Consider the following 114,027-nt stretch of genomic DNA (forward strand, 5'->3'; position numbering starts at 1 on the left):
TCGCGTTTCATGCGCTTGGGCATTTCCTCGATCGCGTTGCAGCACATCGAACCCGGCATCCGCGAACTGGCGACGGCAGCTGGACGCAGGCCGGCAGCGGCCTGATCTCCCTTCCCCGACCGGAGCCTGGCGCATGTGGTGCGGCTCCGGTTCTTTAGCTCCTTGGCATATTCGACGGGACCGGCTGGCACATAGGCTGTGCCAATGCCGGCGGCATAGTCGCTGTGTAGAGGGACGAAGCAGGCCGATGGTGGACCAACCGCCGCGAGTTCCTGCCGATGAAGGTGGAGTGCTTCCATGCCAGTGGCTGTCGAACAGCAGGACACGTCGGCGAACCGTCGTCCACAGCGCTCCGGTCTTCGCGAAACAGGACATGCCATGCGATCAGCTCCTCTGATGGAGGACACCGGACCACGACACCAGGCCATCGAGAGCGGCAGCTACGGGCCGCTGCGCGGGGATGACTGCGAGCGCATCCACGAGGGCGTGCTGACGCTCCTGGAGACGGTGGGTTTCGCCAATGCCATCCCTTCCTGCATAAAGGTGCTGACCAAGGCGGGGGCGGTCCATGGCGACGACGACCGTGTGCGCTTTCCGCGCGCGCTAGTGCTCGACACCATCAAGCGGGCGGCACGACATTTCACACTTCATGGCCAGGACGCCAGGCACGACATGGTGGTCCAGGGCAAGCGCGTGCACTACGGCACGGCAGGTATCGCCGTGCACCTGGTGGATCTGGAGAAGCGCGAGTACCGCGAATCCAAGCTGCAGGACATTTATGATGCTGCCCGCATCGTCGATGGGTTGGACAACATCCATTTCTTCCAGCGGCCGATGGTGGCGCGCGACATCGCCGATCCGCTCGAGATGGATTTCAACACGCTCTATGCCTGTGTGATGGGGACATCGAAGCACGTCGGAACATCCTTCACCGTGCGTGAGAACGTGAAGCCGGCGCTTGAAATGCTGTACGCCATCGCCGGCGGCGAGGAGAATTTCCGTGCCCGGCCATTCGTTTCTAACTCTAACTCATTCGTCGTGCCGCCGATGAAGTTCGCCGAGGATGCCTGCGGCGTGCTCGAGGCTTGCGTTGAAGGCGGCATCCCGATCCTGCTGCTCTCGACCGGCCAGTCCGGCACCACAGCACCCGCGGCGATGGCCGGCGCCGTCGTGCAAGCGGTGGCCGAAGTACTGGCCGGCCTGGTCTATGTCAATGCGCTCAAGCCGGGCCATCCGGCGATCTTCGGCGCCTGGCCGTTCATGTCGGACCTGCGTACCGGCGCCATGGCCGGCGGGTCGGCCGAGCAGTCGGTGGCAACCGCGGCCTGCGCCCAGATGGCGCAATTCTACGATCTGCCCGGCGGCTCGGCCGCTGGCATGACGGATTCGAAACTGCCCGACATTCAATCCGGCTACGAAAAGGGCATCACCAATGTGATGGCCGGCCTCTCCGGCCTCAACCTCGTCTACGAGGCGGCCGGCATGCATGCCTCGCTGCTCGGCTTCTGCCTGGAGAGCCTGGTCATCGACAACGACATGCTCGGTCATTGCCTGGGCTGCGCACGTGGCATCGACGTGACTGACGAGGCCCTGTCGATCGACAGCATCACCGAGGTCTGCCTCAAAGGCCCAGGCCACTATCTCGACAGCGAACAAACGCTCAAGCTGATGCAGACCGATCATCTCTATCCCGCCTTCGCCGATCGTTCCTCACCGAAGGAATGGAACGAAAAAGGCCGACCTGATATATTGCTGCGTGCGATCACCGAGAAGAAACGCATTCTTGCCGAACGATTTCCGCGCCACGTGCCAAAACAGGTCGACGACAGATTGCGTGCCCGCTTCGGCAGCCTGATCCACCTGCCGCGCACGCATATGGGCGGCTGACCGGAGACGAGTTCGTGCAGCCATACAGCCACCACCCAGAGCCAATTCCGGACGGAAAACCGCTTCACAGTTTTCCTGGAATTGCCCCAGGACCAACCATCGGGCAGAACGACAAATGACTGCGCATCCTATCCTGCAAGCCCACACCGACGGCGACGCGATCGATCGGCTGGTGGCGTCTCACCGGCCCGGCCACGGCCTGGTGCGTGCCTTCTATCATGACCCGGCGATCTTCGAGCGCGACATGGAACGTGTCTTTCGCCGCCACTGGCATTGCCTGGCCCATGCCAGCGTTATCCCGAACCCCGGCGATTTCGAGCTGTTCAAACTGGGCGACGAGGCGGTCATCCTGACGCGCGGCATGGATGGCACGGTGCATGCCATGCTCAATGTCTGCCGCCACCGCGGCGCCGAGGTCTGCACCAAGGAGAAGGGCAACGCGAAGATGTTCGTGTGTCCCTACCACGCCTGGACCTATTCCAATGACGGGTCGTTGCGCGCTGCCCGCCTGATGCCGAAGGATTTCGACCGCACGGCGCACGGGCTGAAGAAGCTTCATGTCCGCGTTGCCTCCGGGCTGGTTTTCATTTCCTTCGCGGAGACGCCGCTCGATTTCGATCCAATCGAACAGTCGCTGCGCACAAGCTGCGGCCAGTATGGCTGGGGCGACGCCAAGGTGGCGTATCGCCAGTCCTATCCGCTCGACGCCAACTGGAAGCTCGCCGTCGAGAACTATGTCGAATGCTACCATTGCGGGCCGGCGCATCCGGAATATTCGCAGACGCATGCGCTGGAAAAGCCGGCCGAGATGATCGAGCAGCTCAACGCGGCGATGGAGCAGCGCACCTGCGCGCTTGGCATCGAGATCGGCAGCGCCAACCGCTGGCAGAACTCGGCGGCCGGTCAGGAAGCAATCCATACCTTCCGCTATGCGCTCTATGATGGCGTTTCGAGCGGCAGCCAGGATGGCTCGCCGGTGGCCCCGCTGATGGGCCGATTCACCGACTATGACGGTGGCGTCACCTCTATCCATCTCGGCGGCACGACCTTCCTCGTGTGCTATCCCGATCACGGCATGATCTACCGCTTCATCCCGAAAACCGCGGGCACCTGCGAGATGGAGCTGATCTGGCTGGTGCGCGGCGACGCGGTCGAGGGCCAGGACTACGATCTGGAGAAGCTGACCTGGCTGTGGAAGGTCACCACCCAAGAGGACAAGAAGATCATCGAGCACACAGCGCGTGGCGTGCGCTCGCACTATTTCGTGCCGGGGCCGATCGCGCCGATGGAATACAACGAACTGCGCTACATCGGCTGGTATCTTGAGGAGATCAGCCGGGCTTGATCGACTCGGCTGCCGCGGGGGGATCCGGCAGATCTTGCCTGTCGCGTCATTCCGCGCTGAGCCCGTATCGGTCGACGACTTCGGCGTTGATCAGCTTGGCATGCAGCGTCATCAGCACGATCTGTGCGTCGAAGCTGTCGCCGGCCTCAAGTGCCGCCTCGATGCGGCGCTCGGCTTCCAGCGTCCGTTGATGGCCATTGGCTTGCTCGAAGGTTTCGGGACCCGCGATGCAATAGCTGCACAATTGTGCCACCGACGCATAGATGCCCGGCGGCGGCTCGTCGGGCCAGTGATCCTTCATCAGATTGACGATCGTGAGTTTTACCCCCTCCGGCACAAGGGCGGGATGCAGATCGGCGCCGCGCAATGCATCGTCGAGCTGCCTCAAGTCGCCCGAGCGACCGAACATTCCAAGGAAGCCGAGGGAAGAACGCCGTTGCGCCATAATGGTCCAACCGTTCCCAACCAGTTAGGTGGTTCACAAGCGGAATACAAAGGCAGCGGCATCCAAGCGTCGCGTTTAAGTAGATTCAGGCGATGCGCTTCAAGTCCTTGCAGGCATCAGCTACTTACCGCCAGCAACAAGACACCGGCCAGCGCCGATCCGGCAAGCGTCGGCAGGATACCGATCTTCAGCTTCAGAATGGCGATCATCGAGGCACAGGAAAGCAGCGCCGCGCGCCAGTCTATCGATGAAAGCACCGGCACGTCCATTCCAAGCCCGACATTGCGCACTTCGCCGAAGATGACGTGCAAGCCGAACCATAGAGCGAGATTCATGATGACGCCGACGACGGCGGCGGTGATCGCACCGAGCGCCGCCGACAGCGCCTTGTTGCCGCGCAGCGCTTCGATGTAAGGCGCGCCAAGGAATATCCATAGGAAACATGGGGTAAACGTCGCCCACAGCGTGAACAGCCCGCCAAACAGTCCGGCAACCAGCGGCGCCAGCAAGCCCGGCTGGCGGAACGCGGCAACGAAGCCGACGAACTGCAAGACCAGGATGAGCGGACCCGGCGTGGTTTCGGCAAGTCCAAGGCCGTCGACCATTTCACCGGGTGCCAGCCAGCCGAAGTACTCGACCGCTGCCTGCGCGACATAGGCAAGGGCTGCGTAGGCGCCGCCGAAGGTGACGACCGCCATGACACTGAAGAAGCCACCGATTTGCGTCCAGACGCTGGCAGGGCCGGTGAAAGCCCAGACCAGCAGAACAGGCCCCAGCCAGATCGGCAGCCAGATCGCCAAAGTGCGCGGCGCGTGCCATCGCGTCGGCCTGACGTGGGTCAGTTCACCGCGCTCGAACATCAGATCCACCGCGCCCTTGATGTCGGGAACATCGCCCTTGCCCTGCGATGCGGCTGAAAAAAATGCCGGCGCACTACGGTTGCCGATCCAGCCTGTCAGGCCGGCAAGCAGGACGATCAGCGGAAACGGCACGTTCAACGCGTAGATGGCGATGAAGGCGGCGAGTGCGATCGACACCATGATCGGGTTTTTCAGCGCGCGTCTGCCGATCCGGATCACCGCCTCGATGACAATGGCGAGCACGGTCGCCTTGACCCCGAAAAACAGCGCCGCGACGAGTGGTACATCGCCATAGAGCGCATAGAGGCTGCTCAGGACGAGCATGACAAGCGCGCCCGGCACGACGAAGAGAATGCCGGCAACAAGGCCGCCGGCCGTTTTGTGAAGCAACCAGCCGATATAGATGGCGAGCTGCTGGGCCTCGGGGCCAGGCAGCAACATGCAGTAGTTCAACGCATGCAGGAAGCGCTGTTCGCCGATCCAGCGCCGTTCCTCGACCAGTTCCTTGTGCATGAGCGCGATCTGCCCGGCCGGCCCGCCAAAGCTGAGCACGCCGATTTTCGCCCAGACCTTCACGGCCTGCCGGAAGCTCGGCACAGCGGGCTCCTGAATCTCCGCCGGCTTTTTCGATAGGACGGCGCTCACGATGGTTTGCCCGCGCTGACTGCGCCGGCGGCCGGCCAGTTATGCGTCTCCTCGGTGGCATCGCGGCACCAGCGGAAGAACATATCATAGAGCAGCATGCCGGCCTCGAGCTGCTCCAGATCGTTGCGAAACATCCGTGACAGGCCAAGCGAGGCGGCCAGGAACCCGGCCGCCTGTGGAACAAGATCGAGGCTCGCAGTATCGGCGGCGCGTATGATCGTGGCCAAGCGATCGAGTGCTTCGGATTTAAGCCCGAACTCCTCGATCATGGTGTCGAAGGTGCAGCGTTCGCCGCGATGGCTCCAGAACACGTTCTCAATGTCGAAAGGCACGGCCTGAAAGCGATCGGCGACGGCCGACACTTCGGCCGGCTCGACGAAGAGAAAGACCGCGTGAGGATCGATGAAGCGCCGAATCAGCCAGGGGCAGGCGATGCGGTCGACCTTCGGGCGCGTACGCGTCACCCAAACGGTGCGGCCCTTGGCATCGCGGGGCGGTATCTTGCGGGCGTCAACGAGAAGGCCCTTGGCATCGCGCCACGCTTCAAACCCGCCGTCGAGCGATTCGGCGGCAACGCCCTCGTGGCGCAGCCATGCGGCCACGCCTTGCGAGAGCTTTTTTCCCTGTTGGCAGACGACTGTCACTTGCCAGCCGGCGAAGTCGGCAGCCCAGTTCGAGACACTCCTGAAATCACGCCGATCCGACGCCGGCAGCAGTCGCGGGTCGGCGTTGTAGTCATCGTCGATGCGGACATCGATGATCGCGGGTGCACCCGGCAGACCAATCAGACGGGATAGTTGCGGTACGGTGATGGTTGTTGTCGACGGCATGGCGTCCACCTCCTGGAAAGAGAAGCTTGGACGCGAACATTGGGCTGACGCCTCACGGGGTCGTCGCGATTAACCCCTTGCGATGATCGTGGATTTGTCGCGCTCGCTTGTCAAGCATTGCCGTTCTCGCGGGAGCAATCGCTGTTGACAAATGACCGCGTCCAACCCTGTGCCGGGCATTTCTGCCCATTATCGGCAGGCTATCGCAGGTGGAAAGCCGAGGCTTTCGCTCTACGATGTACCCCCACCCTACCCCTCCTGGCGCTGACCTCGGCAAATTGCCTGCACCGGCGGCTGGCTCATGCGACGGATCCTGGTGTCAGTGATTGTCCCTCGGCACCCCGTTTGTATGCGCCACATCCTGGTATTTCACCGCCGGCTTCAGCACCATGCCTTCGGAAAACTGGTCGACCATGCCACGCTGGATTTCCTGCCACGGCGTCTGGTGCTTCGGATACTGATAGCCGCCATTGTTGTGCAGCTCGGCGCGCCGCCGCGTGATCTCGTCGTCGCTGACGAGGATGTCGGCGGTGCCCTTGCGCAGATCGACGCGGACGCGGTCGCCGGTCTTCAGCAGCGCCAGCCCGCCGCCGATGGCGGCTTCCGGCGAGGCGTTGAGGATCGAGGGCGAACCCGACGTGCCCGACTGGCGGCCGTCGCCGATACAGGCCAGCGCGTGGATGCCCTTTTTGATCAGATAGGCCGGCGGCTGCATGTTGACGACTTCGGCGCCGCCCGGATAGCCGATCGGGCCGGCGCCGCGCATGAACAGGATGGTGTGCTCGTCGATGCCTTGTGCCGGATCGTCGATGCGGGCGTGATAGTCCTCGGGCCCGTCGAACACCATGGCGTTGCCCTCGAAGGCTTCGGGGTCCTTCGGGTTCGACAGATAGCGCTCGCGGAACTCGGGCGAGATGCCGCTGGTCTTCATGATCGCCGAATCGAACAGATTGCCCTTGAGATTGATGAAGCCGGCATTGGCTTTCAGCGGCTCGGCAACCGTGCGGATGACGTCGAGGTTCTCGTTGACGGCGCCCCTGCAATTGTCACCGATGGTCTTGCCATTAGCTGTCATGGCTTCCGGATAGGGCAGCAGGCCACCCTTCATCAGTTCGGCGACCACGGCCGGCACGCCGCCGGCATGGTGATAGTCCTCGCCGAGATATTCGCCCGTCGGCTGCAGATTGACGATGAGCGGTATGTTGAGGCCGACCTTCTGCCAATCGTCATTGTCGAGCGGCACGCCGAGATGGCGGGCGATGGCGTTGAGGTGGATCGGCGCGTTGGTCGAGCCGCCGATCGCCGAGTTGACGACGATGGCGTTCTCGAAGGCCTTACGGGTCATGATGTCGGACGGCTTCAGATCCTCATGCACCATGTCGACGATGCGCTTTCCGGTCTCGTAGGCGATCTGGCCGCGCTCGCGATAGGGGGCGGGGATAGCGGCCGAGCCCGGCAATTGCATGCCGAGCGCCTCGGCCAGCGAATTCATCGTGGTGGCGGTACCCATCGTGTTGCAATAGCCGGTCGACGGCGCCGAGGAGGCAACGATATCCATGAACTCGTCATAGCCAATCTCGCCGGCCGACAGGCGCTGGCGCGATTCCCAGACGATGGTGCCGGAGCCGGTGCGCTTGCCCTTGTGCCAGCCGTTGAGCATCGGGCCGACCGAAAGCGCGATAGCCGGAATGTTGACGGTGGCCGCGGCCATCAGCATGGCTGGCGTCGTCTTGTCGCAGCCGATGGTGAGCACTACGCCGTCAAGCGGATAGCCGTAGAGCACCTCTACCAGGCTGAGATAGGCAAGGTTGCGGTCAAGTGCAGCAGTCGGCCGCTTGCCGGTCTCCTGGATCGGGTGGCAAGGGAACTCGAAAGGGATGCCACCCATCGAGACGATGCCTTCGCGCACGCGCTTGGCCAGTTCGATGTGATGGCGGTTGCAGGGCGACAGGTCCGAGCCGGTCTGGGCGATGCCGATCAGCGGCTTGCCGGACATCAGTTCGGCCCGCGTCAGCCCGTAATTCAGGTAGCGCTCCAGATAGAGTGCCGTCATGCCCGGATTGTCGGGATTGTCGAACCACTCCTGCGAGCGAAATTTCTTCTTGTGGGTGGGGGCGCCTGCCATCGTGGTCTCCGTATTTGTATGACAAATCGATATGACAACGCGCGGGAGCAGGCAAGGGGCACGCGCCATCCGAATCCGCTCTTTGGTACGAAAGACATACATCTGCCTCCGCGCCAGACGGGATCGTGGTTTGTCAGCCCGCCATCCCGGAGAGTTGGAGCGCGTCGCCGCGGACCCTACCTGACCCTTCCGGCCACCCTCCCCCTCAAGGGGCCCACTTGGGGAGGGACATCCGCATCACTCGAACACGATGCTCGGCACTGCAGCCTCGGCCGCGCCGCGCTCTTCATTGACGCGGTCCCAGACCTTGGCGGCGATGTCGCGATAGATTTTCGCCTCAGCGCCATCCGGCTTGGAGACCACCACCGGCGTGCCGGCATCGGAGCTTTCGCGGATGCCCATCTCGAGCGGCACTTCGCCAAGGAAGGTGACGCCGAGACGCTCGGCCTCGCGGCGGGCGCCGCCATGGCCGAAGATGTCGTAGCGTTTTCCCGTATCGGGGGCGAGAAAATAGCTCATGTTTTCGACGATACCCAATAGCGGCACGTCGACCTTTCTGAACATGTTGAGGCCTTTGCGCGCATCGATCAGGGCCAGGTCCTGTGGCGTCGAGACGATGACGGCGCCGGCCAGCGGCACCTGTTGGGCCATGGTCAGCTGGGCGTCACCGGTGCCGGGCGGCATGTCGACGACGAGCACATCAAGCGGTCCCCATTCGACCTCGCGCAGCATCTGCGTCAATGCCGACATCACCATCGGCCCGCGCCAGATCATCGGCGTCTCCTCATCGACGAGGAAGCCCATCGACATGACCTTGAGGCCATAATTCTGCATCGGCTTCAGGATCTTGCCGTCGACGGTCTGCGGCCTGCCACGAATGTTGAGCAGACGCGGCATGGAAGGGCCATAAATGTCGGCATCGAGCACCCCGACCCGCAGCCCGTTGGCGGCAAGCCCAAGGGCGATATTGACGGCGGTGGTCGACTTGCCGACGCCGCCCTTGCCGGAAGCGACGGCGATGATCGCTTCGATGCCGGGTACGCCGCGCTTGCCCTGGCTGTGCGAGGCGGGCGCCTGCGGCGTGGGACGCGCAGGTGCGGCCGGCGGAGCGGGCCTCTGAGCCGGTCTTTGCGGAACCGGCGCCTCCATGCCGCCGCCCTTCTTTTCCGCCGTCAGCGCGACCACGGCGCCGGCAACACCGGGGATCGCCTTGACGACACGTTCGGCCGCCGCACGCAGCGGTTCCATCTCCTGGGCACGGGCAGCGGGAACGGTGATCGAAAAGAACACCTTGGCATCGGCAATGAAAATCTCGGAAACCAGGCCGAGGTCGACGATATTGCCGGTGAAATCCGGCCCATTGACCGTCTTCAGGCGCTCGATAACGATTTCCTTGGTCACGTTTTCATTGGCGGCGGGCATGAGTTTTTCCTCTACTTTTCCGCTCCAGATAATGCAGTTCCGGAACAGAACCAAGCGATGGACCACCAATTGCAGCGGCGTATCGGGGAGGCAGCGAGCATATGACGGCATTTCCAGTGGGAGCAGCCGTCGCCAAATCGTCAGCGCAGCCTATTTCATGAGCATGGAATGACAGCCAGGGAAGGAGACGAATCATGCTCGCAAACAGCAACGCGACGGCCAATCTCGCCGTGAAGGACCTGGCCAAGGCCAGGGCATTCTACGAAGGGGTCCTTGGCCTGAAAGAGGTGCACAATGAAGGTGGCGAACTGATCGTCTATAAAAGCGGCGACACCAGCATCAACGTCTACCGTTCGAACTTCGCTGGGACCAACAAGGCGACGGCTGTGACATGGACGGTCGGCGACGAACTCGGCAAGATCGTTGAGGCATTGAAATCGAAGGGCGTGATCTTCGAGCATTACGACATGCCCGGGCTGACGCTTGAGGGTGACATCCATGTCGGTCACGGCATGAAGGTCGCATGGTTCAGGGATCCGGACGGCAACATCCTGAATCTTGTGGACCGGTAGTCGCCGCGCCAGAGGCGGCTCCAGGCGCCATGATGCTCACATCACCTTGCCAGACCGACCGCGAAGTAGGTGAGAGCCGCGATCGCCGCGGTTGCCGGCAAGGTGACGATCCATGCGACCACGATGTTGCCGGCAATGCCCCAGCGAACGGCGGAGACGCGGCGGGCGGCGCCGACGCCGATGATAGCGCCGGTGATCGTGTGCGTGGTCGATACCGGAATACCGAGCCAGGTGGCGGCGAACAGGGTGATCGCTCCGCCGGTCTCGGCGCAGAAACCCTGCATCGGGTTCAGCCGGGTGATCTTCGAGCCCATGGTGTGGACGATGCGCCAGCCGCCGAGCAACGTGCCCAGCGCCAGCGCCGACTGACAGGTGATGACGACCCACAGCGGCACGTAAAAATTCGCGCCGAGCATGCCTTGCGAATAGAGCAGCACGGCGATGATGCCCATGGTCTTCTGCGCGTCGTTGCCGCCATGGCCGAGCGAATAGAGCGAGGCGGAAAAGAACTGCATAACGCGGAAGGTGCTGTCGACGGCGAACGGCGTCTGCCGCACGAACAGCCAGGAGACCGCGAGGATCAAGACAAGCGCCAGCAGAAAGCCTGCCGCCGGCGATAGCACGATGGCCGCCGTCGTCTTGCCCAACCCGGCCCAGACGATGGCACCGGTGCCTGCCTTGGCAACCCCGGCGCCGACCAAACCGCCGATCAGAGCGTGCGAGCTGCTGGACGGGATTCCGACGAGCCAGGTGACGACATTCCAGACGATGGCGCCGACAAGTGCTGCGAAGATCACTGCCGGCGTGACGATGCTGGCGTCGATGATGCCGGTTCCGAGCGTCTCCGCTACGTGGAGACCGAAGAACATGAAGGCGATGAAATTGAAGAAGGCCGCCCAGAACACCGCATAGTGCGGCCGCAGCACCCGGGTGGAGACGATGGTGGCGATGGAGTTGGCGGCATCGTGCAGGCCGTTGAGGAAATCGAAGAACAGCGCGACGACGACAAGGCCGACCAGCACGGGAAAGGCTATTGCGGCTTCTGACACTATACGTTCTCGATGACGATGCCGCTGATTTCGTTGGCGACGTCCTCGAAGCGATCGACCACCTTTTCCAGCTGGCCATAAATCTCGCTGCCGATCAGATAGGCCATCGGATCGCTGCGGCCGTGCCGCTTGAACAGGTCCTTCAGGCCCTGCTCGTGCAGGTCGTCGGCCCGGCCTTCGGCGCGCATGACCTCCTCGGCGATGGCGTTGAGGCGCACCGTATGCGCCCCGACCTTGCCGAGCAGCGGGATCGCCTCGGCCACCAACTTGGCGGCCTCGACGATGACACCTCCCATTTCCTGCATCAGCGGGTCGAATTCCTTCTTCTCGAACAGCCTTACCGTCTTGACGGTTTTGTGCATCATATCGATGGCATCATCCATCGACTGGATCAGGTCCTTGATGTCGCCGCGGTCGAAGGGCGTGATGAAGGAGCGGCGCACGGCCAGCAGCACTTCCGCGGTGATCTGATCGGCTTCGTTCTCGAGATCGATGATCGTCTGGCACCAGCGCTCGATGTCGTTGCCCTGCAAAAGCTGCTGCAGTGCCTCGGCGCCACCGACCACGGTGCGGGAATGCCGCTCGAACAGGTCGAAGAAGCGATCTTCGCGCGGCAGCAGCTTGCGGAACCAGCCCAGCATGTTCGGTACTCCCGTCGTGTCCAGTCCACGACCCCGTCTCATCCACATAGCGCCGCATTCCATCGCGGGAAACAGTAAGCCGGCTGAAAGATGTGGATGCGGACGATTTACACAGGCGGCTTGCGGCCGAAGGCGATTTCCCCGACCTTGCGCGCTAAGATCGGACACAGCGTCCATGACAGGCTCCGACGGCATGATCGACAAGCTGGAATTCTTCATAGCACTTGCCAGGGAAGAACATTTCGGCCGGGCGGCGGAGGTGTGCGGCGTCACCCAACCGACGCTTTCGGCCGGCATCAAGCAGCTGGAAGGCCAGCTCGGCGTGATGCTGGTGCTGCGCGGCTCGCGCTTCCAGGGGCTGACGCCGGAAGGCAAGCAGGTGTTGGTGTGGGCGCGCCGCATCGTCGGCGATAGCAGGACCATGCGCGAGGAGATGCGGGCGGCGCGCCACGGCCTGTCGGGGCGCATCCGCATCGCCGCGATCCCGACGGCGCTGGCCATGGTGGCGCGACTGACGACGCCGTTTCGGGCAAAGCATCCCGGCGTCACCTTCTCGGTGCTGTCGCGCACCTCGATCGAGGTGCTATCGCTGCTCGGCAATTTCGACATCGACGCCGGCATCACCTATCTCGACAACGAGCCGCTCGGACGCGTCACCAGCGTGCCGCTCTATGACGAGCGCTATCAGCTGATCACCGCGGTCGGGAACCCCTATTTCGACCGCGACAAAGTGACATGGGCGGAACTCAGCCAGCTGCCGCTCTGCCTGCTGACGCCGGACATGCAGAACCGCCGCATCATCGACCAGCATCTGGCCGAAGCCGGCGTGCAGGTGCGGCCGACATTGGAATCCAACTCGATGATCGTGCTGTTTTCGCATATCCGCACCGGCAAATGGTCGTCGATCATGCCGCTTAACCTTGCGGAAACCTTCGGTTTTTCCGAGCCGATCCGGGCGATCCCGATCGTCGAGCCGGATGCCAGCCACACGGTCGGGCTGGTGGCGGCGCGGCGCGAACCGCACACGCCGCTGGTCTCGGCGCTGTTGGACGAGGCAATGGCGCTGGCGGACGATTTCCACGGCCGCCGCTAGGCTAGACAATGCTAGTGAACGCGAACGATAGAAAATCTCTATCGAGCAACGGATCGGCTTTATTGATTTAGCGGGTTTCCTCTGATTTCCTAACCACTTAGCGGAATACCGCCACGACCAGGGAGGGCGCTGCATGACGATGCAGCTAGCAAGTACCGAGATCGCATCGCGCACGGCGGCGATCATCCACGAGCTGAAAGGCCTCGAAGGCCCGCTGTTGCCGATCCTGCACGGCATACAGGAAGAGTTCGGTTATGTGCCGCAGGACGCACTGCCGATCATCGCCGAGGCGCTGAACATCTCCAGGGCCGATGTTCATGGCGTCGTCACCTTCTATCACGATTACCGCAGCCAGCCCGCCGGCCGCCATGTGCTGAAGCTCTGCCAGGCGGAAGCCTGCCAGTCGTTGGGCTCGGATGCGATTGCCGCCAAGCTCAAATCATTGCTGGGCATCGGTTTCCACGAGACAACCCGCGACGGTTCGGTGACACTGGAGCCGGTCTATTGCCTCGGCCTTTGCGCCTGCTCGCCGTCGGCAATGCTGGACGGGGAGGTGATCGGGCGGCTCGACGACGAAAAGCTCAACGAGATCGTTGCCGAGGTGCGCTCATGATCCCGCGTATCTATATTCCCGGCGATTCCGGCGCGCTGGCGCTCGGTGCGGAAAAGGTCGCCAAGGCGGTTCGGGCGGAATTGGCCGAGCGCGGCATCGAGGCCAAGATCGTGCGCAACGGCTCGCGCGGCGCCTATTTCCTCGAGCCTATGGTCGAGGTTGCGACAGCCACTGGCCGCGTCGCCTACGGGCCGGTGAAGCCATCCGACGTCAAAAGCCTGTTCGACTGCGGCTTCCTCACCGGCGGCCACCACAAGCGCTGGCTGGGCGCACCGGACAAGATCCCGTTCCTGGCAAGGCAGACACGGCTGACCTTTGCGCGCTGCGGCGTCACCGATCCGCTGTCGCTCGACCACTACAAGGCGCATGGCGGGCTGAAGGGCCTGCAGAATGCAGTGGCGATGACGCCGGCCGAGGTCGTCAAGCAGGTGACCGAGTCCGGGCTGCGCGGTCGCGGCGGCGCCGGCTTCCCGACCGGCATCAAATGGAAAACTGTGCTCGATACGTCGGCCGACCGCAAATACATCGTCTGCAATGCCGATGAAGGCGATTCCGGCACGTTCGCCGACCGCATGATCATGGAAGGCGACCCCTTCGTGCTGATCGAAGGCATGGCGATCGCCGGCATCGCCACCGGCGCGACCAAGGGCTTCATCTATATCCGCTCCGAATATCCGCACGCGGTGGCGGTGATGCAGAAGGCTGTCGAGATCGCCCGCAAGGCCGGCGTGCTCGGCGTCAATGTGCTCGGCTCGGCCAATTCATTCGACATGGAAGTGCGCGTCGGCGCCGGCGCCTATGTCTGCGGTGAGGAGACCGCGCTGCTAGACAGCCTCGAAGGCAAGCGCGGGCAGGTGCGGGCCAAGCCGCCGCTGCCGGCGCACAAGGGCCTGTTCGGCAAGCCGACGGTGATCAACAACGTCATCTCGCTGGCCTCGGTGCCGGTGATCATGGACAAGGGCGCTGCCTTCTACAAGGATTTCGGCATGGGCCGTTCACGCGGCACCATCCCGATCCAGATTGCGGGCAACGTCAAGTATCCCGGTCTCTACGAGGCCGCGTTCGGCATGACGCTCGGCGAGATCGTCGACGATATCGGCGGCGGCACGGCGACGGGACGCCCGGTCAAAGCGGTGCAGGTGGGTGGCCCGCTCGGCGCCTATTTCCCGCGCGCGCTGTTCGACACGCCGTTCGACTACGAAGCGTTTGCCGCCAAGGACGGGCTGATCGGCCATGCCGGCATCGTCGTTTTTGACGACAGCGCCGACATGCTGAAGCAGGCACGCTTTGCCATGGAATTCTGCGCCATCGAGAGCTGCGGCAAGTGCACGCCGTGCCGCATCGGCTCGACGCGCGGTGTCGAGGTGCTGGACAGGCTCGCCCAGAACGTCGAACCGGAAAAGCAGATCGCGCTGGTCACCGACCTTTGCAACACAATGAAGTTCGGCTCGCTTTGCGCTCTCGGCGGCTTCACCCCATATCCAGTGATGAGTGCACTCAACCATTTCCCGGACGACTTTCGGCTGACGCCGGTCGCCGAAGCAGCGGAATAGGAGCGGACAGCCATGAACGCGGCATTCGACATCAAATCGCTGGTCCAGGAAATCGACTACGGCACACCTGCCTCTGAAGCCGAGCAGCAAGTGACGCTGACCGTCGACGGCAAGTCGATAACGGTGCCGGCGGGGACCTCGATCATGCGCGCTTCGATGGAAGCGGGCGTCGAAATCCCGAAACTGTGCGCCACCGACATGCTGGACTCGTTCGGCTCCTGCCGGGTCTGCCTCGTCGAGATCGACGGGCGCGGCGGCACGCCGGCTTCATGCACTACGCCGGTCGGCGAAGGCATGGTCGTGCATACGCAGACCGATCGGCTGAACGCCATTCGCCGCGGCGTGATGGAACTCTACGTCTCCGACCACCCGGCGGCGTGGGGCGAGAAGGCCGGCACCGGCGCCAGCGAGTTCGACAAGGTCGTCACGACGGTCGGCCTGACCGAGAACCGCTATGGCGTGGACGGCCGCAACCACGTCAAGCAGCAAAACGGCGTGGCGCCCGGCCATGGCTCGCTGACCATCGATTACATCGCCCGCGACGAATCGAACCCGTATTTCACCTATGATCCGACGCAGTGCATCGTCTGCTCGCGCTGCGTGCGCGCCTGCGAGGAGGTGCAGGGCACGTTCGCGCTGACCATCGAGGGCCGCGGCTTCGAATCCAGGGTCTCGGCCGGCATGCACGAGGCGTTCGTCGATTCCGAATGCGTGTCGTGCGGGGCCTGCGTGCAGGCCTGCCCGACCGATGCGCTGAGGGAAAAGACCGTGCTGGCGAAAGGCCTACCCGAGCGCTCGACCGTCACCACCTGCGCCTATTGCGGCGTCGGCTGCTCGTTCAAGGCCGAGGTCAAGGGCGACGAGGTCATCCGCATGATGCCCTACAAGGCAGGCAAGGCCAACCACGGCCACTCCTGCGTCAAGGGCCGCTTCGCCTATGGCTATGCGACGCACAAGGACCGGATCCTGAAGCCAATGATCCGCGAGAAGGTCAGCGATCCGTGGCGCGAAGTGTCGTGGGAAGAGGCGCTCACCCATACCGCCAACGAATTCCGCCGCATCCAGTACCAGTACGGCCGCACCTCGATCGGCGGCATCACCTCGTCGCGCTGCACCAACGAGGAGACCTACCTCGTCCAGAAGCTGGTCCGGCAGGGCTTCCGCAACAACAATGTCGATACCTGCGCCCGCGTCTGCCATTCGCCGACCGGCTATGGCCTCGGCCAGACCTTCGGCACCTCCGCCGGCACGCAGGATTTCGATTCGATCGAGCAGACGGACGTGATCCTGCTGATCGGCGCCAATCCGACCGATGCGCATCCGGTGTTCGCCTCGCGCATGAAGAAGCGCATGCGCGAGGGCGCCAAGCTGATCGTGCTCGATCCGCGCCGCACCGACATCGTGCGCTCGGCCCACGTCGAGGCGCAGTTCCATCTGCCGCTGAAGCCGGGCACCAACGTCGCCATGCTGACCGCACTTGCCCATGTCATCGTCACCGAGGGCCTGTTCGACGAGGCCTTCATCCGCGAGCGCTGCGACTGGGACGAGTTCCAGGACTGGGCCTCGTTCGTGGCGCTGCCGGAAAATAGCCCGGAAGTGATCGGCCAGCTTGCAAATGTCGATCCCGACGACATACGCGGCGCGGCGCGGCTCTACGCCCGCGGCGGTAACGGCGCGATCTATTACGGCCTCGGCGTGACCGAGCACAGCCAGGGCTCGACCACCGTCATCGCCATTGCCAACCTCGCCATGGCGACCGGCAATATCGGCCGGCCGGGCGTCGGCGTGAACCCGCTGCGCGGCCAGAACAATGTGCAGGGCTCTTGCGACATGGGCTCGTTCCCGCACGAGCTTCCCGGCTATCGCCACATTTCAGGCGACGCGGTGCGCGCCATCTATGAGAGCCTGTGGGGCGTCAAGCTCGACGACGAGCCCGGCCTGCGCATCCCCAATATGCTGGATGCGGCCGTCGACGGCTCGTTCAAGGGGCTGTATGTGCAGGGCGAGGACATCCTGCAGTCGGACCCCGACACCAAGCATGTCGCCGCCGGTCTCGCCGCGATGGAATGCGTCGTCGTGCACGACCTCTTCCTCAACGAGACGGCCAACTACGCGCATGTGTTCCTGCCCGGCTCGACGTTCCTCGAGAAGGACGGCACCTTCACCAACGCCGAGCGCCGCATCAACATGGTGCGCAAGGTAATGGAGCCGAAATGCGGCTATGCCGACTGGGAAGCGACGCAGGAGCTCGCCAAGGCGCTCGGCCTCGGCTGGAACTACACGCATCCGTCCCAGATCATGGACGAGATCGCCAAGACAACCCCAAGTTTCGCCGGCGTTTCCTTCGACCTTCTCGACCGGGTGGGCTCGGTGCAGTGGCCCTGCAACGAGAAGTCGCCGGAAGGCACGCCGATCATGCATATCGGCGGCTTCGTGCGCGGCAAGGGCAAGTTCATCCGCACCGAATATGTCGCGACCGACGAAAGGACCGGACCGCGCTTCCCGCTGCTGCTGACCACCGGCCGCATTCTGTCGCAATACAATGTCGGCGCGCAGACCCGGCGCACCGACAATGTGGTCTGGCATAGCGAGGACCGGCTGGAGATCCATCCGCACGATGCCGAAAATCGCGGCCTGCGCGACGGCGACTGGGTGCGGCTGACCAGCCGCTCCGGCGAGACGACGCTGCGCGCGCTGATCACCGAGCGGGTGTCGCCGGGCGTCGTCTATACGACCTTCCACCATCCCGACACCCAGGCTAACGTCATCACCACCGACTTCTCCGACTGGGCGACCAACTGCCCGGAATACAAGGTGACCGCGGTGCAGGTGGGTGCATCCAACGGCCCGTCGGAATGGCAGCGCGACTATGACGAGCAGGCAAAGCAAAGCCGCCGCATCGCGAAGTTGGAAGCGGCGGAGTAGTCCTTGACCGCGCGCCGCAAAGCCATTGCGCAGATCTCGCGCCTCGCGCGCCGCGCCGGCGGCACTGCGGCCGCCAACCGCATGGTGCCGGAAGAGACGCCGGTGGCGTTCTCCTTTGCCGGCACCACGCATGCGGTGATGATGGCAAGCCCGGCTGATTTCGAGGATTTCGCGCTCGGCTTCTCGCTGACCGAAGGCATCATTGCCTCGCCGGACGAAATCGAAGCGATCGAGGTCGAGGATCACGGCGCCGGCATCGATATCCAGATCCGGCTGAAGGACCAGGCCAACACCCGCTTCGAAGCGCGTCGCAGACGCCTGGCCGGCCCGGTCGGCTGCGGGCTGTGCGGCATCGAATCGATCGAGGAGGCGATGCGCTCGGTAAACCCGGTCGGTGCGTCGCAACTTACACTTCAGGCCAATGACATCGTCCGCTCGGTCAAGCTGCTGTCGAAGCTGCAGCCGCTGCACGCCGAGACCGGTGCCGTCCACGCCGCCGGTTTTTACCTTCCCGGCAAGGGCATCGCCATGGCGCGCGAGGATGTCGGCCGCCATAACGCGCTGGACAAGCTGGCTGGCGCGCTGGCCAAAGCCGGTATCGACGGCAGGTCGGGGGCCGTCGTCGTGACGTCGCGCGTTTCGGTCGAGATGGTGCAGAAGACCGCGGCGATCGGCTCGGCCGTCATCATTGCCGTCTCGGCGCCGACCGCACTTGCCATCCGCACCGCGGACGATTCCGGCATGTCGCTGGTGGCGCTGGTGCGCGGCGACGATTTCGATATTTTCACCCATCCTGACCGCGTGGTTTCCGGAGTTGCCAAGCATGTCGCATGACGAAGGCCACCTCATGAGCACCAGCGAAAAGCTGGTTCGCATGGCCAACCAGATTGCCGCCTTTTTCCACTCAAAGCCGCGCGAGCAAGGCATTGCCGGCGTCGCCGAGCACATCAACAAATTCTGGGAGCCGAGGATGCGCCGGCAATTGTTCGAGATGCTGGACAGCGGTGGCGAGGGGTTCAACGAGCTTGTCGTCGCGGCCGCGCCACACATCAAGCGGCCGGGCGCGCCGGAGGGCGCAGGTTTTAGCGTCGGCGGAGCGAACACCGAGACTGCCGCCGCGTCACAGAAGTAGGCGCCGCGGGCCCACATTCACACTCTCTGAAGTTTCATCTGCCGCAGGCCGCGCGCCTCTGCTATGATCCGGCGATAAGAAATCGTCGGGTCGGGCGGACAACTCGTGAGGCCGATCGAAACTCGATACGCGCTCAGTGGCGACTCGCGGATCGCCTATCAGGTGGTCGGCCAGGGATCGCTCGATCTCGTTTTCGTGCCGGGTTTCATTTCCAATCTCGACCTGCACTGGGAAGACGAGGGCTACACCCGGCTGTTGAAGCGGCTTTCCGCGTTCTCACGGCTGATCCTGTTCGACAAGCGCGGCACCGGTCTGTCCGACCGCGTCGATGTCCACCACCTGCCCAGCCTCGAAACCCGCATGGACGATGTACGCGCGGTGATGGATGCGACCGGCAGCGGCCGCGCCGCCTTGCTCGGCGCTTCGGAAGGCGCGCCGATGGCAATGCTGTTCGCCGCCACCTACCCGGAGCGGACGCGGGCGCTGGCGCTTTATGGCGGCTATGCGCATTTCCACAAATGGGTGATGCCGCCGGAACGCCTTGAGGCGTTCATCGCGACGGCGGAGACCGCATGGGGCACCGGCGCCACCCTGCCGCATTTCGCGCCCGGCCGCGTCGACGATCCGCGTTTCGCCACATGGTGGGCGCGCTTCGAGCGGCTGTCGGCGAGCCCGACCGCGGCAATCGCCCTGGCCCGCATGAATGCGGCTATCGACGTGCGCGGCGTGCTGGCGGCGATCAGCGCACCGACGCTGCTCATCCATCGCCGCAACGATGCGCGCGTCGACCCGGAGGCCAGCCGCTTCCTGGCAAGGAAGATCCCGAATGCGCGGCTGGTCGAGGTGGCCGGGCGCGACCACCCGATCTGGACCGGCGATGTCGACCGGGTGGCCGATCTGATCGAGGAATTCCTGACCGGAGCGCGCGCCGTTGCCGAGGCCGAGCGCGTGCTGGCTGCACTGCTGGTCACCCGGATCTACGACACGGCGCGGCTTGGCGACCGTATGTGGAGCGAGCGCAGCCGACGTTTTCAGGAAACATGGCGCCTGCTGGTCGGGCGCCATGGCGGCCGCCCGGCCGGCACGCATGGCGAGCTGATGATGGCGCGCTTCGACGGCCCGGCGCGGGCCGTACGCTGCGCGGCGGCGCTGCGCGATGCGGCGCAGGAGATCGGCGTCGCCAGCGCGCAGGGCGTGCATGTCGGCGAGGTCGAGTTGCGTGGGCCGCCGACGGGGTTGACGGCGCGCGTGACGATGCAGCTTGCCGCGCATGCCGGGCGCGGCGACATCCTCGCTTCGCGGCTGGTCGCCGACCTCGCCGCCGGTTCAGGCCTTCATTTCAATGACGCCGGGCGCATCGCGCTTGACGAGCTGGATGAGCCGCTGGCGCTGGTGCAGGCGACCTCGGAACAGCATCTGGAGCCGGCCTGCCGGCCGAAGGCCAAGGCTGCCGAGCCGGCCGCACTGACGGCGCGCGAAAGCGAGGTGGTGAACCTCATCGCCGACGGCAAGAGCAATGCCGCGATCGCCGCCGAACTCGGGCTGAGCGAACACACCGTCAAGCGCCACGTCGCCAATATTCTGCTCAAGCTGGACCTGCCGTCGCGGGCGGCGGCGGCGGCGTTCTCGGCCCGGCATGCTGGCCCGCACGGGCCATAGCAGCCATGGCGCTTTCGGGCGAAGCGGCCAGGCATGCGTAAGCGCTATCACTTCGTCCCATGCAGGCCAGGCGGATGTCGCCGGGAAAGGCGCTGCGAAGGGAGGAATAAAATGCTGAAGTCGACACTCAAATCACTGGTGCTGGCGGCAGGCGTCGGCGCGCTGTTGGCGATCGCTCCTGCCAAGGCCGAAGACGCCTCGGCGACGGCTGCCTACAAGGACATCCAGGCAACGCTCGGCTCGGTGCCGGACATGTTCAAGACGCTGCCGGATGTCGCCGTTGCCGGCGCCTGGGCCGAGATCAAGGGCGTGCAGCTCAACCCGAACACCGCGCTCGACGGCAAGACCAAGGAACTGATGGGCCTCGCCGTCGCCTCGCAGATCCCCTGCCAGTACTGCATCTATTTCCACACGCAGGCGGCCAAGCTCAATGGCGCCAGCGACGAGGAGATCAAGGAGGCGGTGGCGATGGCGGCGATCGTGCGCCACTGGTCGACGATGCTCAACGGCAGCCAGGTCGATCTCGCCACTTTCAAGAAGCAGTCCGACGAGGTGTTCGCGGCCGTCAAGGCGAAGTCGCAGTGAACCACCTGCCCGTCTATGAGCGCCGGGCGGTTCTGATCAACTGAACGCCCGGTGAAGACGGGCCTATGGAGGAAAAAATGCTGACCAAGACACAGACGATAGACGGCGCTGCGATCAAGAAGGCGATTGAGGGCCGTGATGGAAAATTGCTGGCGAGCTTCTATGCCGACGACGCATTGGTGCGGGTGATCGACCGCAACAACCCGCCGAGCAAGCCGCGCGAAATCCGCGGGCGCGCTGCGATCACCACGTTCTGGGACGACATTTGCAGCCGGGCGATGACCCACAAGGTCGACACCACCATTGCCGACGGCAACAACCTCGCCTTCACCCAGGCCTGCTCCTATCCGGACGGGACCAAGGTATTCTGCGCGGCGATGCTGGAGCTGAAGAACGGCCAGATCGCACGGCAGACGGTCGTGCAGGCCTGGGACGAATAAGGAGGCGGCGATGTTCAGTGCCAGATGGCAGATCGACGCCAAGTTCGGCCACAAGCAGACCGTGCTCGAACTGTTAAAGAATGGGAACGCGAGATCGGCTCGCAGGCCGGTCTCGACGACCTCAAGTTCCAGATCATGACCGAATCGGCGCGCGGGAAGCGACGGTCGGGTCACATCACCAGGTCGAAAGCCTCGCCAGTTGGAGGCGTTCTTCGCCAGGATCGGCAAGATCGACGCGCACGCCAAATGGGGCAAGGAGATGGAGCCCTACGTGGTGTCGGGCACCAGCCTGTGGAACATCTACCGCATCGTGGAATAGCGGTTCTCATCCTCGCTTCCGCAGGGCTATCGCATTTGGGAAGATGCCCCCTCACCCGCGCAGCGGCCGGACGAGGGGCAGCACGACGTCTGAAATCACGACGAACGCACCCCCCTACTCGCTCTCGCCGTCCAGCGCCGGCACCGACACGCCGGCAAGCTCGGCCGCGAGCAGCCGCGACGCACCGGCGCGTGCGATCCGCAGCATCAGCGCCTTGCGCGTCGCCGCTGCCATGCGGTGCTCGGGCGCATCGCGCAAAATCTCGGCGCCGTACCCGTCGGAGAGAATGAAGCCGCACTCCTCCGGAAAGATCTCCTGGGGCACGCCGGGATGGGTGGCGAAGAAGAAGCGGTCGGAATGCAGCCGGTAGTCCGGCCATTTGCGGTCGACCCTGAAATCCTCGACCGAGGACTTGATCTCGATGATCCAGATTTCGCCCTGGCGGGTCAGCGCCACGAGATCGGCGCGGCGCCCGGTGGCCAGCGACAGTTCGGGCAAGACATGCGCGCCCATCTGCCTGAGCAGCCGCTGCACGCCACGCCTGACCAGCATGGCGCGCTCCGACTGGCGGCCGTCGATGAGCGGATTGAGGGGTAGAGGTGAGATGATCGGCATGGAGGATACCATGGCAGATTTTGTTCACGGTTTGAACCGGTTTTTGCAGGGCGATTACGCACTTTACAAACACGGCGATGTGCCTGATACCTTGAATCCACAGTAGGAATCCGGGTTATGGGTGTCCTTTTCGAGCCACACTTCCACAACGAAGAAGCTGCTTTCGAACGGCTGGAGACGGGCAAGAAGGCCCGTTAGGCAATGGCTAAGTCACAATGAGCGTCGTGAGCGGTGTGGTGCTTTGTACGTCTTCTGCTGAAGATCGATCGAGCCCGAACGGCCTGCCCATTCTCTTCGAGAGCATACAGGAATGGCTGGCAGAGCGCGCCCCCTTCCAACAACTTAACAGCGTCGAGGATAGCTTTGGCGGCAGCAAGCACCCGCAAATGTTTGTAGCCGGTGGTGGCAATGCAATTCCTACGGGTGAGGGGAGCTATGTTTTCGCGAGGCGTCGCCGTTGATCTAATATTCACCGCTGCAGGCCCGATAGTGGTCGCAGCGTAATCAAAAAAGGTGGCGAAGCATGGTTACTGAGAATGCAAGTTTGACGGTCGAGCAGACTAGGCTCAATAGGATGCTCATGCGGGGCATCGTATTTTCCGTCGTTTGGCTTGCCGGTTTCGGGTCTTGTTATGCGCTTTACCAGGGGCTTCTGGCGCGACGGATGATAAAAATGAATCCCATGCTTCGGGGAAATGGCCGCGCCTGGTGGTGCATCATTGTGGGAGGGCTTGGGGCCGCAGCCTTATGTGCGATAGTTGGCGCCGGCATTTTCAACGCCATGACACAACCCTAGGTCAAACATCGCCTGCCGATCCGGTGTTGGGTCCATATTGATATGGAGGTCCCGTTCAATGAGCGCATAGATGCGTTTGGTCTCACCCCGCGCGCCCTGCCTATGAGGGCGGTACTGCGGACGAAGATCGTGCGGACTTTTCCGGCGATTATCTGTTCGACGAACCCAAAGACGAACAGGAATATGGTCCTCGACCGGCCGGCATCAACATTTTAGGATGCGTCTATAATTGATTACAGCGGAACAAATCAGCGCCGGGTGTTGCGCGGCTGGAGGTCTGAGTGGGAATTGAACCCACTACGTCGGTTTTGCAGACCGATGCGTCACCGTCCCGCCCTCAGACCTCGGTGCCTCTATGCCCAATCCATCAGCGCAGTCAACCCGTCGATGCCAGGATACCCAGCCGTCGCCGAAGCACGCTTGTCGCAAGCCGTCCGCCGCCCGGCATATCCTCCAAAATCGGGCAGTCGGGCCTGTCCTCGCCGTGACATGCGTAGATATTCGACTTTTAACTAACCGGCATCATGCCCTCCAGGGCAATGATCCTGGTCTTTGCGCAGCGTTCGCGGATGGCTTTGAGACGGCCGTATTCTGGAGAGTCGTACCATGCCAGGAGGGAGGCCATGTCCGGGAATTCGACAATGACGAGGCGATGAGGTTCCCAATCGCCCTCCAGAACTTTGGTGGCTCCGCCGCGAGCGATGTACCTTCCCCCGTAGCGGGCTTCGGTTGCCGGCACGTCCCGGCGGTATTCCTCGAAAACGGCGGCGTCGGTTACGTCTACATCAGCAATGAGATATGCGGCCATTGACCTTACTCCCCTTGGGAAAAGGCAATTGAAACAGGTCTATTAGCGGCCCCGCAACTAAGCCAGCGGTACTACGCCTCGGAAACGACTCGCGTTCTCCCGGATTGGGGCGCTTAACTGTCTTGGTGGGGGCAGCTCTGGGAGGAGACGAACCATGCCGATGTATCTCACGCGATTCAGCTACAGGCCCGAAACCTGGGCGCGCTTGATGGATAATCCCGAGGACAGACGCGAGGCTGCCCGTTCCTACATCGAGTCGGTCGGCGGAAAGCTGCACGGGTTCTGGTATGCCTTCGGGGAGTACGATGGCTGGAACCTATGGGAGGCGCCGGACAACGTGTCGATGGCATCCGTCATGCTCGCCATCGGTGCGGGAGGCGCGCTCAGCTCATACGAAACCACCGTCCTGTTAAGTGTCGAAGAGACGATGGACGCGCTTGGGAGGGCGAAGTCGATCCGCTATCGCCCGCCAGGATCGTGACCGCCGTCCGCGCTTTGCGGAGTGTCGAAGGCTGGGGAACGCTTGCTCTCGAACGGCGCACGTTGCAGCTTGCGTTTTCAATGTCTGCCACGGATTTTAGGAGGAGCATTAGATGACGGAAGATGACGACCGGAAATCGGCGACGCCGGAGGAAATCCGCTCGGCCATCAGAGGCTGGGCGGTGCTTGGGGCAATTATCGTTGCCGTGTTTGGTGCGGCCTACGTCATGATCGATAGTTGAATGGCCGACGATCCTGGTCGCCCCGATGGATTGCCTGAAAAGATCGGCACGGTCCTTGGTGCATTGGTGGTGATCGGCACGTTCGGGCTTCTGGCTTGGACCGTGCTTCGCGGCGTCCTTTATTAAACCCGGCCCGTCTGGACTTTCCCCTGCGGCGGCCGCGTTTCAGGCCGATCTCCTCGTAGCAACGGATGGTCTTGGCCGCAGGCCAGAGCGCCGGGCAGCGTCGCCGACTTCATGGGTGATTTCTTCGTCTCCTGGTCCTTGTTCCTGGCCCCATTGATTTTGCAACATAATCCTGCGGGGGCTGTTGCCGAAATGCCATAGTCGCGGGTTTACCAGCACGCAAGTCCAAGGATATAGGCATCGCCCGCTTGGCAAGCAAAGCAAATGCCAGCATGAATGAAGATGAAGAAAGCGGCCGACTCGAGCCGCTGTTGTTTGGGCAGGCATCGGACCTTTTCATGCGCATGAAGTCACTTGCAATCGTCGCGGCCCTGGCGCTGTCGACGGCTGTCGCCGGTTGCAGCACCATCGGCTCGCAGATCTTCACCAACAACTACGGCGCGGTGACCGACGCCGGCTATCACCTGCCGCGCGTTCCGATCGAAAAGGTGCCGTTCAAATACCGCCGGCAGATCGTCGACTACGACACCAGGGAAAAGCCGGGCACCATTATCGTCGATACGCAGAACAAGTTCCTCTATTTCGTCATGGGCGACGGCGAGGCGATGCGCTACGGCATCGGCGTCGGCCGTGAGGGTTTCGAATGGCACGGCACCGCCCATATCGCGCTGAAGCGCGAATGGCCGACCTGGACACCGCCTTCGCAGATGATCAAGCGCCAGCCGGAGTTGGCCAAGTTTGCCGGTGGCATGGAGCCGGGGTTGAAGAACCCGCTCGGCGCGCGCGCCATGTACCTGTTCAACAAGGGCGGCGACATGGGTTATCGCCTGCATGGCAGCCCGGAATGGAATTCGATCGGCAAGGCGATGTCGTCGGGCTGCATCCGGCTGATGAACCAGGACATTATCGACCTCTACGACCGCACCTCGGTCGGCGCCAAGGTCATTGTGATATAAAACCCTTATACGCGGACCGTCTAGGCAACAACACAGACGTCGCAAACAGAAAACCGGGCACTTTGGCCCGGTTTTTTGTTGTCTATCGACGTTGACGATGGAACGGTGCGTCAGGAGACCTGTTCGACGTGCTGCACTTCCGGCACAAAGTGCCGGAGCAGGTTCTGGATGCCGTGCTTCAGCGTCGCCGTCGACGACGGGCAGCCGGCGCAGGCGCCCTTCATGTGCAGGAACACGGTGCCGTTCTCGAAGCCGCGGAAGGTGATGTCGCCGCCGTCCTGGGCCACCGCCGGGCGCACCCGCGTGTCGAGCAGCTCCTTGATGGTGACGACCAGCTCCTCGTCGGCCTTGTCGTAGAATTCGCCGGTCTGGCTGGTCTCGGCGGCGGGGCCGGCCTTGGCCATCACCGGCGCGCCGGACATGAAATGCTCCATGATGGCGCCGAGGATAGCCGGCTTCAGATGCTGCCAGTCGGGGCCGTCCTTGGTCACGGTGATGAAATCATAGCCGAAGAAGACGCCGGTGACGCCGGGGATCTCGAACAGCCGGCCGGCCAACGGCGAAGCCGTCGCGGCGCTGTCGGCATCACGGAAATCGGCGGTGCCTTCTTGCAGCACTTCCTTGCCGGGCAGGAATTTCAGCGTCGCCGGGTTTGGCGTCGACTCGGTCTGGATGAACATGGCCGTCTCCGTGCCCATTTCGGGCAGCTAGTTTGGAATAATTCTAATTAGGCTTTATCCGCCCGACATTCAAGCGAAAGGCATCGGGGAGAACGGCTGGCTGGCGGAATGTTTTGCTAGTTCGCTGAAACGATTGGAGATGTGTTGAGATTCAGGTCAGGCCGAGCCGAAAATGGTGGTTTCCGAGAACCGGAGCGGAGCGTACTTTTGGTACGTGAGCACCGGAAGCGCAGGAAGCCGCCATTTGCAGGCCGGCCTCACCTGAATATCAGCACATCTCAGGCGAGGCTGTCGATCTCCTCGTCCGACAGGTTCTGCGGCACCACCGTGACGGGAATCGGAAAGGCGGCGCCCTTGCCGGCGACCGCGCCGACCAGCGGCCCAGGCCCTTCCTTGCCGGCGCCTGCCGCCAGCACCAGGATGGCGATGTCCTGGTCTTCCTCGATCAGCTTGTGGATCTCTTCGGTCGGCTTGCCTTCGCGGACCACCAGTTCCGGCTCGATGCCGAGCTTCTGGCGCACCTTGTTGGCGTAGCTGTCGAGTGCGGCGCGCGCCGTGGCGTTCGCCTCCTCGCGCATGATCTTCTCGACGCCCAGCCAGTGCTGGAAATCATCCGGCTCGATGACATAGAGCAGCACCAGCACGCCGCCCGTGCTTTGCGCCCGCTTCGAGGCGTAGGCGACGGCGCGCTCGCATTCGGGCGTGTCGTCGATGATCGCCAGGAACTTGCGGCGATGACCGACTTCGCGGCTGAGGCGTTTGGAGACCATATTCACCCTGTTCGATGGTTTCGGCCGCAATCTGCCACCGCCACAGCCCGCCCGCAAGCGACCGGCGGCTGTGGCAATGCTGGTGCAGCTTAAAGCGCGTCGCGTTCGACCAGCGACGCGCTTCAGGTTCTTGTTTTATGCATGTCGTTATCGCAAAACCGCTGCACACTTTTGCGCGACACGCATTAGCCTTGCAGCAGGCCGATAATGTCGCGCACGGTCTTCATGGTCGCTTCGGCCAATGTGCCGGCACGCTCGCCGCCATCGCGCAGCACCGCGTCGACATAGGCGCGGTCGCTGGAGATGCGGCGCATCTCGCCGGCGATCGGCGCCAGTTTTTCCACCGCAAGGTCGGCCAGCGCCGGCTTGAACACCGAAAACTGCTGGCCGCCATATTCCTTGAGCACCGCCTCTTTCGAGATTTCGGCGAGGCCGGCATAGATACCGACGAGGTTTTCTGCTTCCGGCCGGCCGGCAAGCCCGTCCAGTTCGCCGGGCAAAGCCTCCGGGTCGGTCTTGGCCTTGCGGATCTTCTTCGAGATGGCGTCGGCATCGTCGGTCAGGTTGATGCGCGACAAGTCCGACGGGTCGGACTTCGACATCTTCTTCGAACCGTCGCGCAGCGACATGATGCGCGCCGCCGGGCCGCCGATGACCGGCTCGGTCAGCGGGAAATAGCCGTTCACCGTCTCTTCGCCGACCTGCATCTCGACGCCGACGCCAAGCGCTGCGATGCGATGCGAAAAGTCGTTGTTGAACTTCTGCGCAATGTCGCGGGTCAGCTCCAGATGCTGCTTCTGGTCGTCGCCGACCGGTACGTGGGTGGCGCGGTAGACCAGGATGTCGGCGGCCATCAGGGAGGGATAGGCGAGCAGGCCGAGCGAGGCGTTCTCGCGGTCCTTGCCGGCCTTGTCCTTGAATTGCGTCATGCGGTTCATCCAACCGATGCGCGCCACGCAGTTGAAGATCCAGGCAAGCTCGGCGTGCTGCATCACCCGCGACTGGTTGAAGACGATGTGCTTGGTCGGGTCGATGCCCGAGGCGAGAAACGCCGCGGTGATCGACCGCGTCTGGTCCTGCAGATCCTCATGGACGAGCTGTGCGGTCAGCGAATGCAGATCGACGACGCAATAGATACAGTCGGAGGTGTCCTGCAGGGCGACGAATTTCTTGATGGCGCCGAGATAATTGCCGAGATGCAGATTGCCGGTTGGCTGGACGCCGGAAAAAACGAGCGGTTTGAAGGGGGGCTGATCGGTCATGGTGTTTCCCTGGCTTGTGGAGGGCCGTTTCGCGCGCGGCGAAAGTCTTGCGACGGCGCGCTTATGGACGAGAGCGAGGAGACGATCAAGAGGGGCGTGGGCCAGGGCGCGCAGGCTTTGACGTCGGCCGAACAGAAGGCTGTTTGAGGGATGGCGCCGACCAGAAACAAAAACCCGCCTCGGTGGGCGGGTCGTTGGAGCCAATTAGCACCATACTGAGATTAATAGCATAGCTGCCGGCACAAAGCAAGAACAAAATTGGCGCTGATGAATTTTCCCCCTCACGGATCCGGAGATTGCTCCTTGACCGGCTGGGAGCCCTTGCGCCCGATATTGCGGCGGATCATGCCGAAATCGGCGCCGCCGGTGGCGAAGGCGGTGACGAAGTAAAGCAGCGCCCCGCCGGCGACGAGCGCAAGCAGGGTTACCGCCTTGATCACCAGCAGCGAGCCGGAGCCGAGACTTGCGGCGAACCAGTGTTCGGCAAAATAGAGCGCCGCGGCCATCACCGCCGCCGACAGCACCAGCCGCGGGATGCGTTTCATGAGCGGCACGTCGCGGCCCCAATGGCCGCGCCGGATCAGCACGGCGAGCAGCATCGCCGCATTGACCCAGCCGGCGACAGCGGAGGCAACGGCAATGCCGGGCGCGCCCATCGTCGGAAACAGCGTCAGTGCCGTCGTAATGTTAACCGCCACCGAGATGGCGGCGAAAATCATCGGCGTGCGCGTGTCCTCGCGAGCGAAATAGCCTGGGGTGAACGCCTTGATCAGCACGAAGGCCGGCAGGCCGAGCCCGAAGATCGCCAGGATTGCCGCGACCGTCGGCGTCGAATTGTTGGCGGCAAAGGCGCCGCGCTCATAGACCAGCCGCACGATCGGCTCGGACATGACCAGCAGCGCGGCCGCCGCAGGCAAGGTCATGAAAAGGGTAAACTCGACCGAGCGGTTCTGCAGATTGGCGGCCTCGACCAGATTGCCCGATTTCAGCGCCCGCGACAGTTCCGGCAACAGCACGATGGCGACAGCGACGCCGACGACGCCCAGCGGCAGCTGGTAGACGCGGTCGGCATAGGCCAGCGACGACACCGCACTGTCCTGCGCCGATGCGATCGCCGTGCCGATCAGCTGGTTGATCTGGGTGATGCCGCCGGTGATCGCCGCCGGCAGCGCCAGGATCAGCAGCCGCTTGACGTTCGGCGTCATCTTCGGCCGCCGGAAGCCGATCGAAATGCTGGCATGGCGCACCGCCGCCCAGACGATCGCCAGCTGCACCAGGCCGGCCGCCAGCACGCCCCAAGCCAGGCCGAAACCAACGGTGCGGGCGTCCGAACCCTTGTACCAGGCATAGGCAAGCACGGCGATAAGGATGACGTTGAGGAACACCGGCGCCACCGCAGCGGCGAAATAGCGGCGCAGCGAATTCAGCATGCCGGCCATCATGGCGCCGAGCGACATGCAGATCAGGTAGGGGAACATGACGGTCGCCAGCGCCACCGTCGTCTCGAATTTTCCCGGCGTGTCGGCAAAGCCCGGCGCCACCAGATAGCGCACGATCAGCGGCATCGCCAGTTCCATGGCGATGGTCAGCGCCAGAAGCGCCGTGAACAAGACGCCGAACACCTCTTCGGAAAAGCGCTTGGCGCCGTCGGTGCCGTGTGTCTCGATCTCCTTGGCGAACAGCGGCACGAAGGCGGCATTGAAGGCGCCTTCGGCGAACAGCCGGCGAAAGGTGTTGGGAAACTGGAAGGCGGCGTTGAAGGCGTCGGCGATCGGCCCGGTGCCGAGTGCGGCAGCCATCAGCATCTCGCGGCCGAAACCGAGGGCGCGGCTCATCAGCGTGCCGGAAGCGACCGTGGCGAATTTCTTGACAAGGCTCATGCGCTTGAAGACTGCCTGTGCGATTGGGGCAAATGGAAGGTAACCGTCACTCGGCGGCCGTTTTGGTCTTGCCGCGCTCGGACGCCGTGCCCTCGAGCACCGCGATCAGCCTGTTGCGGATGGTCGCCGTACGCGACGGGCTGTCGATCTTCTGGCCGGTGAGATCGGTGACGTAGAACGTGTCGATGACTTTTTCGCCGAAGGTGGTGATGTGGGCCGAGGCGATGTCGAGCGACAGGTCCGACAACATGCCGGTGATCTCCGACAGAAGGCCCGGCCTGTCCAGCCCCTCGACCTCGATCACCGAGAAACGGTTCGACAGCGTGTTGCGGATCTCGGCGCGTGGCGGAATACGGAAAACCTTGGCGCCGCGCCGCGGCTTGGTGCGCTTCTCGATCATTTCGGGCAGCCAGCTCTTGCCCGACAGCACGTCCTCGATCAGCCGGCCGACGCGCTCGGCACGGCGGCGCTCGTCCTCGTCGCGGTCGAACTCCCTCGAGATCAGGATGGTGTCGAGCGCGCGGCCGTCCGAGGTGGTGAAGATCTGCGCGTCGACGATGTTGCCGCCGGCCGCGGCACAGGCGCCGGCAATCACCGAGAGCAGGCGCGGATGGTCCTGCGCCAGCACGGTGATCTCGGTCACCGCCTCGAACTGGTGGGTTTTGACCATGGTGGCGAGCTTCTTGCCGGCGTGATCGGCCTCGCGGATGAATTCGGCATGGCGGAGCTGGTCGGGAAGATCGACCGCCAGCAGATAGTTCTCGTAGTGCTGGCCGACATAACGCTTGCGGGCCTTTTCCGGCCAGTCGGCAAGCGCCTCGGCCAGTTGTTCGCGCGCCGCCGCCGTCCGTTTGGCGCGCGACACCTCCGAAAACCCGCCGGTCAACAAAAGCTCGGTCTCGTAGTAGAGCGTACGCAGCAACTGGCCCTTCCAGCCGTTCCAGACCCCAGGCCCGACGCCGCGGATATCGCAGACGGTAAGCACAAGCAGCATCTTCAGCCGTTCGACCGACTGCACGATGGCGGCAAAATCCTCGATCGTCTTGCGGTCGTTGAGATCGCGGGTCTGCGCCGTCATCGACATGACGAGGTGGTTCTCGACCAGCCAGGCAACCGTTTCGGTGTCGGCCGGCGACAGCCCCATATGCGGGCAGATGCGCCGGGCGATCCTGGCGCCGGCTTGCGAATGGTCCTCCGGCCTGCCCTTGGCGATGTCGTGCAGCAGCACGGCGACATAGAGCGCCTCGCGGCTCTTCTTCAGCCCCGGCATCAGCGAGTGGGCGAGTGGATGGACCTTTTCGCCGTCGCCGCGCTCGATCTCGGCCAGTACGCCGATGCAGCGGATCAAATGCTCGTCCACGGTGTAGTGGTGGTACATCGAGAACTGCATCATGGCGACGATCTTGCCGAAGTCCGGGATCAGCTTGGCAAGCAGTCCGGCCTCGTTCATGCGCCGCAGATTGAGCTCGGCGTTGCGGTCCGAGGTCAAGATATCGAGGAACAGCCGGTTGGCCTCCTCGTCGCGCCTGAGCGCCTTGCCGACGAGGCCGAGAGAGCGGGTCAAAAGCTTCAGCGCATCGGGGTGAAATTCCAGGCCATGCTTGTCGGCAAACCAGAACAGCCTGAGCAGGTTGACCGGATCGCGCTCGAACACCTCGTCGTCGGCAATGTTGATGCGGTGGTTGTCGACGATGAAATCGGCCGTGCCGGCGAGCTTACGCTTGCGGCGCGAAAAGGTCAGAAAGATGCGGTTGAAGCCCGGCACATGCTTGGCCTGCTCTTCTTCCAGCGCGGCGCAGAAAATGCGGGTCAGGTCGCCGACATCCTTGGCGACGAGGAAGTAGTGCTTCATGAAGCGTTCGACCGCCGACAGGCCGGGATGGGTGGTGTAGCCCAGCCGCTCGGCAATGTCGCGCTGGATGTCGAAATGCAGCCGCTCCTCGGCCTTGCCGGTGAGGAAATGCATGTGGCAGCGCACCGCCCATAGGAAATCCTCGGCCTTCTGGAATTCCCTGTATTCGGCGTCGGTGAAGACGCCCTTGTCGACCAGTTCCTCGCCGGTGCGCACGCGGTAGAAATATTTGGCGATCCAGAACAGCGTCTGCAGGTCGCGCAGGCCGCCCTTGCCGTCCTTGACGTTGGGTTCGACCAGGTAACGGCTCTCGCCGGCCTTGGCGTGGCGCTCGTCGCGTTCGGCGAGCTTGGCCTGGACATATTCGGGGCCGGTGGTGCGCACCACCTCGTGGTCGAAGCGCTGCAAAAGCTCGTCATAGAGCTTTTGCTCGCCCCACAGGAAGCGCGCCTCCAGGATCGAGGTGCGGATGGTGATGTCGGTGCGCGACAGCCTGAGGCACTCGTCGATGTTGCGGGTGGCGTGGCCGACCTTCAGCCCGAGGTCCCACAGCATGTAGAGCATGTATTCGACGATCTGCTCGCCCCAGGGCGTCTGCTTGTAGGGCAGCAGGAACAGCAGGTCGATGTCGGACCCGGGCGCCAGCGTGCCGCGGCCATAGCCGCCGACGGCCACGACCGCCATGCGCTCGGCCGATGACGGGTTTTTGACGCGATAGACATGGGTGGCGGCGAAATCGTAGAGCGCGCGGATGATCTCATCCATCAGATGCGACAGCCGGGCGGCGCAGGCGGTGCCGCTGCCATCGTCCATCAGCATGCGTTCGGCGACCGTGCGGCCGTCGGCGAGCCGGCTTTTGAGAAGCTTGAGGACGCCGCTGCGCGCCGCCTTGCCGGAGCCGTCGCCTGCCGTGGCCGCGGTCAGTTCGGTCATCTCGCGGCGCAAGGCTTCGCCGTCGATCAGTTCCTCGAGCTTCAGGGATATTCTTGCCATAAATGCCGTTCGGCCTCGCCGTTTCGGCGGCGTCTATAGCGCGTTTTCGCGGCGCTGGGTATGGGGCGGACGGACGCGTTCTCCGCAGCCGTGGAACGGCACGATCGTCTCATGCCCGCGGCCGGTGCAGTTTGGGGCCTGGCCACGAAAAATCGAAATCAGCCCTTGACCTTCCAGTTACTGGAAGCACTACCTCCGCCGCAACATCGAAATACAGGGGCTTTCGGCATGACGCATTCTGATCACCATCATCACGCCCATGGCAGCTGCTGCTCGGCAAAAGGCGCCTCCTCTGCTGCGGACGCCGTCGTCCGCGATCCGGTCTGCGGCATGACCGTCGATCCGGCTGCCGGCAAGCCGACGGCCGAGCATGACGGCCATCGCTATCATTTCTGCAGCGAGAGCTGCCGCGCGAAATTCGTCGCCGAGCCGGAAAAATACCTGACCGCTAGCGATCCCGTCTGCGGCATTAGCGTCGATCGCGCCACGGCCAAGCACTTTTTGCGGCACGAGGGCCGGGGCTTCTATTTCTGCTCCGCCGCTTGCCAGGCGAAGTTCGAAGCCGAGCCGGCAAAGTATCTCGGCGACAGGCCGGCGCCGCAGGCGATGCCGAAAGGCACGCAATACACCTGCCCGATGCATCCGGAAATCATCCGCGACAAGCCCGGCTCCTGCCCGATCTGCGGAATGGCGCTGGAGCCGATGGGCGTGCCGACCGGCGACGAGGGGCCTAACCCGGAACTGGTCGACTTCACCAGGCGCTTTTGGGTGAGCGCGGTGCTGTCCGTGCCGTTGCTGGTCATCGCCATGGCGCCGATGCTCGGCCTGACGTTTCAGGCCTTCATCGACGATCGTGCGAAGGTCTGGCTGGAGCTGGCGCTGGCCAGCCCGGTGGTGCTGTGGGCGGCATTCCCGTTCTTCCACCGCGGCTGGGACTCGGTGCTCAACCGCAGCCCCAATATGTGGACGCTGATTTCGCTCGGCGTCGGTGCAGCCTATCTCTACAGCGTCATCGCCACGCTGTTTCCGGGCCTCTTTCCGCACCAGTTCCGCGGCCATGACGGGACGGTGCCGGTCTATTTCGAGGCGGCGGCGGTGATCGTTGCGCTGGTGTTCCTCGGCCAGGTGTTGGAATTGCGCGCCCGTGAGAAAACCGGTTCGGCGATCCGTGCGCTGCTCGACCTGGCGCCGAAGACGGCGCGGCTGATCGGCGCGGACGGTTCCGAAAACGACGTGCCGCTCGATACGGTCAAGGCCGGCGACCGCCTGCGCATCCGCCCCGGTGAGGCCGTGCCGGTCGACGGCATTGTGCTCGAAGGACGCTCTTCCATCGATGAATCGATGATCACAGGCGAGCCGCTGCCGGTCGAAAAGACCGAAGGCGACAACCTCACCGGCGGCACGCTCAACAAGAACGGCTCGCTGGTCATGCGCGCCGAAAAGATCGGCGCCGAGACGACGCTGGCGCGCATCGTCGCGCTGGTCGCCAAGGCGCAGCGTTCACGCGCGCCGATCCAGGGGCTGGCCGACCGCGTCTCGTTCTACTTCGTCCCGGCCGTCGTGCTGATCGCGATCATAGCGTTCGTCGCCTGGGCGATCGTCGGACCGGAACCCAGCCTGGTCTTTGCCATCGTCTCGGCGGTCTCGGTGCTGATCATCGCCTGTCCGTGCGCGCTCGGCCTTGCCACGCCAATGTCGATCATGACCGCCACCGGGCGCGGCGCGCATGCCGGCGTGCTGATCAAGGAAGCGGCGGCGCTCGAGCGCTTTGCCTCGGTTGATACGCTGATCGTCGACAAGACGGGAACGCTGACCGAAGGCCGGCCGCGGCTGACCGACGTCGTCGCTTTCGAAGGGATGGCGCAAGACGATCTGCTGGCGCTCGCCGCCGGGCTGGAAAAAGGCTCGGAGCATTCGCTGGCCGAGGCGATCGTCGACGGCGCCCGCGAACGCGGGGTGAATATCCCGGACGCCGGCGGTTTCGAGGCCGTCACCGGCAAGGGTGTTTCCGGCACGGTTTCGGGGCAGAAGGTGGCGCTCGGCAATGCCGCGATGATGGCCGATCTCGGCATCGACACGGCGGCGGTCCTGGCCAGCGCCGAGGCGCTGCAGGCCGACGGCAAGACCGCGATGTTCGTTGCTGTCGGCAACCGGCTCGCCGGCCTCGTCGCCGTCGCCGACCCGATCAAGGCGACCACCGCCGAGGCGATCAAGGCACTGCATGACAGCGGGCTGAAGATCGTCATGGCGACCGGCGACAACGAGCGCACCGCCAAGGCCATCGCCGCCAAGCTCGGCATCGACGCGGTGCGTGCCGGGCTCTTGCCCGAACAGAAGAACGCGCTGGTCGAGGAATTGCGCGCCGGCGGTGCCGGCGTCGCCATGGCCGGCGACGGGGTCAACGATGCGCCAGCACTGGCCGCCGCCGATGTCGGCATCGCCATGGGCACAGGCGCCGATGTTGCGGTCGAGAGTGCAGGGATCACGCTGGTCAAGGGCGATCTCAACGGCATCGTCCGAGCCCGCACGCTTGCCCAGGGCACGATCCGCAACATCCGCCAGAACCTGTTTTTCGCTTTCCTCTACAACGTGCTTGGCGTGCCGGTTGCTGCCGGCGTGCTTTATCCGCTCACCGGCACGCTGCTGTCGCCGATGATTGCGGCGGCGGCGATGAGCCTGTCTTCGGTTTCGGTCATCGCCAACGCATTGCGGCTCAGGACGTTGAAACTCTGATTAAAACTTCCAGATAGACCCTGTTCAAAAAAGGAGACGATGAATGACCCTGGCCAAGAAGATCGTGCTGCTGATGATGGCGGCGGGAATGCTGCTTGCTGTTTTCCTCGAAAGCGTTCCGGCACAAGCCGAGGAGATGAAGCACGACATGGGCGCAATGGGCGCGCAGAGTCCCTCGACCGAGGGCTACAAGGCGGCGATGGACAAGATGCACGCCGACATGATGGCGATCGAATATTCCGGCAATGCCGACGTCGATTTCGCCCGCGGCATGATCCCGCATCACCAGGCGGCCATCGACATGGCCAAGATCGAGCTCGCCAATGGCAAGGATCCGGAAATCCGCAAGCTGGCCGAAGCAGTGATCGCCGCGCAGCAAGCCGAGATCAAGCAGATGCAGGACTGGCTCGCTGCCCATCCGGTGAAGTAGGCGTCACGCTGTCGGGGAATCCGGGCGAGAGGCTTCACCTGGATTTCTGCTTCGCCTGGATTTCCCTTGGCGGCTATGGTGCTATCCGGGCCTCGGACTGGAGCATGCCATGCCTTCGACGATAAGAACGACCACCCTGCCCTGCGGCGAAGCCGTGCCGGTGCTCGGCCAGGGCACCTGGAAGATGGGCGAGGACGGCCGCCGCCGTGGCGACGAGGCCAATGCCCTGAAGCTCGGGCTGGATCTCGGCATGACGCTGATCGACACCGCCGAAATGTATGCCGGCGGCGGTGCCGAGGAGGTGGTGGCGGAGGCCATCGCCGGTCGCCGCGACGAGGTTTTCCTGGTCTCCAAGGTGCTGCCGTCCAATGCCTCACGCGCTGGCGTGAAACGGGCGTGCGAGAACAGCCTGAGGCATCTCGCCACCGACCGCATCGATCTTTATCTGCTGCATTGGCCGGGCAGTGTGCCTTTGATGGAAACGGTAGAGGCGTTCGAAGCGTTGAAGGCGGCCGGCAAGATCCGCCATTGGGGCGTCAGCAATTTCGATACCGATGAGATGGAAGAGCTGGTTCGGTTGCCGGCCGGCGGCAACGTCCAGACCAACCAGGTGCTCTACAATCTGTCGCAGCGCGGCGTCGAGTTCGACCTCGCCCCGTGGAGCCGGCAACGCGGCATGCCGCTGATGGCCTATTCGCCGGTCGATCAGGGGGTATTGGCGCGCAACGCCAGGTTAGATGCCATCGCCGCCCGCCACGGTGCGACGTCGGCGCAGATCGCACTTGCATGGGTGATGGCGCAGGAGGGCGTCATCGCCATTCCGAAGGCCAGCCGCCCGGAGCATATCCGGCAGAATGTCGCGGCGTTGGAGATCGAGCTCACGAGCGAAGATTTCGCCGAAATTGATCGCGCTTTTCCGCCGCCGAGGCGGAAGTCGGGCCTGGCGATGATTTGAGGGGTGGGGCGGAAGGCAAGCCAAAGCAGCGTTCCGTCACACCCCCCTCTGTCCTGCCGGACAGTCCGGCAGGACAGAGGGGGGGTGCCGTAGAGCGCTATCGGACGAGCACTACTTCCCAGCCAGCCCCTTCAGCCGGTACAGCGCTTCCAGCGCCTCCCTTGGAGTCATCTCGTCGGGATTGATCTCCGCTAGCGCCGCGCCCAGCCCGTCACTCTTCGCCGGCTTCGACGCTTCCCGCTGCGCCGCCACGGAAAACAGCGGCAGGTCGTCGACCAGACGGTTGGCCTTGCCCGAGACCTCGCCTGCTTCAAGCTGGTGCAGCACTTCCTTGGCCCGGCCGACGACGGCCTCTGGCAGGCCGGCCAGCCGCGCTACCTGGACGCCGTAGGAACGGTCGGCCGCACCCTTGCCGACCTCGTGCAGGAAGACCACGTCGCCCTCCCATTCCTTGACCCGCATGGTGACGTTGGAGAGCCGCGGCAGTTTTCCGGCCAGCGCCGTCATCTCGTGGAAATGCGTGGCGAAGATCGCCCGGCAGCGGTTTTTCTCGTGCAGATATTCGACCGCCGCCCAGGCGATCGACAGGCCGTCGAAAGTGGCGGTGCCGCGGCCGATCTCATCGAGGATGACCAGTGCGCGTTCGCCTGCCTGGTTGAGGATCGCCGCCGTCTCGACCATCTCGACCATGAAGGTGGAGCGGCCGCGCGCCAGGTCGTCGGAGGCGCCGACCCGCGAAAACAGCCGGTCGACGACGCCGATATGGGCTGATGCCGCCGGCACGAAGGAGCCGGTCTGGGCGAGGATGGCGATCAGCGCGTTTTGCCTGAGGAAGGTCGATTTGCCGCCCATATTGGGGCCAGTCAGCAGCCAGATCGCGCCGGCCTTGGCATCGCCTTGCGGCGACAGATCGCAATCATTGGCGACGAACGGACCTTCGCCGGAACGCCGCAGCGCCTGTTCGACCACCGGGTGGCGTCCGCCCGCAATCTCGAAGGCAAGGCTCGCATCGACCAGCGGCCGGCACCAGGCCTCGCTCTCGGAAAGCAAGGCAAGCGCGGCCGAAACGTCGAGCACGGCGAGCGCTTCGGCGCCGGCGCGGATCGTGTCGGCTTGGCCGACCACTTCTGCCATCAGCGCCTCGAAAGCGGCAAGCTCGATCGCCAGCGCCCGGTCGGCGGCGTTGGCGATCCTGGTTTCCAGCTCGGCGAGTTCGGTGGTGGTGAAGCGCATGGCGTTGGCCATGGTCTGGCGATGGATGAAGCGCGCCCTGGCGCCGTCGCTGCCGGTCATCAGCGCATGATGATTGGCGGTGACTTCGATATAGTAGCCCAATACGTTGTTGTGCCTGATCTTCAGCGAGCGGATGCCGGTCTCGTCGATCAGCGAACGCTCCAGCCCGGCGATCACCTTTCGCGACTCGTCGCGCAGTGCCCGCATCTCGTCGAGTTCGGCGTGGTAGCCGCCGCGGACGAAGCCGCCGTCGCGCTTGAGCAACGGCAGCTCGTCGCTGAGCGCCTGCGCCAGATGCGTCGCCAGTTCATTCGGCAGTGCCTTGATAGCTCCCAACGCCGTGCTCAGTTCGCCCGGCAAGGCGGTTTGGCCGAACAGTTCGGCGATGGCGCCGGCTGCTTCGAAACCGGCGCGCAGCGCGCCGAGGTCGCGCGGGCCGCCGCGGTTGAGCGCCAGCCTGGACAGCGCGCGCGGCATATCGGCAACGCTCTTCAGGCTTGTCCGCACCGCCTGGCAAAGGCGCGTCTCGGAGCGGAAGAACGACACCGAGTCCAGCCTTGCGGCGATTGCCGCCGGATCGGTCAGCGGCGCCATCAGCCGGTCGGCGAGCAGCCTTGCACCGCCGCCGGTCACCGTGCGGTCGATCGCCTTGAACAGCGATCCGTCGCGGCTGCCGGACAGCGTGCGCAGCAGTTCCAGATTGGCGCGCGTCGCCGGGTCGATGAACAGCGTCGAACCCTGCTCCTCGCGCTCCGGCCGCGACAGCGGCGGCCGCTCGGCCTTCTGCGTCTTTTCGACATAGGCGATGACGCCTGAGATCGCCGACAGTTCGGCGCGCGAAAACGTGCCGAAACTGTCCGGCGTTGCCACCTCGAAGAAGCGGGCGATGCGGCCGGCGGCCGAAGCCGAATCGAACAGCGACGGCGGCTGCGGGCTGGCGACGCGGCCAAGCACGTCGAAGACCGGTTTCAGCTCCGGGTCGTAAAACACCGGCTCGGCGACGATCAGCTCGCGCGGATCGACGCGGAAGACATCGGCGAGCAGCCGGTCGGCGGTTGTCTCGGCGACGCGGAAGACACCGGTCGAGATCTCGATCCAGGCTAGGGCGAAACTTCCTTGGTTCCCTGTCGCGCTGCCGCGCTCCCCGCCTCTTGTATCGCTGCTGCCGCCCTTGACCCGTCCCAGCGCCATCAGGAAACTCGATTCCGACGGCGCCAGCAGTTTGTCCTCGGTGATGGTGCCGGGGGTGACCAGCCGGACGACGTCGCGGCGCACCACCGATTTGCCGCCGCGCTTCCTGGCCTCGGCCGGATCCTCGATCTGCTCGCAGACGGCGACGCGGAACCCCTGGCCGATCAGCTTCTGCAGATAATCGTCGGCGGCATGCACCGGTACGCCGCACATCGGGATGTCGAGCCCCTGGTGCCTGCCGCGCTTGGTCAGCACGATGCCGAGCGCCCGGCTTGCCTTCTCGGCGTCGTCGAAGAACAGCTCGTAGAAATCGCCCATGCGGTAGAACAGCAGCGAATCCGGGTTCGCCGCCTTGATCTCGATATACTGCTCCATCATCGGCGTCGCCGGCGCGAAGGCCGGCGTGGCGTTGTCGCTTCGAATGGGCGTCTCGTCGTTCAAGAAGCTGCTTCCAAAATTTTGCAAGCCATGCTTGGCGGTTTACAGCGGCGAAGTGTAGCCTTAATCCCGAACCTTCCACAAAAGAAAGCATGCGCACCCATCTCAAGCGGTGCCGTACGGGCGAGGAAACCAAAAGTACCATGGCCAAGAAAACCGAGAGCAACGGGCCCTCCGTCAGCGCCCAGGAGGCGCTGGAATTCCACGCCATGGGGCGTCCGGGCAAGCTGGAGATCGTCGCCACAAAACCGATGGCGACGCAGCGCGATCTCAGCCTCGCCTATTCGCCGGGCGTCGCCGTGCCGGTTCTCGCCATCGCCGAGGACCCGAGCCGCGCCTTCGACTACACGGTTCGCGGCAACATGGTCGCCGTCATCTCCAACGGCACCGCCATCCTCGGCCTCGGCAATCTCGGCGCGCTGGCCTCGAAGCCGGTGATGGAAGGCAAGGCGGTGCTGTTCAAGCGCTTCGCCGATGTCGATTCCATCGACCTCGAGGTCGACACCGAGGATGCCGACGAATTCATCAACTGCGTGCGTTTCCTTGGACCCTCCTTCGGCGGCGTCAACCTCGAGGACATCAAGGCACCGGAATGCTTCATTATCGAGCAGCGGCTGCGCGAGCTGATGGACATACCGGTCTTCCATGACGACCAGCACGGCACCGCCATCATCTCGGCTGCCGGCCTGATCAACGCGCTGGAAATCACCGGCCGCGATATGAAGACCACGAAAATGGTCTGCAACGGCGCCGGTGCTGCCGGCATCGCCTGCATCGAATTGATGAAGGCGATGGGCTTTGCGCCTGAGAATATCATCCTGTGCGACACCAAGGGCGTGGTCTTCCAGGGCCGCACCGAAGGCATGAACCAGTGGAAATCGGCGCACGCCGTGAAAACCGGCGCGCGCTCGCTGGCCGAGGCGCTGGACGGCGCCGACGTATTCCTCGGCCTCTCGGCCAAGGGCACTCTGACCACCAGGATGGTGCAGTCGATGGCCAAGAACCCGATCATCTTCGCCATGGCCAATCCCGACCCCGAGATCACGCCGGAGGAGGTCGCCGAGATCCGCACCGACGCCATCATGGCGACGGGGCGGTCCGACTACCCGAACCAGGTCAACAACGTGCTTGGCTTCCCCTACATTTTCCGCGGCGCGCTCGATGTGCGGGCGACCACCATCAACGACGACATGAAGATCGCCGCGGCCAAAGCGCTCGCAGAGCTGGCGCGCCAGGACGTGCCCGACGACGTCGCCGCCGCCTACCAGGGCAACCGGCCGAAATTCGGCCCCAACTACATCATCCCGGTGCCGTTCGATCCGCGCCTGATATCGGCGATCCCGATCGCCGTCGCCAAGGCGGCGATGGACTCCGGCGTCGCGCGCAAGCCGATCCTCGATCTCGACCGTTACGCGCAGGAGCTTTCCGCCCGCCGCGACCCGATCGCCTCAACGCTGCAGCGCATCTACGACCGCGTCCGCCGCCAGCCCAAGCGCATCGTCTTTGCCGAGGGCGAGGAGGAGCAGGTGATGCGCGCCGCCGTCTCCTATGTGAACCAGCGGCTCGGCACCGCCATCCTGCTCGGACGCGACGACATCATCAAGGAAAACGCCAGGAACGCCGGCATCGACCTCGGCAAGCAAGGCATCGAGATCATCAATGCGCGGCTGTCGCGCCGCAACTCGATCTACACCGACTATCTCTACGAGCGCATGCAGCGCAAAGGCTTCCTGTTCCGCGACTGCCAGCGGTTGATCAATAACGACCGCAACCATTTCGCCGCCTGCATGGTGGCGCTGGGCGATGCCGACGGCATCGTCACCGGCGTTACCCGCAACTATTCGACGGCGCTCGACGATATCCGCCGCGTCATCGACGCAAGGCCCGGCCACTGCGTCATCGGCGTGTCGATCGTGCTGGCGCGGGGTCGCACTGTGCTTGTCGCCGACACCGCCGTGCACGACATGCCGGATGCCGTCGAGATCGCCGACATCGCCGAGGAGGCCGCCGGTTTTGCCCGCCGCATGGGCTACGAGCCGAGGCTCGCCATGCTCGCCTATTCAACCTTCGGCCATCCGCAGGGCGAGCGCTCCGAGCGCGTCCAGGAAGCGGTGCGCATCCTCGACAAGCGCCGCGTCGATTTCGAGTATGACGGCGAGATGGCCGCAGACGTGGCGCTCAACGCCCGCGCCATGGCGCAGTACCCGTTCATCAGGCTGACCGGCCCGGCCAACGTGCTGGTCATGCCGGCCTTCCACTCGGCCTCGATCTCGACCAAGATGCTGCAGGAGCTCGGCGGCTCGACCGTCATCGGCCCGCTGCTGGTCGGCCTGAACAAGCCGGTTCAGATCGTCTCGCTCAATGCCAAGGATTCGGACATCGTCAACATGGCGGCGATCGCTGCGTATAGCGCAGGGGCTTGAGGAGCGGGGGCAGCAGCAGCGCCTCTCCCTTCTCCCCCTGTGGGAGAAGGTGGCCGAGCGAAGCTCGGTCGGATGAGGGGTGTTCCAGCTTGGCACCGGCAGCACTCCGTCCAGCACCCCTCAACCGTCTCGGCGCTGCGCGCCGATCCACCTTCTCCCATAGGGGGAGAAGGAAGAGATGCCGCTACAGAAGCCCTGCCTGCTCGGCCTCTCGGCGCAGATTCTGCCGTGGCCTTGGGCCGATCTGCTGGATGACCAGCCCGGCTGCCAGCGAGCCGAGATCGCCGCAATCCTTGAGGCTGCGGCCTTGCGTGTAGCCGTAGAGGAAGCCGGCGGCATAGAGGTCGCCGGCGCCTGTGGTGTCGACCAGCTCGCGGATCCTGGTGGCATTGATGGTCACGGTCTCGTCGCCGCGCACGATCACCGAGCCCTTTTCCGAGCGGGTGACGGCGGCGATCTTGCAATCCTTGCGGATCTGGGCCAGCGCCTCGTCGAATGAAGCGGTCTGGTAGAGCGACTTGATCTCGTGGCTGTTGGCAAAGACGATGTCGACGGTGCCGGAGCGCATCAGATCGAGGAATTCGTCGCGGTAGCGGTCGACGCAGAACGAGTCCGACAATGTCATCGACACTTCGCGCCCGGCGGCGTGGGCGAGCTTAGCCGTCTGCCGGATCGCCTCCTTGGCGCGCGGCGGGTCCCACAGATAACCCTCGAAATAGGTGACCGCGGCGCCCGACGCCTTGTCGGCCTCGACGTCCTCCGGGCCGAGCTCGACGCAAGCGCCGAGATAGGTGTTCATCGAGCGCTCGCCGTCCGGCGTGACGAAGATCATCGAGCGCGCCGTCGGCGGTTCGCCGTTAAGCGGCCTGGTGTCGAAGGCGACGCCCTGGGCATGGATGTCATGCGCGTAGATTTCGCCGAGTGCGTCGTTGGAGACCTTGCCGAAGAAAGCGGCGCGGCCGCCGAAGGAGGCGACGCCCGCCGCGGTGTTGCCGGCGCTGCCGCCCGAGGCTTCAATGGCCGGGCCCATGCGGCTGTAGAGCAGTTCGGCGCGCCTCGTGTCGATCAAATTCATCGCGCCCTTGATGATGCCGTTGGTCTCCAGGAACGCCTCGTCGCACTGGGCGATGATGTCGACGATGGCATTTCCGATACAAAGCACGTCATAGTCCGGCATCAATTCATGTCTCCGCCAAAAACCCACCGGCTTTCTGCCACGCCGGGCGCGGGCGGGTCTAGCGGTTTGATGCGGCTTTGCCTAGGCCGCGAGTTATAAATCCGGGCAGAACGCAGATGCTTCGTATCGCGGTTTGCGCTTGTCTCGCGACCTGTCTCCGCCTATCCCGAAATATCGCCCATGGCCTCGTTTGACATGGAATTGGAAACGCCGTGATCCTCAACGCCGCCCGTGCCGCCTTGAGCCGGCTGTTCTCGCCCGAATTCCGTTCCGTGTTCCTGAAGACGCTGGGGCTGACCTTGCTGGCGCTGGCGGCGCTTTGGTTCGGGATCAAGAGCCTGTTCGAATGGCTGGCCTGGCCGTGGATCGATGCATGGCTGCCCGCCCTACCCTCCTGGGCCGGTTGGCTGGGCGCCGTCGTCGTCGGCATCGGCCTTGCGCTGGGCTTGGCGCTGCTCATCGCGCCGGTGACGGCGATCATCGCCGGCCTGTTCCTCGACGACGTCGCCGAAGTGGTCGAGCGCACGGATTATCCAAACGACCCGCCCGGCCGCGCCGTGCCGCCGTTGCGCTCGCTGGTGCTGGCGATCCGCTTCTTCGGCGTCGTCATCCTCGGCAATATCGTCGCCCTGCTGCTGCTCTTGGTGCCGGGCATCAACATCGCCGCCTTCTTCGTCGTTAACGGCTATCTGCTCGGGCGCGAGTTCTTCGAATTCGCCGCCATGCGCTTTCGCCCGGAGGCCGAGGCCAAGGCGCTGCGCAGAAAGCACTCGATCACCGTGTTCCTGGCCGGGCTGGTGGTCGCCGCTTTCCTCGCCGTGCCGCTGCTCAACCTTCTGACGCCGCTGTTCGCCGCCGCCATAATGGTGCACCTGCACAAGGCGATCTCGGCACGGGAAGGGAGCTAGCGCAGCAGAAAGCCGCGCCCCAGTTCATCATCGTCCTCGACGATGAATTCGGCCCGCCCTGAATAATAGGCGCGGCCGCCGACGCGGGCGATGATGGCATCATGCGGCCCGGCTGTGGCCGTGCGTACGACCGCGCCGGAAAAGCGCGAGCCGGCAATGCTCTCGAACAGCCGCGCCCGGCCAATCTCGATTTGCCCCTTGGCGTGCATGGCCGCCAGCCGCGCGGTGACGCCGGAGCCGGTCGGCGAACGGTCGACCTCGGCCTCGGCGAAAACGCAGATGTTTTTGGTCGGCGTATCGGAGAACGCATCCTGTCCGTCGGTCAGGATTGTGCCGTAGAGAAAGGCGAGATCGGCATGGTCGGGATGCGACAGCGGCAATTCGGCCTTCAGCTTATCAGTCAGCGCGGTCGCTGCATCGACGAAATCGCGCACCCGGTTCCTGCCAAATTCCAGCCCGAACTGGCGGCAGTCGGCCAGTGCATAGAAGGCGCCGCCATAGGCGATGTCGAAGCCGACCGGACCATAGCCCGGCAGCTGGATCCGCTGGTCGCCGACGAACAGAAACGCCGGCACGCTTTCGAAGGACACCGCGCCGGCCTTGCCATCCCTTACCTCGACTGCAGTCGAAATCAGCCCGCATGGCGCCTCGATATTGACGGTCGTCAGCGGCTCGCGTGGCGCCACCAGCCGCTCGTCGACGGCGTAGCGGCCGAGCGCGACGATGGCGTGGCCGCACATCGTCGAATAGCCCTCATTGTGCATGAACAGCACCGCGAGGTCGGCGCCCGGCAGGTCGGGCTCGACCAGCAGTGCGCCATACATGTCGTAATGGCCGCGCGGCTCGAACATCAGGATCTTTCTGAGATGATCGAGATGGTCGCGCACATAGGCACGCTTTTCGAGGATCGTGCCCTTGGGAATATCGGGGTAGCCGCCGGTGACGATCCGCAGCGGCTCGCCGCCGGTGTGCATGTCCACGACCGTGAGGGTCATTTGCCGGACCCAACCTAGGCGGAAGGTTTGGCAAACAGCGCCTGCAGCTTGCCGAACGGCATGGCGGCGCGGGTGAAGCCGAAGGTGCCATCCTGCTGGATCTCGCGCGCCGCGGTCTCCAGCATGCCGAAGGCGAAATTGGTCAGCCACGGACCGAGCGAGACGCGCTTTACCCCCGCCATGGCCAGGTCGGCGATGGTGAAGCCGGGCCTGGCCATGACGTTGACCGGCTTGGTCAGCGCCGAGCAGACGGTTCGCACCATCTCGATGTCGTCCAGCCCCGGTGCATAGAGCACGTCGGCGCCGGCCTTCTCGAAGGCCTGCAGCCGCTTGATCGTATCGTCGAGGTCGGGCTTGCCCCACAGGAAATTCTCGGCCCGCGCGGTGAAGACGAAATCGCGTTTCAGTGCCCGTGCCGCTTCCGCCGCCGCCGCGACGCGCTCGACGGCATGCGCGAAATCATAGATCGGCTTGTCGGGCTCGCCGGTATGGTCCTCGATCGAGCAGCCGGCGAGGCCAGCCGCCTCGGCGGCGAAGATGGTCTCGCCGGCACTTGTTGCGCTGTCGCCCTTGCCCTTTTCGAGATCGGCCGAAACCGGCAGCCCGGTCGCCGCCGACACTTCACGGCAATGATGGATCATCGCCTCGAACGTCACCGCGCCATCGGGCAGGCCGCGCGAAAAGGCAAAGCCGGCGCTGGTCGTGGCCAGCGCCTTGAAGCCGAACGAGGCCAAGAGCTTGGTCGTGCCGACGTCCCAGGAATTGGCCATGACGAAGATCGAGGCATGCAGGTCGCGAAAAATCTTGCCCTTGTCCATGGATGCTCCCCTCCAGTGCAGAATGTGAGGCAAATTCTAGCCCGGCGGAAGGCGCCGGGCAAACAAATGCGGTTGGCTCAGAAGCGTTTGGCGTTGTCATCTGCCAATCGATCCAGCGCGTCGGAATCCTTGACGTAGCGCGAAGCATTTTTGTCCCAATGATAGGTGACGGAGATGTCGCGCGAAGACGCCTGTGGCGGCGGCTGGCCGTCGCAGCTTTCTTCTCCCGGCAGCGTCGCGTCGGTCACCGTGACCTTGATGGCTGCATAGGGCTGGCCGTCGGCGATCACCTGGAACGCCGCATTCTGTGTCCTCCTATGAGTGCAGAGGTTTTCGTCGAACGTATAGATCATGTCGATCAGCTCGAACCTGTCGTTGCGGACCATGATCAGCGGCGTGATCCCATAGCCCTGGCTCGAATTGAAATGCATGCTCATGCTGATGATGGCGTCATCGCCGGGCCCGATCGACAGCTTGCCCGGATCGCGAAAGTAGGTGCTGCGGTCGACGGCGACATTGACCGCGTCGAGCAAGGCCGGCTTGCCGGTGATGTCGTAGAGTGCCAGCACGGCATAACCCTCGGCGCTGTCAGGCGAGTCGCCGAGGTCGAGCAGCATCGCCAGCCGGTCCTTGCCGCCGGCCTTGATGTCGAGCACGTCGCCGCTGGAAAGACCCGACGTCGCCGGCGGCGAGCCGCCGTAGTCCGGTCCAGCGACGTGGCGCATCTCGATCGGCATCGAACCTCGAAAAAAACCGTTCTTGTCCGCGGTCAGATCGGGAATGACCATCCTGGCGAGATCGAGATAGGTGACATCGCCGTGGCCGGGGACAGCGCTGCCGAGCTCCGGGAAACTGACGGCCTCGGCGCTGGCCGCCGTCCAAAGGCAAGGCAGCAGCAGGCAGGCAAAGATGAAACGAAGCAGGGAGAAGGTCATGCGCGCGCTCGTTATGTCGGGCGCGCGCAAGCTAGAGCATTTTGCGACCAAGAGGAAACACCTGGCGTTGCCTCACTATGTTGGCTTGGCTTGGCTCGCCAGGGTCTGCTGGAAAACCGGCACCAGCTGATCCATGGCGGCTGCGAGCCACGCGCCGAGTTCGTCGGGCAGAGTGTCGTGGATCCAGACCAGGCGGCTCCGGCCCTCGCCCTCGGCAAAGACCTGCATGGAGGTATTATCGTGGGTGACCTCGTCGCCGAGCCATCCCCACACGATCCGCCGCCTCTGCTCGTCGCGGGCGATGAGCCGCTCTCGCACAATCTTGCCGTCGGCGAAAGTAAGGGCCCGTACGTCGCCCTCATCCACCCGGCAGTCGACGAAAACGCCTGGGGCTATCCGTTGGGCGCCGCCGGCGAAGTCGCCCACCGTCGCCCATACGCTTTCCGGTGAAGCATCTACGAATGATTTCCCTGACTGTCGAAGCCATGTTCGCTGGTCCTCTATTAGCAGGTAGACCTGTCTGTCTACATGTGGATGTATACAGACCTGTCTGCTATACGGTCAAGGCATGTCCGCAGCCCGAATCAACGATCGTCCCGAAAGTCTTGCGCGCCGCCGCATCGTCGATACGGCGACCGCGCTGTTTTCTCTGGAGGGGGTCCGTGCCGTCGGCATCGACCGCATCATCGCCGAGGCCGGCGTTGCCAAGGCGACGATCTATCATCACTTCGCGGCCAAGGACGACCTCGTCCGCGCCTATATCGAGGAGCTCAGCAAGGAAGGACGGGCGGCAATCGCGAGCCTTGGCCGGCCACCTCGCCAGATGATCCTTGCCATATTTGATCTCATCGCCGACGCGGCGGATCAGCCGGGCTACCGCGGCTGCCCGTTTCAGAACGCCGCTGCTGAATATCCGGACCCCAGCAGCCCGGTTCGCCAGGCGATCGATCAGCATCGTCACTGGAAGTGGGGCACCCTCAGGGACTTGCTGATCGCCGACGCAGATCCCGATCCGGACCGCACCGCGGACGCGCTAACGGTGGCGGCCGACGGGCTCCTTGTCGTCAGTCATCTCGACAGGCCGGCCAATCTGCGCAGTCTCATACGCGACACGGTCGACCGAGTACTTGGGGCGCCGCGCCCGGTCTGAGATCGGGCGCGCATGCAGGCTGCGCAAAGGCGATCAGTGGATCGGCACCAGCCCGGCCAGTTCACGCATGTCGTCGAACAGGATGCCGCCGGCTTCGATCAGCCCGTCGCGGTCGGAAAGCGGGTCGCCGTGGTAGGAATAGACGCGCATGCCGGCGGCGATGCCGGCTGCCGTGCCGGCGACGCTGTCCTCGATGACGATGCAGTCGGCGGGTGCGAAGCCCATCGTCGCTGCCGCATGCAGGAAGAGGTCGGGGAACGGCTTACCGCGCGAGACCATGGTCGAGCTGAACAGCGCATGCTCGAACAGCGGCAGCAGCCCGGTCTGACCGAGCGTGATGTGCATTTTCGATACCCGTGCCGACGAGGCGACGCAGGTGGCGATGCCGGCGGCGTGCACGGTTTCGATGAACTCGCGAACGTAGGGGATGGCCTCGACGCCATGCGCGAACAGGTCCGGCAGGCCGGCGTTCCAGCGCTCGACGAAATCGGCGCCGAGGCTGACGCCGGTCGCCTCGACTTCCTTCTGCACCGAGACCATGCTGCGGCCGGAGAAATTCTTCCGGCAATATTCGAAGCTGGCCGGAAAGCCGGCCGCGGTCAGCCATTCGGCGAGGCGCCGATTGGCCAGGTTCTCGGTGTCGACCAGAACCCCGTCGCAATCGAAGATGACGAGCTTGGGTATTTTCATCAGGCCGTGCCGGTCGATCCGAAGCCGCCCGAGCCGCGCGCCGTACCGCCAGCCAATGTGCGCTCCTCGACGGTCGCCTGCGTCACCGGGGCGAAGACGATCTGGGCGATCCGCATGCCCCGCGTCACCGCGAAATCCTCGTCGCCGAGATTGATCAGCAGCACCTTGACCTCGCCGCGATAGTCACTGTCGATGGTGCCCGGCGTGTTGAGGCAGGTGAGCCCGTGCTTGAAGGCGAGGCCCGAACGCGGCCGGACCTGGCCTTCGACGCCCTCCGGAATTTCCAGGACCAGCCCGGTCGGCACCAGCGCGCGCTTTCCCGGCAGGATCAAAAGCGGCCTGTCGTCCGGGACGGCGGCGCGCAGGTCCATGCCGGCGGCGCCCGAGCTTTCATAGGCCGGAAGCGGCAAGCCCTCGCCATGCGGCAGCCTGACGAAGCCGACAGCCGGACCGATGACGGAGGTGGGATAAAGTGCTGCGCGCATGAGGCTGATCCTATCGTCGCGAACGCCGGCTCAGTCAACTCGGCGGCAATGCTATCAACGGCTTTCTTTCAGTGCGGTTCCGCCTCAGCGCAGTTCCATCGGAACGACCGTGGTCTCCTTGATCTCCTCCATGACGAAGGTGGCCGAAACGTCGGATAGTGCCACCTTGGCGATCAGCCGTTGATAGAGCCGGTCATACGCCTTCACATCGGCGACGCGGGCGCGCAGGACATAGTCGAGATCGCCGGACATGCGGTAAGCGCCGGTGATCTCGGCAAAGCCGGTCACCGCCGCCCGGAATCTTTGCAGCCAGTCGGGATCGTGGTTGGAGGTGCGGATCAGGATGAACACCGAAAGGCCGAGCCCAAGCTTGTCGGCATCGACCAGCGCCACCCGGCCGGTGATGACGCCGTCCTCCTCCAGCCGCTTCACCCGGCGCCAGCAGGCATTGCGCGACAGCGATATTCTTGCCGAGAGCTGGTCGACGGACAGCGTGCCGTCGCGTTGCAGCTCGGCCAGCAATCTCCGGTCTATTTCGTCGATTTCCGGCGCCATGTGGATGTTTGTCCCAAAATTCAGCCTTTCACAAGGACAATTTGAGACCGATGAACCGAACACCCATGCCAGTATACTCATCGCCGGCTCTTCATTTCGGCAGGAGGGATCGACATGACCGCACGGCTCGCAAGACTTTTCACCTCTCACCCGGCCGCGGTCGGCGAGAGTTATTTCGGCCACATGGCTTTCGCCGCATGGTTCTCGTCGCGATTGTTCATGGCGGCCTTTGCCGCGCTCGTTCATGCTTTCTTGCCGTTTCTGTTCGAGACCACGGCAAGCGGCATCATCCGTGAGCTCTATGAGCGGACGCACAACAGAGGACGGTAAGCCGCAGAGGTACCGAGCGCAGCGAGGCCGCTGGACAGCGCCGACCCTCAACAGGCCCCGCAGCGCAATCCCGATCAAGCGCCGCCATCGTCGAATGCCGAGCCAGGCTTGTATCCACGCGCCAATCCGCCATTTTGAGGATCGCGGCGCGATAGCCCGGAGCATTCACCATGGATATCGTCTTTTCCTCGACCACCAAACTGGCCGCGGCCATCCGCGACCGTACGGTTTCCGCAATAGAGGTGCTGGACGAGCATCTGGCGCAGATCGACAGGCACAATAAGGCGGTCAATGCCGTCGTAACCCTCGATCGGGACGGTGCGCGGCAACGCGCCGTCAAAGCCGACGACGCGCAGGCGCGCGGCGAGGCCCTTGGGCCGCTGCATGGCGTGCCGTTCACACTGAAAGACACGCATGAAACCGCCGGCATGAGAACCACCGTCGGCTTCCCGGCCTTCGCCGACTATGCTCCGAGGGCAGACAGTCCGGTCGTTGCCCGGCTGAAGGCGGCAGGCGGCGTGCTGGTGGGCAAGACGAACGTGGCGACGATGCTCGGTGACTGGCAGTCTGACAATCCACTGTTCGGCCGCACCGGCAACCCCTGGAACCTCCAGCGCACCGCCGGCGGCTCCAGCGGCGGTGCGGCGGCGGCGCTCGGCACTGGTATGACGCCGTTCGAGGTCGGCACCGACATGCAGGATTCGATCCGGCTGCCGGCCGCCTTTTGTGGCGTCTACGGCCTCAAGCCGACCGAGCACCGCGTCTCGCTCGCCGGCGCCTTCCCCGACCCGGGCGGGGCGCCGCGCAGCGTGCGGCTGATGTCCTGCCTCGGACCGCTGGCGCGCAGCGTCGAGGACCTGGCACTGATCTACGGCCTCATTGCCGGGCCGGATGGAAGCGATACCGACCTTGCGCCGGTACCGGTCGAAACCATGCCGGAGCTGGATCTCAGAAATTTGCGCATTGCCGTCGCGCCGTCCTTTCCGGGCTTTCCGGTGGCCGGCGAGATCAGCGCGGCGGTCGAAAGTCTGGCAAAGGAGCTTCAGTCGGCAGGCGCCATCGTCGAGGATGCCAAATTGCCGAAGCTCGACCTGCACGACGACCTGGAGCAAGGCGGTGCGCTGATCGGCATGATGCTGGAGGCGGCCCAGCCCGAACCGCGGGAGAAGCCGACGCCGGTCTCGCGCTGGTTCGAGGCGCTCGCCCGCCGCGACCGCTCCATCCTGGCGTGGGAACGGTTCTTCGACGGCTGCGACGCCTTGCTGTGCCCGGTCGCCATGGCCACCGCCTTCCCGCATTGCGAGCCGGGAACGCCGATCGGGGTCGACGGCAAGACGCAAAGCTACTGGATGCTGCCGGCCTATGGCGCGGTGTTCAACTACAGCGGCCATCCGGCACTGTCGCTGCCCTGCGGACAAGATCGCGACGGCCTGCCCATCGGACTACAGCTTGTCGGCAAACGCTGGTCGGAGCGGCGCCTGCTCGGGATCGCCAGGGCAATCGAGCCGCTGGCCGGCGGCTTTCGCCGCCCGCCCGGTTATTGAGTAAACCGCGCCAGTCCGTAGGGATCAAGCAGCGGATCGCGCTCGCCGTCGAGGATTTCGCGGGCGGCGAACAGGGCGACGGCCGGCGCCAGCGTGATGCCGGAATGCATGACCGCAACATAGACGCCGCTCGTGCCTTCGGCGCGGCCTATGATCGGAAAGCCATCGACCGGGGTCGGCCGGTAGCCAATGGTGTGGAAATCGAGTTCCAGCCCATCCGCGCCGCGCAGCATCGCCTTCATCGCCGCAAACAGGTCGCGGGCGGTGGCCGGGGCATCCATGCCGGGATCGGCGCCGCCGAAATCCGAGCCGGCGATGACGCGGCCTTCCGCCGTCTGGCGCATATGCAGGCGGTCGCCGATCACCAGGCCGTTGAGCAGCTTTTCGTAGGGGCGCGAATGCACGATCAGGCCGGGCGGCGTTTCGATCGGCAGTTCTATCCCGGCTGTGGCAGCGATTGCCGGAGAGCCGGCTCCGGCCGCGATCACCACCTCGTCGGCAGCAATCCGCCCGCCGGATGTATCGACGCCGGCAAGCCTGCCGTTGGCTTGCACCAGAGCGGTCGCGGTCGTCCCGGCTACAATTCGCGCGCCGCGCCGTTCGGCGTCGGCCAGCAGTGCTTGCGTGGCGGCGACCGGCTCGGCAACGCCTTCCTCGGCGACATAAAGGGCGAAATCGGGAAGCTCGGTCAGATTGGGCTCGATGCGGGCCGCTCCGGCAAGGTCGACACGCTCGATGCCGTAGCCCCATGCGGAGTGCTCGGCCGCATAGGCTTCGAGTTCGGGACGTGGCAGGTCCCAGCACAGGCCGCCGCACCATTGCAACGGGATGCCGGGCACCTCGTTCGCCAGTCGCGTCCATTCGGCCATCGATCGAGTCCGTAGTCGGAAGTAAGGCTGCGGATTACCCCAGCTGGCATTGATCCAGGCAAAGGAATTCGGTGTCGCGACGACGCCGGCGCCGCTGCCGGCAACGACCGTCACCTTTGCTCCAGCCCTGGTCAGGTGCCAGGCGATGGAGGCGCCGATGATACCGGCGCCGATGACGATCACTTCTTTCGCAGCTGTCATGCTTCACTCCTCGTTCCAACGCCACCACTGCGATGCCATTGCCCGTGGGTTCTGCCAAGAGCGCGCGATATCAAATATGCCTCTTGACTTTAATACGTACGTACGTATTGTATCGCAATGGCTAGACATTCACTTCGCGAAAAACTTCTCGACGCCGGTTTCAAAACCATCTGGAGCTCTGGCTATTCGGCCGCCGGCGTACGCGACATCGTCGCCGCGGCCGATGCCCGTCCGGGGTCCTTCACCAACCATTTTGCATCCAAGGAGGCGTTCACCGGCGAGGTGCTGGACCGCTATTTCGCCTATGTGAGCGGTTTGGCGGAGCAGGCCCTTGCCCGGGACGGCACACCCCCGGTCGGGCGCTTGCGCCGCTATCTCGAAATCATCACGTCGAAGCTGGAGGCGCATGATTGGGCACGGGGCTGCATGATCGGCAATCTCAGCCTCGAGACGGCGGCTCACAGTGAGGCGCTGAGGCTGCAACTCGTCGCCATCTTCGAACGCTGGCGCAAGCCCTTTGCCGAATGCATCGCCGAGGGCCAGGCGGCTGGCGACATCACCGACGCGTTCGATGCCGAGGACCTCGCCGATTTCCTGTTGAGTTCCTGGCAAGGCGCGATGCTGCGCATGAAGGTGGAGCGCAGTCCCGAACCGCTCGAGCGTTTCAAGAATATCGTCTTCAAAACAGTCTTCGTAAAAAAGGAGCTGATCCGATGAACCCGAAACTCGAAAAGCAGCAATCCCGCACAACGGTGCCGCGCTCGGAAGTCGCGGTACTCGATTCCACCATCTCCTATGTCGAGGCAGGTACTGCCGGTCCGACGGTGCTATTCCTGCACGGCAACCCGACGTCGTCCTACATCTGGCGCGACATCATCCCGCATGTGGCGCCGTTCGGCCGCTGCATTGCGCCCGACCTGATCGGCTATGGCCAATCCGGCAAGCCGGACATCGACTATCGCTTCTTCGACCACGTCCGCTATCTCGACGCCTTCATCGAGACGCTTGGCATCAGTGACGTGGTGGTCGTCGCGCAGGACTGGGGCACCGCGCTCGCCTTCCATCTCGCGGCCCGGCGGCCGCAGCGGATCCTCGGCCTCGCCTTCATGGAATTCATCCGCCCCTTCGAGAGTTGGGACGATTTTCACCAGCGTCCGCAGGCGCGCGAATTGTTCAAGGCAATGCGCACGCCTGGCGTCGGTGAGAAGCTTGTCCTGGAAGACAACGTCTTCGTCGAAAAGGTGCTTCCGGCTGCGGTGCTGCGCACGATGAGCGATGAGGAAATGGCCTCCTACCGGGCACCGTTCCCGACGCCCCAATCGCGCAAGCCGATCCTGCGGCTGCCGCGCGACCTGCCGATTGAAGGCCAGCCCGCCGATGTCGCTGCCATCAGCGAGTACGACCATCGGGCGCTCCGGCTCTCCTCCTACCCGAAGCTGCTTTTCTCAGGCGATCCGGGGGCCCTCGTCTCGCCGCATGCGGCACGGGAATTCGCGGCCGGCCTGAAGAACTGCCGGTTGATCGATCTCGGACCCGGCGCGCATTATCTACAGGAGGACCATGCCGACAGGATCGGCGCCACAATTGCCGAGTGGATTCCGGAGGTGGCCTTCGAGAGCCGAGCGACCGAATCGGCCTGACGTCGGGACGTGAACCGGCGGCAGCCGGAGAGGTCGACAGCTTAGCTCTGCCGGTGCCAAGCGATGGAGGCGCCAATGATGCCGGATCCAATGACGATGATGTTCTTGCTCACGGCCGTGTACCTTCAAACGCCCAGGACTTCTTGCCCTCATTGCCACCATGCTACAGACTTACCAAGGGCGTTGCCGGGACCGCTCTCGAAGCGGGTCGATGACGATCGCCTCACTGGAAACGTTCAGCTCAATCACATGAGGGTCATTTGCGCCGCTGGATAAAAGGGTTGGTTTTTGCTGCAGCCGGAGCCGCCATTGTCTATGCCGTCTTCTTTGGCCCGCTGCCGTTCGTTCGATCTTGGTGGCAGGACGACAACTGGCTGGATCCTTTGCATAAACGCCATCGCATCGCTGACGGTTTGGTGCTGACCGGGGCGTTGGTTGGGAAATCGCGGGCAGAAGTTGTTGCCATGCTCGGCGAGCCGCCGAAGACGGACTATTTCGAGGACTGGAGTCTGGTTTATATTCTTGGTTCGGAAAGAGGATTTTTTTCGATCGACTCTGAATGGCTGGTTATGCGCCTGGATGACGTTGGCTCGGTCACGCAGGCGGCTATCGTCAGAGACTGAACCTGCTGCCGGGGTATCAGCGGTGTTTCCGTTCGACACGCTGGAAAAGCGCTGCTAGAAGCCCGCGCCACAGACAGGATTCCATGAAATTGGCTGAAGACATCGAACAAGCGGTATCGCGCCGCCGCACTTTCGCGATCATTGCCCACCCCGACGCCGGCAAGACGACGCTCACCGAAAAACTGCTTTTGTTCGGCGGCGCCATCCAGCTTGCCGGCGAGGTCAAGGCCAAGAAGGACCGCATCCAGACCCGCTCGGACTGGATGAAGATCGAACGCGAGCGCGGCATTTCGGTGGTCACCTCGGTGATGACCTTCGAATACGAGGACACCGTCTTCAACCTGCTCGACACGCCCGGCCACGAGGATTTCGCCGACGACACCTATCGCACGCTGTCGGCGGTCGACAGCGCGGTCATGGTCATCGACGCCGCCAAGGGCATCGAGCCGCGCACGCTGAAACTGTTCGAGGTCTGCCGGCTGCGCGACATCCCGATCATCACCTTCGTCAACAAAATGGACCGCGAAAGCCGAGACCCATTCGACATCCTCGACGAGATCGAGCAGAAGCTGGCACTGGATACAGCGCCGATCACCTGGCCGATCGGCCGCGGCAAGACCTTTTCCGGGACCTACCATCTGGCGCTGAACGCGGTGCGCAAGGGCGACGCCGAAAAGGAGCGCACGCCGGTCAATGGACCCGATTCCAACCGCGTCGCCGGCCTGTTGCCGGAGAACGAGCGCGAGGCCTTCATCGAGGAGCTGGAACTGGCGCGCGCGGCCTGTCGCCCGCTCGACCTCGATGCCTTCCGCGAGGGCCATTTGACGCCGGTCTATTTCGGTTCGGCGCTGCGCAATTACGGCGTGCGCGACCTGATCGAGGCGCTCGGCGCCTACGGGCCGCCGCCGCGCGCGCAGGAGGCCGACAGCCGCAAGGTCGAGGCGACCGAGGACAAGATGACCTCCTTCGTCTTCAAGATCCAGGCCAATATGGACCCCAACCATCGCGACCGCATCGCTTTCGTCCGCGTCTGCTCCGGCAAGCTCGAGCGCGGCATGAAGGCCAAGCTGGTGCGCACGGGAAAACCGATGAGCCTGTCGGCACCGCAATTCTTCTTCGCCCGCACCCGCGTCACGGCCGACGAGGCGTTCGCCGGCGATGTCGTCGGCATCCCCAACCACGGCACGCTGCGCATCGGCGACACGCTGACCGAAGGCGAGGAGATCCTGTTTCGCGGTGTGCCGAATTTCGCGCCTGAAATCCTGCGCCGCGTTCGCCTCGGCGATGCCATGAAAGCCAAGAAGCTCAAGGAAGCACTGCACCAGATGGCCGAGGAAGGCGTCGTGCAATTGTTCTCGCCGGAGGACGGCTCGCCAGCCATCGTCGGCGTCGTCGGCGCCCTGCAGCTCGACGTCTTGAAGGAGCGGCTAAACTTCGAATACACACTGCCGGTCGATTTCGAGATGTCGCGCTTTTCCGTCTGCCGCTGGATATCGGCCGACGATAAGGCCGAACTCCAGCGCTTCATCGAGGCGCATCGCGGCGACATCGCGCGCGATCTCGACAACGATCCGGTGTTCCTCGCCCAGCACGCCTTCTCGCTCAACTACGAGGCCGAGCGCTGGAAGGCGATCCGCTTCACCGCGGTCAAGGATTATCAGGTCCGCGACAGGGCGGCTTGATGCGCCCCTTCCCTTCTCCCCTTGTTGTGGGAGAAGGGAAGGGGTGTTCCAGGAAACACCAACGTCTCATTCCGTCCAGCACCCCTCAACCGTCTCGGCGCTGCGCGCCGATCCACCTTCTCCGGCACGAAGGAAAGATCGCGTTCGTTCACCCTTTCGCTGCCTCTTCGATCTTGGCGATGTCGATCTTGCTCATCTGCATCATCGCCTGCATCACGCGGCCGGCCTTTTCCCTGTCGGCGTCCAGCAGCAGCCTGGGCAGCTGCTCGGGAACGACCTGCCAGGAGAGGCCGAATTTGTCCTTCAGCCAGCTGCACTGGCTGGGCTGGCCACCGCCCGCGATGAGCCTGTCCCAGAAATAGTCGACCTCTTCCTGCGTCTTGCAGTCGATGGAGAGCGAGACCGCCTCGGTGAACTTGAATTGCGGCCCGCCGTTCAGCGCCTGGAACTGAACGCCGTCGAGCTCGAATGAGACCATCAGCACCTTGCCCTCATTATCGCCGCTGCCCTTGGGCCAGCGCATCACGCTCAGCACCTTCGAATTCTTGAAGATGGAGACATAATGGTTCATGGCCTCCTCGGCCTGATCGTTGAACCACAGGCAGGGGGTGATCTTTTGCATTCTCTTGCTCCTCGGGCTGGTTTTGGCTTTGTTTTCACTCGCAAAACGGCTGGCTGGCAATTGATGCCCGGTTCCGCCGTCTGCCCAAGGACGCTCGAACGAGACCCGATCCGACAGCACCTCTGACTTTTTTACGGTCTGGGCCGGCTGCGTCTTTGGCTGGCCGCTCGTTCCGCACCCTGGCGCAGCGCAAAATTGTGGCCAGACCAGAGTGTGGCGTCTATAAGGCCTGCGGCTTAATTCCGGTTTTCCGCGCCTTTGGGCGCGACGCAGACAGCAAGGACAGTTCAATGCCCGCCTACCGTTCCCGCACCACCACCCATGGCCGCAACATGGCCGGCGCCCGCGGCCTGTGGCGCGCCACCGGGATGAAGGACTCGGATTTCGGCAAGCCGATCATTGCCGTGGTCAATTCCTTCACCCAATTCGTTCCGGGCCATGTCCATTTGAAGGATCTCGGCCAGCTGGTTGCCCGCGAGATCGAAAAAGCCGGCGGCGTTGCCAAGGAGTTCAACACCATTGCCGTCGATGACGGCATCGCCATGGGCCATGACGGCATGCTCTATTCGCTGCCGTCGCGCGAATTGATCGCCGACTCGGTCGAATACATGGTCAACGCGCACTGCGCCGACGCGATGGTCTGCATCTCGAATTGCGACAAGATCACGCCCGGCATGCTGATGGCGTCGCTGCGCCTCAACATCCCGACCGTCTTCGTCTCCGGCGGGCCGATGGAGGCCGGCAAGGTGGTGCTCGCCGGCAAGACCCAGGCGCTTGACCTGGTCGACGCTATGGTCGCAGCCGCCGACGACAAGGTGTCCGACGAGGACGTCAGGATCATCGAGCGCTCGGCCTGTCCGACCTGTGGCTCCTGCTCCGGCATGTTCACCGCCAATTCGATGAACTGCCTGACCGAGGCGCTCGGCCTCTCGCTGCCCGGCAACGGCTCGACGTTGGCCACGCATGCCGACCGCAAGCGGCTGTTTGTCGAGGCCGGTCATCTGATCGTCGATCTCGCCCAGCGCTATTACGAGCAGGACGATGACACCGCGCTGCCGCGCAGCATCGCCTCGAAGGGCGCCTTCGAGAACGCCATGACGCTCGACATCGCCATGGGCGGCTCGACCAACACGGTCCTGCACATCCTCGCCGCAGCACATGAGGGCGAGGTCGACTTCACCATGGAGGACATCGACCGGCTGTCGCGGCGGGTGCCGGTGCTGTGCAAGGTGGCTCCGGCCAAGGCTGACGTCCACATGGAGGATGTCCATCGCGCCGGCGGCATCATGGCCATCCTCGGCCAGTTGGATAGCGCCGGGCTGATCAACCGCGACCTGCCGACGGTGCACGCCGCAAGCCTCGGCGAAGCGCTCGATCATTGGGATATTTCGCGCACCACCAGCCAGAATGTCCGCGATTTCTTCCTGGCGGCACCCGGCGGCGTGCCGACGCAAGTCGCGTTCAGCCAGGACCGCCGCTGGGACGATCTCGATCTCGACCGCGAGAAGGGCGTCATCCGCTCGGTCGAACATCCTTTCTCCAGGGATGGCGGCCTTGCCGTGCTGAAAGGCAATCTGGCAATCGATGGCTGCATCGTGAAGACGGCGGGCGTCGATGAATCGATCCTGAAATTCACCGGTCCGGCAAGAGTGTTCGAAAGCCAGGACGCCAGCGTCAAGGCGATCCTGTCGAACGAGATCAAGGCCGGCGATGTCGTCGTCATCCGCTATGAAGGGCCACGCGGCGGACCCGGCATGCAGGAAATGCTCTACCCGACCAGCTATTTGAAGTCGAAAGGTCTCGGCAAAGCCTGCGCACTGATCACCGACGGTCGTTTTTCCGGCGGCACCTCCGGCCTGTCGATCGGCCATGTCTCGCCGGAAGCCGCGGAAGGCGGTCTGATCGGGCTGGTCAGGGAAGGCGACACGATCGAGATCGATATCCCCAACCGCACCATCAGGCTTGCTGTCGACGACGCCGAACTCATCGCCCGTCGCGCCGCGATGGAGGCCAGGGGAACGGCTGCCTGGAAGCCCGAAGAAAAGCGCAAGCGCAAGGTGACGACGGCCTTGCGCGCCTATGCGGCGATGGCGACAAGTGCCGCCAAGGGGGCGGTGCGGTACGTGCCGGAATAGAGGCTTTTCCTTCTCCCTTTGTGGGAGAAGGTGGATTGGCGCGCAGCGCCAAGACGGTTGAGGGGTGCTGGACGGAGTGCCGCCGGCGCCAAGCTGGAACACCCCTCATCTGGCCGCTTCGCGGCCACCTTCTTCCACAAGGGAAGAAGGGAAGGGCCGCGCCTGAAGGTTCCGCCTTGCGGCAGCACGCTGCATGGAAAGAAACGGCTTTTTTGAACGAGGTGGCGCTAGATGGATTTTGACCTTGTGGTGCGCGGCGGGATGCTGCCCGACGGCAGGATCGCGGATATCGGCATCGTCGGCGAAACGATCGCAGCGATAGAGCCCGAGCTGAACGTCAGCGCCGGCACGGCGATCGATGCCCATGGCAATCTGGTCTCGCCGCCCTTCGTCGATCCGCATTTCCATATGGACGCCACGCTTTCGCTCGGCATTCCGCGCATCAATGTCTCGGGCACGCTGCTCGAAGGCATCTCGCTTTGGGGCGAGTTGAAGCCGCTTCTGACCCACGAAGCGGTGCGCGACCGTGCGCTCGCCTATTGCGACTGGGCGGTGTCGATGGGCCTGCTCGCCATCCGCACCCATGTCGATGTTTGCGACGACCGCCTGCTGGCGGTCGAGGCGCTGCTCGACGTGAAGAAGACGGTTGGCCCCTATATCGACCTGCAGCTGGTCGCCTTCCCGCAGGACGGGTTTTACCGCTCGCCGACGGCGCGCGACAACACCATTCGGGCGCTCGACATAGGCGTCGATGTCGTCGGCGGCATTCCGCATTTCGAGCGCACAATGGCCGACGGCACGCGCTCCGTCACCGAGCTCTGCGAAATCGCGGCGAAGCGCGGCCTGATGGTCGACTTGCATTGCGACGAGACCGACGATCCGCTGTCGCGCCACATCGAGCAGCTTGCCTATGAGACGCAGCGGCTCGGGTTGCAGGGCAGAGTGGCCGGCTCGCACCTGACATCGATGCATTCGATGGATAATTACTACGTTTCGAAGCTATTGCCGCTGATTGCCGAGGCCGGCGTTTCGGCGATCCCCAATCCGCTGATCAACATCATGCTGCAGGGCCGCCACGACACCTTTCCCAAGCGCCGCGGACTGACGCGGGTCAAGGAGATGCTGGCGCAAGGCATCCGCGTCGGCTGGGGCCAGGATTGCGTGCTCGACCCCTGGTATTCGCTGGGCACTGCAGACATGCTCGACGTCGCCTTCATGGGCCTGCATGTCGCGCAGATGTCGAGCCCGGCCGAGATGGCGCGCTGCTTCGATATGGTCACCAACGTCAATGCCGCCATCATGGGCCTCGACCACCTTGGCCTGGCGGTCGGCAAGCGCGCCAGCCTGGTCGTTCTCGATGCCGGCAACCCAGTCGAGGCCCTGCGGCTGCGCCCAGAGCGCCTCTGCGTCATCGCCAGGGGCAAGGTGGTGGCCGAGCGCAGCCGGCAGGACACGCGGCTTTCGATCGCCGGAAGGCCGGGCACGGTGAACCGGCGCCACGCTTAAAGCGCGTCGCGTTTGAACGGACCCACGCGACGCGCTTTAAGGTCTTGTTTTTAGCGTGTCGTTATCGCAAAACCGCTGCACACTTTTGCGCGACATGCATTAGTCCAGCCGATTTCCGGCGCTGGTCTTACCGAATTCTCGATTTTCGCCTCGTCATGGCCGCAGCTTGCGCCTACGACGCGGGTCACCGTACCCCACGGCGAGAACCGGTAACGGAATGGCGCAGCCCGCAGCCCAGTACTCAACGATCATGAACGTGCTGCTGGCCGGCATCCTGCTGATGCTCGCCGGCGACTTCCTGTTTGCGCTGAACGACGCGATGGGCAAGTGGCTGGTCGCCAGTTTTTCCGTCGGCCAGGTCGTGCTGATCCGCTCGATCGGCGCGTTTTTCATACTCGGGCCGATGATTGCACATCAGGGTGCTGCCAAGCTGTTTCGCATGGAGCGGCCGGAGCTGCAGCTGCTTCGCGTGGTGATGACGACGCTCGACACGGCGCTGTTCTACGCGGCGGTCGTCTATCTGCCGCTCGCCGATGTGATGAGTTTTTACATGGCCGGGCCGATCTATGTCGCGGCGCTGTCGCACTTCCTGCTCGGCGAAAGGGTCGGCTGGCGCCGCTGGGCGGCTATCCTGGTCGGTTTCTGCGGCGTGCTGATCATGCTGAAGCCATCCTCGGCCGCGTTCTCCCTGTCGTCGATGTTCGCGCTCGCCGGCAGCATTTCATTTGCCTTCGCCATCATCCTCAACCGGCGGCTGCGCGGCACCAGCGACACTTCGCTGGTCACCTGGCAAACCATCGGCACGCTGCTGGTCGGCGCTGCGTTGACCATAGGCAGTTGGAAGACGCCGTCATCGCTCGATTTCGGCGCCATGCTGCTTCTCGGCGTCGTCTCCTGCGGCGCGCACCTGATGATCACCCGGGCGTTGAAGCTGGCGCCGGCCTCGACCTTGGCGCCGCTGCATTACAGCCTGCTGTTGTGGGCAGTGGTCTTCGGCCTGGCCTTCTTCGGCGATGTGCCTGGGCAGCGCATCCTGATCGGCTCGGCCATCGTCGTGCTGGCCGGCCTGTTCATCTTCCACCGCCAGAAGGTGGTCGACACGGTACCGCCCGAAAACGTGCCAAAGGGCGTGAATTAACCCCGGCGCGCTGCCGCGAGATGCCGCGAAAATTCCGGCATCTCCATCAGTGCCTTGCAGCGCGCAAACCGGCCGTCGGCATAGGCGCGAAAGTCGTCGGCCGGATTTTTGTTGGCAAGCTGGATCAAGCCCCAGAGCGTCCACAACAGGTCGCACATTGCCTTGTAGATGACGATGCGGGCGCGCTCCGCCGGTCTCGGCTCGCCGCCGAAATAGGCGCGCATCATTTCTTCGTCCTGGGCCTCGTCGAATTGCCCTTCGACCGAGAGGTCGCCGAGATCCCAGAGCGGATCGTTCATGCCGGAATATTCCCAGTCGACGATCCACATCCTGTCGCCCGTATCGAGAAAGTTTTCGCAGAGCGGGTCGCAGTGGCAGGCGACGATCGGCAGAGGTTGAGCCGCAAGTGCTGAGCGCACTGCCTCCGCCTCGCGGACCACATCGTGGTAGCCGCCAGGCAGGGCGACGTCCTTGGTTGACAGCACTTTCAAATAGTCGTCGATCATCGCAAACAGCTCGAAGCGGGAGGGGAACACCGCGCCGGATGTGTGCAGTTTGCGAAAGGCCTTGCCGGCGCGTGCCGGGCTGCCCGGCCGAGTCTTGAACTTTCCCGGTGACATCGTCTCGGCACCGGCAACGAAGCGGGTCACCAACACGCCGGTCTCGGCATCGACATGCAGCACATCGGGACTGACGCCGGCCTTCGCCGCTTCCCGCGCCGCCACTGCCTCGTTGGCACGGTTGATGTATTCCTCGGTACCCTTGCCGGGGATACGCAGGCAGAAATCCTTACCGCTGAAGACGAGGTTGGTGAGACCGCCGAGCCGTTCCAGAGGGCCGTCATAGCCGGCCAGCATCGGAATGGCCACAAGTGCGGCGCGCGCCCGGTCGTCCGCCATGGATTTCGCTCCTTTCCCCGTGTTATTGGGACGACGACGGTTCCACAGTTTTCGCCGTTTGGCTATGATCGCGTTGCGGATCGATACCAGGCGACGGAAAGCGATGACGGACAGCAATCAGCAGAGCGCACTCGCCGCAGCCTATGCGGCGAAGCGGCCGGAAGACGTCGCGGCTCTTTACGACAGGTGGGCCGGCACCTATGACGCCGACATGTCGGCGGCTGGCTATCGCCATCCGACCATCTGCCTTGCCTTGCTGGCCCGCCATCTGGCGCGCGGCGCCGCTCCTCTGCTCGATGCCGGCGCCGGCACCGGGCTCATCGGCGAATGGCTTGCCATTACCGGTTATCCGCAGGTCGAGGCGCTCGACATCTCGGAAGGCATGCTGGCGCAAGCCGCGCGCAAGGGCGTCTATTCAGCGCTGCACTGCCTGGCGCTTGGCGGACCGCTGCCCTTCGTGGACGACGCCTATGCCGGGATCATCTCAGCCGGCGTCTTCACGTCCGGCCATGTCGGGGCCGAGGGTCTGGACGAGCTGATCCGCATCTGCCGGCCGGGCGGGGTGATCGTGCTGACAGTGAAGAACACGCTGTGGGATGCCGGGTTTGCCGCGCGGATCGCCGAGCTCGAGGCGCAAGGCACCGTCACGCGCGCCGAAGAGACGCCGCCCTATGTTTCGATGCCAGGCGAGGCCGATACCGTGCCGAGCCGGGGGCTGGTGCTCATCGTGAACTGAGGCTGAAACCGGAAGGCTCTATGCCTTCACCTTTGCTCCTGCCGGATCGTAAAGCGGCTCGAGGTGTATCTTAGCCGGCGTCCGTTCCATTGCCACCACCAGCTCGTAGTTGCCGGAGGTAAGGAAATCATCGTTGACGCCATCGGCATTGCGCACATAGCCGTAGCCGATGTTCTTGCCGATGGTGTAGCCATAGCCGCCGCTGGTGAGATAACCGACCGCCTCGCCGTTGCGCAGGATGGTCTCGCGCCCGAGCAGCACGACCTCTGGATCATCGACGGTGAAGCCGGCAAAGCGTTTGCCGAGCGTCGAGCCATCGAGCTTTTCAAGCGCCCGCCGGCCGAGGAAATCGGTGTTCTTCCTGAGCTTCACCGCCCAGCCGAGGCCGGCCTCCTGCGGCGTGTCGTTGGGTGTAATGTCAGCGCCCCAGGCGCGGTAGCCCTTTTCCAGCCGCAGCGATTCCAGCGCCCGATAGCCGACCGGGCGAATGTCGTGGACAGCGCCCGCCGTCATCAGCGCGTCGAAAACCTCGCCCGTCGCCGCGATCGGCGCATGCAGTTCCCAGCCGAGTTCGCCGACATAGGTGACGCGCAGTGCCCGGACGGCGTGACCGGCAATGGCGATCTCGCGAACATGGCCGAACGGAAAGGCGGCGTTCGAGACGTCGGCATCGGTCACCGCTGACAGCACGTCACGGGCGCGCGGCCCCATCAGCGACAATGTGCCGAAATCCTCCGTGACGTCGGTCAGCGTCACGTCGAACTCCCTGCCGATATGATCGGCAATCCAGGAGAAATCATGCGTGCGGAAACCGGTGCCGGTGACGATGTAGAATTTTTCCTCACCGAGCCTCGCCACGGTCAAATCGGCCTCGATGCCGCCGCGCGTGTTGAGAAGCTGCGTGTAGGTCAGCCGGCCGACCGGCTTGGCGACGTCGTTCGCGCAGATCCAGTCCAGCGCCTTCAGCGCGTCGGCTCCGGTCACTTCGCATTTGGCGAAAGACGACTGGTCGAAAATACCGATCTTTTCGCGCACGTGGCGGTGCTCGTCGCCAACCGCCGGGAACCAGTTCTGGCGGCCCATCGAATAGACGTCCTTCGGCTCGATGCCTTCCGGCGCGAACCAGTTCGGCCGCTCCCAGCCAAGTTTCGAGCCGAACACGGCGCGATGTTTTTGCAGCCGCTCGTACAAAGGCGAGACGATGCGCGGCCGGCCGCTGACATATTCCTCATGCGGGAAGCCGATCGTGTAGTGCTTGCCATAGGCTTCCAGCGTGCGGTCGCGGACCCATTGCCGGTCGCGGTGGAGATCGGAGAAGCGGCGGATGTCGACCACCCACAGATCGAGCGGCGCCTCGCCGTCGACGACCCATTGCGCCAGCACCCAGCCGGCGCCGCCGCCGGACGCGATGCCGAAGGCATTGAAGCCGGCGCCGACGAACATATTGGCGCATTCCGGCGCCACACCGAGGATGAAATTGCCATCCGGCGTAAAGCTCTCCGGCCCGTTGATCATCTGCTTGACGCCGGCATTGGCGAGCGCCGGGACACGCTCGATCGCCTGGCTCATATGCTGCTCGAAATGATCGTAATCATCGTCGAACAGCCGGAACTCCCAATCGTCCGGCACATCGCCGCCTGGCAGACCGGTCGTCCACGCCTGCGGGTTCGGCTCGTAGCCGCCCATCACCAACCCGCCGACCTCCTCCTTGAAATAGGTGCGGCGATCGGGGTCGCGAATTGTCGGCGCGTCGGTCGGCAGGCCATCAATCTTTTCGGTGATGATGTACTGGTGCTTCACCGGCTGCAGCGGCACGTTTATGCCGGCGAGCGCACCCACCTGCCGCGCCCATTGCCCGGCGCAGTTCACCACCTTGTCGCAGGCGATATCGCCTTTGCTGGTCTTTACCGCGGTGATCCGGCCGTCTCTCATTTCGAAGCCGGTGACTCGCACCTCCTCGAACAATTTTGCGCCATGCATGCGCGCACCCTTGGCCAGCGACTGGGTGATGTCGGAAGGGCTTGCCTGACCGTCGGTCGGCAGCCAGGACGCGCCGACGAGGTCGCCGGTTTCCAGCAGCGGCCACATTTCCTTGACCTCGGCCGGCGACAGCAGATGCATGTCCATGCCGAAGCTCTTAGCCGTCGTTGCCAGCCGCTTATACTCGATCCAGCGGTCGCCATTGGTGGCGAGGCGCAGGCAGCCAGTCATCTTCCAGCCGGTGGCGAGGCCGGTTTCGGCTTCCAGCCCCTTGTAGAGATCGACCGAATATTTGAGCACGCGCGTGATCGACGCCGACGAGCGTAGCTGGCCGACCAGCCCGGCAGCATGCCAGGTCGAACCCGAGGTCAGTTTGCCCTGTTCGAGCAGCACGATTTCGGCCTTGTGGTCGCGCGCCAGATGATAGGCCGTCGAACAGCCGATGATGCCACCGCCGATGACGACGATCGCGGCCTGGGCGGGCAAGGTCATGTCCGCGTCCCGTATTTTGTCCTGTAGTTTTCCAGGGCGGCTTCGAGCCGCGCCAGGTTTTCGTCGGCGTAGGCGGCGTAGTCGACACCGGGCGCGTCGAGGTAAAGCTCGGAAACCATGCCCCACATCGCCTCACGCAGCAGCGACGCGCATTGCATGGCGGCGTGCGAGCGCCGTATCGCCGGGTCCGGCTCCTTCATGAAATAGGCGGTCAGGAAGGCGAAGGACTCCTCGTCGCTCATGCCTGCATTCGACGCCGCGCCGGCAAGGTCGAACATCGCGGTGTTGAAGCCTGCATATTCGAAATCGATGAGCCACAGCCTGTGACCGTCGTCGATTATGTTAGCCGGCAAGAGGTCATTATGGCCGAAGACGATCGGCAGCAGCTTTTGCGCGCGCTCGAGCTCGTCCGCCAGCGTCAGCAGGCGCGGCAGTTCGCCCAGCTTGCGGCTGCGGCCTTCCTCCAGCGTGCGCGCATAGTCGCGAATGACATGGAATACCCAGAACATGAAGCCGGCGCCGGAGACATGACCGGGCATCTCCCGGTGGAAACCGCGCAGCAACGCGGCAACGCGGCCGAGATCGGCGCGCACGTCCTGCGCGACATAGGCCTTGGCGCCGAGATACTCCGTCACCATGACGCCGGGTCCAGTGTAATGGACGGCCGGAGCGAAGCCTGCCGCGTGCGCTGCCCGCGCCGTCATCATCTCGCGCTCGCGAAAGACATGGTGGAACGGATAGTCCTGGCCGAGCCGCACGACGTGCCGCCCGGCCGCGTCCTTGACCAGATAATTGGCATTGCTCAGCCCGCCCGGCAGCGGCGCGATGTCGATGCTGCCGGTCCAGCAAGGCAGCGCACGGATGCGGTCTTCGACAGTCACGATCTCGTCCAACATTGGGTCAATTTTCCACGCATGTCACGGCTGGCCAGCGATGACAATCGGACGGAGGAATGGAGGCAACGCGAAGATCTCGTCGGTGCAGATCTCGGGATCGGTATCCCGCACCGCACCGACGAGCCCCTTTGTGCCGGGTTCTTCGACGCCGGCATCCGCCCCCGCGGATCCTGAATTTCGGTACCCTTGCACCCGACGATCTCCCGGGCGTTCGGGCAAGCGATTTTTCGTGCGGCTCAGCCGTCGTCCTCCGTTCCGAGCCTGTCACAGCGATAATGTCGCGCCACGCTGGAGGCGTTGTCAACGCGAAATTGTGGTATTTTCTGGTTTTTTGCCCGAATTTTGCTAAATTCCTTGGAGTTAGTGGCATTTATGCCGTAGAAGCGGTCAGCGGTGCAACAATCCGACCGGATGGAACCGATGGTCCACTCGAAGCGGCATGGCGAAATCCTGCGCCTCCTCAAGGAGGAAGGCACCGTGACCATTGCGAGCCTGGCCGACCGGCTGGGCGTCTCGCTGGAGACAGTACGCCGCGACGTCAAGCCACTGACCAGCGACGGTTCCATCCTCAAGATGCACGGCGCCGTCGGCCTGCCGTCGATTGCCGGCGAAGCGCCGTTCGAGCGGCGCATGCGCGAGAACGCCGATGCCAAGCGGGCAATAGCGCGCATGGTCGCCGCCACCATCCGCGACGGCGAATCGATCATGCTCGACACCGGCACCACCACCTCTTTCCTGGCCCGGGAACTGCTCGGCCACCGGCGGCTGACGGTCGTCACCAACTCCTCCGACATCGCCCGCACATTGGCCACCGTCAACGGCAATAAGGTCTACATGGCCGGCGGCGAGCTGCGCAGCGATTCCGGTGCTGCCTTCGGCGTCTCGGCCATCGAATTCGTCAGCCGCTTTTCCGTCAGCCATGCAGTGATATCGACCGGTGCGGTCGATGCCGTCACCGGCGTCATGGACTATGATCTGGAAGAGGCCGAATTCGCCCGCATGGTGCTGTCGCGCGGCCAGCGTTCGCTTGTCGTCACCGACCACAGCAAGTTCGGCCGCCAGGGCCTTGTTCAGGTCTGCGGCTTCGGCGGCTTTTCCGAACTCGCGACCGACCGTCCGCCGCCGCACGACATCGCTGCCGCCCTTGCCCAGGCCGGCGCACGGCTCAGCATTGCCGATGGCTGAAGCGAGGGCTGAGCTCTATCGTGAGCTCTGTCGGGAGATCTGCTCCAGCACCCACTTCCCAGCGCCGCGTCTGCCGTGTTTAGTCCGGCCATGGCTTTCACCATCCGCCAATTGCAGTTCTTCATCGCCGTCGCCGAGCAGGGCACAGTGTCGGGCGCCGCCCAGAACCTGTCGATCTCGCAATCGTCGGTCACCGAGGCGATCAAGGAGCTGGAGCACGATCTCGGCGTCGAGCTGTTCGAGCGCCACCCGCGCGGCTTGAACATCACCCACAAAGGCCACCAGTTCCTGCGCCATGCGAGAAAGATCCTGGCCGACGTTTCCGATGCGCGCCGCGCCTTCTTCGGCGAACAGGCCGCGGCAAGCGGGCGGCTGCAACTTGGCGTCACCTCGCTGGTCGCCGGCTATGTGCTTTCCGATCTTCTTGCCCGCTACCGCCGCGCCTATCCGGGTGTCGAGGTCTCGGCAATCGAGGACAATGGCGACTATCTCGAGCATCTGTTGATCGGCGGCAAGCTCGACATTGCCGTCATGGTCACCTCGAACCTGCGCGACCGCACCGCGCTGCAGTCCGAAATCCTCGAAGTCTCGGCCTACCGGCTGTGGCTGCCGCTCGGCCACCCCTTGGCCGGTGCCGACATCATCGGCATCGGCGACATCGCCTCGGAACCGCTGATCATGCTGACCGTCGACGAGATCGAGGAGAATACCGGAAAGCTGCTGACGGCAATCGGCGCTAAGCCGCATGTCGCCTTTCGCACCCGCTCGGTCGAAGCGGTGCGCAGCCTCGTCGCTACCGGCGCCGGCGTCGCGCTGCTGCCCGACCTCGTCTACCGGCCATGGTCGCTGGAAGGCGACCGCATCGAATCGCGCGATATTTCGGGGTCGTTGCCGGTCGTCCAGGTCGGTATGGTCTGGCGGCGCGGCTCCGGTCTGCCGCAGGCAGCGCGCGACTTCATCGGACTTGCCCAGTCGCAGCGCATGGTGCGCCAACGGCCCGAGAAGATTGGCCGCTGACGTATCGGAAAAATCGATATCGGCTTTCTGATAAATGAATTTGCGAAACCGGAAATTTCGCAGCACTTTTCGGTCAGGGAACAAAGCTGCCGTTAGAGCGACGTGCGTCATAGTACGCTCTAAGATTTTTAGTTTTCGCATCGGGCTTTCCGAAAATCGATTCCGATTTTCGGGTCGATGCGAGGAGCACGGCCCTTCAGAGCCGCGCACCCAACGTTTTTGAACGGGCGCATGATCTTCTTCCGAAACCCGAAACCGGTTTCGAGGTCATGCAAAAATGGGAGATCGACGATGAATTCATTGCTGAAATCATGCACTGCCTTGACGGTCGCGCTGAGCTTCTCCGGCCAGGCCATCGCCCAGGTCAAGGAGCTCGGCAAAGGCGAAGGCGAGGTCAATATCGTCGCCTGGCCGGGCTATATCGAGCGCGGCGAAACCGACAAGGCCTATGATTGGGTCACTTCGTTCGAGAAGGAAACCGGCTGCAAGGTCAACGTCAAGACCGCCAACACCTCCGATGAGATGGTCTCGCTGATGAACGAGGGCGGCTTCGATCTCGTCACCGCCTCGGGCGACGCTTCGCTGCGCCTTGTCGCCGGCAAGCGCGTCCAGCCGATCAACACCGACCTCATACCGAGCTGGAAGACGGTCGACGACCGGCTGAAGGATGCGCCCTGGTTCACCGTCGGCGGAGTCCATTACGGCGTCCCCTATCAGTGGGGGCCGAACGTGCTGATGTACAACACCGAAGTGTTCAAGGAGGCGCCGAAGAGCTGGAACGTGGTCTTCGAGGAAATGAAGCTTCCCGACGGCAAGTCGAACAAGGGCCGCGTCCAGGCCTATGACGGGCCGATCCACATCGCCGACGCCGCCAATTACCTGATGGCTCACAAGCCGGAGCTCGGCATCAAGGACCCGTACGAACTGACCGAGGATCAGTACAAGGCGGCACTCGACCTGCTGCGGGTCCAGCGTACGCTGGTCGGACGCTATTGGCACGACGCCGCCATCCAGGTCGACGATTTCCAGAACGAAGGCGTCGTCGCCTCCGGTTCCTGGCCCTACCAGGTCAACACGCTGATCGCGGCCAAGAAGCCGGTCGCCTCGACTATCCCCGAGGAGGGCGTCACCGGCTGGGCCGATACCACGATGATGGAGGCCGATGCTGCCCACCCAAACTGCGCCTACATGTGGATGGAGCATTCGCTGTCGCCAAAAGTTCAAGGCGACGTCTCCGCTTGGTTCGGCTCGCTGCCGGTGGTGCCCGCCGCCTGCAAGGGCAACGAACTGCTCGGCGAGGAAGGCTGCAAGACCAACGGTTACGACAATTTCGACAAGATCAAGTTCTGGAAGACGCCGGTCTCGAAATGCGCCACCCAGAACGACCAGTGCGTGCCCTATTACCGCTGGGTGTCGGACTATATCGGCGTCATCGGCGGGCGGTGAGTTCGCCTCACCTACGAAGCTCGGCGCTGCCCCTCACCCTTACCCTCTCCCGGTGGAGAAACGGGGGGTCGCCAGCGTTGGAGCGCCTCCCTTCTCCGCGTCCACTATACGAGGAGAAGGTGCCGGCAGGCGGATGAGAGGCAGCGCTACCGCCTGAAATTTGATGAGCCTGACAGATCAGGACAGCCCCATGACCTCCGCCGTTTCCTTCCAAAACGTCTCTCGCCATTTCGGCAGCGTGCGTGCCGTCGACGCGGTCGATCTCGACATCGTGCCGGGCGAGTTCTTCGCCATGCTCGGGCCTTCCGGCTCGGGCAAGACGACGTGCCTGCGCCTCATCGCCGGTTTCGAGCAGCCGACGGCGGGCTCGATCTCGATCTTCGGCGAACGCGCCGAGGGCGTGCCGCCCTATCGCCGCAACGTCAACACCGTGTTCCAGGATTATGCGCTGTTCCCGCATTTCAACGTGCTCGACAACGTCGCCTATGGGCTGATGGTCAAGGGCGTCGGCAGACCGGAGCGGCAACAGGCGGCGGAAGAAGCGCTGGCGCTGGTGCGGCTTCCCGGCTACGGCGCCCGTCGCCCTGGCCAGCTTTCCGGCGGTCAGCGCCAGCGCGTCGCGCTCGCCCGTGCGCTGGTCAACCAGCCCAAGGTGCTGTTGCTCGACGAGCCGCTCGGCGCCCTCGACCTCAAGCTTCGCGAAAACATGCAGGAGGAGTTGAAATCGCTGCAGAAGGCGCTCGGCATCACCTTCGTGTTCGTCACCCACGACCAGGGCGAAGCGCTGTCGATGGCCGACCGCGTGGCCGTCTTCAATGACGGCAAGATCATGCAGATCGGCACGCCGGAAGACATCTACCAGCGCCCCAAGACCCGCTTCGTCGCCGATTTCGTCGGCTCGTCCAACGTGCTGCCGCCGGATTTCGTCCAGCGCTATGCCGGCCAGTATCGCTGGGGCAGCCTGCGGCCCGAATCCATCCGTATTGGCCGGGCCAACGGCGAAGGGGTTGCCGCCCGCCTGGTCTCGACCAACTATCTCGGCGCCACGACAAGACTGGCGCTCGATGCAGAGGGCTTGCGACTGCATGCCATCGTGCCGGCGGGTGCTGTGCTGCCGGGGGAAGGCGAGGCGGTGGTGCTCACCTTCAAGCGCGAGCATTTGCATCTGATGGACGAGCTAGAATGAGCCTGGACGCTGCCATGCCGCGGGCCACGGCCCCCGCCATCCTGCCGGGTAGTGGTGGCGTACGCGGCGGGCTCTCCGATCTCTTCTGGCGCCGGCCGCAATTCTTGCTGCTCTTGATGCTGCTACCCCCGGTTCTTTGGCTCGGCATCGTCTATATCGGCTCGCTCTTCGCATTGCTTTTGCAGAGCTTCTTTTCGATCGACGAGTTCTCCGGCCTGATCAACCGGCAATTCACGCTGAAGACCTATGGCGACCTGCTGCAGGCCGCCAATCTCGACATTATCCTGCGCACGGTGACAATGGCGGCGCTGGTGACGCTGGCTGCGGCGGTCATCGCCTTTCCCATCGCCTATTACGCGGCGCGCTATGCGCGCGGCCGTTGGAAGGCGCTGTTTTATCTCGGCGTCATGCTGCCGCTGTGGTCGAGCTACCTGGTCAAGATCTATGCCTGGAAGCTGATCCTGGCCAAGGAAGGCATCCTGACATGGCTGCTGGCCAAATTGCATCTTCTCTGGCTGCTTGATGCCTGGCTATCGCTGCCGGTCGTCGGCGGCAACTCATTGTCGGTCTCCTCAACCGGCACCTTCATCGTCTTCGTCTATGTCTGGCTGCCATTCATGATCCTGCCGGTGCAGGCCGCACTCGAGCGCGTGCCGGGCAATTTGGTCGAGGCTTCGTCCGATCTCGGCGCCTCGCCCGGCCAGACCTTCGGCAACGTGCTGTTCCCGCTGGCGCTGCCCGGCATCGTTGCCGGCTCGATCTTCACCTTCTCGCTGACGCTCGGCGACTACATCATTCCTCAGATCATCGGCACCTCGCGGCTGTTCATCGGCCAGGCCGTCTATTCGCAGCAAGGCACCGCCGGCAACATCCCGCTCGCCGCCGCCTTTACCGTGGTGCCCATCGTCATCATGGGGTTCTATCTCTGGGGCGCCAAGCGCATGGGGGCTTTCGATGCGCTCTGACCGTGGCCCATCCGCGCCGATCGGCCTAAAGCTCGCTGCCACCGGCGGCCTGCTGTTTCTGCACCTGCCGATCCTGCTGATCTTCGTCTATGCCTTCACCACCGAGGAGAAGAGCTTCGTCTGGCCGCCGCCGGGCCTGACCACGCAATGGTTCGCCGTCACCTGGAACCGCCCCGACGTCTGGCAGGCACTGTCGTTGTCTGTGCGGGTCGCGGCGATCTCGACTGCCATCGCTCTGATCCTCGGCACGCTGTGCGCAGCCGCCGTGTCCCGCACAAAATTCTTCGGCCGCGAAACCATCTCGCTGCTGGTCATCCTGCCGATCGCGCTGCCCGGCATCATCACCGGCATCGCGCTGCGCTCGGCCTTCGCGCTGGCCGAAATCCCGTTCTCGTTCTGGACGATCGTGCTCGGCCACGCCACTTTCTGCGTGGTCGTCGTCTACAACAATGCGGTCGCCCGTTTCCGCCGCACGTCCGGCTCGATGATCGAGGCGTCGATGGATCTCGGCGCCGATGGTTTCCAGACCTTTCGGCATGTCGTGCTGCCCAACATCGCAACCGCGCTGCTGGCCGGCGGCATGCTTGCCTTTGCGCTGTCCTTCGACGAGGTCATCGTCACCACCTTCACCGCCGGCCAGCAGCAGACGGTGCCGATCTGGATGCTCGAAGAATTGATCCGTCCGCGCCAGCGTCCGGTCACCAATGTCGTGGCGATGGTGGTAGTGCTGGTGACGCTGCTCCCAATCCTCGCTGCCTATTACCTGACCCGCGACGGCGACCAGATCGCCGGTTCGGGCAAATGATCTCGTTCATAAGGGAGAGACTTCCATGGACACGCAGATGCTGATCGGCTCGAAATTCGAAAAAGGCACCGAGACCGAGGAGCCGATCCTCAACCCGAGAACCGGGGCGACCATCCTCAATCTGCCTGAGGCCAGCCCAGCGCAGATCGAGGCGGCCGTGCTTGCTGCCGAAAACGCCTTCGTCACCTGGTCCCGCACAACACCGGCGCAGCGCGCCGGCTATCTCCTGAAGATCGCCGATCGCATCGAGGCTGCTGCACAGGATTTCGCGGCGCTCGAGGCGCTGAACTGCGGCAAGCCGATCAATGCCGTGCTCAATGACGAGATCCCGGCGATCGTCGACTGCTACCGCTTCTTTGCCGGCGCGGTCCGCTCGATGCCCGGCCAGGTCGCCGGCGAATACATTCCCGGCCACACCTCGATGGTCCGCCGCGACGCCATCGGCGTTGTCGCGTCGATCGCGCCGTGGAACTATCCGCTGATGATGATGGCCTGGAAGCTGGCGCCGGCGATTGCCGGCGGCAACACCGTCGTCTTCAAGCCGTCGGAACAGACGCCGCTGACCGCGCTGAAGCTGGCGAAAATCCTTGCCGAGATCCTGCCGGAAGGCGTCGTCAACGTCGTGCTCGGTCGCGGCGACAGCGTCGGCAACACGCTGATCAACCACCCGAAGGTCAACATGATCTCGATCACCGGCGACGTCGCCACCGGCAAGAAGGTGCTGCAGGCTGCCGCCAAATCGGTCAAGCGCACGCATCTCGAGCTCGGCGGCAAGGCGCCGGTCATCGTCTTCGACGACGCCGATCTCGGCGCGGTGGTCAACGGCCTGCGCGCCTTCGGCTATTACAATGCCGGCCAGGACTGCACCGCCGCCTGCCGCATCTACGCCGGCAAGAAGATCTACGACAAGCTCGTCGCCGACCTCTCCGCCGCCGTCTCGACCATTAAGTATGATCGTCCTGACGATACCGAAAACGAGATCGGCCCGCTGATCTCGCGTCGCCAGCGCGACCGCGTCTCGAGCTTCGTCGAGCGCGCCTCTGAGCTCAAGCACATCGAGATCACCACGGGCGGCAAGCCGGGCGAGGGCTCCGGCTTCTTCTACCAGCCGACCGTCGTCGCCGGCGCGCTGCAGGAGGACGAGATCGTGCGCCGCGAAGTGTTCGGTCCGGTGGTCTCGGTCACCCGCTTTTCCGAAGTCGACGAAGCGGTGAACTGGGCCAATGATTCTGACTACGGCCTGGCGTCGTCGGTGTGGACCAAGGATGTTTCGCGGGCCATGGCGACGGCCGCCCGGCTGCAATATGGCTGCACCTGGATCAACACCCATTTCATGCTGACCAACGAGATGCCGCATGGCGGGTTGAAACAATCCGGCTACGGCAAGGACATGTCGCTCTACGCGCTGGAGGACTATACCGCCGTCCGCCACGTCATGGTCGCTCACGGGTAGCGCCCGCGAGGAGACGCCTATTCTTCCGCCTCCTCCGCCTCGCCTGCGGCCGGCGCGACCAGCAGCACTGCGGCGCCTAGGAGCGCGGCGATGAAAGAGCCGGCGAGGATGCCGACCTTGACCGCGTCCTGCAGGGCGGCGTCGCCGGCGAAGGCGAGCAGGCCGATGAACAGGCTCATGGTGAAACCGATGCCACAGAGCAGCGAAATGCCGACCATGTGCAGCCAGCCGGCATTGACCGGCAGATCGGCGAAGCCAAGCCGGATGGCAAGCGCGGAAGACCCGAACACCCCGACCAGCTTGCCGGCGACGAGCCCGGCGGCGACGCCGAGCGTCAGCGGCTCGGCCAGGGCGGCAGCGCTGAGACCGGCGAGCGAGACGCCGGCGTTGGCAAAGCCGAAAATCGGGATGACAAAAAAGGCGACGACTTTGTGCAGGCCGTGTTCGAGCCGGTGCAGCGGCGAATGGTCGAGATCATGGCCGCTGCCCGGCGATATCTTCAGCGGTATGGTGAGGGCCAGCGCGACGCCGGCGAGCGTCGCATGGACGCCCGATTTGAGCACCAAAACCCACAGAATGATGCCGAGCAAGATGTACGGCAGCAGCGTCAGCACCCGCATGCGGTTGAGCACCACCAACAGCGCGATCACGGCGAAGGCGGCGCCGAGATAGGCGAGCGAGAGGCCGCTGGTATAGAACACCGCGATGATGAGCACCGCGCCGAGATCGTCGATGATGGCAAGCGCCGTGAGGAATATCTTCAGCGAACCCGGGACGCGGCTGCCGAGCAGCGACAGCACGCCGAGCGCAAAGGCGATATCGGTGGCGGTTGGGATCGCCCAGCCGGACAGAGCGGCTGGATTGTTGCGGTTGATGGCGACGTAGACCAGTGCCGGCGCTGCCATGCCGCCGGCGGCGGCGATGCCGGGCAGCACGCGGCGCGGCCAGGTCGATAGCTGGCCGTCAAGCATTTCGCGCTTGATCTCGAGACCGACCAGCAGGAAGAACACCGCCATCAGGCCGTCATTGATCCAGTGCGAGACGCTGAGCGGTCCGAGATAGGCATGGAGGGCGGAGAAATAAGCCTCGCCCAGCGGCGAATTGGCGACGATCAGGGCCAAGGCCGCCGCAGCCATCAGGATGAGGCCGCCGGCCGCCTCGCTGTCGAGGAATTCGCGCAGCATGGAGACCAGCCGCTTTTCGTCCTGCATGTCGCCTCCGTCGTATCAGCGGCAAGGTCCGACACCGCCAAGCGATGATGCGCAAACAGCGCTGGCCGGGCAAGCCTGTAATGAGAGCCCTTTAGCGCGGCGCGCGCTTGGCGAGGATGCGTTGCAGCGTGCGGCGATGCATGTTCAGGCGGCGCGCGGTTTCCGAGACGTTGCGGTCGCACATTTCGTAGACGCGCTGGATGTGTTCCCAGCGCACGCGATCGGCCGACATTGGATTTTCCGGCGGCGCTGCGCGTTCGCCCGCGGTGCGGGTCAGGGCGGCAAAAATATCATCGGCATCGGCCGGCTTCGACAGATAGTCGATGGCGCCGAGCTTTACCGCCGTCACCGCGGTGGCAATGTTGCCGTAGCCGGTGAGGATGATGGCGCGGGCATCGTCGCGCTTCTCGCGAATCGCGGCGACGACGTCGAGGCCGTTGCCGTCGGCCAGCCGCATGTCGACCACCGCATAGGCCGGCGGATTGGCGCGCGCCTTGGCAACCGCCTCCTCGACGCTCTCCGCCGTCTCGACCACGAAACCCCTGGTTTCCATGGCGCGGGCAAGCCGCGTCAGGAACGGCTTGTCGTCGTCCACGATCAGCAGCGAGGTATCCTCGCCTTCGACCATTGCGCCAATCGTTTCGTCAGTACTCATCGTGCTGAAAATCCTGCTGCCTGATTTTTACGCAAATATAGTTTCGCAACGCTATTGTCCAATTTAGGCCGTGTCGAACATGGTGGCCGAAGCCTGCTCGGGATTGAGGAAGACGCTGCGCGGCCACGATATCTGCACGATAGCGCCCTCGCCGGGCTCGCTTGAATTGCGGAAATCGAGCGTCGCGCCGGAGCGTTCGAGCAAGGTCTTGGCGATGAATAGGCCGAGGCCGAGGCCGCCGCCGGCTTCGGTGCCTTGTCGCGTCGACATATATGGTTCTCCGATACGGTCGATGATCTCCGGTGGAAAGCCCGGCCCGTCGTCGATGATCGAGAAGCTGACGGCGGCCTCATTCCAGTTCCAGCGCACTGTCACGCTGTTGCGGGCGAAGTCGACCGCGTTCTCGACCAGATTGCCGAGGCCGTAAATGACGCCGGGATTGCGCCGGCCCACCGGTTCCGGGCCGATGCGCTCGCCCGGCCGAAGCTTGATCGAAATGCCGAAATCGCGGTGCGGCGCCGTCACCTCCTCGACCAGCGAGGTCAGCGGCAGGCGCGAGAGGTGCACCTCGCTCTCGGAGGACAGGCTGGTCAGGCGCTTCAGGATTTCGCGGCAGCGCTCGCTCTGCGAACGCAGCAGCTTCACGTCCTCGCCGTATTTCGGATCTTCGCCAAGCGCCTTCTCCATCTCCTTGGCGACAAGTGTGATGGTGGCGAGCGGCGTGCCGAGTTCGTGCGCGGCGGCCGCGGCGAGGCCGTCGAGGGCAGAGAGATGCTGCTCTCGCTGCAACACCAATTCCGTGGCGGCAAGCGCGTTGGCAAGCAGCCGCGCCTCCTCGGCCACCCGGAAGGCATAGATCGCGGTAAAGGCGATGGAGCAGAACACCGCCATCCACATGCCGGCGACATAGATGAACGGCATCGCCAATGGCGCCCCCTCATGCCAGGGCAGCGGCAGGTGGTAAAAGACCAGCAGCGTCGCCGCCACGATCACCAGCGCGCCGAGCATGGCCGTCAGCCGCAGCGGCAGCGACGTCGCCGAGACGACGACGGGTACCGTCATCAGCAGCGAAAACGGATTGGTAAGGCCGCCGGTCATGTAGAGCAGGCCGGCAAGCTGCAGGCTGTCGAAGGTCAGGATGGCGAAGGCCGAGAACGGGGTAAGCCGATGCGCCGCCGGATAGCGGAAAGTCAGCAAAAGGTTCATCCAGGCCGAACAGGCGATCAGCGCAAAACACATGCCGACCGGTAGCGGAAATTTCAGCCCGTAAGCGACCACAAGCACGGTCAGGCTCTGGCCGACGATGGCAAGCCAGCGCAACCTGATCAGCGTGTTGAGGCGCAGCCGCTGGCTTTGCTGGAAGTCGGGTGCGTGCAGGATGTTTATCATGGCCAGTGATTATAGAGGGGAAACAGCCGGAGGTCTTTTCCGAAAACCGTCGAAGCTGGGCCTCGGTTCGGGATGACAGTCTGGAAGCATCAGGTACCGCGCGGCTTGGCGCGGCTGGTGGCGGCGGCGAGAAGCGGGTTCTCCGGCCAGACATGCCTGGGATAGCGGCCGCGCATCTCTGCCCGCACATCGGCCCAGGAGCCGCGCCAGAAGCCGGGCAGGTCGCGCGTCGTCTGGATCGGCCGGTGCGCCGGCGACAGCAATTCGAGCGTCAGCGGCACAGTGCCGTTGGCGATCGCCGGATGCCGGTCGAGGCCGAACAGTTCCTGCACGCGGATCGCCAGCACCGGCCATTCGCCGTCATAGCGGATCGGCAGCCGGTTGCCCGACGGCGCGTCGAAATGGGTCGGCGCCAATGTGGCGATCTTGCGCTGCAATTCGTGCGGCACCAGCGTCATCAGGCCTTGCGAAAGCACGCTGGGATCGATTGCCGCAAAGGATGCCGCGCCGGAAAGGAACGGCAGCAGCCAGTCGTCGAGGCGCTCGAGGAGCGCGGCATCGGAGACATCGGGCCATGGCACGCGGAGGCCGCGATGCAGCCAGCCGAGCCGCTGCCGCAACGTCTCCGCCTCCCTGTTCCACGGCAACAGGGACAGGCCGTGTTCGCGCAAGGCGTCGAGGATGGCGCGATCCGCGTCGGCACCGGTCGGCGCCGGCAGCATGCGTTCGGACAGCGTGATGGCGCCGAGGCGAACCGTTTCGCGCACCCGCACCGCGCGCCTGTCGCGGTCGAAGCTCACCTCGCGGCGGGCCTCGATCTTTTCCGCCAGCGCAGTGCGGATGTCGGCCTCATCGATGGCTGCCGCTGCGGTGATGCGGGCGTTCTGCGCCTTGCCCTGCAGGTCGGCGACGACGAGCCAGGTCTCGCCGGCCAGCGGATCGGAGGCGTCGAGCATGGCGCCCGAGCCGTTGGCAAGCACGAAGCGGCCACGCTCGCCGCGCGCTTTGGCGACCCGATCCGGCCAGGCATGGATGAGGAGAGCGCCGGCTGTGCTGCCCTCCCCCTTGAGGGGGTCGGAAGGACGGGCGAGACCCGTGGCTCGCCCCGGCGCGTCGATCCGCGTAGCGGATCGGGGTGGGGCCGCTTCGGGCACGCCATCGACGACCCCGCCCCGTCTCGCTCGTCTCGCTGCGCTCGGCTCGCTTGCCGACCCTCCCCTAGAGGGGAAGGGTGAAGCCTGCTTTGCCAGCCTCTCAGCCAGCTGCCGGGCGGCGGTGGCGCGCGGCGATCTTTCGGCGCGAAAGCGCAGCAGCCGCCGTTCGAGATCGGCACCATCGCCGCCAAGGCCACGCTCGGTCAATAATACGGCGAGCATCGCCGCCTCGAGCGCCTCTCCGGTCCTTGCCGCCTCGGCGACCATATGGGCGAGCCGCACCGGTAGCGCCAGCCGGCGCATCGCGGCACCGGCATCCGTCAGGCGTCCTGCCGCATCGACAGCATCGAGCGCACGTAGCAGTACCCTCGCCTCGGTGAGCGCCGGAGCCGGCGGGGGGTCGAGGAAGGATAGACTGGTCGGATCGGCGACGCCGAACGCTGCGCTATCGAGCAACAGGCCGGAAAGATCGGCCTCGAGGATTTCCGGCGGCGTGAAGGCCGGCAGGGCCGCTGTCTGCTCGGCCCGCCACAACCGGATGGCGACGCCCGGCTGCGTGCGTCCGGCACGGCCGGCGCGCTGGTCGGCGGAAGCGCGGGAGGCACGTACCGTCTCCAGCCGCGTCAGGCCGCTCGCCGGTTCATAGCGCGGCAGCCGCGACAGGCCGGAATCGATGACGACGCGGACGCCGTCGATGGTGATGGAGGTTTCGGCGATCGACGTCGCCAGCACGACCTTGCGGCGGCCGAGCGGCGCCGGCTTGATCGCCGCGTCCTGCGCCTTGTTGTCGAGCATACCATAGAGCGGCACGATGTCGGTATCGGCGCCGACCTTGCCCGCCAGCCGCTCGGCGGTGCGCTCGATCTCGCGCTGGCCGGGCAGGAAAGCGAGCACGCTGCCCTCCTCCCCGGCAAGCGCCGAGCGGATCGCCTTGGCCATGGCGTCCTCGATCGTGACGCCGGCCGGCCGCTCGTCATAGCGGATGTCGACCGGGAAGGCGCGGCCTGCGCTCTCGATCACCGGCGCGCCGGACAGCAATTTTGCGACACGCGCGCCGTCGAGCGTTGCCGACATCACCAGCAATCTGAGTTCGGGCCTCAGCGCACCCTGCACGTCAAGCGCCAGCGCCAACCCGAAATCGCCGTCGAGCGAGCGTTCGTGGAACTCGTCGAATAGCACCGCCGCGACACCAGGCAGTTCCGGGTCGTCGAGGATCATGCGGGACAGCACGCCTTCGGTGACGACGAGAACCCTGGTCTTTGCGGAACTGCGGTTTTCCATGCGCATGGCATAGCCGACGGTTTCGCCGGGCTCTTGGCCGAGCAATTCGGCCATGCGGCGGGCGGCCGCGCGGGCGGCGAGGCGGCGCGGCTCGAGCAGGATGATCTTTCCGGCACCGAGCCATTCAGCGTCGAGCAGCGCCAGTGGAACCAGCGTCGTCTTGCCGGCACCGGGTGGCGCCACCAGCACGGCGCTGTTACCATGGCTCAGCGTTTCATTGAGCGCCGGCAAGACAACGGAGACCGGCAGGTCCGGCAAGGGTTTTGTCGTCATTGTGCTATGCTGTGCAGCCAGTTGGCAGCAACCGCATATCAGCGGTGGCGGTCGCGGCGCAATCTCGGCGCCGACTCAAAGCCTGGTCCGCGAAAACGGGTTCCAGCGCACCGTGCCGAGCCGCACCTCCTCGCGCACCATGGTCAGCAGGCCGGAACCGCCGACCACGGCCAAGCCGACCAGCGACAGAAAATCCGGATATTCCCTGAAGAACAGCGCACCCAGAACCACCGCCCAGACGATCTGCGAGTAATGCGTCGGCGCGATGCGGTTGGCCGGTGCGTATTTGACCGCCAGCAGATGCAACAGCTGGCCGCCGGCGGTGAAGGCGCCGGCCAGTACCAGCCAGGCCCATTGCCTGCCATCCGGCAACGAGAACGAGGTAGCCGCCGCACCGGCGCCGTTGAAGAGCAGGCCGTAGCCGATCAGCACGCCGAGCATCGTCGTGCGCTTTTCCTGCGCGGCGAGCGAACGCATCAGGATCACATTGGTGGCGGCCAGGAAGGCGATGATGAACGCCGCCAGATGACCAAGATGCAATTCGCGAAACCCCGGCCTGACGACCAGCATGACCCCGGCAAAGCCGGCGACCACCGCCAGCCACCGCCACGGGCCGACCTTCTCCTTGAGGACCAGCGTGGCTAGGATGGTGACGAACAGCGGCGCCAGAAAGATGAGCGCATAGACTTCCGCCAGCGGGATGGTGGTGAAGGCATAGACGCTGAGCACGCCCGAGGCGATGCCGGCCCAGGCCCGGGCCTGTACCGCCCAGGGCCGGTTGGTGCGCCAGAAATCGAGCCAGCGCTCGCCTGCCGGCCTGGCAAAGAGCAGAAAGCAGCCGGCAAACAATGTCGAGAAGAAGCCGATCTCGAAGACGTTGAACTGCCCGCCCAGGCTTTTGACAACGGCGTCGCTGCACGAATAGCTTGCATAGGCGATGAGTGCGAGCAGAATTCCGTTGGGCACGTTTTTCCATTTCCGGGAGAGATGAGAGTGAAGATATTGGCGCTTGGCGCGCATTCGGACGACATCGAGATCTTCATGTTCGGTACGATGGCGGCCTATGCCGCGCAAGGCGCAGAACTCTTTTTTGCCATAGCCACGGATGGCACCAGGGGCGGCTACGGCGATCCGTCAGCGCTGGCCCGCACGCGCCGCAAGGAGGCGACGGCGGCGGCCGGCCTGCTTGGCGTGACGCCGCGCTTCCTCGACTTTCCCGATGGCGGGCTGGTCGCGGATGCCGCGCTGATCGGGGCGCTCAAAGCACTGATCGGCGAGATAGGGCCGGATCTGATGATAACGCATGCGCCGAACGACTATCATGGCGACCACCGCGCGCTGTCGGATGGCGTGCGCATCGCAGCGTCATTCTCGGTGCCGGTGCTACATGCCGACACGTTCGGCAGCACCGGGTTTTCGCCAACGCATTACGTCGACACCTCCAGGCATTTCGATCTCAAGGCGGAGGCGATCCGGGCGCACCAGTCGCAGGATCCCGAGCGTTTCGTCGACGCGGCGCGCACGCAGAACGCCTTTCGCGCCGGCCAGTGCAACGGCCCAGCCGGATCGTTTGCCGAGGCGTTCCGCTTCGAGCCAGTCTTCCCCTTCGCCGATATCCGCGCGCTTTTGCCGCCGGCCCCAGTGATCCGTCCGGTGGCCGTCAGCAACAAGACGGTGACCTAGACAGGTCGCCGCAACTTCTCACGTTGCTTTCCTGTCCAGCATGCTGCGGTGCAGCAACGAATTCGCTTGCCTTGTTTAGTAAAAATTGCATCACTAAACAAATTACTAAACATCCGGTGCGCCGCCGCGTCGTTGTGTTTGGGCCCCCGAGGAGGGGTTTAGCGGGCTCTTGAAACCGTCATCCGGACGCGTTTCGCAAATGGGAGGAAGGCATGAAATCGACCTTGAAATTGGCGTTGGGACTGGCATCGACACTCTTTGCGTCGACAGCCGTTTCGAATGTCGCGCAGGCAGAAGATCTGACGCTTTGCTGGGCAGCCTGGGACCCGGCCAACGCGCTTGTGGAATTGTCCAAGGACTTCACCAAGGAAACCGGCATCGGCATGAAATTCGAATTCGTGCCGTGGACCAACTATGCCGATCGCTTTCTCAACGAGCTGAATTCGCACGGCAAGCTGTGCGACCTCATCATCGGCGACAGCCAGTGGATCGGCGGTGCCGCCGAGAACGGCCATTACGTCAAGCTGAACGACTTCTTCGACAAGGAGAAGATCAGCATGGACGATTTCGTGCCGGCGACCGTCGTCGGCTATTCGGAATGGCCGAAGAACTCGCCGAATTACTGGGCGCTGCCGGCCATGGGTGACGTGGTCGGTTGGACTTACCGCAAGGACTGGTTCTCCAAGCCGGAGCTGCAGAAGGAATTCAAGGAAAAGTACGGCTGGGATCTCGGCCCGCCGACGACCTTCGACCAATTGAAGCAGATCGCCGAATTCTTCCAGAAGCGCGACATCGACGGCAAGACCGTCTATGGCGCGTCGATCTACACCGAGCGCGGCTCGGAAGGCATCACCATGGGCGCCATGGACGTGCTTTACAGCTTCGGCTTCCAGTACGAAAACCCGAAAAAGCCCTACGAGATGGAAGGCTTCGTAAACTCCGATAAATCGGCGAAGGGCCTGGAGTTCTACAAAGCCCTCTACGATTGCTGCACCCCTCCCGGCGCCTCGAACAGCTACATGGGCGAAGGCGTCGATGCCTTCAAATCCGGCCAGGTGGCGATGCACATGAACTTCGCCTTCACCTGGCCAGGCCTGCAGAAGGACGAGAATGTCGGCGGCGACAAGATCGGCTATTTCGTCAATCCCAAAGGTCCGGACGGGGACCAGTTCGCCCAGCTCGGCGGCCAGGGCATCTCGGTGGTCTCCTATTCCGACAAGCAGGAAGCCGCGCTCAAATACATCAAATGGTTCGCCAACAAGGACGTGCAGTCCAAATGGTGGTCGCTCGGCGGCTATTCCTGCCTCAACGCGGTCGTCAAGGACCCGGCCTTCCCGGCCAGCGAGCCCTATGCGCAGACCTTCCTCGACTCGATGGCCATCGTGAAGGACTTCTGGGCCGAGCCGAGCTATGCCCCGCTGTTGCAGGCATCGCAGAAGCGCTTCCACGACTATGTCGTTGCCGGGCAAGGCTCGGCCAAGGATGCGCTCGACGGCCTCGTCAAGGACTGGACCGAGGTCTTCCAGGACGATGGCAAGATGTAAACTGCTCCTCCCGAGCCCATGACCGAACCGTCCCGTGCCACTTGGCACGGGACACAGTTCAGATAAATTCCATTGTCGAGACGAGCCAAGTGACCGAAGCAGGACTGACCATGCTCAATCGGACGGCGGACAGCGTTGCCCGGGCTACGCCCGAGCCGTTGGCCCGCAAGGTCCGGGGCATCAGCGACAAGGGCCTCGCCTGGCTGTTCATCTCGCCGACGATCCTGTTGCTGTTAGCTATCAACATCTTTCCGCTGTTCTGGGCAATCTATCTGTCCTTCACCAATTTTCGCGCCAATCGGCCCAACGAGGTTGTGAAGAACCTCGGGCTGGCCAACTACAAGCGCATCCTCGCCGACCAGGACATCTGGATCGCCATGCAGACGACGGCGCATTTCGTGTTCTGGACCATCCTGCTGCAGACGCTGATCGGCTTCACTCTGGCCTGGCTGATCGACCGCAAGTTCCGCGGCCACGCCTTCTGGACGACCATCATCCTGGTGCCGATGATGCTATCGCCGGCGGTGGTCGGCAATTTCTGGCGCTTTCTCTACGAGCCGCAGATCGGGCTGTTCGCCTACGCCGTTTCGTTCGTCACCGGCATTCCGGCAACCGAGATCAGCATGCTCTCCAACGTGTCACTGGCGCCATGGTCGATCATCATCGTCGACACCTGGATGTGGACGCCTTACGTAATGCTGATCTGCCTCGCCGGCCTGCGCTCGATCCCCGAATACATCTACGAAGCGGCCGAGGTCGACCGCGCCTCCAACTGGCGGCAGTTCTGGTCGATCACGCTGCCGATGGCGCTGCCCTTCATCATGCTGGCGGTGCTGTTTCGCGGCATCGAGAACTTCAAGATGTTCGACATGGTCAATTTGCTCACCGGCGGCGGGCCGGGATCGACCACCGAAGTGGCCTCGATCACGCTGAAGCGGCAGGCCTTCGAAAGCTGGCGGACGGGCTATTCCTCGGCTTTCGCCATCATCCTGTTCGTCGCAGTGTTTGGCCTCGCAAACATCTACGTCAAGGCGCTCAACAAGGTGAAGCAGAGATGAGCCTGACGTCAGCCCATTCCGTTGTCGCGCCGTCGGCCACGTCGAAGCGCGTCGCCGGCGCCATCATCGTTGCCTACGCGCTGATCTCGATCGTGCCGCTGCTGTGGATCTTCGCCACCAGCTTCAAGACGCCGCCGGATTCGATCGCCTATCCGCCGAAGATCCTGTTCCAGCCCAGCCTCGAGGGCTACTGCAATTTGTTCTCGACCCGGACTCGGCAAACACCGGAATACATCAACTCGCTGGGACCGGCGACGGGCCTGTGCGACGAGACGGTGCGCAAGCGCAATATGGTGATCGCCGGCCCGTCCAACTTCATGCCGCGCTTCGTCAATTCGCTGATCATCGCGTTCGGCTCGACGTTTTGCGCGGTTTTCCTCGGCACGCTGTCGGCCTATGGTTTTTCGCGCTTCAAGGTGCCGCTCGCCGACGACCTTCTGTTCTTCATCCTGTCGACGCGGATGATGCCGCCGATCGCGGTCGCCATCCCGATCTACCTGATGTACCGGGAGCTTGGCCTGTCGGACACGGCTCTCGGCATGATCCTGCTTTATACGGCGGTCAACGTGTCCTTGGCGGTGTGGCTGCTGAAAGGCTTCATCGACGAGATCCCGCGCGAATATGAAGAAGCGGCGATGATCGACGGCTACACCAGGCTGCAGGCGTTCTGGCGCACGGTGCTGCCGCAGGCGACCACCGGTATTGCCGCAACCGCCATCTTCTGCCTGATCTTTGCCTGGAACGAATATGCCTTCGCTGCGCTGCTGACCTCGGGCACGGCGCAGACCGCGCCGCCCTTCATTCCGACCATCATCGGCGAAGGCGGTCAGGACTGGCCGGCGGTCGCGGCCGGCACGACGATCTTTCTGGTGCCGATCCTGGTCTTCACCATCCTGCTTCGCAAGCAATTGCTGCGCGGCATCACCTTTGGCGCGGTGCGTAAATGAGCATGACCGCAAAACGCAAATCGCGCTGGCCCGTCTGGGCCAGGCGCGGGCTGATGGAAAACGTCGCCACCGCGATCATCGCCATCGGCTTCCTGATGCTGTTCCAGCCCTTCGCACTGGTGCTCTACACCTATTCCTTCATCACCATGCTTGCGGGCACGGCGATGTTCATCATCGTCTCGAAATTTCCGGAGTAGACGATGGCCGAGATCAGGGTCGAACATCTGAGGAAGGCATTCGGCGATTTCGTCGCCGTGCAAGATTCCAACTTCGTCGTCGAGGACGGCGAATTCTTCGTCATGCTGGGGCCGTCCGGCTGCGGCAAGACGACGACGTTGCGCATGATCGCCGGGCTCGAACTGCCAACCGGCGGCAAGATCCTGCTTGGCGGCGAGGACGTCACCATGCGGCGTGCCCGCGAGCGCGACATCGCCTTCGTCTTCCAGCTGTTCGCGCTCTATCCGCACATGAATGTGCGGAAGAACATCGGCTTTCCACTGCTGGCGCAAGGCGTGCCAGGCGCTGAAATCCGGAGCCGAGTGGAGGAGACGGCGAAGCTTTTGCGGATCGACCATCTGCTCAACAAATCGGTCTCGGGGCTTGCCGGCGGCGATCGCCAGCGCGTGGCGCTCGGCCGCGCCATCGTACGGCGGCCAAAATGCTTCCTGATGGATGAGCCGCTCGGCACGCTCGACACCGAATTCCGCGACCTGATGGTCCATGAATTGCGAGAACTGCACAACCGCATTCACGCCACCACCGTCTATGTCACGCATGACCAGATGGAAGCGATGTCGATGGCCGACAAGATCGCGGTGATGAACCACGGCGTCATCGAGCAGTTCGGCACGCCGCGCGAGATCTACGACCGGCCGGCGACGATGTTCGTCGCCGACTTCATCGGCTCGCCGCCGATGAATTTCCTCGGCTTCGGCGGCGGGCTTTCAAAGGGCGCCAGGGAAATTGTTGTGCAAGGCGCGAAGGTGGCCGTGCCGGAGATCCGCGAGGACGTCGCGCCGGCCGAGATGGCGCTTGGCATCCGACCGGAGCACATCCGCTTCGATGACGCTTCGAAGCTGCGCGGTGCTATTTACGGCACGGAATATCTGGGCACCACTCAGATCGTCGCGGTGGAGACAGCGGACGGCATCATCAAGGCCAGGGTGCCGGCCGAAATCCGGCTCAATCCGGGCGATCATGTGGGCCTGGCGCTGAGCAGCGCGCGGCTGTCGCTGTTCGCAAAAGGATCCGGGCGTGCGGTGCGCACCGAAATCCATGACTCGGCCTCCCAGGGGAGAGCACATCATGGCTGACGTTCACATCAAAAGCGTGACCAAGGCTTTTGGCGAGCATGTCGCCGTCGACAATCTCGACCTGCATATCGCCGACGGGGAATTCGTCGTGCTGCTCGGGCCGACCGGCGCCGGCAAGACGACGACGCTCAGGCTGATCGCCGGGTTGGAGCGTCCGGAAGCGGGCTCGATCCATATTGCCGGCCACGACACGACGACGCTGTCGCCGGCCGAGCGCGACACCGCTTTCGTATTCCAGCAATATTCGCTCTATCCGCATCTGTCGGTTTACGACAACCTCGCCTTTCCGCTGCGCTCGCCAGCACGGAAAATGCCGGAGGATCAGATCCGCCGCCGCGTCGAGGACGTGGCCAAGATGGTGCGCATCCACCACAAGCTGAATAATCGCTCGACCAAACTCTCTGGCGGCGAGATGCAGCGCGTCGCCATCGGCCGCGCCTTGGTGCGCAAGCCGTCGATCTACCTGATGGACGAGCCGCTGTCGTCGCTCGACGCCAAGCTGCGCGCCGATCTCAGGCTAGAGCTGAAGCGCATCCAGGCGGAACTCGGCGCCACAATGCTCTACGTCACGCACGACCAGATCGAAGCGATGACCATGGCCGACCGCATCGGCATTCTCGCCGACGGCGTGCTGGTGCAGATCGGTTCCCCGCGCGCGATCTATTCTGAGCCGGCAAACCTACACGTCGCCGCACGGCTCGGCCAACCGGCAATCAATTTGTTGCCGGTCGGACTGCTGCCGGATGGCGGCGCGCCGGCGGGAACAAAGACGATCGGTGCCCGCACCGAACATCTTTCGATCGAGAAGGCGGCGAACGGCCATGCCGACGGCGTCGTCGATTGGGTCGAGCATCTCGGCGACCAGAACCATCTGCATGTGACGGTGGGGACCAGGAAGCTGGTGACGCTAACCGACCCCGACACCGACCTGGCTCAGGGCGACAAGATCATGATCCGCTATCGCTCGCCGCTGTATTTCGGCCCCGATGGGCGACGGCTGATGTGAGCGCTGCGCGAGTGTTTTCCTGGCACCTTTCAACCGGCAATTTCGGGCACCGGACTGGACCAATTCGATGAAGCATTTTTTCAATCGCAGGGATACGATCGTAACTGAGGCCCTGGACGGCTTCCTCGATACTACCGGCGCCGGCGATCTCGCTCGCCTCGACGGCTATCCCGAGATCAAGGTCATTCTCCGCGCGGACTGGGATAAGACCAAGGTTGCGGTCATTTCCGGCGGCGGGGCCGGGCACGAACCTGCCCATGCCGGCTTTGTCGGCATTGGCATGCTGACGGCGGCGGTTTCGGGCGAGATCTTTGCTTCGCCGAGCGTGGAAGCGGTATTGGCCGCCATCCGCGCGGTGACCGGTCCCGCCGGGTGTCTGCTGATCGTCAAGAACTATACCGGCGATCGCCTCAACTTCGGCCTGGCAGCCGAGAAGGCGCGCGCCGAAGGCTTCCGGGTCGAGATGGTGATTGTCGCCGACGATATCGCCCTGCCGGACATTGCCCAGCCGCGTGGCCTGGCCGGCACCTTGTTCGTGCACAAGATCGCCGGCCACCAGTCGGAAGCCGGCATTGACCTGGCGGCGATTGCCGGGGCGGCGCGGGCAGTGGCGGCGGATATCGTTTCGCTCGGCATATCGCTGTCATCCTGCTCGATCCCCGGCCAGAGCCATGAAGAAAGATTCGGGGCGGACGATGCCGAACTCGGCCTCGGCATCCATGGCGAACCGGGCGTTGAGCGGATTGCGGTGCAAAGTGCCGAAAGGCTGGTTGCGATCATGTCGGAGCGCCTTGCCGCGCGGCTTGATCCGGTCAGCCACTACGCCTTGCTGATCAATAATCTCGGTTCGGTGCCACCGCTGGAAATGTTGCTTGTCGCCAATGCGGTACTGGCTTCACCGCTGGCGCAAAAGGTGACGCTGACAATCGGGCCCGGGCAGCTTATGACCGCGCTCAACATGAACGGCTTTTCCCTGTCGCTGATCCGGCTCGATGCGTCGCGCGAAGCGGCGTTGCGGGCGCCGGTAGGCCCCCACGCCTGGCTGCCGGCAAGAGCCGTTCGCCAAGCCAGCGTCGTGCCGATGGCCAAAGCCGCCGGCCCGAACAACGCGTCGAAAGCCAGCCAGGACGCACGCACCGACCGGTTGGTTGTCGCGGTCTGCGAACGGCTGATCTCGCTTGAAGGCTCGTTGAACGGACTGGATGCCAAGGCGGGAGACGGTGACACCGGATCGACAGTGGCGGCCGGTGCGCGCAGTGTGCTTGGCCGCATTGCAACACTGCCGCTCGCTGACCCTGCCGCAACGCTCGCCGCCCTCGGCGACATCCTGAGCGCCAGCATGGGCGGCTCTAGCGGCGTGCTGTTGTCGATCTTCTTCACCGCCGCCGCGCAGGCGCTGGAGTCTGGCGAAACGCTTCCCAAGGCGCTTCTCGCCGGCCTCGATCGGATGTCCTTCTATGGTGGAGCGAGGGTCGGCGATCGCACGATGATCGATGCCCTGGAACCCGCCTTGAGGGCGCTGGATAGGGGGAGTCTGGAAGATGCGGCGGTCGCGGCGCAACGCGGAGCCGAGGCCACCGCTGCCATGCGCAAGGCCAAGGCCGGGCGGTCCGCCTATATTGGCAGCCAGCTCGACGGCGTGGTCGACCCCGGCGCCTTTGCCGTCGCCGAGGTCTTCACTGCCCTCGCTGCGTTGCTCGAACCCGCTTGACTGGGGAAAAGAATGCTTCAATTGCCGGATATGCAATTTTCTCGTATTGCCGGCAGCGCAGGGGCCAGGAGCATGGGTGATATGGCGGCAGCGGATATTTCCAGGCTGATCGAGGCAGCGGCAAACACGATCGCCGCACATGCCGAAGAGCTGACCAGTCTCGACCAGGCCATCGGCGACGGCGACCATGGGCTCAACATGAAACGCGGCTTCGAGGCAGTGCGGGCCGAGGTCGGCGCGTTTGCGGCAAAGCCGTTGCCCGAGGCGCTGAAGGCGATCGGCACCAAACTGGTGATGACCGTCGGCGGAGCCTCCGGTCCCTTGTTCGGCACCCTGTTCATGGCGCTCGGCAAGGAGATTTCCGCCGCGCCGGGTCGCGCCGACCTGGCGGCGGCCTTCGGCAAGGCGATCGAAGCGGTTGCCGCCAGAGGCAAGTCGCAGGCCGGGCAAAAAACCATGCTCGACGTGCTGCAGCCGGTGCATGAGGCCCTGCTGCGGGGAAAGACGGCAGCGGACATCGTCGAGATCGCCGACAACGCGGCCGACGCGACCGTGCCGATGAAGGCGCTGCGTGGGCGCGCCTCATTCCTTGGCGACCGTTCGATCGGTCATATGGATGCCGGCGCACGCTCGACTGCGCTTCTGGTGCGGGCCGTAGCCGAGGCAATCGAGAGGCGCGCATGAGCAATGTCGGCATCGTCATCGTATCGCATTCGCCGCTGGTCGCCGAAGGCACCGCCGACATGGTGCGGCAGATGGTCGGCAACGAAGTGCCGCTTGCATGGTGCGGCGGAAACGGCCATGGCGGGCTGGGAACCAATGTCGAGGCGATCATGGGCGCCATCGACAAGGCCTGGTCGGAGGCAGGGGTCGCGATCCTCGTCGATCTCGGCGGTGCCGAGACCAATAGCGAGATGGCGGTCGAGATGATCGGCGAACCACGCGCCCAGAAGATCATCGTCTGCAATGCGCCGATCGTCGAAGGCGCGGTGATGGCGGCGACCGAGGCTTCCGGCGGCGCCTCGCTCAGGGAAGTGGTGGCGACGGCGCACGAATTGTCGCCGTCGTGAACGAACGGGAATTTTGACAAGCATGTCCGCAGCAGCCGAGGCCAGCGTCCTGATCACCCATGAGGTGGGACTGCATGCGCGTCCTTCGGTGAAGTTCACCAAGCTTGCCAAGACGTTTTCGGCCGACGTCGAGATTGCGCTCGCCGCCAACGGGCCATGGTTCGACGCCAAGAGCATCGTCAAGGTGATGGCGGCGAAAGCGCCGAAAGGCACTGTCCTGCATATCAGAGCCAAAGGGGACGGCGCCGGCGAGGCGGTCGGCGCACTGGTCGAGCTGGTGCGGCGCGATTTCGACGAAGGCAAGGACCATGCCCGAACCGCTTAGGCTGCAGGGCATTTCGGCATCGGCCGGCTATGCCGAGGGGCCGCTGTTCGATCTGGACCAGGCTGCTGTGCGTTATGTCCGCAAGGCGACTGCCGCGGACGAGAAGGCGGCGCTTGAGGCCGCCATCTCCATTGCCGCAGGCCGGCTCGCGACATTGATCGAAACCAGCGACAGCGAGGCGGCCGGGATCCTCGAATTCCAGCTCGCCATGCTGGAGGACGACGCGCTGACCGGCCCGGCCTTTGCGCGAATTGCCGAGGGCATGGCTGCTGATGTGGCCTGGCGAAAAGCGCTCGACGCCGAGATAGCCGGCTATGAAACATCCGAGCAGGACTATTTCCGGGCGCGCGCGGCCGACATGCGCGACATACGCGACCAGGTGCTACGCGCGCTTGCCGGGGGCGGCGACATTGCCGCGCCGGCAGGTGCGATCTTCTACGGCGAGGATATCGCACCGACGCGCTTCCTCGAAACCGACTGGAGTGCCGGCGGCGGCATAGCACTTACGGCCGGAAGTGCCGCAAGTCATGTCGCAATGCTGGCACGCTCACGCGGCGTGCCAATGGTGGTGGGGTTGGGGCTCCTAGCGCGTGGGGCAGCCGGGCCCGGTGCTTCGCCGGCTCACCTTACCGGAATCGCATTGCTCGATGCCGAACATGGCGGCATCGTGTTGGCGCCTTCGAAAGCGGAGATCGACGCATTCCGGCGATCGTCGTCGTCTTTCGCGGCGCATCGCGACAAAGCGGCAGCCTATTTGACAAGGCCGGCAGCAACGAAGACCGGCATAGCGGTCCACGTGCAGGTGAATATTGCCGATCCGTCCGATGTCGACCGCATCGATGCTGCGGCGTGCGACGGTGTCGGGCTGATGCGGACCGAATTCCTGTTCGGCAAGACGCTGCCGGACGAGGAGACGCAATATCGCGCCTACCGTAGAGTGCTGGAATGGGCAGGCGACAGGCCGGTGACGATCCGTACTGTCGATGCGGGCGGCGATAAACCTGTGCCGGGCCTGACCGTCGAGGAAGGTAATCCATTCCTTGGCCTGCGCGGGATCAGGCTGTCGGTGATGCGTCCGGAGGTCTTTCGTGTGCAGATCCGCGCCTTGCTACGTGCCGCCATGCACGGCAATCTGAAGGTGATGTTCCCGATGATCGCCGTTCCGGAAGAGTATGAACACGCCACCGCGCTGTTCGCTAAGGAGCAGGCTGACCTTTTGGCGCGCGGCATCGCGCACAAAATGCCGCCGCTTGGCATCATGGTCGAGGTGCCGTCGGTGGCCATCGCACCGGAGGCATTCGCCAAGGCCGCCTTCTTCTCGATCGGTTCGAATGATTTGACCCAATACGTGATGGCCGCCGCGCGCGACAATGCGTCGGTCGCACATCTGAATTCCGTCAGGCACCCGGCCGTGCTCCGGCTGATCGCCTCGGTTGCCGCCTTCGGCCGCGAGCATAATATCCCGGTCAGCCTGTGTGGCGATGCCGGCGGCGACCCCGCCTCGATCCCGGCGCTGCTCGAAACCGGCCTGCGTGACCTCTCCGTCGCTCCCGCCCAACTCGCGATGGCCAAGGCGGCCATCGCGGACGTTTCGATCTAGGCCCCGGTATGGCAGACAAGGCGTCGCAATCCGGCCCCGAAGAGGCGATCCGCGCCTACAAGACGATCCTGTCGCAGGTGATCGACCAGCGCCCGTCCGGCATGCGCCAGCGCCTCGCTGATGCGCTGGGCAAGCATCGCAGCTTCGTCACGCAGATTTCCAGCCCGGCCTATTCGACGCCGATCCCGTCGAAGCATTTGCCGGCTATCTTCTCCGTCTGCCATTTCAGCCCGGCCGAACGCGATCATTTCCTTGAGGCCTACCATCGGGCGCATCCGGGAAAGATGTCGCTGGCCGCAGGCTTGCGCAAGACACGCCATGTCTCGCTGATCGTTCCCGATTTCGGCGACGACAAGCAGAACGCGGCGCTCGACCGGGCGGTCAACGATTTCATCCAGAAGATCACCAGCATCGCCGGCAAGGGCAGCTGACGCTGGGCTATTTCGGGAGGACGGCCATGAAGAAATTTTTGAATTCGGTCGATACGGTGCTGACCGAGAGCCTCGACGGCTTCGTTGCCGCGCATGCCGATATCCTGGCGCTTGGCGAGGAACACAAATTTGTCCGCCGCAAGCTGCTCACACCGGGCAAGGTGGCGCTGATCTCCGGCGGTGGCTCGGGTCACGAGCCGCTACATGGCGGGTTCGTCGGGCACGGCATGCTGGATGCGGCCTGCCCCGGCCAGGTATTCACCTCGCCAACGCCTGACCAGATGATGGCGGCGGCCGAAGTCGTCAATACGGGCGCCGGCTGCCTGTTCATCGTCAAGAACTACGAGGGCGACGTGATGAATTTCGACATGGCCGCTGAAATGTCGGAAGGCGTGATGCAAATCGTGACCAATGACGACGTTGCGGTCGAAAAATCGTCCTACACCACCGGCCGGCGCGGCGTCGCCGGCACGCTGGTGGTCGAGAAAATCGTCGGCGCGGCGGCCGAACAAGGCATGGCACTGGAGCCGTTGAAGGCGCTCGGCGAGCGCGTCAACGGCGCGACGCGCTCGATGGGCGTGGCGCTGACCAGTTGCACCGTGCCGGCGGCGGGCAAGCCGACCTTCGATATCGGCGACGGCGAGATGGAGTTCGGGGTCGGCATCCACGGCGAGCCTGGGAGGCGGCGCGACACATTGAAAAGCGCCGATGCTATCGCCGAGGAGATCTGTACCGCAATCCTGGGTGACCTGGGCGACGGTGCCAGAGGCCAGGCGCTACTCTTCGTCAACGGCTTTGGCGGCACACCGTTGATGGAGCTTTATCTGATGTACAACAGCGCCCGCAAAATCTTCGAGAAGCACGGCGTGACGGTGATCCGGTCGCTGGTCGGGTCCTATGTGACCTCGCTCGATATGGCCGGCTGTTCGATCACGCTGAGCATGCTCGACGACGAGGCGGCTGTTTGGTGGGATGCACCGGTACATACGGCCGCGCTGCGCTGGGGCATGTAGCGGCGGAGAATGCCCCAGAAATAGTCGGTGACAAGACCGGTATCGGCAACGCCGCGCATCGCCAGACAGGTTGCCCTCCTCACCCTGCGTAAGATAAAGAATCTGCGGGTTTGGGGAGTTCGAGCATGCGTTACAATTGGGATCGGGCGCCGACGGGTTTCGAGCGCCATGGAAAGGTGCTGGCAGCCGCCTTGCTGATCGTCGGCGGGGTCGGACTTATGCTCGCTGCCCTCCCGCTTTAGGGACAACAAACTCGGGTAGCGGACTACGTCTCAGCGCGTTGCCTCAGTGCGCCTGGCCAGTCACGGCGATGAAACGGCGGTCGCGCCCTTCAAATCCCTGGCTGAAGCGCTGCACGAGCACCGCAAGCACGCCCGGTTTTCCATCCGGGGTGAATGCGTAAGATTCCGACAGGCTGTAGGAAGTCGGGCAATTCCTCGAACCGGGCACCGCCTTGTCCTCATGCAGCAGCTTGATCGGCTTGCCGTCCTGACCCTGCAGCGTCAGGCGAAAGCCGAGCGCCTTGCCGGTCGTTTCGCCTTGCAGCGTCGCGTCGAAACTCGCTGAACAATCCGCCGTGCTGTCGGCACGGATCTGCTCGAGCTGGATGGTGCCAAGCTCGTCATAGGCCGGCGAAAGCCATTTTTGCGAAACCTGCTCGAGGCGCGCAATGTCATTGTAGGCGACCATGTCGTCGGGAAAGGTGAACCTGTCCAAGGCAGTCCGCTCGCCGCGCGGCGCGATGGCATATTTGGCCAGCAAGGGCGCCGCCAGTTCGGCGGCCTGTGCCCTCGCCTGCGCAAGCGTCAATGTCGAATCCTCCGTCTCGTCGGCGATGACGATCGGCTTGCCGCCGACGAACTCATCGGTCCGCGTGTCGATGATGTCGATCTCCGACCAGCCCGAATCCGAAGCACCGGCATCGAGCGTGCCGTACTGTTCGAAGGCGAAGTAGTTGCCGTCTGGCGAAAAGCCGATGACGCGCCGAGCCGCCGCGTCGCCTGCCTGAGCAGCTGAAGCGAGCACCACCGCCAGCGTCGCAACCGCGGCAAACCCAAGCTCATATCGCAATTTCATCGCGCCCTGCCCCTAGTGCCGAAAATTCGAACGATACCGGCCCCCAGACCACCATGACCCGCACTTGCGGCCAAGTTAGAACGACGGCAAACGAAACGCACAAATACATGGTTACACAAACCAGCATACGCTATTTCAAGGACAGCAAACATTCCTGGGGAGGAAGCTGGATGGCGTCACGCTACCACGAGGTCTATGACGACTGGAAACGCGACTCGGAAAAATTCTGGGCCGATGCCGCGGGCGAAATCGACTGGTTCTCGCCCTTTGAGACGGTGTTCGACGCCAATGCCGGCGTCTATGGCAGGTGGTTCATTGGTGCCTCGTGCAACACCTGCTTCAATGCCGTCGATCGTCATGTGGCGGGCGGCCGTGCCGACCAGATCGCGTTGATCCATGACAGCGCGATTTCCGGCACAATCAGGAAGTTCACCTATACCGAGTTGAAGCGCGAGGTAATCGCGCTGACCTCGGTGCTCAAGAATCGTGGCATCCAAAAAGGCGATCGCGTCATCATCTACATGCCGATGGTGCCGGAAGCAGCCTTCGCCATGCTTGCCTGTGCGCGGATCGGCGCCGTGCATTCGGTGGTCTTCGGCGGCTTTGCCTCGCATGAGCTCGCCACCCGCATCGACGACGCCAAGCCGAAGCTGATCATCTCCGCTTCCTGCGGCCTGGAGCCAGGGCGCGTGGTTGCCTATAAGCCGCTGCTCGACAAGGCGATCGAGATGTCGCGGCACAAGCCGGAAAGCTGCCTTATCCTGCAGCGCGACCAACTGCGCTGCGAACTCAGGGAAAACCACGATATCGACTATGCCGACGCCGTGGCGCGGGAGCGGGCCGCGGGTGCCAATGTCGACTGTGTTCCGGTGCTTGCCACCGATCCGCTCTACATCATCTACACGTCGGGCACGACCGGCCAGCCGAAGGGAATCGTGCGTGACAATGGCGGCCATATGGTCGCGCTGAAATGGTCGATGGAAAACGAGTTCGGCGTCAAACCGGGCGAAGTGTTCTGGGCGGCTTCCGATGTCGGCTGGGTGGTCGGCCATTCCTATATCGTCTACGGCCCGCTGCTGCATGGCTGCACAACGATCCTGTTCGAGGGCAAGCCGGTCGGCACGCCCGATGCCGGCACCTATTGGCGTGTGATCGCCGAGCATGGCGTCGTCGCGCTGTTCACCGCGCCAACCGCCTTTCGCGCCATCAAAGGACAGGACCCGAAGGGCGAATTCGTCCCGAAATACGACCTGTCCAAATTCCGGACGCTGTTCCTCGCCGGCGAGCGCGCCGATCCCGAAACCATCAAATGGGCGGAGCAGAAATTGACCTTGCCGGTGATCGACCATTGGTGGCAGACCGAGACCGGCTCGCCGATGACCATCAACCCCGCCGGACTGGGCCTGTTGCCGGTCAAATACGGCTCGCCCGGCGTGCCGATGCCCGGTTATGACATCCGCGTGCTCGACGATGCCGGGCATGAGGTCAAGCGTGGTACGCTTGGCAACGTCGTGGTGAGATTGCCGTTGCCCCCCGGCTGCCTGCCGACGCTGTGGAATGCCGACGAGCGGTTTCGCCAAGCCTATCTCGACGAGTTCCCCGGCTTCTACAAAACCGCGGATGCCGGCATGATGGACGAGGACGGCTATCTCTATGTCATGGCTCGCACCGACGACATCATCAATGTCGCCGGCCACCGGCTATCGACCGGCGCCATGGAGGAGATTCTGGCCGCGCATCCCGACGTCGCCGAATGCGCCGTCGTCGGTATTGCCGATGCTATGAAAGGCCAGGTTCCACTCGGCTTCGTCGTGCTGAATGCCGGCGTCGACCGCGACGCCGGCATCATTGAAAACGAGGTTGTCACCCTAGTGCGCGAACGGATCGGCCCGGTCGCTGCCTTCAAGACGGTGGTGACGATCAAGCGCCTGCCGAAGACGCGCTCCGGCAAGATCCTGCGCGGCACCATGCAGAAGATCGCCGACAAGGAGGAATGGGCCATGCCGGCAACGATCGACGACCCGGCCATCCTCGACGAGATCACCGCCGCGCTGAACCGCCGCGGCATCGGCCTGTAATGGGCGCCGAAGCCGAGTTGCGTCCGAAGCTCCGGTATGGAACGACCGGCGCCGGACGTGGTATCCACGCGCGGTGTCGTCATGTTGTTTCGGAATCGAGACGCACCCACAGCCATGCGAGACGCCATACGTGACCCTGTTCCAGCGATCGAGAAAGCCCCAGGCCGCGGCACGCCAGCGGCTGGAGATCGATATGCGGGGCGCAGTCGTCTATGCGATCGGCGACGTGCATGGCTGCTACAAGGAACTCCGCGCCCTGGAGCAGAAGATCGTGCTCGATTCGGCGCCCTTCGAAGGGCGCAAGCTCATAATCATGCTTGGCGACTACGTCGATCGTGGACCCCAGTCGGCGCGTGTGCTCGATCATCTGCTGGCGCCACCGCTCCGTGATTTCCAGCGCATCTGCCTTGCCGGCAACCACGAAGTCGTGATGCTGAACTACGTCGACGGGATCATTTCGAGAGAGTCGTGGCTGGCGATAGGCGGCCTGCAAACGCTGTTTTCCTACGGCGTCGACCCGTCGCGCATGGCCGATCTCTATGGGTCAAGCGAGGAGGTCGACAAGCGCATTCGGGAAGTCATTCCAGCCGACCACATTAGCTTCATGCGCGCGCTGCCGGTCATGGTCTGTTCGGCGAAATTCGTGTTCGTCCATGCCGGCATCAGGCCCGGCATCGACCTCGCCGCGCAGGACGAGGACGACCTGCTGAATATCCGTTCGGACTTCTTCGACGCTGCGCATCTTCTCGACCGCTATGTCGTGCACGGACATACGCCGGTCGACACTCCGAAGCTCGAGGGACGCCGGCTTGGCATAGACACCGGCGCCTTCCAAACCGGCCAGCTGACCGCCCTCAGGATCGTCGACAACCGCGCCAGGTTGATATTTTCCTGAGCGCGATGTCGTCGCTCAGGCGGCTGCCTTGGTGCGCGCTTCCGATTTTTCCAGATAGTAGCTCGAATATTTGTCGAAGAATTTTTCCGAGCCGCCGATCGCGCCATATTTGGCCAGCTTCTTCAGTTCGACCTTGTTCAGCACCGCGCCAATGATCTTCTTGGCGATGTAGGGCTCCGAGCTGAGCATGGATTGCACCATCGCACGCGGCGTGCGTCCCCATTCGGTGACCAGCACGAAGCCGTCGACAAGCGGAGCGAAGGCCTTGGCGTCGACGACAGGCCCGAGCGGCGGCAGATCGACGATGATGTATTCGAAGGTTTCCTTGGCGTTATCGATGAAACGCCGCATGCCGGCTGAAGACAGAAGCTCGCTGGTATGCGAAAACTGGCCACGCAGGACGGCCGGGATGATAGCCAGCTTGGTCTGCCGGTCGATCTTGCCGACCGACTGCCATGTCTGCCCGCTCACCACAGCTTCCATCAGGCCCTGCTCGGCCTCCATACCGAGGCTGCGGCTGAGGCCGGGATTGCGCAGGTCGCCGTCGATCAGCAGCGTTTTCGATCCGTTGACGGCAAGCAGCCCGGCAAGATTGGCCGCCACCGTCGACTTGCCCTCGCCGGGAAGCACCGAGACCACGCCGATGACCCGACTGCCCTGGCCTTCCATGACGACATCGAAGGCGATCTTGGCGTTGCGCAGCGTCTCGGAGAACATCGATGCCGGGGCATCGACGGTTACCCGCATCCGCGCACGTTTTTCGGCTGCCGACAATGTTTTGGAGGGCTGGGACTTGGAGGACTTGGCGGTCTTGGATTCAACGACTTTGACGTCAGGCTGACCGCCATTGCGCTGGTCATCCTTGCCAGCCTTGCCGATGACCGGCAGGTAGCCGAGGAATTTGAGGCCGACCCGGTCGCGCACATCCTCGCCGGTCCTGAAGAAGCGTTCCCTGAATTCATTCAGGCCACCAACCCCTGCCCCCAGCATCATGCCAAGCGCCAGCGAAAGCCCCAGCACGATGGCTGTGCGGGGGGTTGCGGCCGACTGCGGCATCGTCGCGTCCGAGATGACCCGGATCTTGCCGACCGGGAAGGATTGCTGCTGGGCGGCCTCCTCATAGCGGTTCAGGAACGTCTGGTAGAGCGTCGACAGCGCCGTCGCCTTTTGGTCCAGCTCACGCAGCTTGACCTGCGACTGGTTGTCGATGGAGCTCTTGCCAGCCGCCAAGGCGACATTTGCGCGGAGCGCGGTTTCGCGCGCCAGAGCGACCTCGTATTCGTTGCGGTAGCTTTCGGTCAGTTGCTTCAGCTCGCCGAAAATCTGCGCCGATATGTCGGCCTTCTCCTTGGCGAGCGCGACGGCCTGCGGATGTTGCGGGCCGAAATTGGCTTCGACATCCTGCTGTCGCTTGGATACGGTGAGATAGCGGTTCTTCAGCGTCGTGATGACCGAGCTGCTCGGCTGGTCGTTCGATATCGCAGCGTCCTTGAACGCGTTGTCCGAGCCGCTTTCGACGATCGACTTGTACTGCTGATAGCGGGCGCCGGCACGTGCTGTATCGGCCTGCGCGACGATCAACTGGGTGTTGAGATCGGACAATTGCTTGTCGCTGATCAGCTGGCCGTCATTGACGGCCAATCCGTGTTCGGCCCTGAACTTTTCGACCGCCAGTGCAGCCGCCTGGGAGCTCTCACGAAGCTCGGTCAGCCTGCCTTGCAGCCAGACCGCCGCCCGCTCGGTCGCGTCGAAGCTGGCATCGAGTTGATCGGCTAGATAGGCATCGGCATAGGCCTTGGTGATGGCGGTCGCAAGCGCCGGATCCGTCGCCTGGAAGGAGATGCTGATGACAAAGCTCCGGCCGATCCGCTCGGCATCGAGTTGGGTCTGCAGTTTGAAGATTGCGTAGTCACGGGGCGATGAGGATGCGGTGATCGCGTCACGCGTCGCAGCATCAAGCTGAGTGACATCGGTTGTGCTAGCGGCGCGCTTGGGGCGGACAGACTGGACGATACCGCGCACAAAGCCAGCAACCTTCGACAGGGCCGACGTCGGAGGGTTCATGAAAGCGTCGTTCTGATCGAGCTTCAGCTTGTCGACGACCACCCCAGCCAGCCTGGCCGACTGTAGTATTTCGATCTGGCTCAGAACGGCGGAGTCGGTCTGCATGCTGACCGACGCCGCCGAAATGTCGTCGACGACCTTGTTCAATCCTTCGTCGATCAGCACGCTGCTCGTCGCCACATAGGTAGGAGGCGTCGTCTGCAAATAGAGCACGCCGAGAAAGAGACCGATGACGGCGCAGGCGGCAACCACTTTCGCCTGCCGCGCGGCCATGCCAAGCAGGCGCTCGATGTCGATGAAGTCTTCGGCGTTTGCCGCATTAGAAGCCGGCAATGGCGTCCTCTTGTCGACAGGAAAATTGGCATAGTTCATCTTCGGTCCAATTCTAGTTTGCAGGCGCTACCGCCTCGAAGGTCGGGACATAGGGTGCAAACCTTGCGCCGGACACAGTGCGCGTTACGCGCGGCGCAACGGCCTGTCCTGCGTCATCAGCCGCACCCACAATGCCTCGAAAAAATGGACATTATGCGGCTTCTTCCCGACGCTGATGCGACCGGACGAATTCCTGCAGCATCTCGAAGATCGGGCCCTTCATGTCCTCCCGCGCCAGCGCGAAAGCGATATTGGCCTGGATGAAACCCTCCTTCGAACCGCAGTCGAACATGCGGCCGTCGAAAGGCTGGGCGAAGAAGGCCTGGGTCTGTGCGAGACGCACCATTGCGTCGGTCAGCTGGATCTCGTTTCCGGCGCCGCGTTGCTGGCTGGCAAGCAACGAGAATATCTCGGGCTGCAGGATGTAGCGGCCGTTGATGTAGAAGTTCGACGGCGCGTTGGCAGGAGCCGGCTTTTCGACCATGGCCGTCACCTCGAAGCCCGTGCCGACATCCGCGCCGCGCCCGACAATGCCGTATTTGCTGGTCTCGGTCGGGTCGCAACGCTCGACGGCAATAACGTTTGCGCCAGTCTGCGCATAAAGATCGGCGACTTCGGCGAGACAGCCGCGCCCGCCAAAGGATACCATGTCCGGCAACAGCAACGCGAAGGGCTCGTCACCGATGACTTCGCGCGCGCACCAGACGGCATGGCCGAGGCCTTGCGGCGACTGCTGGCGGATGAAGCTCGTCGCGCCGGCGACGGGAAGCAGGCTTTCAAGCGATTCGAGTTGCGCCTTCTTGCCGCTCTGCTCCAGGGTTCCGATCAGTTCAGGATGCAGGTCGAAATAGTCCTCGATCACCGCCTTGTTGCGGCCGGTGACGAAGACGATGTGCTCGATGCCGGCCTCGAACGCCTCGTCAACCGCATATTGCACGACAGGCCTGTCGACCACCGGCAGCATTTCCTTCGGCATGGACTTGGTCGCCGGCAGGAACCGCGTTCCGAGCCCCGCCACCGGTATGACTGCCTTCCTGACTTTTTTCATTGCATGTTCCTTCTGAGGAGATCGATTTCAACCCTGTCGCAGGCGGCGAAACTGTCTTCATTCACCTGCAGCCTTCACCTCCCCGCCACCACGGCAAACTGTGCCGCTACCCTTCGCAGCCGGACGGCGATCGGCATGCTCATATGCCGAACCGCCGCCGGATCGCTGAGCGCCGTCCATATCGCCTTGAGCGGGGACCGCGCCTTGATGTGCTGGACCAGCGACAGGAATGATGCCGCCCGGCGCAGGCTGCGAGCGCGCCTGGCGAACGCCGCCTCGGCCGCAGCATCCATGGAATGGGTCGCGGCGAAGGTGGCATCGGCCCTGCGCATCGCCTCGACGTGATGAAGTTCGAGCACCCGGGAGATGGAACCGGTGCGAATGTGGTAGATATAGCCCGTCGTCGGCTCGACGACGCATTTGCCGCCTTTAGCCAGAGCACTGGCCAGGAGGATATAGTCTTCGCCAATGATCAGGCTTTCATCGTAACGAAGCCCGTTCTCGTTCAGGAACCGGCGCTGGAAGATCGGCTTGAGGTAGCCGAGATTGAACCTCGATTCGAAGAGGACGTTACCGCCGATGAAATCCGCCAGCGAGATTGAACCGAGGCCTTCCAGATAGTCGGCCGGGAACATCGTCTCTTCGGCAACGCCATCCTCGCGAACGACCTGCAGATTATCGACCGCGATCTCGGCGCCCGCTTTCTCCGCGCGCTCGATCATGGTGCAGATTCGCCCGGGATAGACCGCGTCGTCCGAATCTAGGACCGCGACCCACCTGCCGCGGGCAAGCTCAAGGCCGGCATTCCTGGCGCCGCCGGGGCCACGGTTTTGCTCAAGCGCGACAACGCGTACGATGTCTTCGGGGTAGGATCTCGCCAGGTCGAGCGTCCGGTCGCGCGACTTGTCGTCGACGACGATGACCTCGACGCTGATATTGCGCTGGGCGACGGCGCTGGCAATCGCCCGATCGATGGTCGCCTCGGCATTGTAGGCGGCAATCACGAAGCTCACGTCAGGCTGCACGCTTGCCCCCTTGCTGCGGCGAAGACAGGCCGTATTGGCGGATTTCACGAACCCCGACGAGGCCGCTGACGACGCCGACATGCATAATGCCGCGAAGCACGCTGCGGTTCCGACGTACGGGGTCGATGGCGACCGGAATTGCCGACAGGAAACTGTAGGCGGCCTTTGCCGCGGCAATGCCGACCTGCTTGAGCCGGGCAAGGCCGTGTGCGTTGCGCCCCAGAAGATGACCATGCGTCTGCCCAACGCGGAACCGGCGGCGGCCGAGCCAGTCGAATGCCGCCCTGGCAGGTGGCACCGCTTCGTCGACCCAAGCCTCCGGCGAAAAGGCGATGCGGCCGCCGGCCTTGACCATCTGGTCGAAGAATTCCGTATCTTCGCCGCCGGTCTGGCCACGTGCCAGGCTGAAGCGCCGGCCGCGCAGGCTCTCAGCGCCAATCCTGAGCAGGACGTTGCAGGTGTAGCCGGTGCGGATTTCGCCGCTCACCCAGACCGGCAAGGTCGAGTGGAAATCGCCTTTGCGCATCCAGGCGGGCGCATCCGGCAGGTAACGGGCTTGCACCGGCCCAAGCACCGTCGCAGCACCTGTTGCTTCCGCCGTCGCCACCAGTTCGGCAAGCCAGCCAGCGGTGGCCGTCTCGTCATCGTCGATAAAGGCGACGAAATCCGCCGCACTGGCATCGAGGCAAGCGTTGCGCGCTATCGAGATGTTGCGGGCCGGGGCGTGCCGGTAGGTCATTGGCAGCTTCAACTCCGCAGCCAGCGTCGTCACCATCTGTTCGGCCGTCGGCGTATCGTCGTTGTCCGCGATGATAACACCGACGTCGAATCCCGCGGGCATATCCATGGCCGCTATGGAGCGAAGCGTGTCGGCAAGCTCCGGCCGGCGAAATGTGCAGACGCAGATATCGATGCTTCGATTTTTCCTGACCGGGTCCATCACGCTACCCCGCGCTGCGGTCGCGGTGCGAGCAGTTGCAGCCAGAAACCGACCGACCAGCCGAAATGCATGACCATTGCCGAGACGCCGGCAAGGGCAATGTCGGCTTTGCGCTGGCTGAGAGCGGTCCAAAAGCCGTAGCCGAGGCAGACTGACGCCCATAGCAAAAGCGGCACGGCCGCCAGCCAGTGGACGAAGGAAAAGGCGGCGAGAAGAACCACGGGGAACACTAGAAGCGGCACCATCTGCCGGATCTTCGGGATCATGCGGTGCTTGAGAACGTTCTTCGCCCGGCCACGGCCATAGCCGAGATACTGAAAATAGAGGCCCTTCAGCGAGGAACGCGGGTAGTAGACCATTTGCGTCTTGCCGGTCATCCAGATGCGGTAACCGGCCTGGCGGAGCCGATAGTCGAGTTCGGCATCCTCATTGTGGCTGAACGTTTCGTCATAGCCGCCGACCGCGGTGAAGGCCGATATCCGTATCAGTGCGTGGTGGCCATGATCGACCCATTCTCCCGCCGAAAGATGCCGGTGCTTGGAGCCGCCGGTGCCGAGCCTGGAGTTCTGCGCCGCTGCCGCTGCTTTCTGAACCATGCCGCTGCCACTGGTCAGCATCGAGACGACGACCGAATCCGCACCGGTGGCCTGCGCTTCTTCGACCAGCCGGTCGCAATAATCCGCAGGATAGCCGCCATGCGCGTCGATGCGAATGAGATAGTCGACGCCTTCCCCGAACCTGGCGACGGCGAGATTGATTGCCGCGCTCTGCAAGCGCTTTTCATTGTGCAGCAGGATCACCCGCTGATCTTTTGCGGCGATGTCCGCGACGATCGTCCTGGTGCCGTCCGTGCTGCCGCCATCGGCAACGATGATCACGGCGCCCAGCCTCTCGGCCGCAGGGCGGAGCTCTCGAAGCAACGCGCCGATATGGGCCGCTTCGTTCAGGCACGGAACCACGATCGTGCAGGATGGAATTTCGGTTTGCGTCATCGGCAGTCCTTCTATGCCAATGCTTCGGCAGCATATGGACCGGGAGCCGCAGTCAGCCCGCGGAGCTTTTCGACGAGCGCCCGACAATCGGCGCGGTCGTAGCTCCAGGTGCGCGGATTGCGGGCGAGAACACGCGCCCTCAATGTCCCGAACCGATGCTGCTCCATCGTGCCGACGGCGACTTCGAGCGCCTCGGGCGTGGCTTCTGGCAAAAGAACCCCTATGCCTTGCCGGTCGAGGAACCGGCCGGTTTCGGTGGCTCCCATCGAAATCGGCACGGCTCCGAAGCGGCAGCCCTCATAGAGCCGGTTGGGCAGCAGCCATTCGGAGTTCAGGCCCTGCTCAAAAAAGTCGATGGCCCAGGAAAAGTGGACCTCGCGGTAGATCGCCGCCATATCCTCGGGATTGCGGTAGGGCCCGCCAAACGAGAGCCAGGGTTCCGATTCGACGAAACCGTGGAAATCGGGAAATTCGGACAGCGCCGGGCGGCCCCTGAGGACGATTTCAAAGCGACCGTCGAGGCGGCGCGAAAATTCGGCCAGAAGCTCCAGGGAACGGCGGCAGCGGAGCGCCCCGAACCAGCCGATCCGCCAAGGCGGCGCTACGGGGTTCTCCGGCGCCGCGCGGTCATCCAGCGAGGCCGCGGCTGGCTCGAAATACTTGTTTTCGAGCAGTTCGACTGGGGCGGCAATCTGCCCGAACGGCTTGAAATAGTTGGCGATGAAGGCCGGAGAGCTGGTCACCAGAAGCTTCACATCCCTAGCCAGGAAGCGTTCTGCGCCGCGCATCGCCCATCCCAGCGGATCGTCGCGAAGCAGCAGGCGATGGATATCCAGGCACTCGTAGACGATCGGCACCGTTGCCTGGAAAGCCGATCTGGCGCGGCGGGCAAGCGCCAGCATTTCCAGATTGCGCGCGACAATGAGGTCGGGCCGTGGCATTGAGCCCAGCTTCGAGCCGGTCGAGACAACTGCCTTCATGATCGCGGCCAGACGTTGGGCGAATCGGCCATCACGAGTCGGGCCGAGATCGATCGGCTGCAAGCCCTCGACATCAGCAACTGCGCTTGCCGTACGACGAAAGCCCGCCAGCGTAACCTGGGCGCCGCCTGCCTTGAGCATTATGATCCGCCGGCGCACTGCCGGGTCGGAGACGTCGTGTACCAAGTACAAGACATGCAGCATGAAAACTCGACCGCTGTTGGCCCGCCCGCGACAATGCTAGTACAGCTCTTGCTGCATCGCAACATTTTTGGTTGCAGCGTAGCAAAGATCCCCGTTTTTTGTTGCACTGCAAAATCGATGGGTTAATCTCGCTCTGCTTGGGCCACATGGACCGCGCGTTGGCCTGCCATCGGGCTGCGCGCCAATAATCACGACGCGAGGACCATCCTTGGCGTGCAGCATTTTCGGCCAACCCGCCTGCAATCCGCCCTTCGCACCCGTCGATGGAAGCACGGGACTACTCACGAAATGAGGTCATTCCATGAAGATCGCGGTTGAAAACACCGTCTGCCTGAATACCGGGGATGCAGCGATTCTCCTGGCGATCCGCCATGTTTTCAAGACGATCGTGCAAGACGATATCCAGTTCTACGTCTTCGACAGCCAGCCGGAGGTGGCGGCGAGGCTCTACACGAAGAAAGAGTATCCTGATCTCGAATTTCACAAGCTGCTGTCGGAATCTCTGTTCCGCTACAAATACGGCAGCGGGCTGAAGAACCTGTTCAAGCCGATCTACAATCGGCTCGTCCTCAATGCCCTGCGGCGGTTCGGCACCCGCGGCGTTCTCGGGCGTTTGTTCAGCTCAAGCAATCGCCGTGGTCTCGATATCTACAAAGACGCCGACCTCGTGGTCACGACAGGCGGAACCTATCTTGTCGAGACTTACAATCTGGAACGGCGACTTAATCAATTCCGGATCGACGCGATTCTGGGCAAGGACCCCGTCTTCTTCACGCAATCGCTCGGCCCGTTCAACAAAAGTTACAATCGCCAGGAGTTGAGCCCGATCTTCGACCGGAGCCCGCTCATCCTGCTGCGCGACGAACGTTCGCGAGGCCACATTGTGGACATGGTGAAAGACCCCGGCAAATGCCACGTCGTGGCCGACGCCGTCTTTGCCCTGGCCGATACTGACAGGATCGGAAAAATTCTGGCCTCCTGCCAGTCGGCGACCGTCACCGGCCGCGTCGCCATTTCCGTCCGTCACTGGAACTATGTCAGCGACGGCGAGGGCGGCATGCGCCGCTACATCGACTCGATCCGCGCGATCGCGACCATCCTGGTCAGGGATCACGCCAAGGAGGTCACCTTCGTCTCCACCTGCCAGGGCGTGCCGGAATACGCCCATGATGATTCCAAGACGGCGCGGGCTATCGTTGCCGAACTCGATCCGGAGATCGCCAAGCATGTCAGCGTGGACGCTTCGTTCCACACGCCGGAGCAACTGATGGCACTGGTGAAAGGCTTCGACTTCGTCGTCGCAACGCGCATGCACATGATGATCATGTCGCTCTGCGTCGGCACGCCGGTGCTGCCGATTGCCTATGAATTCAAGACCAAGGAACTTGCCAAGCGGATCGGCGTCGCCGACCTGCTGCTCGACATCGACACGGTGACGCCCGAGGAAGCGAGCGCGAAGCTCGGCAGACTTACCGCCAATCTCGACCTCTATCGCAGGACGAGCCTTCAGGCAGTGCTTGAGGAGCATGCGTCGGCGATGTCGGCAGGTGAGCTTTTGAGGCCGGTGATTGCCGGCCTAGCGGGCGTTGCGCATGGCGCTGGAAAGCGTGGTGAACAGGGCGCTGCGCGACTGGCGAAGGGCGAGCATGAGGACCAGGCCGATCGAATAATTGAGGGCACCCGCCAGGACCACCGCGAGCAGGTCTGACTGGCTGGTCAGCGATGCCGGCAACTCGCGGTACACGGACCAGGCAAGCAGCGACGACGCGATGAATAGTCCCTGCATGACCAGGAAGTCGGCTGCGGTCACCGGGCCGACCCGGTGGACAAGAACGGCAAGTACCGGGACGCGCAGCACATAACCGCTGATCGCGTAGGCCGCCGCGACACCGACGGCGCCCCAGTGCAGGCCGATGATGAAGGCGGCGACCGTCGTCAGCGACGAGTAGATGCCCCAGTGGAACATGGTCTTGGTCTTGCCCTGGCAGATGAAGATCCAGCCGGTGGTGCTCGAGACGGACTGGATCAGGCTGGCGATGCCCAGCCAGGCGAAGATCGGCGCCACCGCCGTCCAGCGCTCGCCGAAGAGAAGCCCGACGACCTGGTCCGACGTCAGCGTCAGCGCCGCGATGCCGGGCATAGTGATGGCCGCCAGCATCCAATTGGTTCGCACATAGATGTCGCGAAACCGCGCCTTGTCCTCATGGATGCGACTCAGCAGCGGCACCATCACGCGTGTCAGCGGCTGGTTGATATTCTGCAGCGGAAACAGCAGGAGCTTGTAGGCGCGGTCATAATAGCCGAGCTCGATCGCGCCCGAATATTTTCCGATCAGGATGTTGTCGAGATTGCGCGAGAAGAAGTTGGCCAGATTGAAGCCGGTCAGATTGGCGCCGAAGGACAATATGTCGGTATCGACCTTCAGGTCCGGCCGCGACGGCGTCCAGCGCGCCACCTGCCATGCCGCGGCCAGCGCGACAACAGCCGAAACCGCCGGGCCAATGACCAGCGACCAGTAGCCCAGCCCCGCATAGGCGGCGATTGCGGTAGTCGCAAGTCCGGCAGCGGCGGTTATCACGTCGTTCAGCGCGAGTTGGCCAAAGCGCAAGTGACGGTTCATCAGCGCCAGCGGCACCGCGGCGAGGCTGCCAAGCAGCAGCGGCAAGGCAGAGCCGATGGTGATCCCGACCATGCGTTGATCGCCATAGAAGGCAGCGATGGCGGGCGCCAGGCATGCAACCACCACGGCACTGCCCATCCCCACCAGCGCACTGATCCAGAATACCTGGTTGAGCTGCTCGGTGCTGATATCCTTGCGCTGGACCACAGCCTGTTGCAGGCCAAGATTTTGAAGCAGCCCGACAAAGGCCACGATCGGCCCGACGGAAGCCACTAGGCCGAAATCCTCGGGCACGAGCAGACGGGCAAGCACGATGACCGAGAGAAACTGGATCGCCATCTTGAAGCCTTGCGCGCCGATCGTCACCATGCCGCCGCGCAGGGCGACGCGACCGAACTGGGGGGGCGGGTTGGCGTTCATGCCGGCTGCCTGGCTTCGGCCAGTTGAGCAACGATCTGCGCAAAACGTTCGTTGAGTACGTCCGCGTTGAAATCCTGCTCGATCTTGCGGCGCGCCGCATATGCGATGCGCTCGCATTTGTCCGGGTTCTCTGCCACCCAGACAAGCTTGCGGGCCAACGCCGCAACGTCTCGCTCCGGTGCGAGGAAGCCTGTCTCCTGATCCTCGATCAGTTCGGGGATGCCCGAGTGATAGGTGCTGACGACGATCAGCCCGGCGGCCATAGCTTCCATCAGCGCCACCGGAATACCCTCGAGATCGCCGTCTCGCGCGGCTACGCTAGGCAGCAGGAATACGTGGGCATTGCGCAGGCGCTGCTTGACCTCGGCATGCGGACGCGGCCCGAGGAAAGTCACCCGGTCGGCAATGCCGAGATTTGCGGCGAGCTTCTTCAACTCTTCCAGCAATTCGCCGCCGCCAATCACCGAATAGACCCAGTCGCGCCGCGGCAGGCTGGCGAGCGCCCGAAGGGCGAATTCGATGCCCTTCTTTTCGGTCAGCCGGCAGACCGAGATGAAGGACAGCGTGTCCCGGTCCCAGGAACGCCAATGGTAGCCGATCTCACCGGGCCGCACGCCCATATGGTGAACCATGACTTGCGCCGGGGGTGCGCCGACGCCGATCAGGGCGTCGCGGAAAAACGCGTTCACCGGGAGCTGGAGAACGCCCTTGTCGAAGACAACCTTGTAGCGCGTGAGCGTGTTGTCATGCAGCGGTTCGCCGACATCGCGGCCGTGGAATATGGTCACCAGCGGAGCGGAAATCCGGCCTCGTTTCATGGCGCGGGCGACGCGCATGCCGTTATTGCCGAAATGCGCGACGATCACATCGGCGTTCTGCAACTTGCGCGCAAAAGCGATGTCGACAGCGGTCGAGAGCTTATCCCAGAACCTGCCCGACCATCTCCTGAGCGTCGGCCGAAAGCGCCCCAGCCCGCCCCACCAGCAGACGACCTTGCTAGGGAGAGCCTGCCAGCGGCGATCGTCGATGTTGCTGTCCTTGCCGAAGGACGTCTCGTTGCAGACGACGCCGACTTGCATGCCGCGCTCGAGGCACCCTTCTATCTGGTCGAGGACGAAGGTCTCCGACAAAGAGGGGAACTTATCAACTACGAAGCAAATCTTCATCGAATGGACGATCTTTCGAGGCCGGTCGGCGATCTGCTCGCGCGGATGAGGGATGACGCCCGTCGCCGCCGTGCGAGGCGCCTCAAGCGTCCGGTGTTGTGCGTGTCGTTGTCCCAAAGCAGCTCCCACCCTGGTCAGGCGCGAGAGCCGGCTTTTAGGCGACATGCATGGCGTTGGACGAAATACATCAGGCGGCACGCTCCAGCGCGCCTTGCCTGGCGCGGTCGAGAACGCCGAGAAAAGTCGCGAACTGGCTGTCGGGGTTCATTTGCGGCCGCTCCGAAAACAGCTGCGCCGCCGCCGACAGACGGTCGTACTCGGCCTTGTCGCTCCATAGTCGCCTGACCGCGGCGACCCAGTCGTCGAGCGGTGCGTCATAGTCGAGCACCACGCCGCCGGCGCCAATCGCTTCCGGCAGGCCGCCGCGACGGGACCCGACGACTGGAATGCCGCTGCAATGGGCCTCGGATGCCACCCGCCCCCAGGCTTCTTCCCATTTGCTGGGCGCCAGCAGGATCTTGGTGCGGCCGTAGACGGTCTTCATGTCGCTGGTGCGGCTTTCCAGCCTGACGTTGCGCAGCGGGGCGATGATCTGTTCGATCTGCGCCCGATGGTCGTCGTCGAGCTTCCAGCTTTCGACGAACAGGAACGGAATTTCGGGGCATTGGCCGGCGATGCGCACGGCGAGTTCGAACCCTTTTTCGTTGTAAGGATTGATCAGCGTGACGAATTCACCGGTGGTCGGCGTGCTGTAGAGCCCGGGATTGATGGTCGGCGGGATCACGGTCGAGTCGATGCCGAACCTTTCCTTATAGGTGCGCGCAGTGAATTCGGAATTGGCGATATAAAGCGCCGAATGCAATTCGCGCAGGTCGCCGGCCAATTCGTGGAATTCGACGTTCCGCAGATAGACCACCAGCGGTATTCCGAGCGCCTGCAGCGCCTTTCCGATCGGCACCGATTTGTGGCACTGCACGACGGCGACATCGGGATCGAGCCGTTCGACCGCGAAGCGCGCCGCCTCCCAGGGAAACCATGCCCGCACGACCGGATAGCCGGGATAGCTGTCGATGACCGCTCGCTGGCGAAGCAGCTTCATCTTGGCGCGCGCCTTGAAGCCGAACATGCCGTCACCGAACAGCGCCGCCAGAACCGAGGCGTCATGACCGTGCTCGCGCAGCTGCTCGACCAGATGATGCGTGCTCGACTGAACGCCACCGCTGAACTGCGGCGTGTAGCCGTTGCCGCCCGCAAACAGAACTTTCATGGACCTGGCTCCTTGCTGGACCGCCCTTGCGTCACGCCGCCATTCTGCCGATGCTGTGGTATTCGATGCCGTGGCGGGCGATGACCTTGGGGTCGTAGAGATTGCGTCCGTCGAAGATAACGGGCGTGGTCAGCGCGTTCTTCAGCGCATCGAAAGACGGCGCGCTGAAGCTTTTCCACTCGGTCACGATCAAGAGCGCATCGGCGCCTCGCAGCGCGGCCTCCTTGGTGCCGCACAGTTGCAGGTCGTCGCGCAGCCCGTAGATCGCCTGGCATTCCTGCATCGCCTCGGGATCGTAGGCCTGGACATTGGCACCGGCGGCCCAGAGCGCTTCCATCAGCGTGCGGGCCGGGGCCTCGCGCATGTCGTCGGTATTGGGTTTGAAGGCCAAGCCCCACAGCGCAAATGTCTTGCCTTTGAGATTGCCCTTGAAATAGCGGTCCACCTTCTCGAACAGGACCGACTTCTGCTGGTTGTTGCGCTCCTCGACGGCACGCAGCAGCTTGGCGTCGAACTTGACGGCCTCGGCGGTCTTGATCAGGGCACGCACATCCTTCGGGAAACACGAGCCGCCATAGCCGAGGCCCGGATAGATGAAGTGGTAGCCGATCCGCGGGTCGCTGCCGATGCCCTTGCGGACTTCCTCGATGTCGGCGCCCAGTTGCTCGGCCAGGTTGGCCATTTCATTCATGAAGCTGATCTTGGTCGCCAGCATGCAATTGGCCGCGTATTTGGTGAACTCGGCACTGCGCACATCCATGACGATCATCTTTTCGTGGTTGCGGTTGAACGGCGCGTAGAGCTCGCGCATCACCGCCTCGGTGTCCTCGTTGCTGGTGCCGACGATGATGCGGTCGGGCTTCATACAGTCGCTCACAGCGGACCCTTCCTTGAGGAATTCCGGATTGGAGGCGACGTCGAAAGCCAGATCCTCGCGCCCGCGCGCCTTCAGCGTTGCGGCGATCCTGGCCTTTATCCTTTCGCAGGTGCCGACGGGCACGGTCGACTTGCCGACGACGATCTTGGGCTCGTCCATCTCACGACCGATGGCCTCGGCGACGGCCAGCACATATTTGAGGTCGGCCGAACCATCCTCGCCCGGCGGCGTGCCGACGGCGATCATCTGGATCTGGCCATGCTTGATCGCCG

Annotated in this window: 101 protein-coding genes, 1 tRNA gene and 1 pseudogene (2 of these 103 running past the window's edge); 58 read left to right on the forward strand and 45 right to left on the reverse strand. The window is 63.8% G+C overall.

Annotated elements, in window-relative coordinates; all coding sequences use genetic code 11:
- The 3 genes from pdxR to NKI41_RS03040 form a co-directional block, all read left to right on the forward strand.
- Positions 1–105, forward strand: the 3' portion of a protein-coding gene (gene pdxR, locus NKI41_RS03030) for a MocR-like pyridoxine biosynthesis transcription factor PdxR (protein ID WP_023676815.1). It extends 1,389 nt beyond the left edge of the window; 105 of the gene's 1,494 nt are visible here — the last part of the coding sequence; the start codon falls outside the window, past its left edge; it ends in the stop codon at positions 103–105.
- 192 nt (positions 106–297) lie between these two features.
- Complete coding sequence (locus NKI41_RS03035) at positions 298–1,887, forward strand: trimethylamine methyltransferase family protein (protein ID WP_352681333.1); 1,590 nt, start codon at positions 298–300, stop codon at positions 1,885–1,887.
- Between the two features lie 115 nt (positions 1,888–2,002).
- Positions 2,003–3,232 carry an aromatic ring-hydroxylating oxygenase subunit alpha gene (locus NKI41_RS03040; RefSeq protein WP_352681335.1) on the forward strand — a complete coding sequence of 410 codons (1,230 nt, stop codon included), beginning with the start codon at positions 2,003–2,005 and terminating at the stop codon, positions 3,230–3,232.
- Positions 3,233–3,278: 46 nt separating this feature from the next.
- Here NKI41_RS03040 and NKI41_RS03045 read toward each other — a convergent pair whose 3' ends face one another.
- The 5 genes from NKI41_RS03045 to NKI41_RS03065 form a co-directional block, all read right to left on the reverse strand.
- The gene (locus tag NKI41_RS03045) at positions 3,279–3,677 is read right to left on the reverse strand and encodes a hypothetical protein (protein WP_352469996.1); all 399 of its coding nucleotides are present in this window, start codon (positions 3,675–3,677) and stop codon (positions 3,279–3,281) included.
- 116 nt (positions 3,678–3,793) lie between these two features.
- Positions 3,794–5,182, reverse strand: coding sequence for a chromate efflux transporter (gene chrA / locus NKI41_RS03050; RefSeq protein ID WP_352681337.1), 1,389 nt, complete (start codon positions 5,180–5,182; stop codon positions 3,794–3,796).
- Positions 5,179–6,012, reverse strand: coding sequence for a chromate resistance protein ChrB domain-containing protein (locus NKI41_RS03055; protein ID WP_352681339.1), 834 nt, complete (start codon positions 6,010–6,012; stop codon positions 5,179–5,181). The genes chrA and NKI41_RS03055 overlap by 4 nt, the downstream gene beginning before the upstream one ends.
- 319 nt (positions 6,013–6,331) lie before the next feature.
- Positions 6,332–8,137: an IlvD/Edd family dehydratase gene (locus NKI41_RS03060; protein WP_352469993.1), complete on the reverse strand. Its 1,806-nt coding sequence runs from the start codon at positions 8,135–8,137 to the stop codon at positions 6,332–6,334.
- 237 nt (positions 8,138–8,374) lie between these two features.
- Complete coding sequence (locus tag NKI41_RS03065; RefSeq protein ID WP_352469992.1) at positions 8,375–9,559, reverse strand: Mrp/NBP35 family ATP-binding protein; 1,185 nt, start codon at positions 9,557–9,559, stop codon at positions 8,375–8,377.
- A gap of 194 nt (positions 9,560–9,753) precedes the next feature.
- Here NKI41_RS03065 and NKI41_RS03070 point away from each other — a divergent pair, with 194 nt between their 5' ends.
- Entirely contained in the window at positions 9,754–10,131 is a 378-nt protein-coding gene (locus NKI41_RS03070) for a VOC family protein (RefSeq protein ID WP_352681341.1), read from the forward strand.
- Between the two features lie 41 nt (positions 10,132–10,172).
- On the opposite strand, the gene NKI41_RS03075 is transcribed toward NKI41_RS03070, so the two are convergent.
- Both NKI41_RS03075 and NKI41_RS03080 read right to left on the reverse strand, forming a co-directional pair.
- On the reverse strand, positions 10,173–11,180 hold the full coding sequence (locus tag NKI41_RS03075) for an inorganic phosphate transporter (RefSeq protein WP_352469990.1): 1,008 nt from the start codon (positions 11,178–11,180) through the stop codon (positions 10,173–10,175).
- Positions 11,180–11,821, reverse strand: coding sequence for a DUF47 family protein (locus tag NKI41_RS03080; protein ID WP_352469989.1), 642 nt, complete (start codon positions 11,819–11,821; stop codon positions 11,180–11,182). The genes NKI41_RS03075 and NKI41_RS03080 overlap by 1 nt, the downstream gene beginning before the upstream one ends.
- Positions 11,822–12,014: 193 nt before the next feature.
- On the opposite strand from NKI41_RS03080, the gene NKI41_RS03085 reads away from it, so the two are divergent.
- The 9 genes from NKI41_RS03085 to NKI41_RS03125 all read left to right on the forward strand — a co-directional run bounded on the left by NKI41_RS03085 (position 12,015) and on the right by NKI41_RS03125 (position 21,821).
- Complete coding sequence (locus tag NKI41_RS03085) at positions 12,015–12,914, forward strand: LysR family transcriptional regulator (RefSeq protein WP_352470186.1); 900 nt, start codon at positions 12,015–12,017, stop codon at positions 12,912–12,914.
- Positions 12,915–13,047: 133 nt separating this feature from the next.
- Positions 13,048–13,527 carry a formate dehydrogenase subunit gamma gene (locus NKI41_RS03090; RefSeq protein ID WP_352681343.1) on the forward strand — a complete coding sequence of 160 codons (480 nt, stop codon included), beginning with the start codon at positions 13,048–13,050 and terminating at the stop codon, positions 13,525–13,527.
- A complete protein-coding gene (locus tag NKI41_RS03095; RefSeq protein ID WP_352681345.1) occupies positions 13,524–15,080 on the forward strand; it encodes a formate dehydrogenase beta subunit in 1,557 nt (518 codons plus the stop codon). Before NKI41_RS03090 ends, NKI41_RS03095 begins: the two co-directional genes overlap by 4 nt.
- 12 nt (positions 15,081–15,092) lie before the next feature.
- Positions 15,093–18,005 (forward strand): formate dehydrogenase subunit alpha, encoded by a 2,913-nt coding sequence (fdhF, locus tag NKI41_RS03100; RefSeq protein WP_352681348.1) that lies wholly within the window; start codon positions 15,093–15,095, stop codon positions 18,003–18,005.
- Positions 18,006–18,008: 3 nt separating this feature from the next.
- Positions 18,009–18,839, forward strand: coding sequence for a formate dehydrogenase accessory sulfurtransferase FdhD (gene fdhD / locus NKI41_RS03105; protein WP_352681350.1), 831 nt, complete (start codon positions 18,009–18,011; stop codon positions 18,837–18,839).
- Entirely contained in the window at positions 18,829–19,137 is a 309-nt protein-coding gene (locus tag NKI41_RS03110; RefSeq protein WP_352469984.1) for a formate dehydrogenase subunit delta, read from the forward strand. Before fdhD ends, NKI41_RS03110 begins: the two co-directional genes overlap by 11 nt.
- Positions 19,138–19,242: 105 nt before the next feature.
- Positions 19,243–20,796 (forward strand): alpha/beta fold hydrolase, encoded by a 1,554-nt coding sequence (locus tag NKI41_RS03115; RefSeq protein ID WP_352681352.1) that lies wholly within the window; start codon positions 19,243–19,245, stop codon positions 20,794–20,796.
- Positions 20,797–20,907: 111 nt separating this feature from the next.
- Entirely contained in the window at positions 20,908–21,381 is a 474-nt protein-coding gene (locus NKI41_RS03120; RefSeq protein ID WP_352681353.1) for a carboxymuconolactone decarboxylase family protein, read from the forward strand.
- A 77-nt stretch (positions 21,382–21,458) separates the two neighbouring features.
- Positions 21,459–21,821, forward strand: a complete 363-nt coding sequence (locus NKI41_RS03125) for a nuclear transport factor 2 family protein (protein ID WP_352448516.1) — start codon at positions 21,459–21,461, stop codon at positions 21,819–21,821.
- 433 nt (positions 21,822–22,254) lie between these two features.
- Here the strand turns inward: NKI41_RS03125 and NKI41_RS03130 are convergent, their stop codons facing one another.
- Positions 22,255–22,755 carry an MmcB family DNA repair protein gene (locus NKI41_RS03130; protein WP_352681355.1) on the reverse strand — a complete coding sequence of 167 codons (501 nt, stop codon included), beginning with the start codon at positions 22,753–22,755 and terminating at the stop codon, positions 22,255–22,257.
- A gap of 215 nt (positions 22,756–22,970) precedes the next feature.
- Between NKI41_RS03130 and NKI41_RS03135 the strand changes: the two genes are divergently transcribed.
- A complete protein-coding gene (locus tag NKI41_RS03135; protein WP_352681357.1) occupies positions 22,971–23,216 on the forward strand; it encodes a hypothetical protein in 246 nt (81 codons plus the stop codon).
- A 605-nt stretch (positions 23,217–23,821) separates the two neighbouring features.
- Here NKI41_RS03135 and NKI41_RS03140 read toward each other — a convergent pair.
- Both NKI41_RS03140 and NKI41_RS03145 read right to left on the reverse strand, forming a co-directional pair.
- Positions 23,822–23,895 (reverse strand) — tRNA-Cys (locus NKI41_RS03140).
- A 164-nt stretch (positions 23,896–24,059) separates the two neighbouring features.
- Complete coding sequence (locus tag NKI41_RS03145; RefSeq protein WP_352613829.1) at positions 24,060–24,359, reverse strand: DUF1330 domain-containing protein; 300 nt, start codon at positions 24,357–24,359, stop codon at positions 24,060–24,062.
- Positions 24,360–24,513: 154 nt separating this feature from the next.
- Here NKI41_RS03145 and NKI41_RS03150 point away from each other — a divergent pair, with 154 nt between their 5' ends.
- The 4 genes from NKI41_RS03150 to NKI41_RS03165 all read left to right on the forward strand — a co-directional run bounded on the left by NKI41_RS03150 (position 24,514) and on the right by NKI41_RS03165 (position 26,163).
- Positions 24,514–24,840 (forward strand): GYD domain-containing protein, encoded by a 327-nt coding sequence (locus NKI41_RS03150; RefSeq protein WP_352613828.1) that lies wholly within the window; start codon positions 24,514–24,516, stop codon positions 24,838–24,840.
- 112 nt (positions 24,841–24,952) lie between these two features.
- A complete protein-coding gene (locus NKI41_RS03155) occupies positions 24,953–25,081 on the forward strand; it encodes a hypothetical protein (RefSeq protein WP_302893588.1) in 129 nt (42 codons plus the stop codon).
- Positions 25,082–25,207 carry a hypothetical protein gene (locus NKI41_RS03160; RefSeq protein ID WP_352467528.1) on the forward strand — a complete coding sequence of 42 codons (126 nt, stop codon included), beginning with the start codon at positions 25,082–25,084 and terminating at the stop codon, positions 25,205–25,207.
- A 338-nt stretch (positions 25,208–25,545) separates the two neighbouring features.
- The gene (locus NKI41_RS03165; RefSeq protein ID WP_352448678.1) at positions 25,546–26,163 is read left to right on the forward strand and encodes a L,D-transpeptidase; all 618 of its coding nucleotides are present in this window, start codon (positions 25,546–25,548) and stop codon (positions 26,161–26,163) included.
- 110 nt (positions 26,164–26,273) lie between these two features.
- Here the strand turns inward: NKI41_RS03165 and NKI41_RS03170 are convergent, their stop codons facing one another.
- The 5 genes from NKI41_RS03170 to NKI41_RS03190 all read right to left on the reverse strand — a co-directional run bounded on the left by NKI41_RS03170 (position 26,274) and on the right by NKI41_RS03190 (position 33,600).
- Complete coding sequence (locus NKI41_RS03170; protein ID WP_023676386.1) at positions 26,274–26,843, reverse strand: NifU family protein; 570 nt, start codon at positions 26,841–26,843, stop codon at positions 26,274–26,276.
- Between the two features lie 278 nt (positions 26,844–27,121).
- Positions 27,122–27,613, reverse strand: a complete 492-nt coding sequence (locus NKI41_RS03175) for a universal stress protein (RefSeq protein ID WP_352681359.1) — start codon at positions 27,611–27,613, stop codon at positions 27,122–27,124.
- 185 nt (positions 27,614–27,798) lie between these two features.
- Positions 27,799–28,875 (reverse strand): tryptophan--tRNA ligase, encoded by a 1,077-nt coding sequence (trpS, locus tag NKI41_RS03180; RefSeq protein ID WP_352681361.1) that lies wholly within the window; start codon positions 28,873–28,875, stop codon positions 27,799–27,801.
- A gap of 281 nt (positions 28,876–29,156) precedes the next feature.
- On the reverse strand, positions 29,157–30,755 hold the full coding sequence (gene murJ / locus NKI41_RS03185) for a murein biosynthesis integral membrane protein MurJ (protein ID WP_352681363.1): 1,599 nt from the start codon (positions 30,753–30,755) through the stop codon (positions 29,157–29,159).
- 46 nt (positions 30,756–30,801) lie between these two features.
- Positions 30,802–33,600 carry a [protein-PII] uridylyltransferase gene (locus NKI41_RS03190; protein WP_352681365.1) on the reverse strand — a complete coding sequence of 933 codons (2,799 nt, stop codon included), beginning with the start codon at positions 33,598–33,600 and terminating at the stop codon, positions 30,802–30,804.
- A 228-nt stretch (positions 33,601–33,828) separates the two neighbouring features.
- On the opposite strand from NKI41_RS03190, the gene NKI41_RS03195 reads away from it, so the two are divergent.
- From NKI41_RS03195 to NKI41_RS03205, 3 genes are all read left to right on the forward strand, one after another.
- Complete coding sequence (locus NKI41_RS03195; RefSeq protein WP_352681367.1) at positions 33,829–36,333, forward strand: heavy metal translocating P-type ATPase; 2,505 nt, start codon at positions 33,829–33,831, stop codon at positions 36,331–36,333.
- 43 nt (positions 36,334–36,376) lie between these two features.
- Positions 36,377–36,763, forward strand: coding sequence for a CopM family metallochaperone (gene copM, locus NKI41_RS03200; RefSeq protein ID WP_352540444.1), 387 nt, complete (start codon positions 36,377–36,379; stop codon positions 36,761–36,763).
- 109 nt (positions 36,764–36,872) lie between these two features.
- The gene (locus NKI41_RS03205) at positions 36,873–37,718 is read left to right on the forward strand and encodes an aldo/keto reductase (RefSeq protein WP_352681369.1); all 846 of its coding nucleotides are present in this window, start codon (positions 36,873–36,875) and stop codon (positions 37,716–37,718) included.
- Between the two features lie 111 nt (positions 37,719–37,829).
- Here the strand turns inward: NKI41_RS03205 and mutS are convergent, their stop codons facing one another.
- Entirely contained in the window at positions 37,830–40,520 is a 2,691-nt protein-coding gene (mutS, locus tag NKI41_RS03210) for a DNA mismatch repair protein MutS (protein ID WP_352681559.1), read from the reverse strand.
- A gap of 203 nt (positions 40,521–40,723) precedes the next feature.
- On the opposite strand from mutS, the gene NKI41_RS03215 reads away from it, so the two are divergent.
- A complete protein-coding gene (locus NKI41_RS03215) occupies positions 40,724–43,003 on the forward strand; it encodes an NADP-dependent malic enzyme (RefSeq protein ID WP_352681371.1) in 2,280 nt (759 codons plus the stop codon).
- A gap of 184 nt (positions 43,004–43,187) precedes the next feature.
- Here the strand turns inward: NKI41_RS03215 and NKI41_RS03220 are convergent, their stop codons facing one another.
- The gene (locus NKI41_RS03220; RefSeq protein WP_352458263.1) at positions 43,188–44,180 is read right to left on the reverse strand and encodes an adenosine kinase; all 993 of its coding nucleotides are present in this window, start codon (positions 44,178–44,180) and stop codon (positions 43,188–43,190) included.
- A gap of 212 nt (positions 44,181–44,392) precedes the next feature.
- Between NKI41_RS03220 and NKI41_RS03225 the strand changes: the two genes are divergently transcribed.
- On the forward strand, positions 44,393–45,088 hold the full coding sequence (locus NKI41_RS03225) for a sulfate transporter family protein (RefSeq protein WP_352681373.1): 696 nt from the start codon (positions 44,393–44,395) through the stop codon (positions 45,086–45,088).
- Here NKI41_RS03225 and NKI41_RS03230 read toward each other — a convergent pair.
- The 4 genes from NKI41_RS03230 to NKI41_RS03245 all read right to left on the reverse strand — a co-directional run bounded on the left by NKI41_RS03230 (position 45,085) and on the right by NKI41_RS03245 (position 48,376).
- Positions 45,085–46,083, reverse strand: coding sequence for a proline racemase family protein (locus tag NKI41_RS03230; protein ID WP_352681375.1), 999 nt, complete (start codon positions 46,081–46,083; stop codon positions 45,085–45,087). The genes NKI41_RS03225 and NKI41_RS03230 overlap by 4 nt on opposite strands.
- 14 nt (positions 46,084–46,097) lie before the next feature.
- Positions 46,098–46,901, reverse strand: coding sequence for an isocitrate lyase/PEP mutase family protein (locus NKI41_RS03235; RefSeq protein ID WP_352681377.1), 804 nt, complete (start codon positions 46,899–46,901; stop codon positions 46,098–46,100).
- Positions 46,902–46,978: 77 nt separating this feature from the next.
- The gene (locus tag NKI41_RS03240; RefSeq protein ID WP_352681379.1) at positions 46,979–47,836 is read right to left on the reverse strand and encodes a hypothetical protein; all 858 of its coding nucleotides are present in this window, start codon (positions 47,834–47,836) and stop codon (positions 46,979–46,981) included.
- A 75-nt stretch (positions 47,837–47,911) separates the two neighbouring features.
- Entirely contained in the window at positions 47,912–48,376 is a 465-nt protein-coding gene (locus NKI41_RS03245; protein WP_352681561.1) for an SRPBCC family protein, read from the reverse strand.
- A gap of 28 nt (positions 48,377–48,404) precedes the next feature.
- Here NKI41_RS03245 and NKI41_RS03250 point away from each other — a divergent pair, with 28 nt between their 5' ends.
- The gene (locus tag NKI41_RS03250) at positions 48,405–48,986 is read left to right on the forward strand and encodes a TetR/AcrR family transcriptional regulator (RefSeq protein WP_352681381.1); all 582 of its coding nucleotides are present in this window, start codon (positions 48,405–48,407) and stop codon (positions 48,984–48,986) included.
- Positions 48,987–49,019: 33 nt separating this feature from the next.
- Here the strand turns inward: NKI41_RS03250 and NKI41_RS03255 are convergent, their stop codons facing one another.
- From NKI41_RS03255 to NKI41_RS03265, 3 genes are all read right to left on the reverse strand, one after another.
- Positions 49,020–49,676: an HAD family hydrolase gene (locus tag NKI41_RS03255; protein ID WP_352458656.1), complete on the reverse strand. Its 657-nt coding sequence runs from the start codon at positions 49,674–49,676 to the stop codon at positions 49,020–49,022.
- A complete protein-coding gene (gene dut, locus NKI41_RS03260; RefSeq protein WP_352448498.1) occupies positions 49,676–50,161 on the reverse strand; it encodes a dUTP diphosphatase in 486 nt (161 codons plus the stop codon). The genes NKI41_RS03255 and dut overlap by 1 nt, the downstream gene beginning before the upstream one ends.
- An 84-nt stretch (positions 50,162–50,245) precedes the next feature.
- Positions 50,246–50,716, reverse strand: coding sequence for an Lrp/AsnC family transcriptional regulator (locus NKI41_RS03265; RefSeq protein ID WP_352681383.1), 471 nt, complete (start codon positions 50,714–50,716; stop codon positions 50,246–50,248).
- A 114-nt stretch (positions 50,717–50,830) separates the two neighbouring features.
- Between NKI41_RS03265 and NKI41_RS03270 the strand changes: the two genes are divergently transcribed.
- Positions 50,831–51,046 (forward strand): DUF6356 family protein, encoded by a 216-nt coding sequence (locus tag NKI41_RS03270; protein WP_352469961.1) that lies wholly within the window; start codon positions 50,831–50,833, stop codon positions 51,044–51,046.
- Positions 51,047–51,216: 170 nt separating this feature from the next.
- Positions 51,217–52,590 (forward strand): amidase, encoded by a 1,374-nt coding sequence (locus NKI41_RS03275; protein WP_352681385.1) that lies wholly within the window; start codon positions 51,217–51,219, stop codon positions 52,588–52,590.
- Here the strand turns inward: NKI41_RS03275 and NKI41_RS03280 are convergent.
- Positions 52,584–53,660 carry an NAD(P)/FAD-dependent oxidoreductase gene (locus NKI41_RS03280; protein WP_352681387.1) on the reverse strand — a complete coding sequence of 359 codons (1,077 nt, stop codon included), beginning with the start codon at positions 53,658–53,660 and terminating at the stop codon, positions 52,584–52,586. The genes NKI41_RS03275 and NKI41_RS03280 overlap by 7 nt on opposite strands.
- Before the next feature lie 117 nt (positions 53,661–53,777).
- Between NKI41_RS03280 and NKI41_RS03285 the strand changes: the two genes are divergently transcribed.
- The 4 genes from NKI41_RS03285 (at position 53,778) to NKI41_RS03300 (ending at position 57,605) form a co-directional block, all read left to right on the forward strand.
- Positions 53,778–54,377, forward strand: coding sequence for a TetR/AcrR family transcriptional regulator (locus NKI41_RS03285; RefSeq protein WP_352614617.1), 600 nt, complete (start codon positions 53,778–53,780; stop codon positions 54,375–54,377).
- Complete coding sequence (locus NKI41_RS03290) at positions 54,374–55,300, forward strand: haloalkane dehalogenase (RefSeq protein WP_352681389.1); 927 nt, start codon at positions 54,374–54,376, stop codon at positions 55,298–55,300. The genes NKI41_RS03285 and NKI41_RS03290 overlap by 4 nt, the downstream gene beginning before the upstream one ends.
- A 260-nt stretch (positions 55,301–55,560) precedes the next feature.
- Entirely contained in the window at positions 55,561–55,923 is a 363-nt protein-coding gene (locus NKI41_RS03295) for a hypothetical protein (RefSeq protein WP_352540430.1), read from the forward strand.
- A gap of 83 nt (positions 55,924–56,006) precedes the next feature.
- Positions 56,007–57,605: a peptide chain release factor 3 gene (locus NKI41_RS03300; RefSeq protein ID WP_502898805.1), complete on the forward strand. Its 1,599-nt coding sequence runs from the start codon at positions 56,007–56,009 to the stop codon at positions 57,603–57,605.
- A 148-nt stretch (positions 57,606–57,753) separates the two neighbouring features.
- Here the strand turns inward: NKI41_RS03300 and NKI41_RS03305 are convergent, their stop codons facing one another.
- Positions 57,754–58,227, reverse strand: coding sequence for a VOC family protein (locus NKI41_RS03305; RefSeq protein WP_352540429.1), 474 nt, complete (start codon positions 58,225–58,227; stop codon positions 57,754–57,756).
- A gap of 290 nt (positions 58,228–58,517) precedes the next feature.
- Between NKI41_RS03305 and ilvD the strand changes: the two genes are divergently transcribed.
- From ilvD to NKI41_RS03320, 3 genes are all read left to right on the forward strand, one after another.
- Positions 58,518–60,362 (forward strand): dihydroxy-acid dehydratase, encoded by a 1,845-nt coding sequence (gene ilvD / locus NKI41_RS03310; RefSeq protein ID WP_352681392.1) that lies wholly within the window; start codon positions 58,518–58,520, stop codon positions 60,360–60,362.
- Between the two features lie 231 nt (positions 60,363–60,593).
- Positions 60,594–61,868: an amidohydrolase family protein gene (locus tag NKI41_RS03315; RefSeq protein WP_352681394.1), complete on the forward strand. Its 1,275-nt coding sequence runs from the start codon at positions 60,594–60,596 to the stop codon at positions 61,866–61,868.
- Between the two features lie 217 nt (positions 61,869–62,085).
- On the forward strand, positions 62,086–63,006 hold the full coding sequence (locus NKI41_RS03320) for a DMT family transporter (RefSeq protein ID WP_352681397.1): 921 nt from the start codon (positions 62,086–62,088) through the stop codon (positions 63,004–63,006).
- Here NKI41_RS03320 and NKI41_RS03325 read toward each other — a convergent pair.
- Complete coding sequence (locus NKI41_RS03325; protein WP_352681399.1) at positions 63,003–63,905, reverse strand: phosphotransferase; 903 nt, start codon at positions 63,903–63,905, stop codon at positions 63,003–63,005. The two genes, NKI41_RS03320 and NKI41_RS03325, sit on opposite strands and share 4 nt — an antisense overlap.
- Before the next feature lie 103 nt (positions 63,906–64,008).
- Between NKI41_RS03325 and NKI41_RS03330 the strand changes: the two genes are divergently transcribed.
- Positions 64,009–64,641: a class I SAM-dependent DNA methyltransferase gene (locus NKI41_RS03330; RefSeq protein ID WP_352681401.1), complete on the forward strand. Its 633-nt coding sequence runs from the start codon at positions 64,009–64,011 to the stop codon at positions 64,639–64,641.
- 18 nt (positions 64,642–64,659) lie between these two features.
- On the opposite strand, the gene NKI41_RS03335 is transcribed toward NKI41_RS03330, so the two are convergent.
- Both NKI41_RS03335 and NKI41_RS03340 read right to left on the reverse strand, forming a co-directional pair.
- Positions 64,660–67,113: a GcvT family protein gene (locus tag NKI41_RS03335; RefSeq protein WP_352681403.1), complete on the reverse strand. Its 2,454-nt coding sequence runs from the start codon at positions 67,111–67,113 to the stop codon at positions 64,660–64,662.
- A complete protein-coding gene (locus NKI41_RS03340; RefSeq protein WP_023676353.1) occupies positions 67,110–67,994 on the reverse strand; it encodes a phosphotransferase family protein in 885 nt (294 codons plus the stop codon). The genes NKI41_RS03335 and NKI41_RS03340 overlap by 4 nt, the downstream gene beginning before the upstream one ends.
- 435 nt (positions 67,995–68,429) lie before the next feature.
- Here NKI41_RS03340 and NKI41_RS03345 point away from each other — a divergent pair, with 435 nt between their 5' ends.
- From NKI41_RS03345 to NKI41_RS03375, 7 genes are all read left to right on the forward strand, one after another.
- Positions 68,430–69,194, forward strand: a complete 765-nt coding sequence (locus tag NKI41_RS03345; protein ID WP_352469949.1) for a DeoR/GlpR family DNA-binding transcription regulator — start codon at positions 68,430–68,432, stop codon at positions 69,192–69,194.
- A 90-nt stretch (positions 69,195–69,284) separates the two neighbouring features.
- Positions 69,285–70,211 carry a LysR family transcriptional regulator gene (locus tag NKI41_RS03350; RefSeq protein WP_023676350.1) on the forward strand — a complete coding sequence of 309 codons (927 nt, stop codon included), beginning with the start codon at positions 69,285–69,287 and terminating at the stop codon, positions 70,209–70,211.
- A gap of 291 nt (positions 70,212–70,502) precedes the next feature.
- Entirely contained in the window at positions 70,503–71,657 is a 1,155-nt protein-coding gene (locus tag NKI41_RS03355) for an ABC transporter substrate-binding protein (protein WP_352506953.1), read from the forward strand.
- Between the two features lie 190 nt (positions 71,658–71,847).
- Positions 71,848–72,843, forward strand: a complete 996-nt coding sequence (locus NKI41_RS03360) for an ABC transporter ATP-binding protein (RefSeq protein WP_352681405.1) — start codon at positions 71,848–71,850, stop codon at positions 72,841–72,843.
- Between the two features lie 14 nt (positions 72,844–72,857).
- On the forward strand, positions 72,858–73,808 hold the full coding sequence (locus NKI41_RS03365) for an ABC transporter permease (RefSeq protein ID WP_352681563.1): 951 nt from the start codon (positions 72,858–72,860) through the stop codon (positions 73,806–73,808).
- The gene (locus NKI41_RS03370) at positions 73,798–74,613 is read left to right on the forward strand and encodes an ABC transporter permease (RefSeq protein ID WP_023676345.1); all 816 of its coding nucleotides are present in this window, start codon (positions 73,798–73,800) and stop codon (positions 74,611–74,613) included. Before NKI41_RS03365 ends, NKI41_RS03370 begins: the two co-directional genes overlap by 11 nt.
- A gap of 25 nt (positions 74,614–74,638) precedes the next feature.
- Positions 74,639–76,066 carry a gamma-aminobutyraldehyde dehydrogenase gene (locus NKI41_RS03375; RefSeq protein ID WP_352681407.1) on the forward strand — a complete coding sequence of 476 codons (1,428 nt, stop codon included), beginning with the start codon at positions 74,639–74,641 and terminating at the stop codon, positions 76,064–76,066.
- A 17-nt stretch (positions 76,067–76,083) separates the two neighbouring features.
- Here NKI41_RS03375 and nhaA read toward each other — a convergent pair whose 3' ends face one another.
- From nhaA to NKI41_RS03400, 5 genes are all read right to left on the reverse strand, one after another.
- Entirely contained in the window at positions 76,084–77,277 is a 1,194-nt protein-coding gene (gene nhaA / locus NKI41_RS03380; RefSeq protein WP_352681409.1) for a Na+/H+ antiporter NhaA, read from the reverse strand.
- Positions 77,278–77,368: 91 nt separating this feature from the next.
- Positions 77,369–77,932, reverse strand: coding sequence for an ActR/PrrA/RegA family redox response regulator transcription factor (locus NKI41_RS03385; RefSeq protein WP_023676342.1), 564 nt, complete (start codon positions 77,930–77,932; stop codon positions 77,369–77,371).
- Between the two features lie 63 nt (positions 77,933–77,995).
- Positions 77,996–79,321, reverse strand: coding sequence for an ActS/PrrB/RegB family redox-sensitive histidine kinase (locus NKI41_RS03390; RefSeq protein ID WP_352681411.1), 1,326 nt, complete (start codon positions 79,319–79,321; stop codon positions 77,996–77,998).
- 89 nt (positions 79,322–79,410) lie between these two features.
- Positions 79,411–82,029: an ATP-dependent helicase HrpB gene (hrpB, locus tag NKI41_RS03395; protein ID WP_352681413.1), complete on the reverse strand. Its 2,619-nt coding sequence runs from the start codon at positions 82,027–82,029 to the stop codon at positions 79,411–79,413.
- A gap of 75 nt (positions 82,030–82,104) precedes the next feature.
- On the reverse strand, positions 82,105–82,995 hold the full coding sequence (locus tag NKI41_RS03400) for a DMT family transporter (RefSeq protein WP_352448474.1): 891 nt from the start codon (positions 82,993–82,995) through the stop codon (positions 82,105–82,107).
- Positions 82,996–83,022: 27 nt separating this feature from the next.
- Between NKI41_RS03400 and NKI41_RS03405 the strand changes: the two genes are divergently transcribed.
- From NKI41_RS03405 to dhaK, 14 genes are all read left to right on the forward strand, one after another.
- Entirely contained in the window at positions 83,023–83,712 is a 690-nt protein-coding gene (locus tag NKI41_RS03405; RefSeq protein ID WP_352681414.1) for a PIG-L deacetylase family protein, read from the forward strand.
- 212 nt (positions 83,713–83,924) lie between these two features.
- Positions 83,925–85,256: an ABC transporter substrate-binding protein gene (locus NKI41_RS03410; RefSeq protein WP_352681416.1), complete on the forward strand. Its 1,332-nt coding sequence runs from the start codon at positions 83,925–83,927 to the stop codon at positions 85,254–85,256.
- Positions 85,257–85,366: 110 nt separating this feature from the next.
- Positions 85,367–86,314 carry a carbohydrate ABC transporter permease gene (locus NKI41_RS03415; protein ID WP_031211681.1) on the forward strand — a complete coding sequence of 316 codons (948 nt, stop codon included), beginning with the start codon at positions 85,367–85,369 and terminating at the stop codon, positions 86,312–86,314.
- Positions 86,311–87,261, forward strand: coding sequence for a carbohydrate ABC transporter permease (locus NKI41_RS03420; RefSeq protein WP_352448471.1), 951 nt, complete (start codon positions 86,311–86,313; stop codon positions 87,259–87,261). Before NKI41_RS03415 ends, NKI41_RS03420 begins: the two co-directional genes overlap by 4 nt.
- Positions 87,258–87,458, forward strand: coding sequence for a hypothetical protein (locus NKI41_RS03425; protein WP_023676334.1), 201 nt, complete (start codon positions 87,258–87,260; stop codon positions 87,456–87,458). Before NKI41_RS03420 ends, NKI41_RS03425 begins: the two co-directional genes overlap by 4 nt.
- 3 nt (positions 87,459–87,461) lie before the next feature.
- The gene (locus NKI41_RS03430; protein ID WP_352448470.1) at positions 87,462–88,574 is read left to right on the forward strand and encodes an ABC transporter ATP-binding protein; all 1,113 of its coding nucleotides are present in this window, start codon (positions 87,462–87,464) and stop codon (positions 88,572–88,574) included.
- Positions 88,567–89,580, forward strand: a complete 1,014-nt coding sequence (locus NKI41_RS03435; RefSeq protein WP_352448469.1) for an ABC transporter ATP-binding protein — start codon at positions 88,567–88,569, stop codon at positions 89,578–89,580. Before NKI41_RS03430 ends, NKI41_RS03435 begins: the two co-directional genes overlap by 8 nt.
- A gap of 67 nt (positions 89,581–89,647) precedes the next feature.
- The gene (locus NKI41_RS03440; protein WP_352681419.1) at positions 89,648–91,291 is read left to right on the forward strand and encodes a dihydroxyacetone kinase subunit DhaK; all 1,644 of its coding nucleotides are present in this window, start codon (positions 89,648–89,650) and stop codon (positions 91,289–91,291) included.
- Between the two features lie 81 nt (positions 91,292–91,372).
- Positions 91,373–91,975, forward strand: coding sequence for a dihydroxyacetone kinase subunit DhaL (gene dhaL, locus NKI41_RS03445; RefSeq protein ID WP_352681421.1), 603 nt, complete (start codon positions 91,373–91,375; stop codon positions 91,973–91,975).
- The gene (gene dhaM / locus NKI41_RS03450) at positions 91,972–92,361 is read left to right on the forward strand and encodes a dihydroxyacetone kinase phosphoryl donor subunit DhaM (protein ID WP_352448466.1); all 390 of its coding nucleotides are present in this window, start codon (positions 91,972–91,974) and stop codon (positions 92,359–92,361) included. The genes dhaL and dhaM overlap by 4 nt, the downstream gene beginning before the upstream one ends.
- A gap of 22 nt (positions 92,362–92,383) precedes the next feature.
- Positions 92,384–92,686: an HPr family phosphocarrier protein gene (locus NKI41_RS03455; protein ID WP_023676329.1), complete on the forward strand. Its 303-nt coding sequence runs from the start codon at positions 92,384–92,386 to the stop codon at positions 92,684–92,686.
- Entirely contained in the window at positions 92,670–94,286 is a 1,617-nt protein-coding gene (gene ptsP / locus NKI41_RS03460; RefSeq protein WP_352681423.1) for a phosphoenolpyruvate--protein phosphotransferase, read from the forward strand. The genes NKI41_RS03455 and ptsP overlap by 17 nt, the downstream gene beginning before the upstream one ends.
- An 8-nt stretch (positions 94,287–94,294) precedes the next feature.
- A complete protein-coding gene (locus NKI41_RS03465) occupies positions 94,295–94,717 on the forward strand; it encodes a hypothetical protein (protein WP_023676327.1) in 423 nt (140 codons plus the stop codon).
- Positions 94,718–94,743: 26 nt separating this feature from the next.
- Positions 94,744–95,730 (forward strand): dihydroxyacetone kinase subunit DhaK, encoded by a 987-nt coding sequence (dhaK, locus tag NKI41_RS03470; RefSeq protein ID WP_352681425.1) that lies wholly within the window; start codon positions 94,744–94,746, stop codon positions 95,728–95,730.
- Between the two features lie 285 nt (positions 95,731–96,015).
- Here the strand turns inward: dhaK and NKI41_RS03475 are convergent, their stop codons facing one another.
- Positions 96,016–96,807 (reverse strand): DUF2259 domain-containing protein, encoded by a 792-nt coding sequence (locus tag NKI41_RS03475; RefSeq protein WP_352454688.1) that lies wholly within the window; start codon positions 96,805–96,807, stop codon positions 96,016–96,018.
- 170 nt (positions 96,808–96,977) lie between these two features.
- On the opposite strand from NKI41_RS03475, the gene NKI41_RS03480 reads away from it, so the two are divergent.
- Both NKI41_RS03480 and NKI41_RS03485 read left to right on the forward strand, forming a co-directional pair.
- On the forward strand, positions 96,978–98,885 hold the full coding sequence (locus tag NKI41_RS03480) for a propionyl-CoA synthetase (RefSeq protein WP_352681427.1): 1,908 nt from the start codon (positions 96,978–96,980) through the stop codon (positions 98,883–98,885).
- A gap of 193 nt (positions 98,886–99,078) precedes the next feature.
- A complete protein-coding gene (locus NKI41_RS03485) occupies positions 99,079–99,780 on the forward strand; it encodes a metallophosphoesterase family protein (RefSeq protein ID WP_352469933.1) in 702 nt (233 codons plus the stop codon).
- Positions 99,781–99,795: 15 nt separating this feature from the next.
- On the opposite strand, the gene NKI41_RS03490 is transcribed toward NKI41_RS03485, so the two are convergent.
- The 6 genes from NKI41_RS03490 to NKI41_RS03515 all read right to left on the reverse strand — a co-directional run bounded on the left by NKI41_RS03490 (position 99,796) and on the right by NKI41_RS03515 (position 107,405).
- Complete coding sequence (locus NKI41_RS03490) at positions 99,796–102,216, reverse strand: polysaccharide biosynthesis tyrosine autokinase (protein ID WP_352469932.1); 2,421 nt, start codon at positions 102,214–102,216, stop codon at positions 99,796–99,798.
- A 151-nt stretch (positions 102,217–102,367) separates the two neighbouring features.
- Positions 102,368–103,264, reverse strand: coding sequence for a UTP--glucose-1-phosphate uridylyltransferase (locus NKI41_RS03495; RefSeq protein ID WP_352681429.1), 897 nt, complete (start codon positions 103,262–103,264; stop codon positions 102,368–102,370).
- Between the two features lie 74 nt (positions 103,265–103,338).
- A complete protein-coding gene (locus NKI41_RS03500; RefSeq protein WP_352681431.1) occupies positions 103,339–104,289 on the reverse strand; it encodes a glycosyltransferase family 2 protein in 951 nt (316 codons plus the stop codon).
- The gene (locus NKI41_RS03505; RefSeq protein ID WP_352681433.1) at positions 104,279–105,229 is read right to left on the reverse strand and encodes a glycosyltransferase family 2 protein; all 951 of its coding nucleotides are present in this window, start codon (positions 105,227–105,229) and stop codon (positions 104,279–104,281) included. The genes NKI41_RS03500 and NKI41_RS03505 overlap by 11 nt, the downstream gene beginning before the upstream one ends.
- Complete coding sequence (locus NKI41_RS03510) at positions 105,229–106,221, reverse strand: glycosyltransferase family 2 protein (protein WP_352469928.1); 993 nt, start codon at positions 106,219–106,221, stop codon at positions 105,229–105,231. The genes NKI41_RS03505 and NKI41_RS03510 overlap by 1 nt, the downstream gene beginning before the upstream one ends.
- 11 nt (positions 106,222–106,232) lie before the next feature.
- Entirely contained in the window at positions 106,233–107,405 is a 1,173-nt protein-coding gene (locus NKI41_RS03515) for a glycosyltransferase family protein (protein WP_352540408.1), read from the reverse strand.
- A gap of 301 nt (positions 107,406–107,706) precedes the next feature.
- Here NKI41_RS03515 and NKI41_RS03520 point away from each other — a divergent pair.
- A pseudogene (locus NKI41_RS03520) lies at positions 107,707–108,759 on the forward strand (polysaccharide pyruvyl transferase family protein); the annotation flags it as partial.
- A gap of 222 nt (positions 108,760–108,981) precedes the next feature.
- Here the strand turns inward: NKI41_RS03520 and NKI41_RS03525 are convergent.
- From NKI41_RS03525 to NKI41_RS03540, 4 genes are all read right to left on the reverse strand, one after another.
- The gene (locus tag NKI41_RS03525; RefSeq protein ID WP_352469926.1) at positions 108,982–110,445 is read right to left on the reverse strand and encodes a lipopolysaccharide biosynthesis protein; all 1,464 of its coding nucleotides are present in this window, start codon (positions 110,443–110,445) and stop codon (positions 108,982–108,984) included.
- Complete coding sequence (locus tag NKI41_RS03530; protein WP_352681435.1) at positions 110,442–111,728, reverse strand: glycosyltransferase; 1,287 nt, start codon at positions 111,726–111,728, stop codon at positions 110,442–110,444. Before NKI41_RS03530 ends, NKI41_RS03525 begins: the two co-directional genes overlap by 4 nt.
- A gap of 70 nt (positions 111,729–111,798) precedes the next feature.
- Entirely contained in the window at positions 111,799–112,878 is a 1,080-nt protein-coding gene (locus NKI41_RS03535; protein WP_352681437.1) for a glycosyltransferase, read from the reverse strand.
- 31 nt (positions 112,879–112,909) lie between these two features.
- On the reverse strand, positions 112,910–114,027 hold the 3' portion of the coding sequence (locus NKI41_RS03540; protein WP_352469923.1) for a UDP-glucose dehydrogenase family protein. The gene runs 214 nt beyond the window's last position; the window shows 1,118 of its 1,332 coding nt (coding positions 215–1,332); its start codon lies beyond the right edge, outside the window; the stop codon is at positions 112,910–112,912.

It is taken from the genome of Mesorhizobium sp. M0601 (genome assembly GCF_040320845.1).
GTDB lineage: Bacteria > Pseudomonadota > Alphaproteobacteria > Rhizobiales > Rhizobiaceae > Mesorhizobium.

Coding starts and splice junctions, on each gene's coding strand:
- NKI41_RS03035 (WP_352681333.1), top strand. CDS start 298: ATGCCAGTGGCTGTCGAACAGCAGGACACGTCGGCGAACCGTCGTCCA.
- NKI41_RS03040 (WP_352681335.1), top strand. CDS start 2,003: ATGACTGCGCATCCTATCCTGCAAGCCCACACCGACGGCGACGCGATC.
- NKI41_RS03045 (WP_352469996.1), bottom strand. CDS start 3,677: ATGGCGCAACGGCGTTCTTCCCTCGGCTTCCTTGGAATGTTCGGTCGC.
- NKI41_RS03055 (WP_352681339.1), bottom strand. CDS start 6,012: ATGCCGTCGACAACAACCATCACCGTACCGCAACTATCCCGTCTGATT.
- NKI41_RS03060 (WP_352469993.1), bottom strand. CDS start 8,137: ATGGCAGGCGCCCCCACCCACAAGAAGAAATTTCGCTCGCAGGAGTGG.
- NKI41_RS03065 (WP_352469992.1), bottom strand. CDS start 9,559: ATGCCCGCCGCCAATGAAAACGTGACCAAGGAAATCGTTATCGAGCGC.
- NKI41_RS03070 (WP_352681341.1), top strand. CDS start 9,754: ATGCTCGCAAACAGCAACGCGACGGCCAATCTCGCCGTGAAGGACCTG.
- NKI41_RS03080 (WP_352469989.1), bottom strand. CDS start 11,821: ATGCTGGGCTGGTTCCGCAAGCTGCTGCCGCGCGAAGATCGCTTCTTC.
- NKI41_RS03085 (WP_352470186.1), top strand. CDS start 12,015: ATGATCGACAAGCTGGAATTCTTCATAGCACTTGCCAGGGAAGAACAT.
- NKI41_RS03090 (WP_352681343.1), top strand. CDS start 13,048: ATGACGATGCAGCTAGCAAGTACCGAGATCGCATCGCGCACGGCGGCG.
- NKI41_RS03095 (WP_352681345.1), top strand. CDS start 13,524: ATGATCCCGCGTATCTATATTCCCGGCGATTCCGGCGCGCTGGCGCTC.
- fdhF (WP_352681348.1), top strand. CDS start 15,093: ATGAACGCGGCATTCGACATCAAATCGCTGGTCCAGGAAATCGACTAC.
- NKI41_RS03110 (WP_352469984.1), top strand. CDS start 18,829: ATGTCGCATGACGAAGGCCACCTCATGAGCACCAGCGAAAAGCTGGTT.
- NKI41_RS03120 (WP_352681353.1), top strand. CDS start 20,908: ATGCTGAAGTCGACACTCAAATCACTGGTGCTGGCGGCAGGCGTCGGC.
- NKI41_RS03125 (WP_352448516.1), top strand. CDS start 21,459: ATGCTGACCAAGACACAGACGATAGACGGCGCTGCGATCAAGAAGGCG.
- NKI41_RS03130 (WP_352681355.1), bottom strand. CDS start 22,755: ATGCCGATCATCTCACCTCTACCCCTCAATCCGCTCATCGACGGCCGC.
- NKI41_RS03135 (WP_352681357.1), top strand. CDS start 22,971: ATGAGCGTCGTGAGCGGTGTGGTGCTTTGTACGTCTTCTGCTGAAGAT.
- NKI41_RS03145 (WP_352613829.1), bottom strand. CDS start 24,359: ATGGCCGCATATCTCATTGCTGATGTAGACGTAACCGACGCCGCCGTT.
- NKI41_RS03150 (WP_352613828.1), top strand. CDS start 24,514: ATGCCGATGTATCTCACGCGATTCAGCTACAGGCCCGAAACCTGGGCG.
- NKI41_RS03155 (WP_302893588.1), top strand. CDS start 24,953: ATGACGGAAGATGACGACCGGAAATCGGCGACGCCGGAGGAAATCCGC.
- NKI41_RS03160 (WP_352467528.1), top strand. CDS start 25,082: ATGGCCGACGATCCTGGTCGCCCCGATGGATTGCCTGAAAAGATCGGC.
- NKI41_RS03165 (WP_352448678.1), top strand. CDS start 25,546: ATGCGCATGAAGTCACTTGCAATCGTCGCGGCCCTGGCGCTGTCGACG.
- NKI41_RS03170 (WP_023676386.1), bottom strand. CDS start 26,843: ATGTTCATCCAGACCGAGTCGACGCCAAACCCGGCGACGCTGAAATTC.
- NKI41_RS03175 (WP_352681359.1), bottom strand. CDS start 27,613: ATGGTCTCCAAACGCCTCAGCCGCGAAGTCGGTCATCGCCGCAAGTTC.
- trpS (WP_352681361.1), bottom strand. CDS start 28,875: ATGACCGATCAGCCCCCCTTCAAACCGCTCGTTTTTTCCGGCGTCCAG.
- murJ (WP_352681363.1), bottom strand. CDS start 30,755: ATGAGCCTTGTCAAGAAATTCGCCACGGTCGCTTCCGGCACGCTGATG.
- NKI41_RS03190 (WP_352681365.1), bottom strand. CDS start 33,600: ATGGCAAGAATATCCCTGAAGCTCGAGGAACTGATCGACGGCGAAGCC.
- NKI41_RS03195 (WP_352681367.1), top strand. CDS start 33,829: ATGACGCATTCTGATCACCATCATCACGCCCATGGCAGCTGCTGCTCG.
- copM (WP_352540444.1), top strand. CDS start 36,377: ATGACCCTGGCCAAGAAGATCGTGCTGCTGATGATGGCGGCGGGAATG.
- NKI41_RS03205 (WP_352681369.1), top strand. CDS start 36,873: ATGCCTTCGACGATAAGAACGACCACCCTGCCCTGCGGCGAAGCCGTG.
- mutS (WP_352681559.1), bottom strand. CDS start 40,520: ATGATGGAGCAGTATATCGAGATCAAGGCGGCGAACCCGGATTCGCTG.
- NKI41_RS03215 (WP_352681371.1), top strand. CDS start 40,724: ATGGCCAAGAAAACCGAGAGCAACGGGCCCTCCGTCAGCGCCCAGGAG.
- NKI41_RS03220 (WP_352458263.1), bottom strand. CDS start 44,180: ATGCCGGACTATGACGTGCTTTGTATCGGAAATGCCATCGTCGACATC.
- NKI41_RS03230 (WP_352681375.1), bottom strand. CDS start 46,083: ATGACCCTCACGGTCGTGGACATGCACACCGGCGGCGAGCCGCTGCGG.
- NKI41_RS03235 (WP_352681377.1), bottom strand. CDS start 46,901: ATGGACAAGGGCAAGATTTTTCGCGACCTGCATGCCTCGATCTTCGTC.
- NKI41_RS03240 (WP_352681379.1), bottom strand. CDS start 47,836: ATGACCTTCTCCCTGCTTCGTTTCATCTTTGCCTGCCTGCTGCTGCCT.
- NKI41_RS03250 (WP_352681381.1), top strand. CDS start 48,405: ATGTCCGCAGCCCGAATCAACGATCGTCCCGAAAGTCTTGCGCGCCGC.
- NKI41_RS03255 (WP_352458656.1), bottom strand. CDS start 49,676: ATGAAAATACCCAAGCTCGTCATCTTCGATTGCGACGGGGTTCTGGTC.
- dut (WP_352448498.1), bottom strand. CDS start 50,161: ATGCGCGCAGCACTTTATCCCACCTCCGTCATCGGTCCGGCTGTCGGC.
- NKI41_RS03265 (WP_352681383.1), bottom strand. CDS start 50,716: ATGGCGCCGGAAATCGACGAAATAGACCGGAGATTGCTGGCCGAGCTG.
- NKI41_RS03270 (WP_352469961.1), top strand. CDS start 50,831: ATGACCGCACGGCTCGCAAGACTTTTCACCTCTCACCCGGCCGCGGTC.
- NKI41_RS03275 (WP_352681385.1), top strand. CDS start 51,217: ATGGATATCGTCTTTTCCTCGACCACCAAACTGGCCGCGGCCATCCGC.
- NKI41_RS03280 (WP_352681387.1), bottom strand. CDS start 53,660: ATGACAGCTGCGAAAGAAGTGATCGTCATCGGCGCCGGTATCATCGGC.
- NKI41_RS03285 (WP_352614617.1), top strand. CDS start 53,778: ATGGCTAGACATTCACTTCGCGAAAAACTTCTCGACGCCGGTTTCAAA.
- NKI41_RS03290 (WP_352681389.1), top strand. CDS start 54,374: ATGAACCCGAAACTCGAAAAGCAGCAATCCCGCACAACGGTGCCGCGC.
- NKI41_RS03300 (WP_502898805.1), top strand. CDS start 56,007: ATGAAATTGGCTGAAGACATCGAACAAGCGGTATCGCGCCGCCGCACT.
- NKI41_RS03305 (WP_352540429.1), bottom strand. CDS start 58,227: ATGCAAAAGATCACCCCCTGCCTGTGGTTCAACGATCAGGCCGAGGAG.
- ilvD (WP_352681392.1), top strand. CDS start 58,518: ATGCCCGCCTACCGTTCCCGCACCACCACCCATGGCCGCAACATGGCC.
- NKI41_RS03315 (WP_352681394.1), top strand. CDS start 60,594: ATGGATTTTGACCTTGTGGTGCGCGGCGGGATGCTGCCCGACGGCAGG.
- NKI41_RS03320 (WP_352681397.1), top strand. CDS start 62,086: ATGGCGCAGCCCGCAGCCCAGTACTCAACGATCATGAACGTGCTGCTG.
- NKI41_RS03325 (WP_352681399.1), bottom strand. CDS start 63,905: ATGGCGGACGACCGGGCGCGCGCCGCACTTGTGGCCATTCCGATGCTG.
- NKI41_RS03330 (WP_352681401.1), top strand. CDS start 64,009: ATGACGGACAGCAATCAGCAGAGCGCACTCGCCGCAGCCTATGCGGCG.
- NKI41_RS03335 (WP_352681403.1), bottom strand. CDS start 67,113: ATGACCTTGCCCGCCCAGGCCGCGATCGTCGTCATCGGCGGTGGCATC.
- NKI41_RS03345 (WP_352469949.1), top strand. CDS start 68,430: ATGGTCCACTCGAAGCGGCATGGCGAAATCCTGCGCCTCCTCAAGGAG.
- NKI41_RS03350 (WP_023676350.1), top strand. CDS start 69,285: ATGGCTTTCACCATCCGCCAATTGCAGTTCTTCATCGCCGTCGCCGAG.
- NKI41_RS03355 (WP_352506953.1), top strand. CDS start 70,503: ATGAATTCATTGCTGAAATCATGCACTGCCTTGACGGTCGCGCTGAGC.
- NKI41_RS03360 (WP_352681405.1), top strand. CDS start 71,848: ATGACCTCCGCCGTTTCCTTCCAAAACGTCTCTCGCCATTTCGGCAGC.
- NKI41_RS03365 (WP_352681563.1), top strand. CDS start 72,858: ATGCCGCGGGCCACGGCCCCCGCCATCCTGCCGGGTAGTGGTGGCGTA.
- NKI41_RS03370 (WP_023676345.1), top strand. CDS start 73,798: ATGCGCTCTGACCGTGGCCCATCCGCGCCGATCGGCCTAAAGCTCGCT.
- NKI41_RS03375 (WP_352681407.1), top strand. CDS start 74,639: ATGGACACGCAGATGCTGATCGGCTCGAAATTCGAAAAAGGCACCGAG.
- nhaA (WP_352681409.1), bottom strand. CDS start 77,277: ATGCAGGACGAAAAGCGGCTGGTCTCCATGCTGCGCGAATTCCTCGAC.
- NKI41_RS03385 (WP_023676342.1), bottom strand. CDS start 77,932: ATGAGTACTGACGAAACGATTGGCGCAATGGTCGAAGGCGAGGATACC.
- NKI41_RS03390 (WP_352681411.1), bottom strand. CDS start 79,321: ATGATAAACATCCTGCACGCACCCGACTTCCAGCAAAGCCAGCGGCTG.
- hrpB (WP_352681413.1), bottom strand. CDS start 82,029: ATGACGACAAAACCCTTGCCGGACCTGCCGGTCTCCGTTGTCTTGCCG.
- NKI41_RS03410 (WP_352681416.1), top strand. CDS start 83,925: ATGAAATCGACCTTGAAATTGGCGTTGGGACTGGCATCGACACTCTTT.
- NKI41_RS03415 (WP_031211681.1), top strand. CDS start 85,367: ATGCTCAATCGGACGGCGGACAGCGTTGCCCGGGCTACGCCCGAGCCG.
- NKI41_RS03420 (WP_352448471.1), top strand. CDS start 86,311: ATGAGCCTGACGTCAGCCCATTCCGTTGTCGCGCCGTCGGCCACGTCG.
- NKI41_RS03425 (WP_023676334.1), top strand. CDS start 87,258: ATGAGCATGACCGCAAAACGCAAATCGCGCTGGCCCGTCTGGGCCAGG.
- NKI41_RS03430 (WP_352448470.1), top strand. CDS start 87,462: ATGGCCGAGATCAGGGTCGAACATCTGAGGAAGGCATTCGGCGATTTC.
- NKI41_RS03435 (WP_352448469.1), top strand. CDS start 88,567: ATGGCTGACGTTCACATCAAAAGCGTGACCAAGGCTTTTGGCGAGCAT.
- NKI41_RS03440 (WP_352681419.1), top strand. CDS start 89,648: ATGAAGCATTTTTTCAATCGCAGGGATACGATCGTAACTGAGGCCCTG.
- dhaL (WP_352681421.1), top strand. CDS start 91,373: ATGGCGGCAGCGGATATTTCCAGGCTGATCGAGGCAGCGGCAAACACG.
- dhaM (WP_352448466.1), top strand. CDS start 91,972: ATGAGCAATGTCGGCATCGTCATCGTATCGCATTCGCCGCTGGTCGCC.
- NKI41_RS03455 (WP_023676329.1), top strand. CDS start 92,384: ATGTCCGCAGCAGCCGAGGCCAGCGTCCTGATCACCCATGAGGTGGGA.
- ptsP (WP_352681423.1), top strand. CDS start 92,670: ATGCCCGAACCGCTTAGGCTGCAGGGCATTTCGGCATCGGCCGGCTAT.
- NKI41_RS03465 (WP_023676327.1), top strand. CDS start 94,295: ATGGCAGACAAGGCGTCGCAATCCGGCCCCGAAGAGGCGATCCGCGCC.
- dhaK (WP_352681425.1), top strand. CDS start 94,744: ATGAAGAAATTTTTGAATTCGGTCGATACGGTGCTGACCGAGAGCCTC.
- NKI41_RS03475 (WP_352454688.1), bottom strand. CDS start 96,807: ATGAAATTGCGATATGAGCTTGGGTTTGCCGCGGTTGCGACGCTGGCG.
- NKI41_RS03480 (WP_352681427.1), top strand. CDS start 96,978: ATGGCGTCACGCTACCACGAGGTCTATGACGACTGGAAACGCGACTCG.
- NKI41_RS03485 (WP_352469933.1), top strand. CDS start 99,079: ATGCGGGGCGCAGTCGTCTATGCGATCGGCGACGTGCATGGCTGCTAC.
- NKI41_RS03490 (WP_352469932.1), bottom strand. CDS start 102,216: ATGAACTATGCCAATTTTCCTGTCGACAAGAGGACGCCATTGCCGGCT.
- NKI41_RS03495 (WP_352681429.1), bottom strand. CDS start 103,264: ATGAAAAAAGTCAGGAAGGCAGTCATACCGGTGGCGGGGCTCGGAACG.
- NKI41_RS03505 (WP_352681433.1), bottom strand. CDS start 105,229: ATGGACCCGGTCAGGAAAAATCGAAGCATCGATATCTGCGTCTGCACA.
- NKI41_RS03510 (WP_352469928.1), bottom strand. CDS start 106,221: ATGACGCAAACCGAAATTCCATCCTGCACGATCGTGGTTCCGTGCCTG.
- NKI41_RS03515 (WP_352540408.1), bottom strand. CDS start 107,405: ATGCTGCATGTCTTGTACTTGGTACACGACGTCTCCGACCCGGCAGTG.
- NKI41_RS03525 (WP_352469926.1), bottom strand. CDS start 110,445: ATGAACGCCAACCCGCCCCCCCAGTTCGGTCGCGTCGCCCTGCGCGGC.
- NKI41_RS03535 (WP_352681437.1), bottom strand. CDS start 112,878: ATGAAAGTTCTGTTTGCGGGCGGCAACGGCTACACGCCGCAGTTCAGC.